The 111,079-nt window shown below is 71.1% G+C and carries 114 protein-coding genes, 3 tRNA genes, 1 pseudogene and 1 riboswitch (1 of these 119 only partly in view); of the genes and pseudogenes, 73 read left to right on the forward strand and 45 right to left on the reverse strand.

Going from position 1 to position 111,079, the window contains the following annotated elements; all coding sequences use genetic code 11:
- The 3 genes in view from ACIP2X_RS31185 to ACIP2X_RS31195 are tightly spaced (at most 55 nt apart) and all read right to left on the reverse strand, a layout consistent with a single transcriptional unit that may run on beyond the window.
- Positions 1-710: the 5' portion of an isopenicillin N synthase family dioxygenase gene (locus tag ACIP2X_RS31185; RefSeq protein WP_401679406.1), read on the reverse strand. 265 nt of this gene lie to the left of the window's left edge; the window shows 710 of its 975 coding nt (coding positions 1-710); its start codon is at positions 708-710; its stop codon lies beyond the left edge, outside the window.
- The gene (locus ACIP2X_RS31190) at positions 703-1,164 is read right to left on the reverse strand and encodes a nucleoside deaminase (RefSeq protein ID WP_401679409.1); all 462 of its coding nucleotides are present in this window, start codon (positions 1,162-1,164) and stop codon (positions 703-705) included. Before ACIP2X_RS31190 ends, ACIP2X_RS31185 begins: the two co-directional genes overlap by 8 nt.
- A 55-nt stretch (positions 1,165-1,219) precedes the next feature.
- Complete coding sequence (locus ACIP2X_RS31195) at positions 1,220-1,408, reverse strand: hypothetical protein (protein ID WP_401679412.1); 189 nt, start codon at positions 1,406-1,408, stop codon at positions 1,220-1,222.
- Between the two features lie 163 nt (positions 1,409-1,571).
- Here ACIP2X_RS31195 and ACIP2X_RS31200 point away from each other — a divergent pair, with 163 nt between their 5' ends.
- Complete coding sequence (locus ACIP2X_RS31200) at positions 1,572-2,129, forward strand: hypothetical protein (RefSeq protein WP_401679415.1); 558 nt, start codon at positions 1,572-1,574, stop codon at positions 2,127-2,129.
- A gap of 3 nt (positions 2,130-2,132) precedes the next feature.
- Here the strand turns inward: ACIP2X_RS31200 and ACIP2X_RS31205 are convergent, their stop codons facing one another.
- Complete coding sequence (locus ACIP2X_RS31205; RefSeq protein WP_401679418.1) at positions 2,133-2,435, reverse strand: PLD nuclease N-terminal domain-containing protein; 303 nt, start codon at positions 2,433-2,435, stop codon at positions 2,133-2,135.
- An 89-nt stretch (positions 2,436-2,524) separates the two neighbouring features.
- Between ACIP2X_RS31205 and ACIP2X_RS31210 the strand changes: the two genes are divergently transcribed.
- The 11 genes from ACIP2X_RS31210 (at position 2,525) to ACIP2X_RS31260 (ending at position 11,412) form a co-directional block, all read left to right on the forward strand.
- On the forward strand, positions 2,525-3,976 hold the full coding sequence (locus ACIP2X_RS31210; RefSeq protein WP_401679421.1) for a menaquinone biosynthesis decarboxylase: 1,452 nt from the start codon (positions 2,525-2,527) through the stop codon (positions 3,974-3,976).
- Positions 3,973-4,875: a menaquinone biosynthesis prenyltransferase MqnP gene (gene mqnP / locus ACIP2X_RS31215; RefSeq protein WP_401679424.1), complete on the forward strand. Its 903-nt coding sequence runs from the start codon at positions 3,973-3,975 to the stop codon at positions 4,873-4,875. Before ACIP2X_RS31210 ends, mqnP begins: the two co-directional genes overlap by 4 nt.
- Positions 4,876-4,980: 105 nt before the next feature.
- Entirely contained in the window at positions 4,981-5,655 is a 675-nt protein-coding gene (locus ACIP2X_RS31220) for a UbiX family flavin prenyltransferase (RefSeq protein WP_401679427.1), read from the forward strand.
- A gap of 57 nt (positions 5,656-5,712) precedes the next feature.
- Positions 5,713-6,168, forward strand: a complete 456-nt coding sequence (locus ACIP2X_RS31225) for an Lrp/AsnC family transcriptional regulator (protein ID WP_351610121.1) — start codon at positions 5,713-5,715, stop codon at positions 6,166-6,168.
- An 81-nt stretch (positions 6,169-6,249) separates the two neighbouring features.
- Positions 6,250-7,413, forward strand: coding sequence for an aminofutalosine synthase MqnE (gene mqnE / locus ACIP2X_RS31230; protein WP_401679430.1), 1,164 nt, complete (start codon positions 6,250-6,252; stop codon positions 7,411-7,413).
- A 54-nt stretch (positions 7,414-7,467) separates the two neighbouring features.
- On the forward strand, positions 7,468-8,124 hold the full coding sequence (locus ACIP2X_RS31235) for a UdgX family uracil-DNA binding protein (protein ID WP_401679433.1): 657 nt from the start codon (positions 7,468-7,470) through the stop codon (positions 8,122-8,124).
- Between the two features lie 78 nt (positions 8,125-8,202).
- Complete coding sequence (locus tag ACIP2X_RS31240) at positions 8,203-8,727, forward strand: GNAT family N-acetyltransferase (RefSeq protein ID WP_401679436.1); 525 nt, start codon at positions 8,203-8,205, stop codon at positions 8,725-8,727.
- 121 nt (positions 8,728-8,848) lie between these two features.
- Entirely contained in the window at positions 8,849-9,148 is a 300-nt protein-coding gene (locus tag ACIP2X_RS31245; RefSeq protein WP_401679439.1) for a DUF4229 domain-containing protein, read from the forward strand.
- A 118-nt stretch (positions 9,149-9,266) separates the two neighbouring features.
- Positions 9,267-9,356, forward strand: a complete 90-nt coding sequence (locus tag ACIP2X_RS31250) for a putative leader peptide (protein ID WP_401680223.1) — start codon at positions 9,267-9,269, stop codon at positions 9,354-9,356.
- A 51-nt stretch (positions 9,357-9,407) separates the two neighbouring features.
- Positions 9,408-10,709, forward strand: coding sequence for a dicarboxylate/amino acid:cation symporter (locus tag ACIP2X_RS31255; RefSeq protein WP_401679442.1), 1,302 nt, complete (start codon positions 9,408-9,410; stop codon positions 10,707-10,709).
- A gap of 58 nt (positions 10,710-10,767) precedes the next feature.
- A complete protein-coding gene (locus tag ACIP2X_RS31260) occupies positions 10,768-11,412 on the forward strand; it encodes a TetR/AcrR family transcriptional regulator (protein ID WP_401679445.1) in 645 nt (214 codons plus the stop codon).
- Here the strand turns inward: ACIP2X_RS31260 and ACIP2X_RS31265 are convergent.
- Positions 11,395-12,258, reverse strand: a complete 864-nt coding sequence (locus tag ACIP2X_RS31265) for a MaoC family dehydratase (protein WP_401679448.1) — start codon at positions 12,256-12,258, stop codon at positions 11,395-11,397. The two genes, ACIP2X_RS31260 and ACIP2X_RS31265, sit on opposite strands and share 18 nt — an antisense overlap.
- A gap of 266 nt (positions 12,259-12,524) precedes the next feature.
- Here ACIP2X_RS31265 and ACIP2X_RS31270 point away from each other — a divergent pair, with 266 nt between their 5' ends.
- Both ACIP2X_RS31270 and erm read left to right on the forward strand, forming a co-directional pair.
- Positions 12,525-14,474 carry an AMP-dependent synthetase/ligase gene (locus ACIP2X_RS31270; RefSeq protein ID WP_401679451.1) on the forward strand — a complete coding sequence of 650 codons (1,950 nt, stop codon included), beginning with the start codon at positions 12,525-12,527 and terminating at the stop codon, positions 14,472-14,474.
- Positions 14,475-14,774: 300 nt separating this feature from the next.
- Positions 14,775-15,551, forward strand: coding sequence for a 23S ribosomal RNA methyltransferase Erm (gene erm, locus ACIP2X_RS31275; RefSeq protein WP_401679454.1), 777 nt, complete (start codon positions 14,775-14,777; stop codon positions 15,549-15,551).
- A gap of 143 nt (positions 15,552-15,694) precedes the next feature.
- Here the strand turns inward: erm and ACIP2X_RS31280 are convergent, their stop codons facing one another.
- Complete coding sequence (locus ACIP2X_RS31280; RefSeq protein WP_189701348.1) at positions 15,695-15,898, reverse strand: cold-shock protein; 204 nt, start codon at positions 15,896-15,898, stop codon at positions 15,695-15,697.
- A 295-nt stretch (positions 15,899-16,193) separates the two neighbouring features.
- On the opposite strand from ACIP2X_RS31280, the gene ACIP2X_RS31285 reads away from it, so the two are divergent.
- The 6 genes from ACIP2X_RS31285 to ACIP2X_RS31310 all read left to right on the forward strand — a co-directional run bounded on the left by ACIP2X_RS31285 (position 16,194) and on the right by ACIP2X_RS31310 (position 22,309).
- Positions 16,194-17,042, forward strand: a complete 849-nt coding sequence (locus tag ACIP2X_RS31285; RefSeq protein ID WP_401679457.1) for a menaquinone biosynthetic enzyme MqnA/MqnD family protein — start codon at positions 16,194-16,196, stop codon at positions 17,040-17,042.
- Between the two features lie 66 nt (positions 17,043-17,108).
- Entirely contained in the window at positions 17,109-18,893 is a 1,785-nt protein-coding gene (locus ACIP2X_RS31290; RefSeq protein WP_401679460.1) for a serine/threonine-protein kinase, read from the forward strand.
- 45 nt (positions 18,894-18,938) lie between these two features.
- On the forward strand, positions 18,939-19,670 hold the full coding sequence (locus ACIP2X_RS31295) for a prepilin peptidase (protein ID WP_401679463.1): 732 nt from the start codon (positions 18,939-18,941) through the stop codon (positions 19,668-19,670).
- A 71-nt stretch (positions 19,671-19,741) separates the two neighbouring features.
- Positions 19,742-20,941: a cyclic dehypoxanthinyl futalosine synthase gene (mqnC, locus tag ACIP2X_RS31300; RefSeq protein WP_401679466.1), complete on the forward strand. Its 1,200-nt coding sequence runs from the start codon at positions 19,742-19,744 to the stop codon at positions 20,939-20,941.
- 1 nt (position 20,942) lies between these two features.
- Positions 20,943-21,545, forward strand: coding sequence for a hypothetical protein (locus ACIP2X_RS31305; protein WP_401679468.1), 603 nt, complete (start codon positions 20,943-20,945; stop codon positions 21,543-21,545).
- A 71-nt stretch (positions 21,546-21,616) separates the two neighbouring features.
- Positions 21,617-22,309 carry a demethylmenaquinone methyltransferase gene (locus ACIP2X_RS31310; RefSeq protein ID WP_385382830.1) on the forward strand — a complete coding sequence of 231 codons (693 nt, stop codon included), beginning with the start codon at positions 21,617-21,619 and terminating at the stop codon, positions 22,307-22,309.
- A 40-nt stretch (positions 22,310-22,349) separates the two neighbouring features.
- On the opposite strand, the gene ACIP2X_RS31315 is transcribed toward ACIP2X_RS31310, so the two are convergent.
- Positions 22,350-22,688, reverse strand: a complete 339-nt coding sequence (locus ACIP2X_RS31315) for a PASTA domain-containing protein (RefSeq protein ID WP_401679472.1) — start codon at positions 22,686-22,688, stop codon at positions 22,350-22,352.
- A 108-nt stretch (positions 22,689-22,796) separates the two neighbouring features.
- On the reverse strand, positions 22,797-23,303 hold the full coding sequence (locus ACIP2X_RS31320) for a GNAT family N-acetyltransferase (RefSeq protein WP_401679475.1): 507 nt from the start codon (positions 23,301-23,303) through the stop codon (positions 22,797-22,799).
- A gap of 97 nt (positions 23,304-23,400) precedes the next feature.
- Here ACIP2X_RS31320 and ACIP2X_RS31325 point away from each other — a divergent pair, with 97 nt between their 5' ends.
- Together ACIP2X_RS31325 and ACIP2X_RS31330 are read left to right on the forward strand one after the other, a co-directional pair.
- Positions 23,401-24,693 carry a geranylgeranyl reductase family protein gene (locus ACIP2X_RS31325; protein WP_401679478.1) on the forward strand — a complete coding sequence of 431 codons (1,293 nt, stop codon included), beginning with the start codon at positions 23,401-23,403 and terminating at the stop codon, positions 24,691-24,693.
- A 154-nt stretch (positions 24,694-24,847) separates the two neighbouring features.
- The gene (locus tag ACIP2X_RS31330; protein ID WP_401679481.1) at positions 24,848-26,674 is read left to right on the forward strand and encodes an FAD-dependent oxidoreductase; all 1,827 of its coding nucleotides are present in this window, start codon (positions 24,848-24,850) and stop codon (positions 26,672-26,674) included.
- Between the two features lie 105 nt (positions 26,675-26,779).
- On the opposite strand, the gene ACIP2X_RS31335 is transcribed toward ACIP2X_RS31330, so the two are convergent.
- Positions 26,780-27,625, reverse strand: coding sequence for a C40 family peptidase (locus tag ACIP2X_RS31335; protein WP_401679484.1), 846 nt, complete (start codon positions 27,623-27,625; stop codon positions 26,780-26,782).
- 714 nt (positions 27,626-28,339) lie between these two features.
- Here ACIP2X_RS31335 and ACIP2X_RS31340 point away from each other — a divergent pair.
- The 15 genes from ACIP2X_RS31340 (at position 28,340) to recQ (ending at position 46,523) form a co-directional block, all read left to right on the forward strand.
- Entirely contained in the window at positions 28,340-28,699 is a 360-nt protein-coding gene (locus ACIP2X_RS31340; RefSeq protein WP_007383963.1) for an NADH-quinone oxidoreductase subunit A, read from the forward strand.
- A 13-nt stretch (positions 28,700-28,712) separates the two neighbouring features.
- A complete protein-coding gene (locus tag ACIP2X_RS31345) occupies positions 28,713-29,267 on the forward strand; it encodes an NADH-quinone oxidoreductase subunit B family protein (RefSeq protein ID WP_030174336.1) in 555 nt (184 codons plus the stop codon).
- Positions 29,264-30,013: an NADH-quinone oxidoreductase subunit C gene (locus tag ACIP2X_RS31350; RefSeq protein WP_401679487.1), complete on the forward strand. Its 750-nt coding sequence runs from the start codon at positions 29,264-29,266 to the stop codon at positions 30,011-30,013. Before ACIP2X_RS31345 ends, ACIP2X_RS31350 begins: the two co-directional genes overlap by 4 nt.
- On the forward strand, positions 30,010-31,332 hold the full coding sequence (locus ACIP2X_RS31355; RefSeq protein ID WP_401679490.1) for an NADH-quinone oxidoreductase subunit D: 1,323 nt from the start codon (positions 30,010-30,012) through the stop codon (positions 31,330-31,332). Before ACIP2X_RS31350 ends, ACIP2X_RS31355 begins: the two co-directional genes overlap by 4 nt.
- Positions 31,329-32,201: an NADH-quinone oxidoreductase subunit NuoE gene (nuoE, locus tag ACIP2X_RS31360; protein WP_401679493.1), complete on the forward strand. Its 873-nt coding sequence runs from the start codon at positions 31,329-31,331 to the stop codon at positions 32,199-32,201. The genes ACIP2X_RS31355 and nuoE overlap by 4 nt, the downstream gene beginning before the upstream one ends.
- Entirely contained in the window at positions 32,201-33,550 is a 1,350-nt protein-coding gene (gene nuoF / locus ACIP2X_RS31365; RefSeq protein WP_401679496.1) for an NADH-quinone oxidoreductase subunit NuoF, read from the forward strand. Before nuoE ends, nuoF begins: the two co-directional genes overlap by 1 nt.
- Positions 33,547-36,051: an NADH-quinone oxidoreductase subunit G gene (locus ACIP2X_RS31370; RefSeq protein WP_401679499.1), complete on the forward strand. Its 2,505-nt coding sequence runs from the start codon at positions 33,547-33,549 to the stop codon at positions 36,049-36,051. Before nuoF ends, ACIP2X_RS31370 begins: the two co-directional genes overlap by 4 nt.
- Entirely contained in the window at positions 36,048-37,424 is a 1,377-nt protein-coding gene (gene nuoH, locus ACIP2X_RS31375; RefSeq protein ID WP_401679502.1) for an NADH-quinone oxidoreductase subunit NuoH, read from the forward strand. Before ACIP2X_RS31370 ends, nuoH begins: the two co-directional genes overlap by 4 nt.
- On the forward strand, positions 37,417-38,058 hold the full coding sequence (gene nuoI / locus ACIP2X_RS31380; protein WP_401679504.1) for an NADH-quinone oxidoreductase subunit NuoI: 642 nt from the start codon (positions 37,417-37,419) through the stop codon (positions 38,056-38,058). The genes nuoH and nuoI overlap by 8 nt, the downstream gene beginning before the upstream one ends.
- Positions 38,055-38,897, forward strand: coding sequence for an NADH-quinone oxidoreductase subunit J (locus tag ACIP2X_RS31385; RefSeq protein WP_401679507.1), 843 nt, complete (start codon positions 38,055-38,057; stop codon positions 38,895-38,897). The genes nuoI and ACIP2X_RS31385 overlap by 4 nt, the downstream gene beginning before the upstream one ends.
- A complete protein-coding gene (nuoK, locus tag ACIP2X_RS31390; RefSeq protein ID WP_100598032.1) occupies positions 38,894-39,193 on the forward strand; it encodes an NADH-quinone oxidoreductase subunit NuoK in 300 nt (99 codons plus the stop codon). Before ACIP2X_RS31385 ends, nuoK (ACIP2X_RS31390) begins: the two co-directional genes overlap by 4 nt.
- A 12-nt stretch (positions 39,194-39,205) precedes the next feature.
- Positions 39,206-41,170, forward strand: coding sequence for an NADH-quinone oxidoreductase subunit L (nuoL, locus tag ACIP2X_RS31395; RefSeq protein ID WP_401679512.1), 1,965 nt, complete (start codon positions 39,206-39,208; stop codon positions 41,168-41,170).
- 5 nt (positions 41,171-41,175) lie between these two features.
- A complete protein-coding gene (locus ACIP2X_RS31400; RefSeq protein WP_401679514.1) occupies positions 41,176-42,747 on the forward strand; it encodes an NADH-quinone oxidoreductase subunit M in 1,572 nt (523 codons plus the stop codon).
- Complete coding sequence (gene nuoN / locus ACIP2X_RS31405) at positions 42,744-44,393, forward strand: NADH-quinone oxidoreductase subunit NuoN (protein WP_401679516.1); 1,650 nt, start codon at positions 42,744-42,746, stop codon at positions 44,391-44,393. The genes ACIP2X_RS31400 and nuoN overlap by 4 nt, the downstream gene beginning before the upstream one ends.
- 150 nt (positions 44,394-44,543) lie before the next feature.
- Positions 44,544-46,523, forward strand: coding sequence for a DNA helicase RecQ (gene recQ, locus ACIP2X_RS31410; RefSeq protein ID WP_401679519.1), 1,980 nt, complete (start codon positions 44,544-44,546; stop codon positions 46,521-46,523).
- Positions 46,524-46,602: 79 nt separating this feature from the next.
- Here the strand turns inward: recQ and ACIP2X_RS31415 are convergent, their stop codons facing one another.
- Together ACIP2X_RS31415 and fahA are read right to left on the reverse strand one after the other, a co-directional pair.
- Positions 46,603-47,541: a M56 family metallopeptidase gene (locus ACIP2X_RS31415; protein WP_401679522.1), complete on the reverse strand. Its 939-nt coding sequence runs from the start codon at positions 47,539-47,541 to the stop codon at positions 46,603-46,605.
- A gap of 194 nt (positions 47,542-47,735) precedes the next feature.
- Positions 47,736-48,947, reverse strand: a complete 1,212-nt coding sequence (gene fahA, locus ACIP2X_RS31420) for a fumarylacetoacetase (RefSeq protein WP_401679525.1) — start codon at positions 48,945-48,947, stop codon at positions 47,736-47,738.
- Positions 48,948-49,181: 234 nt separating this feature from the next.
- Between fahA and ACIP2X_RS31425 the strand changes: the two genes are divergently transcribed.
- Positions 49,182-49,643 carry a carboxymuconolactone decarboxylase family protein gene (locus tag ACIP2X_RS31425; protein WP_401679528.1) on the forward strand — a complete coding sequence of 154 codons (462 nt, stop codon included), beginning with the start codon at positions 49,182-49,184 and terminating at the stop codon, positions 49,641-49,643.
- Positions 49,644-49,708: 65 nt separating this feature from the next.
- Positions 49,709-50,587 carry an HAD family hydrolase gene (locus tag ACIP2X_RS31430; RefSeq protein WP_401679530.1) on the forward strand — a complete coding sequence of 293 codons (879 nt, stop codon included), beginning with the start codon at positions 49,709-49,711 and terminating at the stop codon, positions 50,585-50,587.
- On the opposite strand, the gene ACIP2X_RS31435 is transcribed toward ACIP2X_RS31430, so the two are convergent.
- Together ACIP2X_RS31435 and ACIP2X_RS31440 are read right to left on the reverse strand one after the other, a co-directional pair.
- Entirely contained in the window at positions 50,551-51,033 is a 483-nt protein-coding gene (locus ACIP2X_RS31435; RefSeq protein ID WP_401679533.1) for a transglycosylase SLT domain-containing protein, read from the reverse strand. The genes ACIP2X_RS31430 and ACIP2X_RS31435 overlap by 37 nt on opposite strands.
- Positions 51,034-51,036: 3 nt before the next feature.
- Positions 51,037-51,214, reverse strand: a riboswitch (cyclic di-AMP (ydaO/yuaA leader).
- 281 nt (positions 51,215-51,495) lie between these two features.
- Positions 51,496-53,490: a CocE/NonD family hydrolase gene (locus ACIP2X_RS31440; RefSeq protein WP_401679536.1), complete on the reverse strand. Its 1,995-nt coding sequence runs from the start codon at positions 53,488-53,490 to the stop codon at positions 51,496-51,498.
- Between the two features lie 391 nt (positions 53,491-53,881).
- Between ACIP2X_RS31440 and ACIP2X_RS31445 the strand changes: the two genes are divergently transcribed.
- From ACIP2X_RS31445 to ACIP2X_RS31460, 4 genes are all read left to right on the forward strand, one after another.
- A complete protein-coding gene (locus ACIP2X_RS31445) occupies positions 53,882-54,892 on the forward strand; it encodes a polyprenyl synthetase family protein (RefSeq protein ID WP_401679539.1) in 1,011 nt (336 codons plus the stop codon).
- Positions 54,893-55,506: 614 nt separating this feature from the next.
- Positions 55,507-56,736, forward strand: coding sequence for an outer membrane lipoprotein carrier protein LolA (locus ACIP2X_RS31450; protein ID WP_401679542.1), 1,230 nt, complete (start codon positions 55,507-55,509; stop codon positions 56,734-56,736).
- An 87-nt stretch (positions 56,737-56,823) separates the two neighbouring features.
- Positions 56,824-57,798, forward strand: a complete 975-nt coding sequence (locus tag ACIP2X_RS31455; RefSeq protein ID WP_401679545.1) for an ABC transporter ATP-binding protein — start codon at positions 56,824-56,826, stop codon at positions 57,796-57,798.
- Positions 57,785-58,654 (forward strand): ABC transporter permease, encoded by an 870-nt coding sequence (locus ACIP2X_RS31460; protein WP_401679548.1) that lies wholly within the window; start codon positions 57,785-57,787, stop codon positions 58,652-58,654. The genes ACIP2X_RS31455 and ACIP2X_RS31460 overlap by 14 nt, the downstream gene beginning before the upstream one ends.
- On the opposite strand, the gene ACIP2X_RS31465 is transcribed toward ACIP2X_RS31460, so the two are convergent.
- Positions 58,644-59,255: a flavodoxin family protein gene (locus tag ACIP2X_RS31465; RefSeq protein ID WP_401679551.1), complete on the reverse strand. Its 612-nt coding sequence runs from the start codon at positions 59,253-59,255 to the stop codon at positions 58,644-58,646. The two genes, ACIP2X_RS31460 and ACIP2X_RS31465, sit on opposite strands and share 11 nt — an antisense overlap.
- A gap of 514 nt (positions 59,256-59,769) precedes the next feature.
- Positions 59,770-60,084 (reverse strand): hypothetical protein, encoded by a 315-nt coding sequence (locus ACIP2X_RS31470; protein WP_401679554.1) that lies wholly within the window; start codon positions 60,082-60,084, stop codon positions 59,770-59,772.
- Between ACIP2X_RS31470 and ACIP2X_RS31475 the strand changes: the two genes are divergently transcribed.
- Positions 60,047-60,802, forward strand: a complete 756-nt coding sequence (locus ACIP2X_RS31475; protein WP_401679557.1) for a hypothetical protein — start codon at positions 60,047-60,049, stop codon at positions 60,800-60,802. The two genes, ACIP2X_RS31470 and ACIP2X_RS31475, sit on opposite strands and share 38 nt — an antisense overlap.
- Positions 60,803-61,038: 236 nt before the next feature.
- Here the strand turns inward: ACIP2X_RS31475 and ACIP2X_RS31480 are convergent, their stop codons facing one another.
- Positions 61,039-61,506, reverse strand: a complete 468-nt coding sequence (locus tag ACIP2X_RS31480; protein WP_401679560.1) for a VOC family protein — start codon at positions 61,504-61,506, stop codon at positions 61,039-61,041.
- A gap of 8 nt (positions 61,507-61,514) precedes the next feature.
- The gene (locus ACIP2X_RS31485) at positions 61,515-61,958 is read right to left on the reverse strand and encodes a winged helix-turn-helix transcriptional regulator (RefSeq protein ID WP_401679563.1); all 444 of its coding nucleotides are present in this window, start codon (positions 61,956-61,958) and stop codon (positions 61,515-61,517) included.
- Positions 61,959-62,127: 169 nt separating this feature from the next.
- On the opposite strand from ACIP2X_RS31485, the pseudogene ACIP2X_RS31490 reads away from it, so the two are divergent.
- Positions 62,128-63,210 (forward strand): annotated as a pseudogene (locus tag ACIP2X_RS31490) (MFS transporter); the annotation flags it as partial.
- An 80-nt stretch (positions 63,211-63,290) separates the two neighbouring features.
- Here ACIP2X_RS31490 and rarD read toward each other — a convergent pair.
- Both rarD and ACIP2X_RS31500 read right to left on the reverse strand, forming a co-directional pair.
- Positions 63,291-64,307, reverse strand: coding sequence for an EamA family transporter RarD (gene rarD, locus ACIP2X_RS31495; RefSeq protein ID WP_401679566.1), 1,017 nt, complete (start codon positions 64,305-64,307; stop codon positions 63,291-63,293).
- Positions 64,308-64,417: 110 nt separating this feature from the next.
- Positions 64,418-65,272, reverse strand: coding sequence for an SDR family oxidoreductase (locus tag ACIP2X_RS31500; protein ID WP_401679569.1), 855 nt, complete (start codon positions 65,270-65,272; stop codon positions 64,418-64,420).
- A 101-nt stretch (positions 65,273-65,373) separates the two neighbouring features.
- On the opposite strand from ACIP2X_RS31500, the gene ACIP2X_RS31505 reads away from it, so the two are divergent.
- Positions 65,374-65,754 carry a winged helix-turn-helix transcriptional regulator gene (locus ACIP2X_RS31505; protein ID WP_401679572.1) on the forward strand — a complete coding sequence of 127 codons (381 nt, stop codon included), beginning with the start codon at positions 65,374-65,376 and terminating at the stop codon, positions 65,752-65,754.
- Between the two features lie 31 nt (positions 65,755-65,785).
- Here ACIP2X_RS31505 and ACIP2X_RS31510 read toward each other — a convergent pair whose 3' ends face one another.
- The 5 genes from ACIP2X_RS31510 to ACIP2X_RS31530 form a co-directional block, all read right to left on the reverse strand.
- Positions 65,786-66,865 carry a 2-oxoacid:ferredoxin oxidoreductase subunit beta gene (locus tag ACIP2X_RS31510; protein ID WP_401679575.1) on the reverse strand — a complete coding sequence of 360 codons (1,080 nt, stop codon included), beginning with the start codon at positions 66,863-66,865 and terminating at the stop codon, positions 65,786-65,788.
- Positions 66,858-68,786 carry a 2-oxoacid:acceptor oxidoreductase subunit alpha gene (locus ACIP2X_RS31515; protein WP_401679578.1) on the reverse strand — a complete coding sequence of 643 codons (1,929 nt, stop codon included), beginning with the start codon at positions 68,784-68,786 and terminating at the stop codon, positions 66,858-66,860. Before ACIP2X_RS31515 ends, ACIP2X_RS31510 begins: the two co-directional genes overlap by 8 nt.
- A 197-nt stretch (positions 68,787-68,983) precedes the next feature.
- Complete coding sequence (locus ACIP2X_RS31520) at positions 68,984-69,643, reverse strand: LuxR C-terminal-related transcriptional regulator (protein ID WP_401680226.1); 660 nt, start codon at positions 69,641-69,643, stop codon at positions 68,984-68,986.
- A 125-nt stretch (positions 69,644-69,768) separates the two neighbouring features.
- Positions 69,769-71,133: a sensor histidine kinase gene (locus tag ACIP2X_RS31525; RefSeq protein WP_401679581.1), complete on the reverse strand. Its 1,365-nt coding sequence runs from the start codon at positions 71,131-71,133 to the stop codon at positions 69,769-69,771.
- Positions 71,134-71,270: 137 nt separating this feature from the next.
- Positions 71,271-72,461 carry a sensor histidine kinase gene (locus ACIP2X_RS31530; protein WP_401679584.1) on the reverse strand — a complete coding sequence of 397 codons (1,191 nt, stop codon included), beginning with the start codon at positions 72,459-72,461 and terminating at the stop codon, positions 71,271-71,273.
- A 197-nt stretch (positions 72,462-72,658) separates the two neighbouring features.
- On the opposite strand from ACIP2X_RS31530, the gene ACIP2X_RS31535 reads away from it, so the two are divergent.
- The 14 genes from ACIP2X_RS31535 (at position 72,659) to ACIP2X_RS31600 (ending at position 85,116) form a co-directional block, all read left to right on the forward strand.
- Positions 72,659-73,099, forward strand: coding sequence for an NADH-quinone oxidoreductase subunit A (locus ACIP2X_RS31535; protein ID WP_401679587.1), 441 nt, complete (start codon positions 72,659-72,661; stop codon positions 73,097-73,099).
- Positions 73,090-73,719, forward strand: a complete 630-nt coding sequence (locus ACIP2X_RS31540; RefSeq protein ID WP_401679590.1) for an NADH-quinone oxidoreductase subunit B — start codon at positions 73,090-73,092, stop codon at positions 73,717-73,719. The genes ACIP2X_RS31535 and ACIP2X_RS31540 overlap by 10 nt, the downstream gene beginning before the upstream one ends.
- A complete protein-coding gene (locus ACIP2X_RS31545) occupies positions 73,716-74,942 on the forward strand; it encodes an NADH-quinone oxidoreductase subunit C (RefSeq protein ID WP_401679593.1) in 1,227 nt (408 codons plus the stop codon). Before ACIP2X_RS31540 ends, ACIP2X_RS31545 begins: the two co-directional genes overlap by 4 nt.
- The gene (locus tag ACIP2X_RS31550) at positions 74,939-75,907 is read left to right on the forward strand and encodes an NADH-quinone oxidoreductase subunit H (RefSeq protein ID WP_401679596.1); all 969 of its coding nucleotides are present in this window, start codon (positions 74,939-74,941) and stop codon (positions 75,905-75,907) included. Before ACIP2X_RS31545 ends, ACIP2X_RS31550 begins: the two co-directional genes overlap by 4 nt.
- A 2-nt stretch (positions 75,908-75,909) precedes the next feature.
- On the forward strand, positions 75,910-76,521 hold the full coding sequence (locus tag ACIP2X_RS31555) for a NuoI/complex I 23 kDa subunit family protein (protein ID WP_401679599.1): 612 nt from the start codon (positions 75,910-75,912) through the stop codon (positions 76,519-76,521).
- Positions 76,518-77,153 (forward strand): NADH-quinone oxidoreductase subunit J, encoded by a 636-nt coding sequence (locus tag ACIP2X_RS31560; RefSeq protein WP_401679601.1) that lies wholly within the window; start codon positions 76,518-76,520, stop codon positions 77,151-77,153. Before ACIP2X_RS31555 ends, ACIP2X_RS31560 begins: the two co-directional genes overlap by 4 nt.
- A complete protein-coding gene (gene nuoK / locus ACIP2X_RS31565) occupies positions 77,153-77,545 on the forward strand; it encodes an NADH-quinone oxidoreductase subunit NuoK (RefSeq protein ID WP_401679603.1) in 393 nt (130 codons plus the stop codon). Before ACIP2X_RS31560 ends, nuoK (ACIP2X_RS31565) begins: the two co-directional genes overlap by 1 nt.
- Positions 77,542-79,536, forward strand: coding sequence for an NADH-quinone oxidoreductase subunit L (locus tag ACIP2X_RS31570; protein WP_401679606.1), 1,995 nt, complete (start codon positions 77,542-77,544; stop codon positions 79,534-79,536). The genes nuoK (ACIP2X_RS31565) and ACIP2X_RS31570 overlap by 4 nt, the downstream gene beginning before the upstream one ends.
- 6 nt (positions 79,537-79,542) lie before the next feature.
- Positions 79,543-81,117: a NuoM family protein gene (locus ACIP2X_RS31575; RefSeq protein WP_401679609.1), complete on the forward strand. Its 1,575-nt coding sequence runs from the start codon at positions 79,543-79,545 to the stop codon at positions 81,115-81,117.
- Positions 81,114-82,637, forward strand: coding sequence for an NADH-quinone oxidoreductase subunit N (locus ACIP2X_RS31580; protein WP_401679612.1), 1,524 nt, complete (start codon positions 81,114-81,116; stop codon positions 82,635-82,637). Before ACIP2X_RS31575 ends, ACIP2X_RS31580 begins: the two co-directional genes overlap by 4 nt.
- 210 nt (positions 82,638-82,847) lie before the next feature.
- Positions 82,848-83,711 carry a zinc metalloprotease HtpX gene (gene htpX / locus ACIP2X_RS31585; protein WP_401679615.1) on the forward strand — a complete coding sequence of 288 codons (864 nt, stop codon included), beginning with the start codon at positions 82,848-82,850 and terminating at the stop codon, positions 83,709-83,711.
- Complete coding sequence (locus tag ACIP2X_RS31590) at positions 83,708-84,103, forward strand: YccF domain-containing protein (protein ID WP_365453578.1); 396 nt, start codon at positions 83,708-83,710, stop codon at positions 84,101-84,103. The genes htpX and ACIP2X_RS31590 overlap by 4 nt, the downstream gene beginning before the upstream one ends.
- 85 nt (positions 84,104-84,188) lie before the next feature.
- Positions 84,189-84,755, forward strand: coding sequence for an SMI1/KNR4 family protein (locus ACIP2X_RS31595; RefSeq protein ID WP_401679618.1), 567 nt, complete (start codon positions 84,189-84,191; stop codon positions 84,753-84,755).
- Positions 84,756-84,849: 94 nt separating this feature from the next.
- Positions 84,850-85,116, forward strand: a complete 267-nt coding sequence (locus tag ACIP2X_RS31600) for a GlsB/YeaQ/YmgE family stress response membrane protein (RefSeq protein ID WP_401679621.1) — start codon at positions 84,850-84,852, stop codon at positions 85,114-85,116.
- Positions 85,117-85,255: 139 nt separating this feature from the next.
- On the opposite strand, the gene ACIP2X_RS31605 is transcribed toward ACIP2X_RS31600, so the two are convergent.
- A complete protein-coding gene (locus tag ACIP2X_RS31605) occupies positions 85,256-85,744 on the reverse strand; it encodes a YajQ family cyclic di-GMP-binding protein (RefSeq protein WP_401679622.1) in 489 nt (162 codons plus the stop codon).
- 222 nt (positions 85,745-85,966) lie between these two features.
- Between ACIP2X_RS31605 and ACIP2X_RS31610 the strand changes: the two genes are divergently transcribed.
- Positions 85,967-86,048, forward strand: a tRNA-Tyr gene (locus ACIP2X_RS31610).
- Positions 86,049-86,212: 164 nt separating this feature from the next.
- Here the strand turns inward: ACIP2X_RS31610 and ACIP2X_RS31615 are convergent.
- The 15 genes from ACIP2X_RS31615 to ACIP2X_RS31685 all read right to left on the reverse strand — a co-directional run bounded on the left by ACIP2X_RS31615 (position 86,213) and on the right by ACIP2X_RS31685 (position 97,206).
- The gene (locus ACIP2X_RS31615) at positions 86,213-87,580 is read right to left on the reverse strand and encodes a tyrosine-type recombinase/integrase (protein WP_401679625.1); all 1,368 of its coding nucleotides are present in this window, start codon (positions 87,578-87,580) and stop codon (positions 86,213-86,215) included.
- Between the two features lie 69 nt (positions 87,581-87,649).
- Positions 87,650-87,838 carry a helix-turn-helix transcriptional regulator gene (locus tag ACIP2X_RS31620; protein ID WP_401679628.1) on the reverse strand — a complete coding sequence of 63 codons (189 nt, stop codon included), beginning with the start codon at positions 87,836-87,838 and terminating at the stop codon, positions 87,650-87,652.
- Positions 87,839-88,146: 308 nt separating this feature from the next.
- Positions 88,147-89,082, reverse strand: coding sequence for a WD40 repeat domain-containing protein (locus ACIP2X_RS31625; protein WP_401679630.1), 936 nt, complete (start codon positions 89,080-89,082; stop codon positions 88,147-88,149).
- Positions 89,082-90,296 carry a DUF3631 domain-containing protein gene (locus tag ACIP2X_RS31630; RefSeq protein ID WP_401679633.1) on the reverse strand — a complete coding sequence of 405 codons (1,215 nt, stop codon included), beginning with the start codon at positions 90,294-90,296 and terminating at the stop codon, positions 89,082-89,084. The genes ACIP2X_RS31625 and ACIP2X_RS31630 overlap by 1 nt, the downstream gene beginning before the upstream one ends.
- Positions 90,293-90,703: a hypothetical protein gene (locus ACIP2X_RS31635; protein ID WP_401679636.1), complete on the reverse strand. Its 411-nt coding sequence runs from the start codon at positions 90,701-90,703 to the stop codon at positions 90,293-90,295. The genes ACIP2X_RS31630 and ACIP2X_RS31635 overlap by 4 nt, the downstream gene beginning before the upstream one ends.
- Entirely contained in the window at positions 90,700-91,605 is a 906-nt protein-coding gene (locus ACIP2X_RS31640; RefSeq protein ID WP_401679639.1) for a bifunctional DNA primase/polymerase, read from the reverse strand. Before ACIP2X_RS31640 ends, ACIP2X_RS31635 begins: the two co-directional genes overlap by 4 nt.
- Positions 91,606-91,694: 89 nt before the next feature.
- Positions 91,695-91,880 (reverse strand): hypothetical protein, encoded by a 186-nt coding sequence (locus ACIP2X_RS31645; protein ID WP_401679641.1) that lies wholly within the window; start codon positions 91,878-91,880, stop codon positions 91,695-91,697.
- A gap of 19 nt (positions 91,881-91,899) precedes the next feature.
- Complete coding sequence (locus ACIP2X_RS31650) at positions 91,900-92,364, reverse strand: hypothetical protein (RefSeq protein WP_401679644.1); 465 nt, start codon at positions 92,362-92,364, stop codon at positions 91,900-91,902.
- Positions 92,365-92,568: 204 nt separating this feature from the next.
- Positions 92,569-94,695, reverse strand: coding sequence for an FtsK/SpoIIIE domain-containing protein (locus tag ACIP2X_RS31655; protein ID WP_401679647.1), 2,127 nt, complete (start codon positions 94,693-94,695; stop codon positions 92,569-92,571).
- A gap of 102 nt (positions 94,696-94,797) precedes the next feature.
- The gene (locus tag ACIP2X_RS31660; protein ID WP_401679650.1) at positions 94,798-95,097 is read right to left on the reverse strand and encodes a hypothetical protein; all 300 of its coding nucleotides are present in this window, start codon (positions 95,095-95,097) and stop codon (positions 94,798-94,800) included.
- Between the two features lie 2 nt (positions 95,098-95,099).
- Positions 95,100-95,417 carry a hypothetical protein gene (locus ACIP2X_RS31665; RefSeq protein WP_401679653.1) on the reverse strand — a complete coding sequence of 106 codons (318 nt, stop codon included), beginning with the start codon at positions 95,415-95,417 and terminating at the stop codon, positions 95,100-95,102.
- 1 nt (position 95,418) lies between these two features.
- Positions 95,419-95,766 carry an RRQRL motif-containing zinc-binding protein gene (locus ACIP2X_RS31670; RefSeq protein WP_401679656.1) on the reverse strand — a complete coding sequence of 116 codons (348 nt, stop codon included), beginning with the start codon at positions 95,764-95,766 and terminating at the stop codon, positions 95,419-95,421.
- Positions 95,766-96,656 (reverse strand): DUF2637 domain-containing protein, encoded by an 891-nt coding sequence (locus tag ACIP2X_RS31675; protein WP_401679659.1) that lies wholly within the window; start codon positions 96,654-96,656, stop codon positions 95,766-95,768. The genes ACIP2X_RS31670 and ACIP2X_RS31675 overlap by 1 nt, the downstream gene beginning before the upstream one ends.
- Positions 96,653-96,937, reverse strand: coding sequence for a hypothetical protein (locus tag ACIP2X_RS31680; protein WP_401679662.1), 285 nt, complete (start codon positions 96,935-96,937; stop codon positions 96,653-96,655). Before ACIP2X_RS31680 ends, ACIP2X_RS31675 begins: the two co-directional genes overlap by 4 nt.
- Positions 96,937-97,206 (reverse strand): DUF6284 family protein, encoded by a 270-nt coding sequence (locus ACIP2X_RS31685; protein ID WP_401679665.1) that lies wholly within the window; start codon positions 97,204-97,206, stop codon positions 96,937-96,939. Before ACIP2X_RS31685 ends, ACIP2X_RS31680 begins: the two co-directional genes overlap by 1 nt.
- Before the next feature lie 490 nt (positions 97,207-97,696).
- Between ACIP2X_RS31685 and ACIP2X_RS31690 the strand changes: the two genes are divergently transcribed.
- Positions 97,697-98,470, forward strand: coding sequence for a GntR family transcriptional regulator (locus tag ACIP2X_RS31690; protein WP_401679667.1), 774 nt, complete (start codon positions 97,697-97,699; stop codon positions 98,468-98,470).
- Positions 98,467-99,036 carry a GNAT family N-acetyltransferase gene (locus tag ACIP2X_RS31695; protein ID WP_401679670.1) on the forward strand — a complete coding sequence of 190 codons (570 nt, stop codon included), beginning with the start codon at positions 98,467-98,469 and terminating at the stop codon, positions 99,034-99,036. Before ACIP2X_RS31690 ends, ACIP2X_RS31695 begins: the two co-directional genes overlap by 4 nt.
- A gap of 229 nt (positions 99,037-99,265) precedes the next feature.
- On the opposite strand, the gene ACIP2X_RS31700 is transcribed toward ACIP2X_RS31695, so the two are convergent.
- Entirely contained in the window at positions 99,266-99,796 is a 531-nt protein-coding gene (locus ACIP2X_RS31700; RefSeq protein WP_401679673.1) for a nuclear transport factor 2 family protein, read from the reverse strand.
- Between the two features lie 116 nt (positions 99,797-99,912).
- Here ACIP2X_RS31700 and ACIP2X_RS31705 point away from each other — a divergent pair, with 116 nt between their 5' ends.
- Both ACIP2X_RS31705 and ACIP2X_RS31710 read left to right on the forward strand, forming a co-directional pair.
- Entirely contained in the window at positions 99,913-100,947 is a 1,035-nt protein-coding gene (locus tag ACIP2X_RS31705; protein WP_401679676.1) for a hypothetical protein, read from the forward strand.
- Between the two features lie 76 nt (positions 100,948-101,023).
- The gene (locus tag ACIP2X_RS31710; RefSeq protein WP_401679679.1) at positions 101,024-101,245 is read left to right on the forward strand and encodes a hypothetical protein; all 222 of its coding nucleotides are present in this window, start codon (positions 101,024-101,026) and stop codon (positions 101,243-101,245) included.
- 54 nt (positions 101,246-101,299) lie between these two features.
- On the opposite strand, the gene ACIP2X_RS31715 is transcribed toward ACIP2X_RS31710, so the two are convergent.
- The gene (locus ACIP2X_RS31715) at positions 101,300-101,956 is read right to left on the reverse strand and encodes an NAD(P)H-binding protein (RefSeq protein ID WP_401679681.1); all 657 of its coding nucleotides are present in this window, start codon (positions 101,954-101,956) and stop codon (positions 101,300-101,302) included.
- A gap of 64 nt (positions 101,957-102,020) precedes the next feature.
- Complete coding sequence (locus ACIP2X_RS31720; RefSeq protein ID WP_401679684.1) at positions 102,021-103,304, reverse strand: amidohydrolase family protein; 1,284 nt, start codon at positions 103,302-103,304, stop codon at positions 102,021-102,023.
- Between the two features lie 331 nt (positions 103,305-103,635).
- On the opposite strand from ACIP2X_RS31720, the gene ACIP2X_RS31725 reads away from it, so the two are divergent.
- The 8 genes from ACIP2X_RS31725 to ACIP2X_RS31760 all read left to right on the forward strand — a co-directional run bounded on the left by ACIP2X_RS31725 (position 103,636) and on the right by ACIP2X_RS31760 (position 108,653).
- Positions 103,636-103,708: transfer RNA gene (locus tag ACIP2X_RS31725), tRNA-Thr, on the forward strand.
- A 46-nt stretch (positions 103,709-103,754) separates the two neighbouring features.
- A tRNA-Met gene (locus ACIP2X_RS31730) sits at positions 103,755-103,827 on the forward strand.
- Positions 103,828-103,916: 89 nt separating this feature from the next.
- The gene (rpmG, locus tag ACIP2X_RS31735; protein ID WP_003948671.1) at positions 103,917-104,081 is read left to right on the forward strand and encodes a 50S ribosomal protein L33; all 165 of its coding nucleotides are present in this window, start codon (positions 103,917-103,919) and stop codon (positions 104,079-104,081) included.
- Positions 104,082-104,309: 228 nt separating this feature from the next.
- Positions 104,310-104,762, forward strand: a complete 453-nt coding sequence (locus tag ACIP2X_RS31740) for a MaoC family dehydratase N-terminal domain-containing protein (RefSeq protein WP_401679687.1) — start codon at positions 104,310-104,312, stop codon at positions 104,760-104,762.
- 4 nt (positions 104,763-104,766) lie between these two features.
- A complete protein-coding gene (locus ACIP2X_RS31745; protein WP_401679689.1) occupies positions 104,767-105,195 on the forward strand; it encodes a MaoC family dehydratase in 429 nt (142 codons plus the stop codon).
- Between the two features lie 108 nt (positions 105,196-105,303).
- Positions 105,304-105,879, forward strand: a complete 576-nt coding sequence (locus ACIP2X_RS31750; RefSeq protein WP_401679692.1) for a TetR/AcrR family transcriptional regulator — start codon at positions 105,304-105,306, stop codon at positions 105,877-105,879.
- Positions 105,880-105,994: 115 nt separating this feature from the next.
- Entirely contained in the window at positions 105,995-107,425 is a 1,431-nt protein-coding gene (locus ACIP2X_RS31755; RefSeq protein WP_401679695.1) for an MFS transporter, read from the forward strand.
- A gap of 172 nt (positions 107,426-107,597) precedes the next feature.
- Positions 107,598-108,653 carry a UDP-N-acetylmuramate dehydrogenase gene (locus ACIP2X_RS31760; RefSeq protein WP_401679698.1) on the forward strand — a complete coding sequence of 352 codons (1,056 nt, stop codon included), beginning with the start codon at positions 107,598-107,600 and terminating at the stop codon, positions 108,651-108,653.
- On the opposite strand, the gene ACIP2X_RS31765 is transcribed toward ACIP2X_RS31760, so the two are convergent.
- Positions 108,643-109,698: an adenosine deaminase gene (locus ACIP2X_RS31765; RefSeq protein ID WP_401679701.1), complete on the reverse strand. Its 1,056-nt coding sequence runs from the start codon at positions 109,696-109,698 to the stop codon at positions 108,643-108,645. The genes ACIP2X_RS31760 and ACIP2X_RS31765 overlap by 11 nt on opposite strands.
- A 148-nt stretch (positions 109,699-109,846) precedes the next feature.
- A complete protein-coding gene (locus ACIP2X_RS31770; protein WP_401679703.1) occupies positions 109,847-111,073 on the reverse strand; it encodes a pyridoxal phosphate-dependent aminotransferase in 1,227 nt (408 codons plus the stop codon).
- Positions 111,074-111,079 lie beyond the last annotated feature (6 nt).

The following is a 111,079-nucleotide window of genomic DNA, read 5'->3' on the forward strand; positions in this document are numbered from 1 at the left end:
GGGGCGTCCGCCCAGCCGCCCTCGTCCGTGTACACCTGGAGCCCGCCCTTGCCGGCCTGCCGGTCGAGGAGGGTGACCGTCCCGAAGTCGGTGTGCGGCCCGATCCGGAACTGGCCCGGCTCGGGCGCGCCGAGCACGTCCCTGCCCGGGTACCAGTTGATGTTGAAGCCGTACGTCGGACGGCCCATGTGCCGGGTGAAGAAGTCGGCTTCGAGGCCGAGGGCCCGGCCGAGCAGGGAGAGCAACTTGTTCTCCAGCACGGCCATCCGCGCCAGGTACTCCTCGCAGAGCGGCCTCAGTTCGGGCACCTCCGCCGGGAAGACGTTCGGCGCGTACCACTGCGCGTCGACCACCGGGTCGCCGAACGGCTCGTGCGTCGCGAAGGTCAGCGACTCCTTCAGGTCCGGCGGGGTCTCGGTGCCCTCCGCGTGGCCGTTGGCCTCCGCGCCGGGCCCGAGCCAGCCGCGCCCGCCGACCTTCGCGGCGTACCGCTGCTTCACGGGCGCGGGGAGGGTGAAGAACGCGCGGGCCCTCGCGCGGATACGGGCCCGCAGTCCCGGGTCCACGCCGTGCCCGGTGACCATCAGGAAACCGGCGGTCTGCAGGGCCTCGTCGACGGTACGGGCGATGCCGGCGCGGGTGGCGTCGTCACCGGAGCGCCAGGGCCGCAGATCGATCGTCGGGATGCGGGGGGCGGGGGAGTCACTCACCGATGTCCTCGTTCCACAGAGCCGGGTCCTGCGCGATGAAGGCGCGCATCATCGCCACGCACCCGGGGTCGTCCAGGAGCACGATCCGCACGCCGTGCTCCGCCAGCCACTCGTGCCCGCCGCGGAAGGTGACCGCCTCGCCGATCACCACCCGGGAGATGCCGAACTGCCGGACGAGCCCGGAGCAGTACCAGCACGGCGAGAGGGTCGTCACCATCGTCGTACCGCGGTACGACCGCTGCCGTCCCGCGTCGCGGAAGGCCGCCGTCTCCGCGTGCGCCGAGGGATCGCCGTCCTGCACGCGCCGGTTGCGGCCCCGGCCGAGGAGGGTGCCGTCGGGGCCGTACAGCGCGGCGCCGATCGGGATGCCGCCCTCCGCGAGGCCCGCGTGGGCCTCGGCCACGGCGGTGGCGAGCCACGCGCGGGCCTGTGCCTGATCCGGTGCCAGATCCATGGGTCCACTCTCCCGGCGCGACGACACCCGGGCAACGGCGCGCCGCCCCGGTCCGTCACGGCCCCACCCGGACGCGGTGGTCGAGGTAGCCGTGCAGCGCGCCCGCACCCGAGAGCATCGCCCGCGTACGGGCGTTCAGAGCCTCGCCTCGGCCGTCGATCGCCGTTCGCATCGCCTCCGTGCCGCCCTCGCGGCGTACGTCCTCCAGCACCGGCCGGATCCCGGGCCACTCCGTGGTCACCATCGAGCACAACGAGGACGTCGCCGCCTCGGACGGGCTGGTCGAACTGGGCCCGGCGGGCGGCGCGGCCGGGGGTTTCCTCCTCGCGCAGGGTCCCCCGCCGGGGACCGAACGTACGCGGCCCCTTCGGCGTCACAGTGGGGACGGGTGACGGACGGAGGCGGGGATGAAAAGGGACAGGTGGGCCGTCGCGGCCGGCGTGCTGGTGCTCGGGGTGCTCGGGGCGCTCCCAGGGTGCGGCGTCGAGGACCGGACCGTGCGGGACGAGGAACCGGGCGGCCCCGCGCGGGCGTCCGAGTGCGCCGGACGGGTGCCCGGGCGCGACCTGCACGAGAGCCTCGCGTCCGTCAGCAGCCGGGCCCAGCGGCACCCGGACGTGTTCACCGGGCTCTCCGTCGACGAGGGCGCCCGGACCGCGGACGTCTACCGCGTGCCCTCCGCGGCCTTCGACGCCGACGTCTGCAGTGCCGCCGGAAAGGGAGTGACCCTGCGTCTGTACGACACCGACGTCAACCGCCGTGATCTGGACGCCCTCGCGGCACGGGTCTCGGCCGACATGAACCGCTGGGACGGCACCTTCGAGCTTCGTGAGGTCGGGGTGGACGAGCGGGGATGGGTGCACGTCGGCGTCGACGACCCGCGCGCCGCCAGGGACGTCCTCGTGGCGGAGTTCGGCGGGGAGCACCTCAGGGTCGTGGAGGTGGGGGAGGCCTCCGCCGACTGAGCGTCAGACCTCGTCGCCGTCCCTCTTGCGGTCCTTCTCGTCCTCGTCCTCCGAGAGCGACTTCAGGAACTCGGGGTTGTCGTCGGGCGCGACCCACCGGGCGCCGCGTCCGGGGCGTGCCTCGGGGCGCCGGCGCTTGCCCGCGATCAGCCAGGAGATCGAGCCGACGAGCGGGAAGAGGAGTACCAGGATCGCCCACAGCGGCTTCGGGATGTGCCGGATGTCCTTCTCGTCGGTGCTGATGCAGTCGATGAACGCGTACACGCTCAGCGCCAGGGGCACGACGAACATCAGGATCCGGAGCATCGGCGGTCACCTCGTGGAACGACGGTCGGGGGCCGCTCGCACGGCCCCCGTGACGGGGCCAGGGTAGCCCCTCGGGGATACTTGTCCGCATGGCTTACGACGATCTTCGCTCCCTGCTCAGGGCACTGGAGCGCGAGGGGGACCTGAAGCGCATCAAGGTGGAGGTCGACCCGTATCTGGAGGTCGGGGAGATCGTCGACCGGGTGCAGAAGGCGGGCGGCCCCGCACTGCTCTTCGAGAAGGTGAAGGGCTCGTCCATGCCCCTCGCCATGAACGTGTTCGGAACCGACCGGCGGCTGCTGAAGGCGCTGGGGCTGAAGTCGTACGGTGAGATCTCCGAGAAGATCGGCGGGCTGCTGCGGCCCGAACTGCCGCACGGGTTCGTCGGGGTGCGCGAGGCCTTCGGCAAGCTCGGCACGATGACCCACGTCCCGCCGAAGAAGGTCAAGGACGGCCCCGTCCAGGAGGTCGTCCTGCACGGCGACGACGTCGACCTGGAGCAGTTGCCCGCCCTGTTCACCTGGCCCAAGGACGGCGGCTCCTTCTTCAACCTGGGCCTGACCCACACCAAGGACCCGGAGACGGGCGTCCGCAACCTCGGCCTGTACCGCCTCCAGCGCCATGACCGGCGCACCATCGGCATGCACTGGCAGATCCACAAGGACAGCCGCAACCACTACCAGGTGGCCGCCCGCCGGGGCGAGCGACTGCCCGTCGCGATCGCCTTCGGCTGCCCGCCCGCCGTGACGTACGCCTCCACCGCGCCCCTTCCCGGCGACATCGACGAGTACCTGTTCGCCGGATTCCTCGCGGGCAAGCGGATCGAGATGGTCGACTGCAAGACCGTGCCGCTCCAGGTGCCGGCGCAGGCCGAGGTCGTCGTCGAGGGCTGGCTGGAGCCCGGCGAGATGCTCCCCGAGGGCCCGTTCGGCGACCACACCGGCTTCTACACGCCGCAGGAGCCCTTCCCGGCCCTGAAGATCGACTGCGTGACCATGCGGAAGCGTCCGCTGCTCCAGTCGATCGTCGTGGGCCGGCCGCCGACCGAGGACGGACCGCTCGGCCGCGCGACGGAGCGTTTCTTCCTCCCGCTGCTGAAGATCATCGTGCCGGACATCGTGGACTACCACCTGCCCGAGGCGGGCGGCTTCCACAACTGCGCGATCGTCTCGATCGACAAGAAGTACCCCAAGCACGCGCAGAAGGTCATGCACGCGATCTGGGGCGCCCACATGATGTCCCTGACCAAGCTGATCGTGGTCGTCGACTCCGACTGCGACGTCCACGACCTGCACGAGGTCGCCTGGCGGGCCCTCGGCAACACCGACTACGCCCGCGACCTCAGCCTCGTCGAGGGCCCCGTCGACCATCTCGACCACGCGTCGTACCAGCAGTTCTGGGGCGGCAAGGCGGGCATCGACGCGACGAAGAAGTGGCCCGAGGAGGGGTACACGCGCGACGGAGGGTGGCCCGACATGGTGGAGTCCGATCCGGAGACGGCGGCCACGGTGGACCGCCGCTGGAGGGAGTACGGCCTGTGAGTTCCGCATCCGCCGCGCTGCCGCAGCCGGGCCGCACCAAGGCCTTCCTGCGGCTGGTGATGATCGAGCACTCGGTCTTCGCGCTGCCCTTCGCCTACATCGCCGCCCTCACCGCGATGTTCGACCTGGACCGCAACATCCACTGGGGCCGGCTGCTGCTGGTCACCGTCTGCATGGTCGGCCTGCGCACCTTCGCGATGGCCGTCAACCGGATCATCGACCGCGAGATCGACGCCCGGAACCCGCGCACCGCCCAGCGCGAACTGGTCACCGGCGCGATGTCGGTACGGCACGCCTGGACCGGCGCCCTGATCGCGCTGGTCGTCTTCCTCGGCGCGGCGGCCCTGCTGAACCCGCTCTGCCTGGCCCTCGCCCCGGTCGCCGTCATCCCGATGGTGATCTACCCCTACGGCAAGCGGTTCACGAACTTCCCCCAGGCCATCCTCGGCCTCGCCCAGGCCATGGGCCCGATCGGCGGCTGGCTCGCGATCACCGGCGAGTGGTCCTGGGAGGCCGTGATCCTCGGCCTCGCCGTCGGCATCTGGATCGGCGGCTTCGACCTGATCTACGCCTGCCAGGACGTCGAGACCGACCGGGAGATCGGCGTCATGTCGGTGCCGGCCCGCTTCGGCATCCCGGCGGCGATCTGGGCGGCCCGCGCGTGCCATGCCCTGACCACCGCCCTGTTCGTCTGGTACGCCCTGGCCACCGGCGCCGGCGCGTTCTTCTGGCTGGGCCTGCTGGTCGTCGCGGGCGCGTTCGTCTACGAGCACACGATCGTCCGCCCGAACGACCTGTCCCGCCTCGACCGCGCGTTCTTCAGCGTCAACGGCTTCATCGGCATTGCCCTGTTCGCGTGCGCCCTCCTCGACCTCCTGGTCCGGGGCCTGACGGTGTGAGGACGGTCGCCGGGCAGGCCGACACCGCCCGGCGGCCGGCTCCCCTCGATCCCCTGGCGGACGGCCCGTCCTGAGGTCCGCTGCGCGCACCGGTACGCTCAAGATGTGAACGCAGGGGAATCGCAGCGCGCGCCTTGGATCGTGGGGGTGTCCGGAGCTTCCGGAACGCCGTATGCGGCTGCTGTGCTGCGTGCGTTGCTCGCTGCCGGTGAGAGCGTCGACCTGGTCGTCAGCCGGGCCTCGCGGCTCACCCTGCTGGACGAGACGGGGCTCTCCTTCCGGGACGCGCACTGGCAGAGCGACCTGCGGGAATGGCTGGCCAGGGGGGCCGACGGAAAGCCGGACACCTTCGCCGTGGACCTCGACGGCGTACGGCACTGGAGCGCGGGGGACCTGGCCGCCGGGCCGTCCTCGGGGTCGTACCCGGCGAAGGGGATGCTCATCGTGCCGGCGTCCACCGCCTGCGTGGCCGGTGTCGCCCTCGGGCTCTCCAAGGACCTGCTGCAACGGTCCGCGAGCGTCACCCTGAAGGAGGGCCGCCCGCTGGTCGTGGCCGTACGGGAGGCACCGCTCGGCGGACAGACGCTGCGCCACCTCGTCGCCCTGGACGACGCGGGGGCGGCCGTCGTACCCGCCTCGCCGGCCTTCTACGCGGGCGCCACCCACATCCAGGACCTCGTCGACTTCGTCGCCGGCCGGGTCCTCGACGCGGCCGGCGTGCCGCACACGCTCTACCGCCGCTGGGCGGGCGAACTCGGGGGCGGTTCGCGCACCACCTGAGCCGCACCCTCACCCCTCTCCAACTCGTCAGACTCTTCAGTGGAAGGCTTCGATCGCATGGACGCCGTGGACAGGCAGCTCATCCAGGCCCTGAGAGAGAACGGCCGGGCCTCCTACGCGGAGCTGGGGCGCCTCGTCGGACTGTCGGGGCCCAGCGTCACCGACCGCATCAACCGGCTGGAGGCGGCCGGCGTCATCACCGGCTACCGCGCCACCGTGAACGCCGCCTCGCTGGGCCTCGGCGTCATCGCCCTGATCGGCATCTCGCTCTCCGACGCCGCCGACCACGAGGACGTGGCGCAGCGGCTGCGGGACCTGCCGGAGATCGAGGACTGCTGGTTCATCGCCGGCGACGACTCGTTCATGCTCAAGGTGCGCGCGACCGACGTGGACGGCCTGGAGAAGATCATCCGCCGGCTCTCCGGCACCAAGGGCGTGTCCCGGACCCGCACCACCATCGTGCTGTCCACGAAGTGGGAGAACCGGGTGGGTGAGCTGCCCGAGGAGGTGTAGACGCGCAGCGTCGAACGGGGTCACCGCCGCCCGAGGGGCGGGGAGTACGGTGTGCGGAGTCTGTCGGAGAGAGGTGTGCGCATGGATGTCGGGCTCAAGCGCGAGCTGGAGCAGAAGGTCCGCTCCGGTGAGCGGCTGACTCGTGAGGACGGCATCGCGCTGTACGAGTCGGACGACCTGGCCTGGCTCGGCGGTCTCGCCCACGAGGTGCGCACGCGCAAGAACGGCGACGTCGTGCACTTCAACGTCAACCGCCACCTCAACATGACCAACGTCTGCACGGCCTCCTGCGCGTACTGCTCCTTCCAGCGCAAGCCGGGGGAGAAGGACGCGTACACGATGCGCATCGAGGAGGCCGTGGGGCTCGCCAAGGCGATGGAGGCGGACAACCTCACCGAGCTGCACATCGTCAACGGCCTGCACCCCAACCTGCCGTGGCGCTACTACCCGCGCTCCCTGCGCGAGCTGAAGGCCGCCCTGCCGAACGTCTCGCTCAAGGCCTTCACCGCCACCGAGATCCACCACTTCGAGACGATCTCCGGCCTGTCGGCGTCGGAGATCCTCGACGAGCTGATCGACGCCGGTCTGGAGTCCCTCACCGGCGGTGGCGCCGAGATCTTCGACTGGGAGGTCCGCCAGCACATCGTGGACCACCGCACCCACTGGGAGGACTGGTCGCGCATCCACCGGCTGGCGCACGAGAAGGGGCTCAAGACCCCCTCCACCATGCTCTACGGGCACATCGAGGAGCCCCGCCACCGCGTCGACCACGTGCTGCGGCTGCGTGAACTCCAGGACGAGACCGGCGGTTTCCAGGTCTTCATCCCGCTGCGCTACCAGCACGACTTCGTCGACATGAAGGACGGCAAGGTCCGCAACCGCCTCCAGGCCCGCACGGCCATGGCGACCCCGCTGGAGGCCCTGAAGACCTTCGCCGTCTCCCGGCTGCTCTTCGACAACGTCCAGCACGTCAAGGTCTTCTGGGTGATGCACGGCCTGCAGACCGCCCAGCTCGCCCTCCAGCACGGCGCGGACGACATGGACGGCTCGGTCGTCGAGTACAAGATCACCCACGACGCCGACAACTACGGCACGCCCCACAAGCTCACCCGCGACGACCTGCTGGACCTCATCCGCGACGCCGGCTTCCGTCCCGTGGAACGCAACACGCGGTACGAGGTCATCCGCGAGTTCGACGGCCCGGACCCGGCGCGCCGCGAGGCCCCGCAGCCGATGCGGCTCTGACCGCGGCCTCGGGCGCCCGTTTCGCGCGAACCCGGCCCGGGGTACCCGGCGACCGTGACTTCCCGTACGGCGGCACCCGAGGACCGGTACACCGCCGAGCCCTTCGTCCCGGCGGGGGCTACGAGCCTCGACGCCCTGCGCGAGGCCGCCGCCGGCTGCCGGGGCTGTCCGCTGCACCGCGACGCCACCCGGACCGTCTTCGGCGCGGGAAACGCCCAGGGACGTGTGATGCTCGTCGGCGAACAGCCCGGCGACCAGGAGGACCGGCAGGGCAGGCCGTTCGTGGGCCCCGCCGGGAAGCTCCTCGACCGGGCGCTCGCGGCGGCCGGGATCGACCCCGGTGAGACGTATGTCACCAACGCGGTCAAGCACTTCAAGTTCACGCGGGCGGAGCCCCGTAAGCGGCGCATCCACAAGGCACCCACCCTGCGGGAGGCGGCCGCGTGCGCTCCCTGGCTCGCCGCCGAGCTCGCCGTCGTCGAACCCGAGCTGATCGTCGTGCTGGGCGCGACCGCGGGCAAGGCGCTGCTGGGCTCGTCGTTCCGGGTGACGCAGGTGCGCGGGACAGTGCTGGAGGAGGAGATCCACGGGCGCCACGAGCGGCTGGTGCCCACCGTGCATCCCTCGTCCGTGCTGCGCGCCGACGACCGGGAGGCGGCGTACCAGGGGCTGGTCTCGGATCTCGGCGTGGCGGCACGGATACTGGCGTGAGGGCCGGGGGCGCGGCCGTCGTCGATACGTCTCGGAAGCCCCTCGCCAGACCGCATTCGTAATAGGTACGATCCCCGCATGCCCCTTACGTTCACGCTCGACCCCGCCGTCGACCGCTCCCTGCGCGACGGCCTGCTCGACCTCTGGACGGACGTCACCAACGCCGGTGGAGCCGTCGGATTCGTCCCGCCGGTGACGCGCGAGGCGGTGCGCCCCGAGCTGGTGAAGCAGTTCGTGGCGCTGGCCGAGGGCCGCAGCCGGCTGCTCGCCGGATTCGACGAGGACGGCCGCATCGCCGCGACCGCCTTCCTCACCTTCAACACCCATCGGCTGATGGGGCACTGGCTGTGGCTGTACACGGTGATGGTGCACCCGCGTCACCAGGGCAAGGGGTACGGCCGTGATCTGCTGGCGGCCGCGGCGGACGCCGCCCGCGGGTTCGAGGGCATCGAGGCGATACGCCTCACCTGCCGCAGCGGCATGGGCCTCGAGCGTTTCTACGGCTCCTGCGGCTACAAGGAGGTCGGCCGCATCCCGGACGCCATCCGTGTCGCCCCCGGCGACGACCGCGACGACGTCATCATGCTGCTGCCGCTGCACTGAGCACCGTGGGTCGGAAGCGCCCGCGGCATGCACCCCCTTGCAAGATCGGCTCGCGGGCGTGCTTCACTGGACGGTGCCCTTTGGGTAGTTCTGGCCCTTCGACACGGAAGAGTGGATTGAGATGCTCCGCTACACGCTGATGCGCCTCGGAATCTTCGTGGGCTGCCTCGTGGTCGTCTGGGGCCTCGTCTACTCCGGTGTCGCCCCCCGCGGGCTCGGCGCCTCCAACGGCATCTGGGTGGTGCTGCTCGCGCTCGTCCTCTCGGCGCCGATCAGCTTCGTGGTGCTGCGCAAGGAGCGGGACCGGGCGTCCGTGCGGATCGTGCAGAAGGTGGACCGCGTCAAGGCCAACTTCGAGGCCAACCGCAGCCAGGAGGACACCGCGGACGACGCGGCGCGCGCGCAGGGCCAGACCTCCTGAGACTGCTTTGTCGGGATTCGTAAGGTAATGCCCGCTGTGCGCCTCTCAAAGTAAGGCTTTGAGGATCTCAAAGCTCCGGTGTTAAGGTCGGCGCATGAAGTCATCAGCCGCGCCCGTCATGCCTGAGCGCATGCCCGTGTGCCCGCTGCTGGTGGCGCGTCTGCACGTGGACCTCTGCTGGTGCGCGTCCGCGATCTGTCGCCTCTGACGTTCCGCGACCCCCGTCCCCACGTCAGCCCTCGCGCACCCTCACCGGAGCATGTCCGTGTCCACGCACACGCAGTCCTTCAAGCTGCCCAAGGTCCCCTTCTGGGCCCAGATACTCCTCGGCCTCCTCCTCGGCGTCCTGCTCGGCTGGACGGCCAGGAGCCAGGACGTCTCCTGGCTCGTCACCGCGCTGGAAAAGGTCGGCGACACCTTCATAGGCCTGCTCAAGCTCGCCGTCGCCCCGCTCGTGTTCTTCGCCATCCTGGTCTCGATCACCAACCTGCGGAAGGTCAACAACGCGGCCCGCCTCGCCTCCCGCACCCTCCTCTGGTTCATGATCACCTCGCTGATCGCGGTGGCCATCGGCCTCGCCATCGGCCTGGTCACCAACCCCGGCGCCGGTACCGGCCTCACCCCCAAGGACGGGGAGCTGCCCGAGAAGACCGGCTCCTGGATCGACTTCCTCACGGGCATCGTCCCGACCGACGTGATCACGCCGTTCACCGAACTGAACGTGCTCCAGATCGTGTTCATGGCCGCCGTCGCCGGTGTCGCCGCCCTCCAGCTCGGGGAGAAGGCCCAGCCGATCCTCACCCTGAGCGAGTCCGTCCTCGAACTCCTCCAGAAGGCCCTGTGGTGGGTCATCCGGCTCGCCCCGCTGGGCACCGTCGGCCTCATCGGCACGGCCATCGCCACCTACGGCTGGGACCTGCTCGGCAAGTACGCGACCTTCACCGCCGACATCTACGTCGGCTGCGCGCTCGTCCTGTTCGTGGTCTACCCGGCGCTGCTCGCCACCGTCGCCAAGGCCAATCCGCTCCAGTTCTTCAAGGGCGCCTGGCCCGCCATCCAGCTGGCCTTCGTGTCCCGGTCGTCCGTGGGCACCATGCCGCTGACGCAGAAGGTCACCGAGCGCCTCGGCGTCCCGAAGGAGTACGCCTCCTTCGCCGTGCCGTTCGGCGCGACCACCAAGATGGACGGCTGCGCCGCGATCTACCCGGCGATCGCCGCGATCTTCGTCGCGCAGATCTTCGACATCCGGCTCGGGGTCGGCGACTACCTGCTGATCGCCTTCGTGTCGGTGGTCGGCTCGGCCGCGACGGCCGGTCTGACCGGTGCCACGGTCATGCTGACCCTCACCCTGTCCACCCTCGGTCTGCCGATGGAGGGCGTCGGCCTGCTGCTCGCCATCGACCCGATCCTGGACATGATGCGCACGGCCACGAACGTGGCCGGGCAGGCGCTGGTGCCGGTCGTCGTGGCGGCCCGTGAGGGGCTGCTCGACCGGGAGGCGTACGACAGCGCGGGCGGCTCGCCGGTGGAGGAGCGGGAGCGGGTGGCCGTCGCCGCCTGAACCGGCGCGTGACCGGTACCGGTCCGACACCTGCCGCGCGGACCGTACGCTGAACCGCATGGGTGCCGTGAAGACCAAGCGGATGCCGCGTGCGGTCCGTGAGCAGCAGATGCTGGACGCCGCCGTCCACATCTTCGGACAACGGGGGTACATCGCGGCGTCGATGGACGACATCGCCGAACTGGCGGGTGTGTCCAAGCCGTTGGTGTACCTCTACCTCAACTCCAAGGACGACCTCTTCACGGCCTGCATCCGCCGCGAGGCCCGGGCGCTCTTCGACGCCGTCCGGGCCGGCGTCCGGCGCGAGGTGCCGGCCGACCGCCGGCTCTGGGACGGGCTGCTGGCGTTCTTCACCCACACCGCCCAGCACCCCGACGGCTGGTCCGTGCTGCACGTCCAGGCCCGTACCCACGGTGAGCTGTTCGCCGCCGAGGTCAGGGCGGTGCGCGCGGACATCGTCGCCTTCGTCACGCAGCTGATCGCCGAGGCCGCCCGCGACGCGCACCGGGACCCCGGGCTGCCCGAGCCCGAAGTGGCCGGGCTCGCCGAGGCCCTGGTCGGCGCTGCCGAGTCGCTCGCCGACTGGGCCAACCGCAGCCCGCACGTGACGGCCCGGCAGGCGACGGCGACGCTGATGAACTTCGCCTGGTCGGGGCTCGGAGAACTCCTCGCGGGACGCCGCTGGTCACCTCCGCAGGACTGAGGGCCTGTCCGTGGTGTGCGGCCGGACGGTCCCGGTGAGGTGGATCCGGCCGCCGTCGCCGCGCAGCGCGAAGCGCCCGCCGTCCGCGGCGTACTCCACCGTCCCCGGCAGCGGCACCGGTGCCCGGAACTCCGCCCGCACCCGCACCGCTTCGGGCGTGCCGTGCGCGGCCAGGCAGCGGGCCACCGTCCACATGCCGTGCGCGATGGGGCGCGGGAAGCCGAACGGGCGGGCGGTGAGCGGGTGCAGGTGGATGGGGTTGCGGTCGCCGGAGACGGCGGCGTAGCGCCGTCCGGCGTCGGCGGCCAGCCGCCATGCGGTCCCCGCGGACGACGGCTCGTCTCCCCGGGAGGCGGACGGCGTCCGGTCCTCGCGCGCCTGCGCGCCGACCGTGCGATGACGCGCCAGATAGGTGCTCCGGGACTCCCACACCACCTCGCCCTCCGTGCGGGCCTCGGCCACCACCGTCGCCTGCGTCCCGCGGCGGTGCGGGGCCAGTCCCTCGACGTGCACGGCGAGTTCGTAGGTGCCGTCGGCCCGCAGGGCCGTGTGGCGGGTGAGGTCGACGGAGGTGTGCACCAGGCCGAGCAGCGGCAGCGGGAAGCCCCGGCCGCTCATCAGCCGCATGGCCGCAGGGAAGGCCAGGACGTGCGGATAGGTGAGCGGGAGGGTGTCCTCGCCGGTCGGGAAGCCGCACACCCGCGCGTAGGCGGCGAGCCGGTCCAGGTCGACGCGGACACCGGAGCGGAGCAGCCGGTTCCGGGGGAAGTCGGCGTCCGGGCGGGGGTGCTTGAAGGGGGAGCGGAGGGCGCCGGTGACGAGCGGAAGGTGGTCGGACAGGGTCACAGCCGTTTCCTCACTCTCACCGTCCTGCTTTACTCCTCAGTAAGGTAACCGGAGGTAAGCACAACTGCCGCAAGGCCTCCGGTACTCCACATCCCCGGCCCGGGAACCTCTTCGAACCCGCACAACCTCCCCACGTGGGAGCCGTACCATCTGCCACCTGAACCCCGGGGACGCCCCCAGCACGCCCCGCCGGTGAACGCCTCCGTACGCGCCGTGCGTACCTCATGCAGCGAAGCAGTACCACGCTGCAGGCCCCAGGAGCTGCCATGCCCATCTCGTACTCTTCCTCGCCCGTACCGCAGCAGACGTCGGCGTCGTCGCTCGAATACGACCCGGACGGCGGGCCGGTCCTCGTCGAGCCCGAGATACGCCGGCTGGACGGCGAGGTGCGCGAGGTGGCCGTGCCGTCCCTGGTGCCGCCGGTGTCGCACGGCTCGCTGGCCGACCTGCCGTTCGAGAACGCGGCCGTGGCGCCGGACCGCCCGGTCCTCAGCCGCCGCGGCGACGACGGGAGCTGGAGTGACGTCACGGCGGCGGAGTTCGCCGCGCAGGTACGGGCGGTGGCGAAGGGCATGATCGCCGAGGGCCTGGTGCCGGGCGACCGCATCGCGATCATGGCGCAGACGTCGTACGAGTGGACGCTCCTCGACTTCGCGGCCTGGGCGGCCGGGCTGGTGAGCGTCCCCGTCTATCCGACCTCGTCCGTCTTCCAGACCCGCTGGATCCTCCAGGACTCCGGGGCGGTCACGCTGGTGACCGAGACGGCGGCCCAGGCCGCCGCCCTCGGGCCCGAACTCCCGCACCTGCCCGACCTGCGGCACCTGTGGGTCATCGAGAAGGGCCACGTGGACCGGCTCGCGGAGCTGGGCGAGCCGGTGCCGGACACGGAGGTCGACGTACGCCGCGGGATGCTCGGCCCGGACACGCTGGCCACCCTCGCGTACACCTCGGGCACCACGGGCCGCCCCAAGGGCTGCGCGCTGACCCACGGCAACTTCCTTGCGGAGGTCGACAACGCGATCGAGCTCCTCTACCCGGTCTTCAAGGCACGCACCAGCGAGGAGGCGTCCACCCTCCTCTTCCTGCCGCTCTCCCATGTGTTCGGCCGGATGGTGGCCGTGGCCTGCGTACGCGCCCGGGTGCGGCTGGGGCACGCGGGCAGCCTGAAGGCGGAGGACCTGCTGGCCGACCTCGCGGCCTTCCGGCCGACCTTCCTGCTGGCCATCCCGTACATGCTGGAGAAGGTCTACAACAGCGCCCGCGCCTCGGCCGAACGCGGCGGCCGGGCACCGGCGTTCGACCGCGCCGCGAAGGTCGCCCGCCGTTACGGCGAGGCCGCGGTGGCCCGGGCGAGCGGCACCGGCTCCGGCCCCGGCGCCTCCCTGAAGGCCTCCCGCGCCTTCTACGACCCGCTGGTCTACCGCCGGATCCGCAACGCGCTCGGCGGCAGGATCCGTTACGTCGTCTGCGGCGGCTCGCCCCTCGGCCGCGACCTCGCCGCCTTCTACGCGGGCGCGGGCATCGACGTGTACGAGGGCTACGGGCTGTCCGAGACGACCGGCGCGGCGACCGTGACACCGCCGCTCAAACCCCGGCTCGGCACGGTCGGCTGGCCGCTGCCCGGCACCCGGGTGCGGATCGCGGCGGACGGCGAGATCCTGCTCGCCGGCGGCCAGGTCTTCCGCGGCTACTGGGACCCGCACGCCGGCGGAGTGGTCCCGGCGTCGCCGGACGGCTGGTTCCCGACGGGCGACATCGGCCGGCTGGACGACGGCGGCTACCTCACCATCACCGGCCGCAAGAAGGAGATCCTGATCACCGCGGGCGGCAAGAACATGGCGCCGGCGCCGCTGGAGAACTGGCTCCGCTCGCACCCCCTGATCTCGCACTGCCTCGTCCTCGGTGACCGCCGCCCGTACATCACCGCGCTGATCACCCTCGACGTCGACGGCATCACCCACTGGCGGCAGATGAACGGCAAGCACCCGGTGCCGCCGGAGCTCCTCGTCGACGACGCGGAGCTGCGGGCGGTCCTGCAGCGCGCGGTCGACGAGGCCAACAGACTCGTCTCCCGTCCGGAGTCCATCCGCCGCTTCACCGTCCTGCCGACCGACTTCACGGAGACGGACGGCCATCTGACCCCCTCGATGAAGCTCCGCCGGGAGGCGATCCTGCGGGACTTCGCCGGCGAGGTGGAGGCCCTCTACGGCGAGTGACGCGTCCCGGGAAATTCGTTTGCGGCCGGGCGGGTGGGGGCTTGTAGCGTGGCCCGCATGTGTGGCATCGGCATCGGGACAGGCATCGCAGTGACCGACCGCGGGCGCGACTAGCGCCTGTTGCGACAGCGGCGGCTGCCGCGCGCAACGGGCCTGGCCGGCGGACTTTCGGCCGGGTGACGCGCCTTCGCGCCCGCTCTCCCGGGATCACTCCTCGAAAGAACCGCCGCCTCAGCGAGTCAGCGCCGGGCGGTGTCACTTCGCGCTGCCCGGCCTCACCCCGAAGCCGCGGAGATCCTGTTGCGCACCCCGTATCCCGGCCGCCACGAGCTGGGCCAGAACTTCCTGATCGACCCCACCACCATCGCCACCCTGGTCCGGCTGGTCGCCGGCACCGAGGGACCGATCGTCGAGATCGGCACGGGCGACGGCGCCCTCACCCTGCCCCTGCAAGGCCTGGGCCGCCCCCTGACCGGCGTGGAGATCGACGGCCGGCGCGCCGCGCGGCTGGCCCGCCGGGTGCAGCCGCCGACCTCGGTCGTGCACGCCGACTTCCTGCGGTTCCGGCTGCCTCCCGCGCCCTACGTCCTGGTCGGCAACCTGCCCTTCCACCAGACCACCGGCATGCTCCGCCACATCCTGCACGCCACCGGCTGGACCGAGGCGGTCCTGCTGGTGCAGTGGGAGGTGGCACGCCGGAGGGCCGGGGTGGGCGGCGCGACGATGATGACGGCCCAGTGGTGGCCCTGGTGCGCGTTCGGTCTGGCCGGCCGGGTCCCGGCGACGGCGTTCCGGCCCCGGCCGGGTGTCGACGGGGGCGTGCTGACCATGTCGCGCAGGCAGCGGCCACTGCTCCCGCCGGCCGACCTGAACGCCTACCAGGCGCTCGTGCGGCGTGTCTTCACGGCCCCCGGCCGGGGTCTGCCGGAGATCGTCGCCGCGTCGCTGCCCCGAGCGTCCCGCCCCGAGGCCCACCGCTGGCTACGCCGGCAGGGCCTCCCGTCCCACGCCCTGCCCAAGCACCTCACCGCGGAACAGTGGGCACACCTGCACCACCTGTCTTCACGCCGGGCGTGAGGGGCGGCGCCGCCGGATTCCTCTCGGAATTCCCGGAGAATTCATAGGCGCGCAAGGAAGGAGAGGTGCGCGCAAAGGCAGGAGCCCCGTCGCCGGATGGCGCGGGGCTCCTTGGGTATTGCACTCGATCCTGGATCAGAGGATCAGACCGGGGTGACGTTCTCCGCCTGCGGGCCCTTCGGGCCCTGGGTCACGTCGAAGGTCACGTGCTGGTTCTCCTCAAGGGACCGGAAGCCGGTCGCGTTGATCGCGGAGTAGTGGACGAAGACGTCGGGGCCGCCGCCTTCCTGGGCGATGAAACCAAAGCCCTTTTCGGCGTTGAACCACTTCACGGTTCCGGTAGCCATAAGCCCTCCTTGGGCCCAAAGGGTTGCCCTGCTCCAGAACCAGCAAGTGTGAAGATTGAGTTCTGCACAACTGCATATGTCCGAGAACGTCGAGAGCCCGCGGTCACATGCTCCGCAGGCTCTGTACTGCAAGGGAAACCAAACTGCAACTTGCGGCGAGCCTAGCACGCGGGCAGCCGAAAGCAATAGGGGTCAAGATCACGTCACCCGGATGTTTGAACGTCGTGTCGACGTTGACGTCAAGAGGGGGACCCCAGAAAGCTGCACCCTACCCCACTGGGTCTAGCCTCTCGATGTGGACATTTCTCGCACGCGGCCGCGCGTCGGTCACATCCAGTTCCTGAACTGCCTGCCCCTGTACTGGGGGCTTGCCAGAACGGGAACGCTGCTGGACTTCGAGCTGACGAAGGACACCCCGGAGAAGCTCAGCGAGCAGCTGGTGCGGGGCGACCTCGACATCGGGCCCATCACCCTCGTCGAGTTCCTGAAGAACGCCGACGACCTCGTCGCGTTCCCGGACATCGCCGTCGGCTGCGACGGACCGGTGATGTCCTGCGTGATCGTCTCCCAGGTCCCGCTGGACCAGCTGGACGGTCGCCGGGTCGCTCTCGGCTCCACCTCGCGCACCTCCGTACGCCTCGCCCAGCTGCTGCTGGCGGACCGTTTCGGCGTGCAGCCCGACTACTACACGTGCCCGCCCGACCTCAGCCTGATGATGCAGGAGGCCGAGGCGGCCGTCCTCATCGGCGACGCGGCCCTGCGGGCCAACCTGCTCGACGGGCCGAAGTACGGGCTGGAGGTGCACGACCTGGGCGCGCTGTGGAAGGAGTGGACGGGGCTGCCGTTCGTCTTCGCCGTCTGGGCGGCCCGCCGGGACTACCTGGAGCGCGAGCCCGTGATCACCCGCACGGTGCACGAGGCCTTCCTCGCCTCCCGCAACCTCTCCCTGGAGGAGGTCACCAAGGTCGCCGAGCAGGCGGCCCGCTGGGAGGCCTTCGACGAGCGGGTCCTGGAGCAGTACTTCACCACCCTCGACTTCAGCCTCGGCGGCTCCCAGCTGGCCGCGGTGGCCGAGTTCGCCCGCCGGGTCGGCCCGACGACCGGCTTCCCGGCGGACGTGAAGGTGGAGCTGCTGCAGCCGTAGTACGGCCGCACCCGGTACGCCGATACCCTGCGGGCAGTACAGGCGTACGGGGGAGAGGGGGCGGCCATGCAGCCGCTCGGCGTCGACGAGCCCACGGCCATCGGGCCCTACCGGCTGCTCGGCCGGCTCGGTTCCGGGGGCATGGGCCGGGTGTATCTGGGCCGCAGCGCGGGCGGCCGTACCGTCGCAGTGAAGATCGTCCATCCGCATCTCGCGCTCGACGAGGAGTTCCGCGCCCGCTTCCGCCGCGAGGTGGAGGCCGCGCGGCGGGTGGGCGGCGCCTGGACCGCGCCGGTGCTGGACGCGGACCCGCAGGCGCCGGTCCCGTGGGTGGCCACCGCCTACGCCGCCGGTCCGTCGCTCGCCGCGGCGGTCGCGGACCGGGGCCCGCTGCCGCCGCGTTCGGCACGGGCACTGGGGGCGGGCCTCGCCGAGGCGCTGGCCGCCGTGCACGAACTGGGCCTGGTGCACCGGGACGTCAAGCCGTCCAACGTGCTGCTCACCCTGGACGGTCCCCTGCTGATCGACTTCGGGATCGCGCGCGCCCTGGACGGCACCGCCTCGCTCACCTCGACCGGGGTGTCGATCGGCTCGCCCGGGTACATGTCGCCGGAGCAGATTCTCGGCAAGGGGGTCAGCGGGGCGGCGGACGTGTTCTCGCTGGGCGCGGTGCTGGCGTACGCGGCGACCGGTGAGCCGCCCTTCCCCGGGGACTCCTCGGCCGCGCTCCTCTACAAGGTCGTGCACGAGGAGCCGCGACTCGACGCCCTGGAGGGCGAGTTGCGGGAGGTCGTCGAGGGGTGCCTCGCGAAGGAGCCCGGCGCCCGGCCGGCCCCGGCCGAGGTGGCCCGGCGGCTCGCACCGCAGGGGGCGGCGCGGCTGGTGGCGGCGGGCTGGCTGCCGGGGGCGCTGGTGGAGCAGGTGAGCCGCGGGGCCGTACGGCTGCTGAACCTGGAGGCGGCGGGGGGCGACGCGGAGGCGGTGGGGTTCGCCGGGCCGGTGACGGGCGGAGGACCGCAGCCGGGAGCGGACGGGAGTTCGGCGGGCGCGCCCGGTGCCGGGCCGGGTGCGGCGCGTGTTCCGGAATCCGTGGTCGGCGCGGGGCCCGGGGGCCTCGGGGGCACGGGTGGTGCCGCCGCCGGCGGTCCGGCACAGGGCGTGGGGTCCGCCGCGGGGGCGTTCGGGCCCCCGCCCGTGATGCCGGGGGCGGTGCCCGAGCCGCGCGCGGCGGAGCCGCGGGACAAGGTGCCGGATACCGGCAAGCGGCCCGGCAAGGTGGCGGTGAGCGTCGCCGCGACGGCCGTACCGGAGGCCGGCGGGCGGGGCCGGCGGGTGAGCTGCTCGGTGGTGCTCGCCGTCGCCGCCGCCTGCGCGGCGGTGACGGTCGGCTCGGTCCTCGTCTTCGACCTGCTGCCCGGGGGCCGTCCCGACAGCGCGGACAGCCCCGGCACCGACGCCGCCTCTCCCGCCCCGACCGCCGGGGGAAGCGGCGGCCCGTCCGACATCCCGGCCCGCTACCTCGGTACTTGGGAGGGCCCGGGGACCGCACTCGACGGCAACCTGCCCGCGGGCACCTTCCGGGTCACCGTGCAGCGCGCCGAGGTGGGCGAGGAACTGGGCCGGCTGCGGCAGACCGACCAACTGGGCGGCGTCTGCGTCGACGTGCTGACGCTGCAGCAGGTGACCGAGAAGCACCTCGTCGCCCGGTCGGTCGGTGCGAAGGACAACCACGGCGGATGCAACCAGGAGCCCGCGACGGTCCGTCTCGTGCCGGTGGGCGACGATCTGAAGTACGAGTCGGACAGCGCGGGTTCGGGCAGTCCGCAGGCCCGGATGTCGAAGCTGCGGTAGGTCTCCGACGGGTCGGCCGGGCAGGGGCGAGTGGGGTGAACAGGCTTGGGTGAAGTGCTGGTGATCGCCGCCGCCCTGGTCTGGGGTGTGGTCGCGGGCGCGCTGCTGCCGCGGGCCGCGTACCGCTTCTCCGTGCCGCCCGGCGAGGCGTGGCGGGACCGGTGTCCGGACGGGCACCCGGTCCGCGGGTGGGCCGGGCGGGCGCGGTGCGCTCTGTGCGCGGCCGACGTCTCGTCCTACGGCCCCCGCTCGGTGTGGCCGGTCACCTTCACCGCCCTGCTGTGCGCCGCCCTCGCCACCGTCACCGGCCCCCGGCCCGAACTCGGCGTCTGGCTGCTGGTCACGCCCGTCGGTGTGCTGCTCGCGGTCGTCGACCTGCGGGTCCACCGGCTGCCCGACCCGCTCACGCTGCCCCTCGCGGTCGGCACCCCGGCTCTGCTGGGAGTCGCCTCGTTGGTGCCCGGACACGCCGGGGACCCGGGCACCGCCCTGCTGGGGGCCCTCGCCCTCGGCGGCTTCTACCTCCTGCTCTTCCTGATCAACCCCGCCGGCATGGGCTTCGGCGACGTGAAGCTGGCGCTCGGGGCGGGGGCGGCGCTCGGCTGGTACGGGTGGGGGGCGGTGCTGCTCGGGACCTTCGCCGCCTTCGTGTGCGGGGCGGTGTACGGGGGCACCCTGGTCGTCCTGCGGAAGGCGGGGCGGAAGACCGCGATCCCCTTCGGGCCGTTCCTGCTCGCGGGGGCCGGTGCCGGGGTGCTGCTGGGAGCGGCGGGCTGAGGGCCGGGTGGGAAAACGGCTGGCGTAGGCTGGTTCGGTCCGTCCACGACCCTTGACGAAAGGGACATCCGGTGACCGAGAAGGCCGACCTCCAGTCCGTCCTCGACCGTGCCGCCGAGGGTGGGCGGATCACCCCGGAGGAGGCGCTCGACCTCTACCGCGACGCCCCCCTGCACGCGCTGGGTGCCGCCGCCGACGCCGTGCGCCGCCGTCGGTACGCGGGCACCGAGCACATCGCGACGTACATCATCGAGCGGAACATCAACTACACGAACGTGTGTGTCACGGCGTGCAAGTTCTGCGCCTTCTACGCCCCGCCGAAGGACAAGGCGAAGGGCTGGACCCGCGACCTCGACGACATCCTGCGCCGGTGCGCGGAGACGGTCGAACTCGGCGGCACGCAGGTGATGTTCCAGGGCGGTCACCACCCCGACTACGGCGTCGAGTACTACGAGAAGCACTTCGCGGCGATCAAGAAGGAGTACCCGCAGCTCGTCATCCACAGCCTGGGGGCGAGCGAGGTCGAGCACATGGCGCGGATCTCCAAGGTGACCGTCGAGGAGGCCATCCAGCGGATCCACGCCGCCGGGCTGGACTCCTTCGCCGGTGCCGGCGCCGAGTTGCTGCCGGAGCGGCCGCGCAAGGCCATCGCCCCGCTCAAGGAGAGCGGTGAGCGCTGGCTGGAGATCATGGAGACGGCGCACGGGCTGGGCGTCGAGTCCACGTCCACCATGCTGATGGGGACCGGCGAGACCAACGCCGAGCGGATCGAGCACATCCGGATGATCCGTGACGTACAGGACCGCACGGGCGGCTTCCGCGCCTTCATCCCGTACCTGTACCAGCCGCAGAACAACCACTTGAAGGGCCGCACCCAGGCCACCATCTTCGAGTACCTGCGGATGATCGCGATCTCCCGCCTCTTCCTCGACAACGTCGCCCACATCCAGGGTTCCTGGCTCACCACCGGCAAGGACGCCGGGCAGATGACGCTGCACTACGGGGCGGACGACCTCGGCTCGGTGATGCTGGAGGAGAACGTCGTCTCGGCGGCCGGTGCCAAGCACCGCTCCAACCTGCTGGAGATGATCGAGATGATCCGCACCGCGGACCGTGTGCCCGCGCAGCGGAACACCACCTACGAGCACCTCGTCGTGCACGACGACCCGGCGAACGACCCGGTCGACCAGCGCGTCATGTCCCACATCTCGTCCACCGCGATCGAGGGCGGCACGGCTCACCCCGAGCTGAAGCTGCTCGCCTCCAACTGACTTGCTGACCATCCACGCGGACTCCAGGGGACGCGCCCTCGCCGTGCGCGGCGAGTGGGTGCTCGCCGCCGGTGCCCTGGAGGAGCTGACCCGCGCGCATCCGCTCGCCCGCGTGCGGCGCTGGCCCGGCATCCTCACCTCGGGCCTGGTCAACATGCACGGACCCGAACTCCTGGAGCAGGCCTACCACCCGGACCCGCGCGAGGCCGGCGAGTTCGGCACCGAGCCCGTGACCGGGGACGCCCTGGCCGCGCTCGGCATGGACGAGGCGCGCTGGGGTGCGAGCGCGCGGCGCGGGGTGCAGCGGATGCTGGCGCGCGGGACCGTCGTGGTGGCCGGGACGTTCACCAACCGGGCCGTCGTCGCGGCCGTCCGGCGCTCCGGGATCGGCGTGACCGGGCGGCTCGGGGTGCCGGACGGCGTGCCCTCGCTCGACCCCTTCGGCTCCGGCCTGCGCGTGGACTCCCCGCCCCCGCGCGAGAGCGGTTCCGCCGCGCGCTTCGCCGTGTTCGACGTGCGGGACGAGGCGGAGCTGGCCGAGCGCGGTGGCGGCAGCTGTGTGGCGACCGTGGTGGCGGGACGGATCGTGTTCCGGCGGAAGTAGGGCGGCGCCGCCTGCTCGCCCGGGAGACGCCGCGCCCCTGTCGTCGAGGGGGTGCTGCAAGAATGGCCCCCGTGACCCGCGCTTCCCTGAACAAGCAGCCGCACGAAGTCGCCTCGATGTTCGACGACGTGGCGGAACGGTACGACCTGACGAACGACGTGCTGTCGCTCGGCCAGGACCGGGTGTGGCGCCGGGAGGTCGCGAAGGCGGTCGACGCGCGCCCCGCGCAGAAGGTGCTGGACCTGGCCGCCGGTACGGCCACGTCCTCGTTGCCCTTCACGCGCGCCGGTGCCTACGTCGTGCCCTGCGACTTCTCGCTCGGCATGCTCCAGGTCGGCAAGCAGCGCCACCCCTGGCTGCCGCTGACGGCAGGCGACGCGACGCGGCTGCCCTTCAAGGACGACGTGTTCGACGCCGTCACCATCTCCTTCGGGCTGCGCAACGTGCAGGACACGGATGCGGCGCTGCGCGAGATGTACCGGGTGACCCGGCCGGGGGGACGCGTGGTGATCTGCGAGTTCTCGCACCCGACCTGGCAGCCCTTCCGCACCGTCTACACCGAGTACCTGATGCGGGCGCTGCCGCCGGTGGCCCGGGCCGTGTCCTCCAACCCGGACGCGTACGTCTATCTCGCCGAGTCCATCCGCGCCTGGCCCGACCAGCCGGCGCTGGCCGAGCGGCTGGGCAAGGCGGGGTGGTCGAAGGTGGCGTGGCGGAACCTGACGGGCGGCGTGGTCGCCCTGCACCGGGGCTTCAAGGCCTGACGCAGGGGTGCGTGCCTGAGCCGGCGGCGCCTGCCCAGGCTCACCTGATCGCTTCGAACGTGTCCCCGGGCTGCCCCAGCTCGCGTTCCATCCCGCCGCGCGGTGGCCGCGGCAGCCGGGGTTCGCGGACGCCCGCGCCTCCGCCGCCCTCGCCCTCGCCGAGGTCGAACCAGACGCTGACCACCGCGCCGCGCGGCACCTCGACGCCGGGCGGCGGGTACTGCCGTACGACGTAGTCCACGACGGTGAGATGGAAGTCGGGCCGGTCGGGCGTGGCCAGCAGCACCCCCTGTGCCTTGGCCGCCTCGCGGGCGTCCATGGCCATCAGGCCGACGAACCTCGGCACGCGTACTTCGGGTGTCTTGGGTGTTATGCGCACAGATGTCACCCCCAGAGGTACTGGAAGGGTAACCGCCCAGGGGTGCCGTCCGGAAGCGCCAAGTGGCTTTCCGTAGCCGACTATTACTCTCCGTGACCGAACGAGGTGTCACAGCTCCAGTCGGAAGCAGTGCCCCAACTTGTCGGTCTCGGGGCTGCTGAAGGTCTCGGCGAGGCGCATACCGAGTCGCTCGGTGACCGCGATCGACCGGGTGTTGCCCGCGCTGACCATGGCGACCACGCTGCCGACGCCCACCGCGCGCACCCGGTCCAGGGTCATCCGCGCGGCCGCCGTCACATACCCCTTGCCCCAGTGCTCCCGGCCGAGCCGCCAGCCGATCTCGATCTCGCCCTTCGGGCCCCACTGCCGCGGCCACGGCTGGGCGCCCGTGAAGCCGATCACCCGGTCGTCGGCGTCGAGCACGGTCCACAGGCAGAAGCCCCGTTCGGCGTCGTGTCTGCGCTGGCGGGCGGTGAGCTCCTCGTAGACGGACAGCTCGGCGGACCTGCCGCCGTGGAACTCCATGACGTCCGGGTCGTCGAAGACCCGGTGCCAGGCCACGGCGTCCTCGTCGGTGGGGACACGCAGCCGTACCACGGGCAGAGCTCGGTTCACTGGGTATCCCTTCGGCGGGTTGATCAATTCTGCTGAATAGACTGCCCATGTCCAGTGCCGGTCGGCACACAGATTTCGAACTTGGGGAGATCCCGCCGTGGCCGAGTCTCTGACGGACAACACCGCCGATGTGATCGTCGTGGGCGCGGGCCCGGCCGGCTCGGCGACGGCGTACCACCTCGCCAAGGCCGGGCTGGACGTACTGCTCCTGGAGAAGACCGAGTTCCCGCGCGAGAAGGTGTGCGGCGACGGGCTCACCCCGCGCGCCGTCAAGCAGCTCGTCGCGATGGGCGTCGACATCTCGGAGGAGGCCGGCTGGCTGCGCAACAAGGGTCTCCGGATCATCGGCGGAGGCGTGCGGCTGCAGCTGGACTGGCCGGATCTCGCTTCCTTCCCCGACTACGGACTGGTCCGCAAGCGCGACGACTTCGACGAGCAGCTCGCCCGCCAGGCGCAGAAGGCGGGCGCCCGCCTCTACGAGCGGTGCAACGTCGGCGCGCCGATCGTGGACGAGCGCACCGGCCGCATCACCGGTGTGCACGCGAAGCTCGGCGACACCGGGGAGAAGCGCGAGGTCACTTTCCACGCGCCGCTGGTCGTCGCCGCCGACGGCAACTCGACCCGCCTCTCCCTCGCGATGGGCCTGCACCGCCGCGAGGACCGCCCGATGGGCGTCGCGGTCCGCACGTACTTCACCTCCCCGCGCCACGACGACGACTACCTGGAGTCCTGGCTGGAGCTGTGGGACCGCAGGGGTCCCGGCGAGGACCGGCTGCTGCCCGGCTACGGCTGGGTCTTCGGCATGGGCGACGGCACCTCCAACGTCGGCCTCGGCGTGCTCAACACCTCCGACTCCTTCAAGGAGCTGGACTGGCGCGAGGTCCTCAAGGCCTGGTGCGCCTCGATGCCCGAGGACTGGGGCTACACCCCGGAGAACATGACCGGCCCGATCCGCGGCGCCGCCCTGCCGATGGCCTTCAACCGGCAGCCGCACTACACCCGCGGCCTGCTGCTCGTCGGCGACGCGGGCGGCCTGGTGAACCCCTTCAACGGCGAGGGCATCGCCTACGCGATGGAATCCGGCCAGATCGCCGCCGACGTCATCGTCCAGGCCCACGCCCGCTCGACCCCCGCGGGGCGCGAACTCGCCCTCCAGCGCTACCCCCGCGTCCTCAAGGACACCTACGGCGGCTACTACACGCTGGGCCGCGCCTTCGTGAAGCTCATCGGCAACCCGAGGGTGATGAAGATCGCCGCCCAGCGCGGACTGACGCACCCCGTCCTGATGAAGTTCACGCTGAAGATGCTGGCCAACCTGACCGACCCGACGGGCGGCGACGCGATGGACCGCATCATCAACGGGCTGAGCAAGGTGGCCCCGAAGGCCTGATCAGGCCGTCGGCCAGGGGCGGGCCGGTCCGTGACGGGACCGGCCCGGGCGGCGCGGGACGGTGCGAGCGGCGCGGGACGGTGCGTGCGGATGCCGCGGTCGGCCGGGAATCGGGCTTACGGCCCTCGCGGTGGATCCCTACCCTCCCGTTGCCATGACAACAGAACACGCGCAACAGCCGACACGGCGGACGCCGACCGGACGGACCCGCAGACGCTTCCTCGCCGGGACCGGTGCCGGGGGAGCCGCCCTGGCGCTGGGTGCCGCCGCCGGCCGCGCGAGCGCCGCCCCCGCGGGCCGGACCGTCGCCGTGCTCGGCGGTGGCGTGTCCGGCCTCAGCGCCGCGCACGAACTCGCCGAACGCGGCTACGCGGTGACCGTCTACGAGTACTACGACGCCCTGGGCGGCAAGGCCCGCTCGATGGACGTCCCGGGCACCGCAGCGGACGGACGACGGCCGCTTCCCGGAGAGCACGGGTTCCGGTTCTTCCCCGGTTTCTACCGGAATCTGCCCGACACCATGCGCCGCATCCCCTTCGCCGGAAACCCCGACGGCGTACGCGGCAACCTGCGCAACGGCACCGAGGCCCTGTTCGCCCGCGCCTCGGGCCGCCCCGATCTGCACTTCCCGCTGCGCCGCGTCACCACCCCGCCCGCCCCCGGCACCCTCACCCTGTCCTGGATCCGCGACCAGCTGATGTCCGTCCTGAACCTCGGCACCCGCCTCCCCGCCCACGAGGCCGCCTACTTCGTCAACCGTCTGCTCGTCCACCTCACCAGCTGCGACGCCCGCCGCGAGGACCAGTGGGAGCGGACGTCCTGGTGGGACTTCATCCGGGCGCAGGAGATGAGCCCCGAGTACCAGGCGCTCCTCGGCATCGGCCAGACCCGCAATCTGGTCGCCACCCGCGCCGAGGTCGCCTCCACCCGCACCGTCGGCCGCGTCATCATCGAGGCCCTGCTGCTCTGGGGGCTCCTCGGCCGCGGCATGGACGGACCCGACGCGGACATCGACCGTGTGCTCAACGCCCCCACCAGCGAGGCGTGGATCGACCCCTGGGAGACCCACCTGCGCTCCCTCGGCGTCCACTTCGTCCTCGGTGCCCAGGTACGGGAGGTCCTGTACGCGGGCGGCCGGGTGCGGGGCGTGCGGGTCTCGGACCGCGACGGCGGCGAGGAGCGCACCGTCACGGCCGACCACTACGTCAGCGCGCTGCCCGTCGAGCACGCCCGGCTGACGTGGGGCCCGGCCCTGCGCGCGGCCGACCCGCAGCTGGCGCGCTGCGACGCGCTGGAGACGGACTGGATGACCGGGGTGATGTTCTACCTGCGCACGCCCACACCGGTCGTCCACGGCCACGTCAACTGCCTCGACTCACCCTGGTCGGTGACGGCCGTCGGCCAGGCGCAGTTCTGGGACGTACGGGACTTCTCCCGTGATTACGGCGACGGACGGGCGCGCGACTGCCTGTCCGCGATCATCTCCGAGTGGGACAAACCCGGCATCCTCTACGGCAAGACGGCCCGCGAGTGCACGAAGGAGGAAGTCGTCGCCGAGCTCTGGGCCCAGCTGAAGGACGGCGTGAACGACGCGGGCAAGACCACGCTCCGGGACGAGGACCGGCTCGGCTGGTTCATGGATCCGGCGGTGACCGGCCTCGGCGGCCCCGCGCCGCGCAACCGCGAACAGCTCCTCGTCCACCCCACGGGCACGCTCCACAACCGCCCCACGGCCCGTACGGCGGTCCCGAACTTCTTCCTGGCCGGCGACTACGTCCGCACCGACGTCGACCTCGCCAGCATGGAAGGCGCCAACGAGTCGGCCCGACGCGCGGTCAACGCCCTGCTCGAAGCGGACAATTCGCCCCAAGAGCGCTGCCTCGTACGGGAGCTGTACCGGCCGCCCGAGCTGGAACCCCTCAAGCGTGTCGACGCGCTGCGCCACCGGCTCGGCCTGCCCAACACCTTCGACCTCGGCTGACGCCGGCCCGCGCGGATGCGGAGGGGGGCCGCCGCCCCCGAGCGGCTGCGGCCCCTTCCGTACCTCGATGCGCCTTTTGTGTGGTGGTGTTACGGCGCTTTCGCGTCAGAGGACGCGCACCGCACCCGACGCCGGGTAGCCGGACAGGTCCTGGATGACGACGCCCTTCGAGGGGTTCGCCGCGTCCAGGTACTGGCCGTTCCCGATGTAGACCCCCACGTGGTACGCGGAGCCCTTGCCGCCCCAGTACAGGATGTCGCCGACCTGCAGGTTGGACGTGCCGACCTCGGTGCCGACCATCGACTGGTCCTGCGACACGCGCGGAAGGTCCACACCGACCTGCTTGAACGCCGCCTGCACCAGGCTGGAGCAGTCCCAGGCGTTGGGACCGCTGGCGCCCATCACGTAGGCGTCGCCGACCTGGGCCTGCAGGAAGGCGATGACGGTCGCGACGCTGCCGCCGGACGGCACGCTCACGGCGTCGGACGCGCCGGAGGCCTCGGAGGTCGTCGAGAGGGTCGCCCGCTCGGCGTCGCGCGCGGCACGCTCCGCGGCGGCCTGACGCGCCTCCTCGGCGGCCTTCTTGCGGGCCTCCGCCTTCTTCTTGGCCACGGCCAGGTCGGCCTTGGCCTCCTTGGCGGCCTGGGCGGCGGCCGCGTCACGCTCGGCCTGCAGCTCGTAGTTCGCGGCGGCCAGTTGCGTGGCGTCCGCGGACTGGGCGACCTGTGCCGACAGGTCGGCCGTGAGGGTGGGCAGCTCGATCGTCTGCGTCACCGGCTCGGCGGCGTTCGCCGAGGCCGACGCGCCGGCGACTGCCACGGTGCTGAGGATGCCACCGGCAACTCCGGCGCGCATCGCCATCTTCGAGGCGCTGCGCTGGCGGGGCTTCCGGTGGCTACGTATGTGAGCGGTGTGGGACATGGGAATAACCGGTATCAGGGGCTCCTCCATACCTTCAAGAAACGTGTGGTCCGCCACAGTTGTTCAATCGGCGGCCCGAATCTCCGGTGCGCCGCCCTTTATTGACGCCGTAACGGACATTGCGGACCTGGGCCATCAAGCCTGTGATCATGGGCTTTCTTCGTTACGTCCGAATTGCCCGCGACCTACCACTGGTTGGGACGGTTGGCCAACCCCGCTTCTCAGGCGCCTCTCATGAATGTGGCGGAGGTCACGGAACGGTTACCGGAGTCCGTGCGTCCGGTGCACGGAATCGGACGCCGCCGAGTTCGTGAACGCGTGCACGCGTCCACATCCCGTTCCGGGGTCCCCCCGATGTGTGAACGCGGTCCACTATCAGGCCGTGCCGCCCAGCTCCAATTTGCATGCAGCGGAAGTCTCTTGATATGGAGACGCCTCTCTGAGCTGCGCTGACTAGCGGAAATGTCACCACTGGTGATCACTTGAACGCTTCAAGTGCGAAGATCGCCGATCATCCGACTTCATGATCCTTCATCAGGTGGTGGAGATCACAAAGCTTGTGCAATACCCCGTGTCGCAGATCACAGAGCGGCAGGCATAAGATGCGAGGCAGTTGGGCTTGTGACCTGCTTCACATGTTCTCGATCTTCGCCGGGACGAGCGGGGCTCGTGGGACACGAGGGGCGGATGTGAGCCCATGCACCACCGCCAGCAGTCAGTGCCGACTGAGAGGAGCGAGGAGCGGTGAACGCTTATGCGCCCATCCTCGTACTGGGAGCCCTCGGGGCAGGCTTTGCGATCTTCTCCGTGGTCATGGCCACGCTGATCGGTCCGAAGCGGTACAACCGCGCCAAGCTCGAAGCCTACGAGTGCGGCATCGAGCCGACCCCCACGCCGGCCGGCGGCGGGCGCTTCCCCATCAAGTACTACCTGACGGCGATGCTCTTCATCGTCTTCGACATCGAGATCGTCTTCCTCTACCCGTGGGCCGTCACCTTCGACGCCCTGGGTGTGTTCGGGCTCGTGGAGATGCTGCTCTTCGTGCTCACCGTCTTCGTCGCCTACGCGTACGTGTGGCGGCGCGGCGGCCTGGAATGGGACTGAGGGGCCTTTAGCCATGGGACTCGAAGAAAAGCTGCCGAGCGGATTCCTGCTGACCACCGTCGAGCAGGCCGCGGGCTGGGTACGCAAGGCGTCCGTCTTCCCCGCCACGTTCGGCCTCGCCTGCTGTGCCATCGAGATGATGACCACCGGCGCGGGACGCTACGACCTTGCCCGCTTCGGCATGGAGGTCTTCCGCGGGTCTCCCCGCCAGGCGGACCTGATGATCGTGGCCGGCCGGGTCAGCCAGAAGATGGCGCCCGTGCTGCGGCAGGTCTACGACCAGATGCCGAACCCCAAGTGGGTGATCTCCATGGGGGTGTGCGCCTCCTCCGGCGGCATGTTCAACAACTACGCCATCGTCCAGGGCGTCGACCACGTCGTCCCGGTCGACATCTATCTCCCCGGCTGCCCGCCACGGCCGGAGATGCTGATGGACGCCATCCTCAAACTCCACCAGAAGATCCAGAGCTCCAAGCTCGGCGTGAACGCCGAGGAGGCGGCCCGGGAGGCGGAGGAGGCGGCGCTCAAGGCCCTGCCCACGATCGAGATGAAGGGGCTGCTGCGATGAGTGACGCCGACAGCGGGGCGCCGGACGGCGTCAACCCGGAGAAGGACCTCTCCGCCTCCAACCTTCCCGGCCAGCGCGGCGAGGGCGGCGAGGAGATCCGCGTCCAGCGCGGCATGTTCGGCGCCGACAACGGCGGCGACACCTCCGGCTACGGCGGCCTGGTCCGCTCGGTCCGGCTGCCGGGACCGGCCACCCGCCCCTACGGCGGCTGGTTCGACGAGGTCGCCGACGAGCTGGAGGGCGCTCTGGAGGAGCAGGGACTGCTCCCCGAGAACGCCATCGAGAAGACGGTCGTCGACCGGGGCGAGGTCACCTTCCACATCGAGCGCGAGCATCTCGTCCGCGTCGCCCGCACCCTGCGCGACGACCCGGCCCTGCGCTTCGAGCTGTGCACCGGGGTCAGCGGCGTCCACTACCCGAGCGACAAGGGCCGCGAGCTGCACGCCGTGTACCACCTGCGCTCGATCACCCACAACAGGCTGATCCGCCTGGAGGTCAGCGCCCCGGACAGCGACCCGCGCATCCCGTCGCTGGTCGCCGTCTATCCGACCAACGACTGGCACGAGCGCGAGACCTACGACTTCTTCGGGATCGTCTTCGAAGGTCATCCGGCCCTGACGCGGATCATGATGCCGGACGACTGGCAGGGCCACCCGCAGCGCAAGGACTACCCCCTCGGCGGCATCCCCGTCGAGTACAAGGGCGCCCAGATCCCGGCTCCGGACCAGCGGAGGTCGTACTCATGAGCACGCAGCACGCAACTCCGCGGGAGACCACCGAAGGCGCCGTCTACACGGTCACCGGTGGCGACTGGGACGAGGTCGTCCAGTCCGCGGCCCGTGCCGACGACGAGCGCATCGTCGTCAACATGGGGCCCCAGCACCCCTCCACCCACGGCGTGCTCCGCCTGATCCTGGAGATCGAGGGCGAGACGGTCACCGAGGCCCGGTGCGGCATCGGCTACCTGCACACCGGCATCGAGAAGAACCTGGAATTCCGTACGTGGACGCAGGGCACCACCTTCGTCACGCGCATGGATTACCTGACGTCCTTCTTCAACGAGACCGGCTACTGCCTCGCCGTCGAGAAGCTCCTCGGCATCGAGGACGAGATCCCCGACCGGGCCACGCTCATCCGGGTGCTCCTCATGGAGCTGAACCGGCTCTCCTCGCACCTGGTGTGCATCGCCACCGGCGGCATGGAGCTCGGCGCCACCACGATCATGATCTACGGATTCCGTGATCGTGAAATGATTCTCGACATCTACGAGCTCATCACGGGCCTTCGGATGAACCACGCGTACATCCGCCCCGGCGGACTCGCCCAGGACCTGCCGCCCGGCGCGGTGGACCAGATCCGCGAGTTCGTGAAGAAGATGAAGAAGAACCTCCCGGAGTACGACAAGCTCGCCACCGGGAACCCCATCTTCAAGGCCCGTATGCAGGACGTCGGCCATCTGGACCTGGCCGGCTGCATGGCCCTCGGTGCCACCGGCCCGATCCTGCGCTCCACCGGCCTGCCGCACGACCTGCGCAAGTCCCAGCCCTACTGCGGATACGAGACCTTCGACTTCGAGGTCCCGACCGCCGACACCTGCGACTCCTACGGCCGCTTCCTGATCCGCCTGGAGGAGATGCGCCAGTCGCTCAGGATCGTCGAGCAGTGCCTGGACCGGCTGCAGCCCGGGCCGGTCATGGTCGGCGACAAGAAGATCGCCTGGCCCGCCCAGCTGGCGCTCGGCCCGGACGGACTGGGCAACTCGCTGGACCACATCAAGAAGATCATGGGCACCTCCATGGAGGCCCTGATCCACCACTTCAAGCTCGTGACCGAGGGCTTCCGCGTCCCGCCGGGGCAGGCGTACACGGCGGTCGAGTCGCCCAAGGGCGAGCTGGGGGTGCACGCCGTGTCCGACGGCGGCACCCGTCCCTTCCGGGTCCACTTCCGTGACCCGTCCTTCACCAATCTGCAGGCCATGGCGGCGATGTGCGAGGGCGGCCAGGTGGCCGACGTCATCGTCGCCGTCGCGTCCATCGACCCCGTGATGGGAGGCGTCGACCGGTGACCACCTCTTCTTCGGAGCGGGGCGTCAGCCTGGGCATGCCGGAACTGCCCGCGCCCGACTACCCGGACGACGTCCGAACCCGGCTGGAGGCGGACGCGCGCGAGGTCATCGCCCGCTACCCCGACTCCCGGTCCGCCCTGCTGCCGCTGCTGCACCTCGTGCAGGCGGAGGAGGGCCATGTCACGCGCACGGGCATGCAGTTCTGCGCGGACGTACTCGGCCTGACCACGGCCGAGGTCACCGCGGTCGCCACCTTCTACACCATGTACCGGCGCCGGCCGAGCGGTGACTACCAGGTGGGGGTGTGCACCAACACCCTCTGCGCGGTGATGGGCGGTGACGCGATCTTCGAGGCGCTCCAGGAGCACCTCGGCGTCGGTAACGGGGGGACCACCGACGACGGCAAGGTCACCCTGGAGCACATCGAGTGCAACGCGGCCTGCGACTTCGCCCCGGTCGTGATGGTCAACTGGGAGTTCTTCGACAACCAGACGGTGCAGAGCGCGAAGCGCCTGGTGGACGACCTGCGCACGGGCGCCCGGGTCGAGCCGACCCGCGGGGCGCCGCTGTGCACGTTCAAGGAGACCGCCCGGATCCTCGCGGGCTTCCCCGACGAGCGGGAAGGGGCCGTCGAGGCCACGGGCGGCGCGGGACCCGCGTCACTGGTGGGCCTCCGCCTGGCCAGGGGAGAGGCCGCACCCGCGCGCGTGGTCCATCCGCGCGAGGGCGGCCCGCACGAGGAGCCGCAGGACGGTGCCGTGCACGAGCCGTCGCCGACCGAGCACCTCAGCTCGCACGACGCACCGCAGAAGACATCGGCGTCCGACCCCTCCCACCCGGCAGGGCCTACCGCCGAGGAGGGGGAGTGATGACGTTGGCACCCGAGCTGAAGGACACCAGCCCCGAGAAGCTGCTCGCGCCCGTGCTGTCGTCCTTCTGGGACGAGGACGGGTCCTGGACGCTGGACGTCTACCGACGGCACGACGGGTACGAGGGACTGCGCAAGGCCCTCGCGATGACGCCCGACGACCTCATCGCGTACGTCAAGGACTCCGGGCTGCGCGGCCGTGGCGGGGCGGGATTCCCGACGGGGATGAAGTGGCAGTTCATTCCCCAGGGAGACGGAAAGCCGCACTATCTTGTTGTCAACGCCGACGAGTCGGAGCCCGGGACGTGCAAGGACATCCCGCTCCTCTTCGCGAACCCGCACAGCCTCATCGAGGGCATGATCATCGCGTGCTACGCCATCAGGTCGTCGCATGCCTTCATCTATCTGCGGGGTGAAGTCGTCCCCGTCCTGCGGCGGTTGCACTCGGCCGTGGCCGAGGCGTACGCGGCGGGCTACCTGGGCGAGAACATCCTCGGCAGCGGGCTCGACCTCGACATCACGGTGCACGCCGGCGCGGGCGCGTACATCTGCGGTGAGGAAACGGCGCTGCTGGACTCGCTGGAAGGCCGCCGGGGTCAACCGCGGCTCCGTCCCCCCTTCCCTGCCGTCGCGGGCCTCTACGCGTGCCCGACTGTGGTGAACAACGTCGAATCGATCGCCTCGGTTCCCGCCATCCTGAAGAACGGCAAGGAATGGTTCAGGTCGATGGGGAGCGAGAAGTCGCCCGGCTTCACGCTCTACTCGCTCAGCGGTCATGTCGCGAGCCCCGGCCAGTACGAGGCGCCGCTCGGCATCACCCTGCGCCAGCTGCTCGACATGAGCGGCGGGATGCGGCCCGGCCACCGGCTGAAGTTCTGGACGCCGGGCGGCTCCTCGACACCGCTGCTCACCGACGAGCACCTCGACGTCCCGCTGGACTACGAGGGAGTGGGCGCCGCGGGTTCCATGCTCGGCACCAAGGCCCTGCAGTGCTTCGACGAGACGACCTGCGTCGTGCGCGCCGTGACCCGCTGGACCGAGTTCTACGCCCACGAGTCCTGCGGCAAGTGCACACCGTGTCGTGAAGGCACCTACTGGCTGGTGCAGTTGCTGAGGGACATCGAGGCCGGCAAGGGCGCGATGAGCGACCTCGACAAGCTGGCCGACATCGCCGACAACATCAACGGCAAGTCCTTCTGCGCCCTCGGCGACGGTGCCGCCTCGCCGATCTTCTCCTCGCTCCAGTACTTCCGTGACGAGTACGAGGAGCACATCACGGGCCGTGGCTGCCCGTTCGACCCGGCCAGGTCGACGGCCTGGGCCGACCACCGTACGGAGGTGAACGCATGACTGTGACCACGAGCGCTCCCTCCGGCGGGGGAGAGGCGGCGGTGCCGCCGGAGGACCTCGTCACGCTGACGATCGACGGCGCCGAGATCAGCGTGCCCAAGGGCACCCTGGTCATCCGGGCCGCGGAGCAGCTCGGCATCGAGATCCCGCGGTTCTGCGACCATCCCCTACTCGACCCGGTCGGTGCCTGCCGTCAGTGCATCGTCGACGTCGAGGGGCAGCGCAAGCCGATGGCGTCCTGCACCATCACCTGCACCGACGGGATGGTGGTCAAGACCCAGCTGACCTCGCCGGTCGCCGAGAAGGCGCAGCACGGCGTGATGGAGCTGCTGCTCATCAACCACCCGCTGGACTGCCCGGTCTGCGACAAGGGCGGCGAGTGCCCGCTGCAGAACCAGGCGATGTCCCACGGCAACGCCGAGTCCAGGTTCGAGGGCCGCAAGCGCACCTTCGCCAAGCCGGTCCCGATCTCCACGCAGGTCCTGCTGGACCGCGAGCGGTGCGTGCTGTGCGCGCGCTGCACCCGGTTCTCCAACCAGGTCGCGGGCGACCCGATGATCGAGCTGCTGGAGCGGGGCGCGCTGCAGCAGGTGGGCACCGGCGAGGGCGACCCCTTCGAGTCGTACTTCTCGGGCAACACGATCCAGATCTGCCCGGTCGGCGCGCTCACCTCGGCGGCCTACCGGTTCCGCTCCCGCCCGTTCGACCTCGTCTCCTCGCCGAGCGTCTGCGAGCACTGCTCCGGCGGCTGCGCCACCCGCACCGACCACCGGCGCGGCAAGGTCATGCGGCGCCTCGCGGCGAACGACCCCGAGGTCAACGAGGAGTGGATGTGCGACAAGGGGCGCTTCGCGTTCCGGTACGCACAGGTGAAGGACCGCCTGGAGACGCCGCTGCTGCGCAACGCCGAGGGTGAGCTGGAGCCCGCCTCCTGGCCGGAGGCGCTGCAGATCGCGGCACAGGGGCTGCTCGCCTCGCGGGGCCGCACCGGTGTGCTGACCGGCGGCCGGCTCACCGTCGAGGACGCCTACGCGTACAGCAAGTTCGCGCGGGTGGCGCTCGACACCAACGACATCGACTTCCGCGCGCGCGTGCACAGCCCCGAGGAGTCCGACTTCCTCGCCGCGCGGGTCGCCGGCCGTGGCCGGGACCTCGACGGCACCGGCGTCACGTACACGCTCCTGGAGAAGGCGCCCGCCGTCCTGCTGGCCGGCTTCGAGTCGGAGGAGGAGGCGCCCGGCGTCTTCCTGCGGCTGCGCAAGGCCTGGCGCAAGCACGGGCAGAAGGTGTTCTCGCTGGCCACGCACAGCACGCGCGGCCTGGAGAAGGCGGGCGGCACGCTGCTGCCCGCAGCCCCCGGCACCGAGACCGAATGGCTGGACGCGCTCGCGAGCGGCGTCGGCCTGGAGGACGGTGGCGCGGTGGCCGCGGAGGCGCTGCGCGCCGACGGCGCGGTGATCGTCGTCGGCGAACGGCTGGCCGGTGTGGCCGGTGGGCTCACCGCCGCCGTACGGGCCGCGGCCGCCACCGGCGCCCGGCTGGTGTGGATCCCCCGGCGGGCCGGGGAGCGCGGTGCGATCGAGGCGGGTGCGCTGCCCTCGCTGCTGCCGGGCGGCCGCCCGGCGACCGACCCGCGCGCACGCGACGAGGTCGCCTCCGCCTGGGGCGTCGCCGAACTCCCGCTCCGCTACGGCCGGGACACCGGCCAGATGATCGAGGCCGCCGCGAGCGGTGAGCTCCAGGCGCTGCTGGTGGCCGGGGTCGAGGTCGCCGACCTGCCCGACCCGGCACGCGCGCGGGAGGCGCTCGGCGAGGTCGGTTTCCTGGTCTCGCTCGAAATGCGGCCCAGCGAGGTCACGGAGCTCGCCGACGTGGTCCTGCCGGTCGCCGCGGTGGCCGAGAAGGCGGGTGCGTTCCTCAACTGGGAGGGCCGGGTCCGCTTCTTCGAGGCCGCGCTGAAGCCCGACCAGATGAGCCGCCGCCTGGCCCCCGCCGACGCCCGGGTGCTGCAGATGCTCGCCGACGCCATGGACGTGCACCTCGGTCTGCCGGATCTGCGGACCGCGCGCGCGGAGCTGGACCGGCTCGGCGCCTGGTCCGGGGAGCGGGCCACCGAGCCCCTGCAGAGCGCGGGCGTCCTGCCGCGGCCGGCCGCCGGTGAGGCCGTGCTGGCCGGGCACCGGCTGCTGCTCGACCAGGGCCGCCTCCAGGACGGCGACGAGGCGCTGGCCGGGACACGGCACGCCGCACGCGCGCGCGTGTCGCCCGCCACGGCGGCCGAGGCGGGGGTCGAGGAGGGCGAGGTGCTCGCCGTGACCGGACCCGCCGGCACGGTCCAGCTGCCGCTTCGGATCACCGAGATGCCCGACCGCGTGGTCTGGCTGCCGCTGAACTCCGCGGGCGGGGGCGTGGCCTCCGACACCGGGGCGCTGCCCGGCTCCCTCGTCCGCATCGGCCCGGCGACGCCCGCCGGTGAGGCCCCCAAGGAGGTGGAGGCATGAGCCCGTACTTCGTCGCCGCTGAAGACCTCTCCATGTTCGGCACCGACCCGTGGTGGCTGGTCGCGATCAAGGCGGTGTTCTGCTTCGCCTTCCTGATGGTGACCGTGCTGTTCTCCATCGTGTGGGAGCGCAAGGTCGTCGCCTGGATGCAGCTGCGCATCGGGCCCAACCGGCACGGCCCCTGGGGCATGCTCCAGTCGCTCGCCGACGGCATCAAGCTGATGCTCAAGGAAGACCTGATCGTCAAGCGTGCCGACAAGGTGGTGTACGTCCTCGCGCCGATCGTCGCGGCCATCCCGGCCTTCATGGCGATCGCGGTGATCCCGTTCGGCCCGTCCGGCAACGAGATCTCGATCTTCGGTCACCGCACCACGATGCAGCTGACCGACCTGCCGATCGCGATGCTGTACATCCTCGCGGTCGCCTCGGTCGGCATCTACGGCATCGTGCTGGCGGGCTGGAGCTCCGGCTCCACCTATCCGCTGCTCGGCGGTCTGCGCTCCTGCGCGCAGATGATCTCGTACGAGATCGCCATGGGTGCCGCGTTCGCGTCGGTGTTCCTCTACTCGGGCTCGATGTCGACGTCGGCGATCGTCGAGGCGCAGGCGGACCGCTGGTTCGTGGTGCTGCTGCCGGTCTCCTTCGTGATCTACATCGTCACGATGATCGGCGAGACCAACCGCGCCCCGTTCGACATGCCGGAGTCCGAGGGCGACCTGGTCGGCGGGTTCAACACCGAGTACTCGTCGATCAAGTTCGCGATGTTCATGCTCGCCGAGTACGTCAACATGGTGACCGTCTCGGCCGTGTCCGTGACGCTCTTCCTGGGCGGCTGGCGGGCCCCGTGGCCGATCAGCACCTTCTGGGAGGGCGCCAACCACGGCTGGTGGCCAATGCTCTGGTTCGTGGTCAAGGTGCAGCTGCTGCTGTTCTTCTTCATCTGGCTGCGCGGCACGCTCCCGCGCGTGCGCTACGACCAGCTGATGAAGCTCGGCTGGAAGGTCCTCATCCCGGTCTCCGTGGTCTGGCTGATGCTGGTCGCGACCGTGCGGACGCTGCGCAACGAGAACTACGCCTTCGCCGACATCGCCCTCTGGGTGGGTGGCGGTGTCCTCGCCCTGCTGCTGCTCTCGTTCGTCGTGGACTTCTTCCGCGACCGCTCGGGGCCGGCCCAGCCGGCGGCCGAGCAGCCCTCGTTCGACCCGATGGCCGGTGGGTTCCCGGTGCCGCCGCTGCCCGGACAGGAGCTGCCACCGGTGCCGAGGCGCCGCTCGCGACGGGAGCGGGAGCTGATTGTCAGTGGTGGGCCCGATACTCAGAGTGACGGATCTCTGGGTGGATCTACGGATGGAAAGGAGGCGTCCGATGGCTGAGGAGCCGAAGGAGACCAAGCCCGGTTTCCAGAACCCCGTGGCCGGCTTCGGCGTGACCTTCAAGGCCATGTTCAAGAAGCGGCTGACCGAGCAGTACCCGGAGCAGCAGAAGACCACGGCCCCACGGTTCCACGGACGGCACCAGCTCAACCGCCATCCGGACGGCCTGGAGAAGTGCGTCGGCTGCGAGCTGTGCGCCTGGGCCTGCCCCGCCGACGCCATCTACGTGGAGGGCGCCGACAACACCGACGAGGAGCGCTACTCGCCGGGCGAGCGGTACGGGCGGGTGTACCAGATCAACTACGCCCGCTGCATCCTGTGCGGCCTGTGCATCGAGGCCTGCCCCACGCGCGCGTTGACGATGACCAACGACTTCGAGCTCGCCGACTCCAGCCGCGCCAACCTCATCTACACCAAGGAGCAGCTGCTGGCCGGCCTGGAGGAGGGCATGGTCGACTCGCCGCACGCCATCTACCCCGGGATGGACGAACAGGACTACTACCGGGGCCTGGTGACGGAGGCCGCGCCCGGCACGGTGCCTCAGGTCGCCCTCTCCAAGGGCGAGACGCCCCAGGAGGCGGCCTCGACCTCCGGTGACGACGAACCCGCCTCGGAGAAGGTGGTCGGACGATGACCGCGCAACTCGCCGCCTACACCACCTCCACCGGCGAGGCCGTCCAGTTCTGGATCCTCGGCACGGTCGCGGTGATCGGCGCCCTGTGCACCGTCTTCATGAAGAAGGCCGTGCACAGCGCGCTCTGCCTGGCCGGCACCATGATCATCCTGGCGGTGTTCTACCTCGCCAACGGCGCCTACTTCCTGGGCATCGTGCAGATCGTCGTCTACACCGGCGCGATCATGATGCTGTTCCTGTTCGTGGTGATGCTGGTCGGTGTCACCGCGGCGGACTCCCTGAAGGAGACCATCAGGGGCCAGCGCTGGCTGGCCCTCCTGTGCGGCCTCGGTTTCGGCGTCCTGCTCGTCGGCGGCATCGGCAACGCGTCCCTGACGGAGTTCAACGGCATCGGCCAGGCGAACGCCGGGGGCAACGTGGAGGGCCTCGCCGCCCTCATCTTCACCAAGTACGTCTTCGCGTTCGAGCTCACCGGCGCCCTGTTGATCACGGCCGCCGTCGGCGCCATGGTCCTCACCCACCGCGAGCGCACCGAGCGCGCGAAGACCCAGCGGGAGCTGGCGCAGGAGCGGGTCCGCGAGGGCAAGCACGTGCCGCCGCTGCCGGCGCCCGGCGTGTACGCGCGGCACAACGCCGTGGACATCGCGGGCCTGCTGCCCGACGGCACTCCGTCCGACCTCACGGTCAGCAAGACGCTGCGCGAGCGCGGACAGATCCGGGACGTGTCCACGGAGGCGCTCAACGACCTGCGGGCTCTCGAACAGCGCGCGCAGGAGCGGCTGGAGCGGGACGAGATCGATCCGCCGACGTTCAAGCGGACCGAGGAGGCGTCGAAGTGAACCCCGTCAACTACCTCTATCTCGCCGCTCTGCTGTTCACGATCGGCGCGACCGGCGTGCTGATCCGGCGGAACGCGATCGTGCTGTTCATGTGCGTCGAGCTGATGCTCAACGCCTGCAACCTCGCGTTCGTTGCCTTCTCCCGGATGCACGGCAATCTCGACGGCCAGATCATCGCGTTCTTCACGATGGTCGTCGCCGCCGCGGAGGTCGTGGTCGGTCTCGCGATCATCGTGTCGCTGTTCCGCTCCCGCCACTCGGCCTCGGTCGACGACGCCAGCCTGATGAAGCTCTAAGGGGTCGCTGAAGTGGAGAACCTGATTGCGCTGCTGATCGCGGCGCCCCTGCTCGGAGCGGCCGTCCTGCTGTGCGGCGGCCGACGGCTCGACGCCGTCGGCCACTGGATCGGCACGGTCCTCGCGTTCGTCTCCTTCGCCCTCGGCGCGGTCCTCTTCGCCGATCTGCTGGGCAAGGGCGCGGAAGAACGGACGCTGACACAGCACCTGTTCAGCTGGATCCCCGTCGAAGGCTTCCAGGCCGACGTCGCCTTCCAGCTCGACCAGCTGTCGATGACGTTCGTCCTGCTGATCACGGGCGTCGGCTCGCTGATCCACCTGTACTCGATCGGGTACATGGAGCACGACGAGCGGCGCCGCCGCTTCTTCGGCTACCTGAACCTGTTCCTCGCGGCGATGCTGCTCCTGGTCCTCGCCGACAACTACCTCCTGCTGTACGTCGGCTGGGAAGGCGTCGGACTCGCCTCCTACCTGCTGATCGGTTTCTGGCAGCACAAGCCCAGCGCCGCCACCGCCGCCAAGAAGGCCTTCCTGGTCAACCGCGTCGGTGACATGGGTCTGTCGATCGCGATCATGCTGATGTTCACGACCTTCGGCACGTTCGCGTTCGGGCCGGTGCTCGGCGGTCACGACGAGCCGGGCCTCGTCGGCGACACCTCCGAGGGCATGCTCACCGCGATCGGCCTGATGCTGCTGCTCGCCGCCTGCGGCAAGTCCGCCCAGGTGCCGCTGCAGTCCTGGCTCGGGGACGCGATGGAGGGCCCGACCCCGGTCTCGGCCCTGATCCACGCCGCGACCATGGTGACGGCGGGCGTGTACCTGATCGTCCGCTCCGGAGCGCTCTTCAACGCCGCGCCCGACGCCCAGCTGGTCGTCACGATCGTCGGAGCGGTCACGCTCCTGTTCGGTGCGATCGTCGGTTGCGCCAAGGACGACATCAAGAAGGCGCTGGCCGGCTCCACCATGTCGCAGATCGGCTACATGGTCCTCGCCGCCGGCCTCGGCCCCATCGGCTACGCCTTCGCGATCATGCACCTGGTGACGCACGGCTTCTTCAAGGCAGGGCTGTTCCTCGGCGCCGGTTCGGTCATGCACGGCATGAACGACGAGGTCGACATGCGCAAGTACGGCGGGCTGCGCAAGTACATGCCGATCACCTTCGTCACCTTCGGCCTCGGCTACCTCGCGATCATCGGCTTCCCGGGTCTGTCCGGCTTCTTCTCCAAGGACAAGATCATCGAGGCGGCGTTCGCCAAGGGGGGCACCGAGGGCTGGATCCTCGGCGCCTGCGCCCTGCTCGGCGCGGCCATCACGGCGTACTACATGACGCGCGTGATGCTGATGACGTTCTTCGGGGAGGAGCGGTGGCGGCACACGGCGACCGCGTCCCCGGCCGAGCCCGGCGTCGAGCCCGCCGCCGCCACCCACGGCGAGCACGCCGAGCCGCACCCGCACGAGTCGCCCCGGTCCATGACGATCCCGATGATCGTGCTGGCCTTCGGGTCGGTCTTCGCCGGTGGGTTCTTCAGCATCGGCGAGCGCTTCGTGCACTGGCTGGAGCCGGTCACCGGCTACGAGCACGGGCACCCGCCGGTCGGCGCGCTGACGGTCACGCTGTCCACGGTGGCCGTGATGGTGATCGGTGTCGCGGTCGCGTACGCGCAGTACGGCCGCCGTCCGGTCCCGGTCGTCGCCCCGCGCGGCTCGCTGCTCACCCGGGCCGCCCGCCGCGACCTGCTCCAGGACGACTTCAACCATGTCGTCCTGGTCCGTGGCGGCGAGCACCTGACGCGGTCCCTGGTGTACGTCGACCACACCCTGGTCGACGGAGTCGTCAACGGCACGGCGGCCTCGGTCGGCGGCCTGTCCGGGCGGCTGCGCAAGCTGCAGAGCGGCTTCGCGCGGTCGTACGCGGTCTCGATGTTCGGCGGCGCGGCGGTTCTCGTTGCCGCGACCCTGCTGATGAGGGCGGTCTGATACCGATGTCCTTTCCTCTGCTGACAGCGACAGCGGCGCTCCCGGCGCTGGGGGCGATCGCCACGGCCGCCGTCCCGGCGACGCGGCGCACCGCCGCCAAGTGGCTGGCGCTGCTCGTCTCGCTCGCCACGCTCGCCCTCGCCATCACGGTGCTGGTCCGCTTCGACCCGGACGGCGACCGCTACCAGCTCACCGAGTCGCACGCCTGGATCGCCGAGTTCGGCGTCCGCTACGAACTGGGTGTGGACGGCATCGCGGTGGTGCTCATCGCGCTCACCGCGCTGCTGATCCCGTTCATCGTCCTCGCGGGCTGGCACGACGCCGACCCGCTGGAGACGGGCAGCAGGCGGTGGCGGCCCACGCAGGGCTTCTTCGCGCTGATCCTGGCCGTCGAGGCGATGGTGATCCTCTCCTTCGAGGCCACCGACGTCTTCCTCTTCTACATCTTCTTCGAGGCCATGCTCATCCCGATGTACTTCCTCATCGGAGGCTTCGGGGACCGCGCCCACGAGCACGGTGAGCAGGTGGCGTCGACGCAGCGGTCGTACGCCGCGGTGAAGTTCCTGCTCTACAACCTGGTCGGCGGTCTGATCATGCTGGCCGCGGTGATCGGCCTCTACGTGGTCGCGGGGAACTTCTCCCTGACCGAGATCGCCGAGGCCCGGGCCAACGGCTCGCTGCAGATGTCGACCAACACCGAACGCTGGCTGTTCCTCGGCTTCTTCTTCGCGTTCGCGGTGAAGGCGCCGCTGTGGCCGCTGCACACCTGGCTGCCCAACGCCATGCAGGAGTCCACCGCACCGGTCGCCGTGCTGATCACGGCGGTCGTGGACAAGGTGGGGACCTTCGCGATGCTCCGCTTCTGCCTCCAGCTGTTCCCGGAGGCCTCGAAGTGGGCGACGCCCGTCATCCTCGTACTGGCGCTGATCAGCATCGTGTACGGGGCGCTGCTCGCCGTCGGCCAGCGGGACATGAAGCGCCTGATCGCGTACGCGTCGATCTCGCACTTCGGCTTCATCGTCATGGGCATCTTCGCGATGACCAGCCAGGGTCAGTCGGGCGCGACGCTGTACATGGTCAACCACGGCATCTCGACGGCCGCGCTGATGCTGGTGGCCGGCTTCCTGATCTCGCGGCGGGGCTCGCGCCTGATCGAGGACTACGGCGGGGTCCAGAAGGTCGCTCCGGTGCTCGCCGGCACCTTCCTCATCGGCGGCCTGGCGACCCTGTCGCTGCCCGGGCTCGCGCCCTTCGTCAGTGAATTCCTGGTCCTGGTGGGCACGTTCGCGCGCTATCCGGTGATCGGCATCATCGCCACCTTCGGCATCGTCCTCGCCGCGCTCTACACCCTCGTTCTGTACCAGCGGACGATGACGGGCCCGGTGAAGCCGGCGGTGTCCGCGATGCCGGACCTCAGGGTGCGTGAGCTCGTGGTGGTCGCCCCGCTGGTGGCGTTGCTGATCTTCCTGGGCGTCTACCCGAAGCCCCTCACGGACATCGTCAACCCGGCGGTGAAGCAGACCATGTCCGACGTACAGAAGCAGGACCCCCGGCCCGAGGTGGAGGCGGCCAAGTGAGCGCAACAGCCGTCCACAGCCTGTGGACAACCGCGGCGGATCCGATCGCCAAGATCGACGCGCCGAAGATCGAGTACGCCCAGCTGTCGCCCATGCTGATCGTGATCGGCGCGGCGATCATCGGGGTGCTGGTCGAGGCGTTCGTCCCGCGCAAGTCCCGTTACTACGCGCAGATGTTCGTGTCCGCCGTGGGTCTGGCCGCCGGTTTCGCGGCGGTCGTCGCCCTCGCGGCGGACGGGTACGGCACCACGAAGGCGCAGATCGCGGCGATGGGCGCGGTCGCGGTCGACGGACCGGCGCTGTTCCTGCAGGGCACGATCCTGCTGTCCGCGCTGGTCGCCCTGTTCACCTTCGCCGAGCGGCGGCTCGACCCCGCCACGCACGGCAACCGGGTCGACTCCTTCGCCGCCCAGGCGGCGTCGGTGCCCGGCAGCGACAGCGAGAAGGCCGCGGTCAAGGCGGGCTTCACCACCACCGAGGTCTTCCCGCTGCTCCTCTTCGCGGTCTCCGGGATGCTGCTCTTCCCGGCGGCCAACGACCTGCTGACGCTGTTCGTGGCGCTGGAGGTCTTCTCGCTGCCGCTGTACCTGATGTGCGCCCTGGCCCGCCGCAAGCGGCTGATGTCGCAGGAGGCGGCGGTCAAGTACTTCCTGCTCGGCGCGTTCGCCTCCGCGTTCACGCTGTTCGGGATCGCCATGCTGTACGGCTACTCCGGCTCGATGTCGTACGGCACGATCGCGCAGGTCGTCGACGGCACCCTGACCGACATCACCCCCGCCCTCGCGAGCACCATGGGCAACGACGTGCTGCTGCTGATCGGCACCGCGCTGATCGTGATGGGGCTGCTGTTCAAGGTGGGCGCGGTGCCGTTCCACATGTGGACGCCCGACGTGTACCAAGGCGCGCCTACGCCGGTGACGGGCTTCATGGCGGCGGCGACGAAGGTGGCCGCGTTCGGCGCGCTGCTGCGGATCCTGTACGTCGTGCTGCCCGGCCTGCGCTGGGACTGGCGGCCGGTGATGTGGGGCGTCGCGATCGTCACCATGCTGGGCGGCGCGATCGTCGCGATCACGCAGACCGACATCAAGCGGCTGCTGGCGTACTCGTCGATCGCGCACGCGGGGTTCATCCTCGCGGGTGTCATCGCGACGACGCCCGACGGTGTGTCCTCCGTGCTCTTCTACCTGCTGGCGTACTCGTTCGTGACGATCGGTGCGTTCGCGGTGGTGACGCTGGTGCGGGACGCCGGCGGCGAGGCGACACACCTGTCCAAGTGGGCGGGGCTCGGACGCAGGTCGCCCCTGGTGGCGGCCGTGTTCGCGATCTTCCTGCTGGCCTTCGCCGGTATCCCGCTGACCTCCGGTTTCGCCGGGAAGTTCGCCGTGTTCAAGGCGGCAGCGGAGGGCGGCGCGGGGCCGCTGGTGGTGGTCGGTGTGATCTCGTCCGCGATCGCCGCGTTCTTCTACATCCGGGTGATCGTCCTCATGTTCTTCAGCGACCCGAAGCCGGAGGGTCCGACGGTCGCGGTGCCGTCGCCCCTGACGGTGACGGCGATCGGGATGGGCGTGGCGGTCACGCTGGTGCTGGGTGTGGCGCCGCAGTACTTCCTGGAGCTGGCGGGGAACGCGGGGGTGTTCGTGCGCTGACGCACCCCCGTCCGCAGCGGCCCTCCTCGTCGACCGGGGAGGGCCGTTCCGCTGCCCGGGGGGAGGAAGCCTGTGGATAACTCCGGGGCTGTCGGTGCGGGCGCCTATCGTGGACGCAGTGGTCGAGAGGCGACGTACGGGGGCACGGCGATGGGTGGGACAGGCGGGGTAGGTGTCATGGCGGTAGCTGAGAGTGAGGCGTTGGCTGCACTCCACAAGGTCTTCGGGTACGAGGCCTTCCGTGGGGAGCAGGAAGCGGTCATCGACCATGTGGTGGCCGGTGGCGACGCCGTCGTCCTCATGCCGACCGGTGGCGGCAAGTCCCTCTGCTACCAGATTCCGGCCCTGGTCAGACCGGGTACGGGCATCGTGGTGTCGCCGCTCATCGCGCTGATGCAGGACCAGGTCGACGCGCTGCGGGCGCTGGGTGTGCGGGCCGGGTTCGTCAACTCCACGCAGGACTTCGACGAGCGGCGCGTGGTGGAGGCCGAGTTCCTCGCCGGTGAGCTGGACCTGCTGTATCTGGCTCCCGAGCGGCTGCGCCTCGACGCCACGCTGGACCTGCTGTCACGCGGGAAGATCTCCGTCTTCGCGATCGACGAGGCGCACTGCGTGTCCCAGTGGGGGCACGACTTCCGGCCCGACTACCTGACGCTGTCGCTGCTCGGCGAGCGCTGGCCCGAGGTGCCGCGGATCGCGCTGACGGCGACCGCCACCCGGGCCACCCACCAGGAGATCACCCAGCGGCTGGACATGCCGGCGGCCCGGCACTTCGAGGCGAGCTTCGACCGGCCCAACATCCAGTACCGGGTCGTGCCGAAGGCCGACCCGAAGAAGCAGCTCCTCGGCTTCCTGCGCGAGGAGCACGCGGGCGACGCGGGCATCGTCTACTGCCTGTCGCGGAAGTCGGTGGAGGCGACGGCCGAGTTCCTGACCAGGAACGGTGTCGAGGCCGTGCCGTACCACGCGGGCCTGGACGCGGGCACGCGAGCGGCGCACCAGGCGCGGTTCCTGCGGGAGGACGGGCTGGTGGTCGTCGCGACGATCGCCTTCGGGATGGGGATCGACAAGCCGGACGTGCGGTTCGTGGCCCACCTGGACCTGCCCAAGTCCGTGGAGGGGTACTACCAGGAGACCGGCCGCGCCGGGCGGGACGGGCTGCCGTCCACGGCCTGGATGGCCTACGGCCTCAACGACGTCATCCAGCAGCGCAAGCTGATCCAGTCCGGTGAGGGCGACGAGGCGTTCCGGCGGCGGGCCGCCGCGCACCTGGACGCGATGCTGGCGCTGTGCGAGACGGCACAGTGCCGTCGGGGCCAGCTGCTCGCATACTTCGGCCAGGAACCGGACCCGGCCGGCTGCGGCAACTGCGACACCTGTCTCACACCGCCCGAGACCTGGGACGGCACCGTCGCGGCGCAGAAGGTGCTGTCGACCGTGGTGCGGTTGCAGCGGGAGCGGGGGCAGAAGTTCGGGGCGGTGCAGATCGTCGACATCCTGCTCGGCAGGCGCACCGCGAAGGTGATCCAGTTCGACCACGACCAGCTCTCGGTGTTCGGCATCGGCGAGGAGCTGAGCGAGGGCGAATGGCGTGGCGTGGTCCGGCAGTTGCTCGCCCAGGGGCTGCTCGCGGTCGAGGGCGACTACGGCACGCTCGTGCTGACCGAGGCCAGCGGCGGCGTGCTGCGCCGGGAGCGGGAGGTGCCGCTGCGCAAGGAGCCGAAGAAGCCGGTCGGTGCGCGGGCGGGATCCTCGGCGTCCGGGCGCGGCGAGCGCAAGGCGAAGGCCGCCGCCGCGGAGCTGCCCGAGGAACTCCAGCCGGCCTTCGAGGCGCTGCGCGCCTGGCGCGCCGAGCAGGCGCGGGAGCAGGGCGTCCCGGCCTACGTCATCTTCCACGACGCCACCCTGCGCGAGATCGCCACCGCCTGGCCCCGGTCGGTGGCGGAGCTCGGCGGCATCAGCGGAGTCGGCGAGAAGAAGCTGGTGACGTACGGGGAGGGCGTGCTGGCGGTGCTGGCGTCCCTGGACGGATCGAGCGGCTCCGCGCAGGCGCCCGCCGAGGATAAGGGCGCGGACGAGTGGCCCGAGCCGGACGCGGAGCCGGAGCCCGAGCCGGACGACTGGACCTGACGCCTGACAGGCCCCCTCCCCTTCGGCGCGCAGCAGGTCGAGCGCCTGGCGGACGGTGTTGCGGGTGGCGCCGTACTCGTCAGGAGAGTGCGGTCAGCCCGGGGGCGAACGTGATCAGCAGGGGCAGCAGCGGCACCAGAGCCGCGGCGGTCGTCGTCAGGGCCCGGTGCCGGCGGTCGAGCCGGGCGGGCGGCTCCAGGAGGCGGTCCACGCGTTCACCGAGCAGGCGATGGCTGGAGGCGCAGGAGAGGACCCCTCGGTGCTGGTTGAGTTCGATCAGGGCCAGCGCGGTGGTCAGGTGGCCGCAGCGGCGGGAGGCCGTGTCGTCGGCGGAGAGTTCGACCAGGCGGTGCGTCTGGTCGCAGAAGTGGGCGAAGAGGGGGACGCGCGGGAACCCGGTGGCGAGCGCGGTGGACAGGTGCAGCAGCCAGTCGTGACGGGCGCGGGCGTGGCCGCGCTCGTGGGTGAGGACTGCATCGAGCTGATGGTCGGTGAGCCGGTGCAGCGCCCCCGTCGTGACGATCAGCTGGGGCGGGCTGCCCGGCATCCACCAGGCGTCGGGGTACTCGTCCTCCAGGACCAGCAGCGGCCCCCGGGCGGCGGGCAGTCCCGCGGGCAGGTCGGGGGCGCGTTCCCGGAGGTGTGCGCGGGCCTGGCCGCGACGCCGCCTGGCCTCGAACAGCTCGCGCACCAGCATCGCCGTGGTCCACGCGGCACCGCAGGCCAGCAGCAGGGTCAGCGTGGCGGCCCAAGGGGGCGCCGCCGACAGGTCGTAGGCGGCGGCCACGCGCGGCGGGGCGGGCGCGAAGACCTGGTCACGCACCGTCTGGAAGACGGCCGCAGCGCCCAGGACCAGCGCGGTCAGACAGCACAGCAGCACCGTGGCCACCAGGCACTGCCACACCCACAGCCCGACGACGGGCTCCCGTTCGGGCCACGCGGCGCGCACCAGCGCACCCGGGGCCGGTACGGCGGCGGCCAAGGCGACGACGCTCAGCAGGAGCAGGCAGACGGTCATGCCACGGGCTCCGGATCCTGGTCGGGAGGGGGCGGCTTCGGGTCGGTGCTGGTCGGTGCGGTGCGTATCTCACGGCGTACGGCGTACGCCGCATGCCGCACAGGCCCGCGCCGCGGACCGCGCACCGCCCGCCGCCAGTATGACGGTGACGGGCGGCCGCGGTCAGCGCCGAAGCCGCCGCTGTAGCGGAAACCTCACTCCGCCACGACGCGTCCCGTCACCTCGCCCAGCCCCACGCGCACGCCACCCGCGCCCGGAGCCCAGGCCGTCATCGTCACGACGTCGCCGTCCTCCAGGAACGTGCGCTTGCCGTCGGGCAGTTCGATGACGTCGCGGCCGTTCCAGGTCAGCTCCAGGAGCGAGCCGCGCTCGCCCTCGCCGGGGCCGCTGACCGTGCCCGAGCCGTAGAGGTCGCCGGTGCGCAGGGAGGCGCCATTGACGGTCATGTGGGCCAGCTGCTGGGCCGCCGTCCAGTACATGGTGGAGAAGGGCGGCTCCGCGACGACGTGGCCGTTGAGGGCGACGGAGATCCGCAGGTCGTAGCCGCCGGGCTCCTCCTCGGCGTCGTCCAGGTAGGGCAGCAGGGGGTGCGTCCGCGAGGGCGGGGCCACCCGCGCCTCGTCCAGCGCGTCCAGCGGGGTGATCCAGGCCGACACCGAGGTGGCGAAGGACTTGCCGAGGAAGGGGCCGAGGGGGACGTACTCCCAGGCCTGGATGTCGCGGGCGGACCAGTCGTTGAGGAGGCACAGCCCGAACACGTGGTCGCGGAAGCCGGACAGCGGCACGGGGGTGCCCATCGCCGAGGGGACGCCGACCACGAAGCCGACCTCGGCCTCGATGTCCAGGCGGACTGATGTGCCGAAGACCGGTTCGGCGTCGGCCGGGGCCTTGCGCTGGCCGGAGGGGCGGACGACGTCGGTGCCGGAGACGACGACCGTGCCGGCGCGGCCGTGGTAACCGATCGGCAGGTGCTTCCAGTTGGGCGTCAGGGAGTCCGCGGCGTCGGGGCGGAAGATCTGGCCGACGTTGCGTGCGTGGTTCTCGGACGCGTAGAAGTCGACGTAGTCCGCGACCTCGAAGGGCAGGTGCAGGGTCACCGAGGACAGCGGGTGCATCAGGGGCGCGAGGGACTCGCGGTGGGACGGCACGGTGACCCAGGCCGTCAGTGCGCGCCGGACATCGGACCAGGCCGTGCGGCCCGCGGCCAGCAGCGGGTTGAGGGTCGGGCGGGCCAGCAGCTCGGCGTACGGGGAGCCGAGCGCCAGTGCCGCCGCGCCGGCGTCGAGGACATGGTCGCCGAGACGGACGCCCACGGTCCGTTCGGCGGACCCGGCGGGTGAGAACACTCCGTACGGAAGGTTGTGCGGACCGAAGGGGTCGCCCTCGGGGACATCGAAGGGGGGCATGGGGTGCTGCCTCACTTTCGTACGCGCGGTCCATGCGGTCGCGGATCACGTTACGGCGGCGGCACCTGTCTTGGGCAGTGTCCGACAGGCCGGAAAGGTTCTGAATGTCCCGAAAGGTGTAGCGCGCGAACGGCAGAAGATCCGTCCCGTCGATCCGTCACAACGACCGCCCCCGATCCGTCAGTGCGGTGAAGGCAAGGATCGCACCGGCCACTGACAACAGGAGGCACCACCATGCAGGCACGGATGACGAACCCGGCGTACGTCCTCCCGGGCGCGCTGAAGGGCATCGGGACGCTCCTCCAGGCCATCGGGGAGAGCGGGCTGGACCGGGAGGTCGCGGAACTGGTCGGGCTGCGGGTCAGCCAGATCAACGGCTGCGGCGCCTGCGTCCACGGACATGTCGACAATCTGCGCAAAGCGGGCGCAAGCGAGGAGCGCATCGCCTCGGTCGCCGCCTGGCGGCACGCGCCTTTCTACAGCGACGCCGAGCGCACCGCGCTGACCCTCGCGGAGACCGTGACGCGGCTGGCCGACCGGTCCGAGGAGGCGGTTCCGGACGGGTTGTGGGACGAGGTCGCCGACCACTTCGACGAGAGGGAGCTGTCGGCGCTGATCCTGACCGTCTCCCTGACGAACCTGTTCAACCGCGTCAACACCACGATCAAGGAGCCCGCGGGCACCACGTGGGGGTGAAAAGCGGACAGTGGGAAGGTAGTTGGGAATGAACGGTGGGGGTCCGGTGTCCGTATTCTCTGATCATGGCCGCACCCACCGCATATGCCGCGCGCACCGAGTACGCGCGCACCGACTACGCCCTCATCGCCACTGACCTGGACGGAACGCTGCTCCGCGGCGACGACACGGTCTCCGACCGCTCGCTCGCCGCGCTCGCGCGGGTCTCGGCGGCCGGGGCCCGGCATCTGGTGGTGACCGGCCGGCCGGCGCCGCGGGTGCGGCCGCTGCTGGAGATCCTGGGCGGCGGCGGGCTCGCGGTGTGCGGCCAGGGCGCCCAGCTGTACGACGTCGGCGCGGACCGTCTGCTGTGGTCCGTCACGCTGGACCGGGAGCTGGCCGAGACGGCGCTCGGCAAGATCGAGGCCGAGGTCGGCCAGGTGTACGCGGCCGTCGACCAGGACGGCGTCGACGGGCTCACCCTCATCGAGCCGGGCTATCTGATGCCGCACCCCACGCTGCCCGCGGTGCGGATCGATCGCCGCGACGACCTGTGGTGCGCGCCGATCAGCAAGGTGCTGCTGCGCCATCCGTCCCTGTCGGACGACGAGTTGGCCGCGGTGGCCCGCGCGGTGGTCGGCTCGCTCGCGACCGTCACCATGTCGGGGCCGGGGACGGTCGAGCTTCAGCCGTGCGGCATCACCAAGGCGACGGGGCTGGCGCTGGCGGCCCGGCATCTGGGCCTGGGCCCGGAACGGACCATCGCCTTCGGGGACATGCCCAACGACATCCCGATGTTCGACTGGGCCGCGTACGGCGTGGCCATGGCCAACGCCCACCCCGAGCTCAAGGCGGTGGCCGACGAGGTCACCCTGTCGAACGAGGACGACGGCATCGCCGTCGTCCTCGAACGGCTGCTGGCCGAGGCTCAGTACGGGCCGAAGACGTTGTCGATGGAGCCGTAGCGGTCGGCCGCGTAGTTGCAGGCGGCGGTGATGTTGGCGACCGGGTCGTACGGGTCGTACGCCGTGCCGGTCACGTGGTAGGCCTCGAAGGTCGGGTCGATGACCTGGAGCAGGCCCTTGGACGGGGTGCCCTTGGCGGCGTTGGAGTCCCAGTTGTTGATGGCCTTCGGGTTGCCGGACGACTCGCGCATGATGTTGCGGTAGATGCCGTTGTACGACCCGGGAATGCCGTTCTGTGCCATGACGTCGAGGGACTGGCGGATCCAGCCGTCGAGGTTGTTCGTGTAGTACTTGACGGTCGAGGGCATGGCCGTGGGCGCGGCCGCGGAGGCGCTGGTGGCGCCGATCAGCGGCAGGGCGAGTACGGCGGCGCCGGTGCCTGCGACGGCGAGCCTGCGGGCGATGCGGGCAGTGCGGGTACGACTGATCTGACCGTTTGCAGCCATGGGGACTGTCCTCTCCGGCGCCTGCGAGGTGAGCTGTCGGGTTCGGGCGGGGAGCTGCCCGGCCGCCTCTTGCGAGTGCGACTTCACCCCGAGCCGTTCCGGTGTGCCGTGGTGTGCGGCGTCCGGTCCGGCGGCCTACCTGGGTCCCCCGCTCCTGCCGTGCGGTGAGTGAGTCCGTCATGGGTGGCGCGGGCGGCGGCAGGATTCGGCGTTCCGCCCGACTGGCCCGGAACGTATGCGAGAGCACATGTCCGAAACAAGTGGTCGTTTCACCTATCGCAGGATTTGATCTTCGAAAGGCGACTTGGCCGCTCGTGATCCTTTGCAGCCGAAAAGAGTCAACTCGGCCGTGCGCAAAGGCGGATCGCGGCAGCCGTGTAAGGGACTCGTGAAGACGCCCGAGTGAGCCAACTCACGTGCGGGCAGAAGAATGGCAAATCGGGCAATAGGCCCAAGTCCTAGTCAACCGGCGGTCCGTGGAATGCGCTTCTCCCACGTGCGATGAAAGACCACCTCGGTGCCATGGGTGCAAATCACCTCATTTGAGGTCAAAAACTCCTCCGCGGTGCAGGTGATCTCCGCACGCGTGCGGACCGTCGTGTCCCAGGCGAGTTCCGGGCGGTGCAGCCGGATCGTCCAGTCCGAGCGGGTACGGGCGGACAGCGGATCGGCCTCGCGGACCGCGTACGTCTCCCGCGTGTCCTCGGTGAGCTCCAGCCCGTCGGGGTACGCGCGCGGGTCGCCGTGGCCCGGACGGACCTCCAGCCGCCACTCGCCCTTGGCCACGTCCCGCACCACCAGCCGCTCGGGGTGCGGTTCGTCGAGGGTGGCCGCCTCGGCGGCGCCGAGGGGTGCGGACTGCTCCGGTTCCTCGAACGTGAGCGACGGGACCGCGGTACACGCGCGTACCGGCAGTTCGAGAGTGCTGCCGGCCGGATCCACGGTGAAGCCGGCCGCCGAGTCCGGCTGGGGCCAGATCCAGGGCCAGTACGCGGAGGCGAGGGAGAGGCGGATGCGGTGGCCGGGCGGGAAGGCGTACCCGATGCCGTCGAGCTCGACCGTGACGTCCTCGGTGGCCCCCGGGGTCCACGGCACGGCCCGGTCCCGCCCCTCGCGCGCCGACAGGTTCAGCACCCCGCGCGTCACCAGCGTCGAGGAGCCGTCCGGCGTCACGTCGCACACGCGCGCGACCACCTGCCCGCGCGGCACCTGCGAGGTCAGCCGCAGCCGCACCCGTGGCCGCCCCAGTACCCAGGTCTCGCGCGCCACCGCGAAGTCGAAGTTCGCCCCGCGCGCGTCCTCCTCCCGCTGGTCCGGCGGCAGGTCGGCCTCCCTGCCGAACGGGACGAAACGCCCCGCGTCGACGCCCGTGTGCTGGGGTGAGCGGACGAGTACGGGCGCGCCCTGGAGGGCGTACGTGACCGTCGTCACATGGGGCGAGGGCCAGGCGGGCTCACCGGTCCAGCGGCCGGGCAGCGTCCCGTACCGGGGTGCCGGGGGATGCGCGTCCATCACGTACGACCGCAGCAGGGGCTCGCCCATGACCCCGGTGTCCTTGCCCTTGAGCCAGTGGTCCCACCAGCGCAGGGTCTCCTGGAGGAAGCCGATCGCCGGACCGGGCGGCAGGTCGCGGTCGGGGTACTGGTGCGACCAGGGCCCGATCAGGCCGCGCACACGGTCGGCCGGAAGGCGCTCGACCAGACGGAGCACGGTGTCGCGGTACGGGTCGTGCCAGCCGCCCACCGCGAGCACGGCGGCCTCGACCGCGCCGTAGTCGTCGACGGCACCTCCGGCCCGCCGGTGCTCGTCGCGCACCTGGTGGCCGAGCCAGGTGTGGATGAGGGGGTCGACCTCTTCGAGGCGCCGCAGCCACATGTCCCGCCAGGCGTCGCCGACGTACCGCGGATCGGGTGGCCGGCAGGCGAAGGCGAGCAGGGTCGCCGCCCGTGCGTGCATGTCCGCCGCCAGGACGGAACCTCCCAGGTGGTGCCCGTCGTTGTCGTAACGGTCGTCCGGGGAGCAGACGCTGACGACCGCCTTGAGCGGCCCGGGCGCGAGGGCCGCGATCCGCAAGGAGGTGAATCCGCCCCAGGAGATGCCGAACATGCCCACCTTGCCGTCGCACCAGGCCTGCGCGGCCAGCCAGTTCACCACCTCGACGCCGTCGCCCGGCTCCGTCGCCGAGTACTCGTCCGTCGGTGTGCCCTCGCTGTTGCCGTGCCCTCGCACGTCGACGCGGACGGAGGCGTAGCCGTGGCCGGCGTACCAGGGGTGGCGCTGGTGGTCGCGGGGCGCGGTCCAGTCGGTCAGGCGGTACGGGAGGTACTCCAGGAGCGCGGGCACGGGTTCGTCGGTGATCGGGCGCCATACGCGCGCGTACAACCGGGTCCCGTCGGGCAGCGGGATACGGAGGTCCTCGTGAGTCGTCTCGTAGGGGAAGGACGTACGGATGTGCATGGGCGTGACCCCTGGGAGGGCTTCAGTGGACCGCACGCGGAGTGCGGCGCGGCCGGGACGCGGAGGCCGTCGCCACCGGGGCGGCGGGCGCGGACCGCGCCGCGTGCTTGCGGCCGGACGGGTGACGGCGGCCGGGTGCCGGCGGGCGGCCCTCGGGGCCGGTCTCGACGGCGCTGCGGGACAAGGGTCACCTCTTCCGGCTACGTCGATAAATACCTGCTCATATCAACTGATCAAAAACATACCCGCAGTGATCCGATACCGCCTGAGGTGTAACGGTGGGCGGCCTCGGTGATCGAAACGTGACCGGATACGCTGACTTGAGTGAAGGCAGCGACCTATCGACATTCCGCGTAATCGCCAGTAGACACCAGCAGACAGGAGACCCCTCGTGACCGTCGTCGGGCCGTTCGGGCTGAGCGTGCGGGACCAGGCTCTGGAAGCCGATGTCCAGGCCGGATTGGCGGCTGTCGAGGAAGGGTTGCTCGAAGCCACCAAGAGCGAGGTCCCCTTCATCACGGAGGCCGCGCAGCATCTGGTGCGGGCCGGCGGGAAGCGGTTCCGGCCGCTGCTCGTGATGCTGGCCGCCCGGTTCGGCGACCCGTACGCACCCGGAATCGTGCCCTCCGCGGTGGTCGTGGAGCTGACGCACCTCGCGACGCTGTACCACGACGACGTGATGGACGAGGCCGCCGTGCGCCGCGGGGTGCCTAGCGCGAACGTCCGCTGGGGCAACTCCGTCGCCGTCCTGACCGGTGACTTCCTGTTCGCCCGCGCCTCGCACATCCTGGCGGACCTCGGTCCCGAGGCGGTCCGGGTGCAGGCCGAGGCGTTCGAACGGCTGGTGACCGGTCAGATCCTGGAGACCGCGGGCCCGTCGGACGGGCGCGACCCGGTCGAGCACTACCTCGACGTGCTCGCCGGCAAGACGGGATCGCTGGTGGCGGTGGCGTGCCGGTTCGGCGCGATGATGTCCGGGGCCGACGAGTCGGTCGTGGACGTGCTCACCCAGTACGGGGAGCGCCTGGGCGTCGCCTTCCAGCTCGCCGACGACGTGCTGGACATCGCGTCCGACTCGCACGAGTCGGGCAAGACGCCGGGCACGGACCTGCGGGAGGGCATCCCGACGATGCCCGTGCTGCGGCTGCGCGAGCGGGCCGCCCGGCTCGGGCTGGCGGAGGACGTCGCGCTGTGCGAGCTGCTCGCCTCCGACCTCTCCGACGACGCGCGGCACGCGCAGGCGCTGGCCGCGCTCCGGGCGCATCCGGCGCTGGAGCAGGCGCGGCGCGACACCGTCCGGTTCGCGCAGGAGGCGCGGGCGGCACTCGCCCCGCTGCCCGAGTGCGACGCGAAGACGGCGCTGACGGAACTGTGCGACGCCGTGGTGCACCGGGCGGGATAGCGGTCCGACGGCTTCGGCCGTCCGACGTGCGTGGGTGTTTCGACGGTTCGGCCGTCCGTTTCGATTCGGCCGTCCGTTTCGATTCGGCCGTCCGTTTCGGTTCGGCCGTCCGTTTCGGTTCGGCCGTCCGTTTCGGTTCGGCCGTCCGTCCGTCCCCGTTCGGCCTTCGGACCGCATTCGGGCCTGCCCGGCTCGGACTGTCGGTCCGGCTCCGGTCCGTTGCCCGGTTCGGCCGTCGGACCCGGCTCCGGTCGTCTGCCCGGTTCCGCCGGCGGACGGGTCCGCGGACCGGTGGGTCGGCCGGCCGGTCTTCGGGCCGGTGGGGGCCGTGCCGGCTTCTCGGGCCGCTCGTCCGGCCCTCGTGACCCCCGTAGTACTCGAGGCTCCCCGTCGTACCCCTACGGGTAGGGGGTGATGCCGTCGTGTCGTGTCATACCCCAGCAGTACGCGGAGTTGGCTCCCGGGTCTGACGCATCTTGCCGCCTGATTTGGTCAGATGGAGAACACGGGAACACACCACTCCTCACCGATCCGGGTGAGAATGGCGGCTCAGGGTGGGACCCCTGCGAGGACGCGACGAGGCAGCCGCCGCCGACGACGGAGGTAAGGCACACATGGCACCGTACGAATCCGACGACACCACGGCCGTGGCCGACGCGGACGAACTGCGCGCGGCACGGCGGCGCAAGGCCGCCCGGTACGTCGTCCCGGCGGCGGTCCTGGGATTGGCGGCGGGCACCATCGGGCTCGTCCCCGCCCTGGCCGACTCCGGCAGCCCCGACCTGCCGAAGATCACCGCCGAGGAACTCCTGGAGAAGATCGCCGCGTCGGACGTGGAGCAGCTGTCCGGCACGGTGAAGATCAGCACCGACCTGGGCCTGCCCGACCTGGGCGGCCTCGAGGGTGACCTGATGTCCGGCGCCACCCCGTCCGGCGGCGAGGGCTCCTCCGCCGACCCGTCGGCGAAGCTGACCGAGCTGGCCACCGGCACGCACACCCTGCGCGTCGCCGCCGACGGCCCCGACAGGCAGAAGCTGTCGCTGCTGGAGAACGCCGCCGAGTACAGCCTGATCCACAACGGCAAGGACGTCTGGGGCTACGACAGCGCGTCCAACGAGGTCTACCACGGCACCTCGGACGAGGGCGCCGAGCGGGGCGAGCGGGGCGCGGACGAGGCCCCGGCCACGCCCAAGGGGATGACCGAGGAGGCGCTGAAGGCGGTCGACGACACCACGTCCGTGACCGTCGACGGCACCGCCCAGGTGGCCGGCCGTGACGCCTACAAGCTGCTGATCGAGCCCAAGCAGTCCGGCTCCACGGTGGGCGCGATAAGCGTCGCGGTGGACGCCGAGACCGGGATGCCGCTGAAGTTCACGCTGACCCCGGCGAGCGGTGGCGCCGCCGTGGTGGACGCGGGCTTCACGCAGGTCAGCTTCGCCAAGCCCGCCGCGTCGACCTTCGACTTCACCCCGCCCAAGGGCGCGAAGGTGACCGAGGAGGGCAGCGTGGAGGCGCCGGAGCACTCCTCGCAGCGGCCGGAGGAGGAGGACCTCGCCAAGGGCCTCGAAGGGCTGAACGTCATCGGCGAGGGCTGGACCTCCGTGGCCGTCCTCGACTCCGGGGCCGAGGGCGCGGCCTCCGGCGCCGGGCGCGGTGACATGGGCGAGCTGGGCGCCGCGGGTGGCTTCCTGGGCTCCCTGGGCGACGAGGTGAAGGGCAAGTTCGGCTCGGGCACGGTCTTCAAGACCCGCCTGGTCAACGCGCTGATCACGGACGACGGCAAGGTCTACGTCGGCGCGGTCACCAAGGACGCGCTGGTGAAGGCGGCCGACTCCGCGAAGTAGACCGCGGGCGGGCACCGACTCCGGGCCCGTGCCCGGGGTTCGGTGCCGGCGTGGGTTCGGTACGGGGACGACGCATCGGGGGGCCGCATGGACGACACGTCCGTCACGGGTTCGCGGCGGGAGGCCGCGGGTGAGGGCGTCATCCACACCCGCGCGCTCACCAAGCGCTACCGCGGTGGGCAGCTCGCCGTCGACGGTCTCGACCTGACCGTCCCGGCAGGCAGCGTCTTCGGCTTCCTCGGTCCGAACGGCTCCGGCAAGACCACCACCATCCGCATGCTGATGGGCCTGATCGAGCCCACGTCGGGCACGGCGCACGTGCTGGGACGCCCCATGCCCCGCGCCACGCGTGCCGTGCTCCCGCACGTGGGCGCCCTGATCGAGGGCCCGGCCCTGTACGGCTTCCTCTCCGGCCGCGACAACCTCCTGCGCTACGACTGCGCGGACCCGTCCGCCGACCCCCGCACCCGGCGCGCCCGCGTCGCCGCGGCGCTGGACCGGGTGGGTCTGGCGGCGGCCTCGGGCAAGAAGGCGAAGGCGTACTCGCTCGGCATGAAGCAGCGGCTGGGCCTCGCGGCCGCCCTGCTCCAGCCGCGCCGGCTGCTCGTCCTGGACGAGCCGACCAACGGGCTCGACCCGCAGGGAATGCGCGAAATCCGCTCCCTCGTGCGGGAGCTGGCCTCCGACGGCACGACCGTGTTCCTCTCCTCCCATCTGCTCGACGAGATCGAGCAGGTCTGCACGCACGCCGCGGTGATGGCGCAGGGCCGGCTGATCACCCAGGGCGCGGTGGCGGACCTGGCGGCGGGCACGCGGGGCCGGCTGGTGGTGACCACGCCGGACACGGGGGACGCGGCCCGGGTGCTGAAGGAGCGCGGGGTCGGCGATCTGTCGGTCACCGAGGACCGGGTGACGGGGGAGCAGCCCGAGGGGGAACTCGCGGAACTGAACGCCGCGTTGGTCGAGGCGGGCGTGCGGGTCCGTGGCTTCGGGGTGGAACGGGCGTCCCTGGAGGACGCGTTCGTGGCGCTGACGGGGGAGGGCTTCGATGTCGCGGGCTGAGACCGCCGTGGCACGCCGCGGCCCGCTGTGGACCTTCGGTCTGCTGCGCAGCGAGCTCGGCATCACCTTCCGGCGCCGGCGCACCCTCGCGCTGCTCGGCGTGCTGGCCGCCGTGCCCGTGCTGGTCGGCATCGCCGTGAAGATCGAGACCAGCGACGGCTCCTCCCCCGGCGGTGGCGGCGGAGGCCCGGCGTTCATCACCCAGATCACCAACAACGGCCTGTTCCTGGTCTTCACCGCGCTCGCGGCGACCCTGCCGTTCTTCCTGCCGATGGCCGTGGGTGTCGTCGCGGGTGACGCGATAGCCGGTGAGGCCAACGCCGGGACCCTGCGATACCTCCTGGTCGCCCCGGCCGGACGTACGCGCCTGCTGCTCACCAAGTACGCCACCACGATGGCCTTCTGCCTCGCGGCCACCCTGGTGGTCGCCGTCTCTGCCCTGGCCGTCGGGGCGCTGCTGTTCCCGTTGGGCGACCTGACGACCATCTCCGGCACACGGATCGGCTTCGCCGAGGGTCTGGCCAGAGCCCTGCTGATCGCCCTGGTCGTCGCCGCCTCACTGGTCGGCGTGGCGGCGCTCGGCCTGTTCGTCTCGACGCTGACCAGCAGCGGTATCGCGGCGATGGCGACGACCGTCGGGCTGTTGATCACGGTGCAGATCCTCGACCAGATACCCCAGCTGCACGCGATACAGCCGTACCTCTTCTCGCACTACTGGCTGTCCTTCGCCGACCTGATGCGCGAGCCGGTCCTCTGGGACGAGCTGCGGCGCAACCTCGGCCTCCAGGCGCTGTACGCCGCCGTGTTCGGCTCGGCGGCCTGGGCGAGGTTCGCGGCGAAGGACGTCACCGCGTAGCCGTAGGGCGCGGGGGCTGCGCCGCCTCGTAGGGGAAGCGCGCGAGCGGCGCCTCCTGCGCGAAGAACGACTTCGCGCGGGCCAGGGCGTCGGTGTCCTTCAGCACGTCACCGGGCTTGCTGCCGTTGCCGAGCAGGACTCCGCCGAAGCGCATCCCCATGTACGCGGCCGAGTTGCGCAGGGTGCCGATCAGCGGGTCGGCGACCTCGCTCTCCTCGTGCGCGAGCGCGGTGACGCCCCAGAGCGTGCGGTCGGCCAGCGTCGCCTTGAAGTCCAGGCCAGGGGTGCGCAGCCAGCCCGACCAGTAGTCGAGGTAGCGCTTGACGTGCGCGGACACCGAGTACCAGTAGAGCGGGGAGACGATCACGATGTCCGTCGCGGCGAGCGTGGCGTCGAGCAGCAGGGCGACGTCGCCCTCCGTGGGGCGGACGTGGTCGCTGTCGTGACGGAGGTCCTCGAAGTCGGGCAGGGGATGGGCGGCGAGGTCGATCCACTGCTGCCCGACTCCGGCGGGGAGTTGATCGGCGGCCGCGCGGGCCAGTGTCTCGGTGTTGCCGTCACGGCGGCTGCTGCCCAGCACGAACAGAAAACGTCGGTCCATGGTGTTCCCCCAGTGGATCTCGAATAGGCGGCGCACGACGATTAAATGCTCGTGCAGTATATGCACACGCATAAAGGTGCCGTCCAGAGTCCGCCGGGATGGGGGAGGGGGGCTCGGATCCGTGGAGCGTCGGGCCGCGGGTCTTGGGACGAGGCTGTGACGCCTCGGTGACGCGTGTATCGGGCGAAATCGGTGACACTCGACGGTAGGGTCCGCCGAGGCGTGGACGCCGGCGAGTGAGGGAACCGATGTCTCGACCAGGCCGCGACAAGACGCGGGAACAGCAGGATCAGGGTGCGGGTGGGGTGATCGACGTCCGCGTCCCCGGGGCGGGGCCAGCCACAGGTGGCCCCGTCAGCGCCTCGATCGGTGGTGTCCCGGTCGCTCCCGTGCCCGGCGAGGAACTGCAGCGGACGGTACTGAAGCACCTCCACCGCATCGCCGTCTCCACCGGCCGTCCGGTCCTCGCCACCGTTCACGACGAGCGGATCGGGTACGTCGTACCGCTTCAGGTTCACCCGGACGGGTCGAGTTGCTTCACGGCGGATCCGGTGCCGACCGGCGCGGCGGAGCCGGGGGCTGCCGTGCCCGGGTCGGCGAGCCGGTCGAGGGCCGCCGCGCCCTCGTCGCCGAGCGCCGCGCAGGCCGCCGTGCCCCCCTCGTCGCCCCCCGCACCGCCGCTCCCGCCGCAGGGTTCCCCGTCGGTGGCGGCCCGGCCGCCGCAGGCGCCCGTCTCCGCTCCGGCCCGGCCGTCCCAGGCGGCTCCCGCGTCCCGGCCGCCGCAGGCGCCCGTGTGGCCCGCGGCCCAGCCTCCGGAGGACAACGTCACGCAGACGCTGCGTACCCCGCCGGCCTCCGGACCCACCTCCGCGCCCACCTTCCGGCTGCGGGCGATTCAGGAGCCGCAGCCGCTGGGCGAGTTCGGGCCGCCGCCCGTCATGGAGGCGCGGCCGCACCCGCAGCCGCTCGTCGCGCCGGGTCCCGGCGCGGGCCGCGACCCGGACCCGAAGCCGACCCCGCCCCGCGGCTTCGACGCGGTCGCCGAAGCCATCCTCGACCCCCAGGACGTCACTGCGCTCCCGACCTCCGCCCTGCTCGCCGAGCCCACGGCCCGTATCGGCGAAGCCGTGAGGACGGGGCACATAGACACTGCGGCGACCGTGTCGGAGCAGGCCCTGGCGGAGGCCTCGGCCGCGCTCCCGCCCGACCACCCCGAACTGCTCCGGCTGCTGGAACTCACCGCGTACGTCGCGTACCTGGCGGCCGAACCGGTCCGCGCCTTCCGGCTCTCCCTGGACGTGGCCCGCAGTCACCGCCGCACGCGGGACGCGGAGGGCGCCTACGGGAACGTGCAGAGCGCGGCCACGGCCTGGCGGGCGGTACGCGATCCCGAGCTCGGCCTGGAGCTGGGGCGTGAACTGATCACTCTGTGGACCGAGTTGGCCGCGGAGGGCGGTCCGGCCGCCGAGGACGTGGAGGAGCTGGAGTCCGCCCACGCGCGCATGGACCGTCTCACCGCACGGGCGGGCAGGGCGTCCGGACGCTGAGCGGCCCCCCGGCACCTTCCGGCGCCCCGGCCGGGCCCAGGGCCTGTCTGACGATTCCCGTCTGCCGGACGGCGCCATGCGCGCACTCTCGCCGCACCGGGCCCTGACCCGAGTACGTCCAGTACGCGGGTCAGGGCCCGGCACTCCCCCAGCCTTCGGCCGGGGGGACCCCCAGAGCACGCACCTGACGCCGTCCGGCCGCCCTCCGGGCGACGACGCGAATCGTCAGACAGGCCCTAGTGCACGCAGAACTCGTTCCCCTCCGGGTCCGTCATCACCACCCACTCACCGCCGGCCTCCCTGACCTCCCGCACCGTGCTCGCGCCCAGGCCCCGCAGCCGCTCCACCTCGTCCGCGCGCCGGCCGTCCCCGGGATGCAGGTCCAGGTGGAGCCGGTTCTTGCCGGCCTTGGGCTCGGGCACGCGCTGGAACAGCAGCCGCCGCCCCAGCCCGGTGCCGGTCTCCTTCTCGTGAGGATCGTCGGGATGCCGTACGGCGACCAGGTCCCGGAAGGCCGGGCGGCCGTGGAAATCCACGGTGGCGGCGACGGGGAGGGCGCCGAGCTGGAGCAGCCGTTCGATCAGGGCGCTGTTGTCCTCGACCTCGTAGCCGAGCGCGGCGGCCCAGAAGTCGGCCTGCGCGTGGGGGTCGTTGGCGTCGATGACGAGCTTCCAGTGCACAGCGGTGGATGCCTTGTCGGTCATGCCCCCAGTTATAGACCGGCGGCGCCCTGAGCCTCCCGTTCGTCGTACGCGGCCCGCGCGGCCGCGATCTCCCGCTGATGCTCCTCCGTCCACCGCACCAGGGACTGGATCGTGGCGTGCAGGGTGCCGCCCAGAGGTGTGAGCTCGTAGTCGACGCGGGGCGGTACGACGGGGTGGACCGTGCGCGTGACCAGGCCGTCCCGTTCCAGCTGGCGCAGGGTGACCGTCAGCATGCGCTGGCTGACGCCGTCGATCTCGCGGCGTAGCTCGGTGAAGCGGAGTCTGCGGTTCTCCAGGAGGGCGATGACGAGCAGCGACCACTTGTCCGCGACCCGGTCGAGGATCTGCCGTACCTCGCAGCCCTCACGGGTGTCCCACTGGAAGGGATCGGCGTCGCCGTGGTCCACGGTGCTCTCGCAGTTACTCGGTGACTTAGAAGTGCCTACTTCCATGTCTCTCGATGCTGCCGCACGCTGGCAATGGTTACAAGAGGGAACCGACCCTCCGTCCGGTAACCGCCCCCTGCCTATCCCCTGGAGTGTTGCCATGGGCACCCGCGCCTGGGCTCTGTTGCTCGTGCTGTGCGGAACGATCTTTCTGGAGGGCATCGACGTCGCGATGATGGCCGTCGCGATCCCGTCGATCAGGGCCGACCTCGCGCTGTCGACCGGTACGGCGGCCTGGGTGATGAGCGCGTACGTCCTCGGCTACGCCGGCTTCACCCTGCTCGGCGGGCGCGCCGCGGACCTGCTCGGCCGCCGCCGGATGTTCCTGATCTGGCTGACGGTCTTCCTGCTCTTCTCCGGGCTGGGCGGGTTCGCCACCGACGGCTGGATGCTGGTCGTGGCCCGCTTCGTCACCGGTGTCGCGGCGGCGTTCATGACCCCGGCCGCGCTGTCGCTGATCACCACCTCCTATCCGCAGGGCCCGCAGCGCAACCAGGCCCTGCTGGTCTTCGCCGGCACCGCCGCCGCCGGCTTCTCGCTGGGCCTGGTCATCGGCGGGCTGCTCACGTCGATCGGCTGGCGATGGGTGTTCTTCGCGCCGGTGCTGCTGGCGGGGGCCCTGCTGATCGCGGCGGTGCGCCTGCTGCCCCGGACACCCCCACCCCGGCCTGGCACGCCCCCCGGGTTCGACCTGCTCGGTGCGGTCACCGCGGCCGGCGCCATGCTGCTCGCCGCCTACACCGTCGTACGGCTGGAACACGGTCTGCGGGGCTGGCCTCTCACCGCCGTCGCGGCCTTCGCCGCCCTGGTGCTCGCGGTCACCTTCGTCGCCGTCGAGCGGCGCTCCGCGGCGCCGCTGGTCCGGCTCGGCATCCTGCGCAACGGATCCGTGGTGCGCGCGGATCTCGGCGCGCTGCTCTTCGTGGGCGCCTTCTTCGGCTTCCAGTTCGTGGTGACGCTCTACCTGCAGGAACTGCGCGGCTGGTCCTCGCTCCAGACCGCGATCGCCCTGGTCGTCATGGGCTGCGACGCCGTACTCGCCCCGACGCTCACGCCGAAGCTGGTGGCCCGCTTCGGCAACGCCCGCGTGATCCTCGGCGGCTTCGTGCTGGCGGTGCCGGCCTACGGGCTGTTTCTGCCGGTCGGGATGGACTGGTCCTACGCCGCCATGTTCCCGACGCTGATCATCGCGGGTACCGCGTTCGCGCTGGCGTACGGGCCGCTGACCATCGCGGCGACGGACGGCGTCGCGGAGGAGGAGCAGGGCCTTGCGGGCGGACTGCTCAACACCGCGACACAGTTCGGCTCGGCGATCGGGATCTCCGCGGTGACCGCCGTCTACGGCCTGGCGTCCACGACCGACTCGGGCCCGGAGGGCACGCTGTCCGCGTTCCGCGCGGCGCTGACGGTGCCGGTCGCGATGGTGGTGGCCGGCACCCTCCTCTCGCTCCTCAGCCTGCGGGCCGCCCGGCGCGCGGTGCGCAGCGCGTCCCAGGTGAGCAGTGTCAACGCCAGCCAGACCAGCGCGAACCCGGCCCAGCGCTCGGGCGGCATGGCCTCGCGGAAGTAGAGGACGCCCAGCACGAACTGGAACACCGGGGCCAGGTACTGCAGCAGCCCCAAGGTGGTCAGGGGCACTCGGATCGCGGCCGCGCCGAAGCAGACCAGCGGAAGCGCGGTCACCAGCCCGGTCGCGGCGAGCAGGGCCGCGTGCCCGATGCCCTCGGTGTGGAAGGTCGACTCGCCCCGGCCGCTCAGCCACAGCAGATAGGCGAGCGCGGGCAGGAACTGGATCGCGGTCTCGGCGGTGAGCGACTCCAGGCCGCTGAGGTTCACCTTCTTCTTCACGAGGCCGTAGGTGGCGAAGGAGAGGGCGAGGACCAGCGAGACCCACGGCGGGCGGCCGTAGCCGACGGTGAGGACGACCACGGCGGCGAAGCCGACGCCGACCGCCACCCACTGCACCGGCCGCAGTCGTTCCTTCAGCAGCAGCACGCCCATCGCGATGGTGACCAGCGGGTTGATGAAGTAGCCGAGGGACGCCTCGACCACCTGGCCGTTGTTCACGGCCCAGATGTAGACGCCCCAGTTGACGGTGATGACGGCCGCGGCGACCGTGACGAGCCCGAGGCGGCGCGGCTGGCGCAGCAACTCGCCGGCCCAGCCCCAGCGCCGTACGAACAGCAGCGCGACGGCGACGAAGGCGAGCGACCACACCATCCGGTGGGCGAGGATCTCCACCGAGCCCGCGGGCTTCAGCAGCGGCCAGAACAGGGGGACGAGCCCCCACATCCCATAGGCCGCGAAGCCGTTCAGCAGGCCTATGCGGCTCTCGCCCCTCGACTTTCCGGACACCGGCTTCTCCTTCGCGCTCCAGCCCACCGCACGAAGGTAGCGCCGACCACCCCCGCCTGTCATGGCCGTATCGCCATACGGTCATGACAGGCGGAACGGGTGGTGCGCGGTCAGCCCTTGAGGGCCGTGGCGACGGCCTCGGAGAGCGGGGTGGTCGGACGTCCGGCCAGGCGGGAGAGGTCGCCGGTGCGCGCGGCCAGCTCGCCCTTCTCGATGGACGCGTCCACCCCGGCGAGGATCGCGGCGAGCGGCTCGGGCAGCCCGGCGCCGGTCAGGATGTCCTGGTAGGCCTCGACCGTCACCGGGGTATAGGCGATGTCCCTGCCGGTCTGCCGGCTGAGTTCGGCCGCGTACTGCGTGAATCCCCACGCCTCGTCACCGCTCAGCTCGTAGGTCCGGTTCTCGTGGCCCGCCCCGGTCAGCACCGCGACGGCGGCGGCCGCGTAGTCGGCGCGCGAGGCGGAGGCGACCCGGCCCTCACCGGCGGCGGTGACCACCGCCTCGTGCTCCAGGACCGGGGCGAGGTTCTCCGTGTAGTTCTCGTGGTACCAGCCGTTGCGCAGCAGCACGTACGGCACTCCCGAGGCCCGCACCAGTTCCTCGGTGGCGCGGTGGTCGTCGGCGAGCGCGGCCGTCAGGCCGCCGGGGGCGCTGGTGTACGCGAGCAGCGCCACACCGGCCGACCGCGCGGCGTCGATCACGACCTTGTGCTGGGAGACGCGGCCCTTGTCGAACTCGTTGCCGGAGATGAGCAGCACCTTGTCACCGGCGGCGAAGAGGCCGTCGAAGGTCGCGGGCGCGTTGTAGTCGGCGAGCGCGATCCGCACCCCGCGTTCCGCGAGGCCGGCGGCCTTCTCGGGGTCACGGGCGACGGCGGTGACCGTGTCGGCCGGCACCTTCTGCAGCAGCTGCTCGACGACGTGCCGGCCGAGGTGTCCGGTGGCTCCGGTGACGACGATGCTCATGGTGGGGCTCCTCCGCGGAGTGCGTGTGTCAGGGGGTTGACACTCACCCTAGGAGGGGCACTAACTCTGGGAAAGTACCCACTTTGAAGTAAGGTACCGGCATGGCGGAGAGAGTGGGAACGCCCGAGAGCGAGGCGATGTGCCCGTACCGGCTGGTGCTGGAGCACGTGACCAGCCGCTGGGGCGTACTGGTGCTGATCCGGCTGCTGGAACGCCCGCACCGCTTCAGCGAGCTGCGCCGGGCGATCGGTGAGATCCGGCAGGTCAGCGAGAAGATGCTCACCCAGACACTGCAGACCCTGGAGCGGGACGGGCTCGTCCACCGCGACGCCCACCCCGTGATCCCGCCCCGCGTCGACTACTCCCTCACCGGCCTCGGCCGCGAGGCCGCTGAGCAGGTGCGGGCGCTGGCGCGGTGGACGGAGCAGCGGATGGGGGACGTGGAGCAGGCGCGCGAAACCTACGACAAGGCCCGGGCCTGAGCCCGGGCCGGTGTCGCGTCGTGGGCCGGGCTCAGCCGACGACGGTCCAGGTGTCGCCGCCGGCCAGCAGCGCGGCGAGGTCGCCCTTGCCGTTCTGCTCGACGGCCGCGTCGAGCTGGTCGGTCATCGCCGCGTCGTAGACCGGGCGGTCGACGGCGCGGAAGACGCCGATCGGGGTGTGGTGCAGGGTGTCGGGGTCGGCGAGCCTGCTGAGGGCGAAGGCGGTGGTCGGGGAGTCGGCGTGGGCGTCGTGCACGAGGATCTGCTCCTCGTTCTCCGGCGTCACGGTGACGACCTCGAGATCGCCGGTCCTCTGGTTCCGCACCACGCCGCGGGCGGCATCGGCGCCGAAGCGGATCGGACGGCCGTGCTCCAGCCGGATCACCGCCTCCTCGGCCCGCTGCTGGTCCTTGAGGGCGTCGAAGGCGCCGTCGTTGAAGATGTTGCAGTTCTGGTAGATCTCGATGAGCGCGGTGCCCGGGTGGGCGGCCGCGGCGCGCAGGACCTCGGTGAGGTGTTTGCGGTCGGAGTCGACGGTGCGGGCGACGAAGGAGGCCTCCGCGCCCAGGGCCAGGGACACCGGGTTGAAGGGGGCGTCCAGGGAACCCATGGGGGTCGACTTGGTGATCTTGCCGACCTCGGAGGTGGGGGAGTACTGGCCCTTGGTCAGCCCGTAGATCCGGTTGTTGAACAGCAGGATCTTGAGGTTGACGTTGCGGCGCAGGGCGTGGATGAGGTGGTTGCCGCCGATGGAGAGCGCGTCGCCGTCGCCGGTGACGACCCAGACGGACAGGTCGCGGCGGGAGGCGGCCAGGCCGGTGGCGATGGCGGGGGCGCGGCCGTGGATGGAGTGCATCCCGTAGGTGTCCATGTAGTACGGGAAGCGCGAGGAGCAGCCGATGCCGGAGACGAAGACGATGTTCTCCCTGGCCAGACCCAGTTCGGGCATGAAGCCCTGGACCGCGGCGAGGATCGCGTAGTCACCGCAGCCGGGGCACCAGCGGACCTCCTGGTCCGTCTTGAAGTCCTTCATGGACTGCCTGCCCGCGGCCTTGGGCACCAGGGAGAGCGCTTCGATCGTGCCGGTGCCTTCCAGGGACGTCTCAGCCATCGATGGCCTCCTTCAGCGCCGTGGCCAGCTGCTCGGCCTTGAACGGCATGCCGTTGACCTGGGTGTAGGACTGGGCGTCCACCAGGTACTTCGCCCGGATCAGCGTGGCGAGCTGACCGAGGTTCATCTCGGGGATCACCACCTTGTCGAAACGCGCCAGCACGTCCCCGAGATTCCTCGGGAACGGGTTCACGTGCCGCAGATGCGCCTGTGCCACGGGAAGCCCGGCCGCGCGCAGCCGCCGTACCGCCGCCGTGATCGGACCGTAGGTGGACCCCCAGCCCAGGACCAGGACCTTGGCGTCGGCGGGGTCGTCGACCTCGACGTCGGGGACGTCGATGCCGTCGATCTTCGCCTGCCGGGTGCGGACCATGAAGTCGTGGTTGGCCGGGTCGTAGGAGATGTTCCCGGTGCCGTCCTGCTTCTCGATGCCGCCGATACGGTGCTCCAGACCCGGCGTGCCCGGGATCGCCCACGGTCGGGCGAGGGTCTGCGGGTCCCGCTTGTAGGGCCAGAACGCCTCGCTGCCGTCCTCCAGCGTGTGGTTCGGGCCCTGCGCGAACTGCGTGGTCAGGTCCGGCAGCTCGTCGAGCTCCGGGATCCGCCACGGCTCGGAACCGTTGGCGAGGTACCCGTCCGAGAGCAGGAACACCGGCGTGCGGTACGTCAGCGCGATCCGCGCCGCCTCCAGTGCCGCGTCGAAACAGTCCGCCGGGGTCCGCGGCGCCACGACCGGCACCGGCGCCTCACCGTTGCGCCCGAACATCGCCTGTAGCAGATCGGCCTGTTCGGTCTTGGTCGGCAGACCCGTCGACGGGCCGCCCCGCTGGATGTCCACCACCAGCAACGGCAGCTCCAGCGACACCGCCAGCCCGATCGTCTCGCTCTTGAGCGCCACTCCGGGGCCGGAGGTGGTGGTCACGGCCAGCGAGCCGCCGAACGCCGCACCGAGCGCCGCGCCGACACCCGCGATCTCGTCCTCGGCCTGGAAGGTGCGCACCCCGAAGTTCTTGTGCCGGCTCAGCTCGTGCAGGATGTCGGAGGCCGGCGTGATCGGGTACGAGCCCAGGAACAGCGGCAGATCCGCCTGCCTGCTCGCCGCGATCAGCCCGTAGGCCAGCGCCAGGTTCCCCGAGATGTTGCGGTACGTGCCCACCGGGAACGCCTTCGCGGCCGGCTCGACCTCGTAGGAGACCGCGAAGTCCTCCGTGGTCTCCCCGAAGTTCCAGCCCGCCCGGAACGCCGCGATGTTCGCCGCCGCGATGTCCGGCTTCTTCGCGAACTTCGACTGGAGGAACTTCTCCGTACCCTCGGTCGGCCGGTGGTACATCCACGACAGCAGACCCAGCGCGAACATGTTCTTGCTGCGCTCGGCCTCCTTGCGGGACAGGGAGAAGTCCTTCAGCGCCTGCACCGTCAGCGTGGTCAGGGGCACCGGATGCAGCTGGTACCCGTCGAGCGAACCGTCCTCCAGCGGGTTGGTCCCGTAGCCGACCTTCTGCATCGCCCGTTTGGTGAACTCGTCCGTGTTGACGATGATCTCCGCACCGCGCGGCAGATCCTCCACGTTCGCCTTCAGCGCCGCCGGGTTCATCGCCACGAGCACGTTCGGCGCGTCACCCGGGGTGAGGATGTCGTGGTCGGCGAAGTGCAGCTGGAACGACGAGACACCCGGCAGCGTCCCGGCGGGCGCCCTGATCTCGGCGGGGAAGTTCGGCAACGTCGACAGGTCGTTGCCGAACGACGCGGTCTCCGAGGTGAAACGGTCACCGGTGAGCTGCATACCGTCACCCGAGTCCCCCGCGAACCTGATGATCACTCGGTCGAGACGGCGGACGTCCTTGATGCCTGCCGCTTTGCGCTGCTCTCCCACGACCGCTCCGTCGGCCTGCTCCGCTGGGCTACTGACCTGGCTCGTCACTGAACTGGACCTCCTTCGAGGCGCTGTCGGGGACCGACCCCACAGGGTCCTCCCAGCACCAACCCTACGACTGGACGGCTCGCCAGCCCTCGGCCATTCGCATGATGATTACCTGCCCGAGCAGCTCCCCGCATCCCGTTCGCATGCGCCGTACGGGTCGTCCCCGCGGCCGCTGCGACCGGTGCGGATACGGGGACTCAGGAGTTCAGATAGGTGAGCACGGCGAGGACGCGGCGGTGGTCCCCGTCGCTCGGGGACAGCCCCAGCTTGAGGAAGATGTTGCTGACGTGCTTCTCGACCGCGCCGTCGCTCACCACCAGTTGCTTGGCGATGGCGGAGTTGGTGCGGCCCTCGGCCATCAGCCCCAGGACCTCCCGCTCCCTCGGTGTGAGCCCCGCGAGCACGTCCTGCTTTCGGCTGCGTCCGAGCAGTTGCGCCACGACCTCCGGGTCGAGGGCCGTGCCCCCTTGGGCCACCCGGACGACCGCGTCCACGAACTCCCGCACCTCTGCCACGCGGTCCTTCAGCAGGTAGCCCACACCGCGGCTGGAACCGGCCAGCAGTTCGGTGGCGTAGCGCTCCTCCACGTACTGTGACAGCACCAGCACGCCGAGTCCCGGATGGGTCTTGCGCAGCCGCACCGCCGCCCGGACGCCCTCGTCCGTGTGCGTCGGCGGCATCCGCACGTCGGCGACCACGACGTCGGGCAGAGCACCCTCGGCGTCCAGCTCCGCGATGGTCTTGATCAACGCCTCCGCGTCACCGACGCCGGCGACGACGTCGTGCCCGCGGTCGGTGAGCAGCCGGGTCAGGCCCTCCCTGAGCAGCACCGAATCCTCGGCGATGACCACCCGCACCCTGTCCTCCACGATCCTCGGCCCCCCGTTGCTCGACTGCGCCCCAAAGACCCGTCAAGCATTCCAGGTTTTGCCCGGGAGGTGTGGGGTGGCGGTGGAGGGCCGCTCGACTTGTCGGTGACGGCTCAGCCGCGCCAGGGCAGTTCCGCGGTGACGCGGGTCGGGCCGCCCGCGGGGGAGTCGACCACCAGGATGCCGTCCACCGCGTCCAGCCGCTCCGCGAGCCCCGCCAGTCCGGAACCGCTGCCCGCGCCGGCCGTGGCCCCGCCCACGCCGTCGTCCGTGACCTGCAGCATGAGCCGGTCCTCGGACCGCCAGACGTCCACCGTCGCGGAGGTGGCCCGCGCGTGCTTGCTGATGTTCTGCAGCAGCTCGGAGACCGTGAAGTAGGCGATCCCCTCCGTCGCGGGGGCCGGCCGTGACGCCAGGTCGACGTCCACCTGCACCGGGACCGTGCACCGGGAGGCCACCGAGGACAGGGCCGCGTCCAGGCCGCGGTCGGTGAGGACCGCCGGGTGGATGCCGCGCGCCAGGTCCCGCAGTTCCTGGAGCGCCGTCTTCACCTCGCCGTGCGCCTCGTCCACCATGCGCGCAGCCGCCCGCGGGTCCTCGGCGAGCTTCTCCTTGGCCAGCCCGAGGTCCATCGCCAGCGCCACCAGCCGGGCCTGTGCCCCGTCGTGCAGATCGCGCTCGATGCGCCGCAGATCGGCGGCGGCCGTGTCGACCACGACCCCCCGGTCCGACTCCAGCTCCACCACCCGCGTCGCCAGCCGCGACGGTCCGAGCAGCCCGTGCACCAGCAGCCGGTCCACCAGCGTGAGGGCCCGCACGATCCACGGCGTGGCCAGCGTGAACAGCAGCCCCACCAGCGCCGTCACCGTGATCTCGAACGGGTTGTCCAGGTAGACCCGGTGCGTCTCGTCGCCGTACAGCTGCAGCCCGTCCTGGCCGCCGTACATCGGGAAGACCCAGTACCAGAGCGGATACGTCAGCAGCGCCCAGCCGTACGCCCAGAAGTTCACCGCGACGACGAAGGAGAAGATGGCCCACGGGAAGTGCAGCACCGAGTACAGCAGGTGGCGCCAGGACGTGCCGCTCTTGAGGACCGCGCCCATCCATCCCGTCAGCCCGCTCCTGCGCATCCGCAGCGGCTCCGGTTCGGCGACGTCGAGCCCGAGCAGGCCGCGCGCCCGCGCCCGCTCCAGCGAGCCGAGGCCCCGGCAGCCGGCCAGCCCCGCCGCCAGCACCGGTATCCCGAGGAACGTCACCAGCAGACCCGCACCGAGCGAGACCATCGTCACGGCGTACGTGAACATCAGCACGCTGATCGGCAGGCTGAGCAGCACGTAGGCGAACTCGCGCCAGGTGCGGCCCTCGAAGGGCGCCCGCAGTCCGGCCGGCAGCCGGGACCGCCGTCCGGCGCTCCGCCGCGCATCCCAGTCGGACGTCCCCCTCGGGCGTCCGTAGCCGTGCCCGTACTCCGTGGCCATGGGCGTGGTCCCCGTTCCTGTCGGTCTGCCGTGTCCGTCGTGGTCCCACCCTGCTGGACCCGGGAGCCGCGGACCATGGAGGCCGTCGGCATCTTGGGCGGGGGGTTTTCCCTACCCCCGCCTCGCGGGTCCCGCCCTCAGCGCTGCCGGTCCCGCCAGGGCAGTTCCGCGGTGACGACCGTGGGGCCGCCCGCCGGGGAGTCGACGACGAACAGCCCGTCGACGGCGCCCAGCCGCTCCGCCAGCCCCCGCATGCCCGTACCGCCGTCGAGCGCGGCGCCGCCCCGGCCGTCATCGGCGACCTGTATGAGGAGCCGTTCCTCGGTACGCCACACGTCCACGGACGCGGACTTCGCCGCGCTGTGCTTGCTGACGTTCTGCAGCAGCTCCGAGACGGTGAAGTAGGCGATGCCCTCGATCGCCGCCGCGGGCCTGGCCTCCAGGTCGACGGTCACCTTCACCGGGACCGTGCACCGGGAGGCCACCGAGGACAGGGCCGCGTCCAGGCCGCGGTCGGTGAGGACCGCCGGGTGGATGCCGCGCGCCAGATCCCGCAGTTCCTGGAGCGCCAGCTTCACCTCGCCGTGCGCCTCGTCGACCATCGCCGCCGCGTACTCGGGGTCCTCCAGCAGCTTCTCCTTGGCCAGACCGAGGCCCATGGCCAGGTTGACCAGGCGAGCCTGTGCCCCGTCGTGCAGATCGCGCTCGATGCGCCGCAGATCGGCGGCGGCCGTGTCGACCACGACCCCCCGGTCGGACTCCAGCTCGGCGATCCGCCGCTCCAGCTCGTCGGAGGGCGACAGCAGCGCGCGCACCATCGCCCGGTCCGCGTTGGCCAGGCCCCGCGCGATGAACGGCAGCACCGGCCACAGCACGAACAGCGAGGTCAGTGTGAGAGTGAAGGTGAGGATGCCCCAGGGCAGCCGGATGAAGTCGTACAGGGCGGTCCGCCAGCCCACCGGGTCCTTCAGCGCCATCCACAGCCTGGGGAGGAAACCGCCCGCGCCCCGGCGTGGCAGCGGGCTCGGCTCGTCCACGCGCACCCCGAGCAGCGTGCGGGCCCGGGCCCGCTCCAGCCTGCCGAGCTGCCGGGCGCCCAGCAGACCCGCGGCGAGCAGCGGGAAGCCGATCACCGTGACGGTCAGAAAGGCGCCGACGGACAGCATGGTGACGACGTAGACGAAGCCCAGCAGGGACGCCGGCAGATTCGCCAGGAGATGCGCGATCTCCTTCCAGGTGTGCCTGTCGTAGGCGAACCGGGGAGGCGGCGGACGGTCCGTGTCTCGGACGGCCGCCGGCGCGGTCGCGGACGGGAAGTGTTCGGTCACATGGGCCAGCGTGCCCGGCGGCGGGCGTCGGCGCCATGAGGTGCGCCGCCACGTTCTGCGGGGGAAAACCCCACCCCTGCCCCGCCGGGTCCCGATGGGCTGCTTACCGCCTCTTTAACAGGCCCTAGACTCACGTTGCGTACAGATCGTCGAACGATGGCGTGACGTCGCGAGGCCGGAAGGCCACTCGAACAGTCATGAGGTCGAGGCCAGGGGAGCGAGGGACGGACGTGCGGGAACCGACCGTCGAACCGACCGCCGTCATCGCGGCGGACTACTTCCAGTCCTACTCGGTCGTCGGACTGCTCGCCGCCGTCGGCGTGCTGTTCGTCGCCGTCGCCTTCGGCGCGGGACGGCTGCTGCGGCCCGTCGTGCCCACCCCCGAGAAGCTCCTCACCTACGAGTGCGGCGTCGACCCCGTCGGCGAGGGCTGGGCCCACACCCAGGTCCGCTACTACGTCTACGCCTTCCTCTACGTGATCTTCGCGATCGACTCGATCTTCCTCTTCCCGTGGGCCACGGTCTTCGCCGCCCCCGGTTACGGAGCGACGACCCTCGTCGAGATGTTCATCTTCCTGGGCTTTTTGGCCGTGGGCCTGCTCTACGCATACAAGAAGGGTGTCCTGGCATGGACGTGACGCCAGAAACGACTCCTTCGGCGCCCGCCGCGGAGCCCGTGATGCTTCCCGAGCCGAAGCGCCTCGGCGCCCTCGCGCGCCTCGCCCCCGAGCCGATGAAGGTCGTCCTCAACTGGGGCCGCCGCTACTCGCTGTGGGTCTTCAACTTCGGCCTCGCCTGCTGCGCCATCGAGTTCATCGCCGCGTCGATGGCCCGGCACGACTTCATCCGTCTCGGTGTCATCCCGTTCGCGCCGGGGCCCCGCCAGGCCGACCTGATGGTCGTCTCCGGCACGGTCACGGACAAGATGGCGCCCGCCGTCAAGCGCCTCTACGAACAGATGCCCGAGCCGAAGTACGTCATCTCCTTCGGCGCCTGCTCCAACTGCGGTGGCCCGTACTGGGACTCGTACTCCGTCACCAAGGGCGTCGACCAGATCATCCCCGTCGACGTCTACGTGCCCGGCTGCCCGCCCCGCCCCGAGGCGCTGCTCCAGGGCATCCTCAAGCTCCAGGAGAAGATCGCCCGCGAGTCGCTGGAGGAGCGGTACGGTTCCGCTCGTCCCTCGGCGGCGGCCCTGCGCAGCGGCCTCGTCCTCCCGCCGGCCACGGACGCCACCGGCACGGGGGAGGCCCGATGAACGGCACGGTCGGCTGGCTTCCCGAGCCCGCCGAGGACCTCTTCGGCACGGAGGCCACGGCCGAGGAGTCGTACGAGGTCCTCACCGTCGACGTACCGCCCGCGTCCTGGACCGCCGCCCTGCGCACGGCACGGGACACCCTCGGCTGCACCTTCTTCGACTGGCTGAGCGCCGTCGACGAACCCGGCACGGGCTTCCGCGTCTCGGCCCACCTGGTCGCCCTCGACCCGGTGCGCCGCCTGCTGATGCGCACCACCGTCCCCCACGAGGCGCCCGTCCTCGCCTCCGCCGTCGAGGTCTTCGCGGGCGCAGGCTGGCACGAGCGCGAGACCCACGAGATGTTCGGCGTCCGCTTCGAGGGCCACCCCGCCCTGGACCACCTGCTGCTGCCGGAGACCTTCGAAGGCCACCCCCTGCGCAAGGACTTCGTCCTCGCCGCCCGCGTCGTCAAGGCCTGGCCCGGCGCGAAGGAGCCGGGCGAGTCCGAGCACGGCGGGCCCAAGCGCCGCCAGATGCTGCCGCCGGGCGTCCCCGACCCCAATGAATGGGGTCCCCTCAAGGGCCGGCTTCCCGCGGCCCCCGCCCGCCCGGCCCGCGGCCCCGCCCGCGCCGCGGGCGACCGCCCCGCACGCCGTACCCGCACCGCGGCGGAGGGCTCCACCGGTACGCCCGCCGAGGCCCCGCCCACGCAAGCCCCGCCCACGCAAGCCCCGCCCGCCGAGGCCCCGCCCACGGAGGCCCCGCCAGCTGAGGTCCCGCCCTCGACGGCCGCGCCGCGCCGCGCCCGCAGCGTCGGCGAGGGGTCGGCCTCGCAGCGTGCGGAGGGACAGGCGGAGACTTCCGCCGCCCCGGCCGCTCCTCGTCGCGCGCGCAGCGCGAGCGCGGGGTCGGCTTCGCAGCGCGCGAGCGCCACGGAGGCGGAGGCCGCCGCGCAGCCAGGCACCGACGCCCCGGCCGCCCCGGCCGGTCCCCGTCCGCGCCGTGCCCGCAGCGCGTCCGAAGGCTCCGCCTCGCAGCGCGCAGCAGAGGAGCCGACGGCGGAGCAGCCCACCCGCCCGGCCACCTCGCGCAGTTCCGACGCCCCGTGGCACCACGCCCGGCCAGCCTTCGACGAGACCGCGACGACCGAGCCCGAGGACCGGGTCGAGGGAGAAGGCGTGAACGCCGACGCGGACGCGGACGAGGACGAGCAGAAGCCCGACCCGTCAGGAGGCCGCCCGTGAACGACGTGCTCGACGTCGCCCTGCGACTCCTTGTCGTCTTCGTCGTCTTCCTGACCTTCCCCTTGATCATCGGTCAGACCGAGCACAAGGTGATGGCCCACATGCAAGGCCGCCTCGGCCCCATGTACGCCGGCGGCTTCCACGGCTGGGCCCAGCTCGTCGCGGACGGCGTGAAGTTCGCGCAGAAGGAGGACGTCGTCCCCGCGGGCGCGGACCGTCGCATCTTCCAGCTCGCCCCGGCCGTGGCCCTCCTCCCGTATCTGCTGGTCCTGCTCGCCATCCCCATCGGCCCCGGCGAGGGCGCGGTGGGCGTGGTGATCGACGCGGGCGTCTTCTTCGTGCTCGCCGTCATGGGCGTCGGCGTCCTCGGCTCCCTGATGGCCGGCTGGGCCAGCGCCAACAAGTACTCCCTCCTCGGCGGCCTGCGCACCGCGGCCCAGCTGCTCGCCTACGAACTGCCGATGCTCCTCGCCGCCGCCTCCGTCGCCATGGCGGCCGGCACGGTCTCCCTGACCGGCATCCTCGACGCCTTCGAGTGGTGGTGGCTGCCCTGGCAGATCGTCGGAGCGATCGTCTTCTTCGTGGCGGGGCTCGCCGAGCTCCAACGCCCGCCGTTCGACATGCCGGTCGCGGACTCGGAGATCATCTTCGGGGCGTACACCGAGTACACGGGCCTGCGCTTCGCCCTGTTCCTGCTCGCCGAGTACGCCGGGATCGTCGTCCTGTGCGGCCTGACCACCGTCCTCTTCCTCGGCGGGTGGCACGGCCCCTGGGGTGCCGACGGACTCGGCTGGGTGTGGACCCTGTTGAAGTCCGCCGTCCTCGCGTTCCTCGTGATCTGGCTCCGCGTCACCTACCCACGGCTGCGCGAGGACCAGCTCCAGAGGCTGTCCTGGACCCTGCTCGTCCCCCTCTCCCTCGCCCAGATCGCCCTCACCGGCATCGTCAAGGTGGTGATCCGGTAGCCATGGCCGAGTCTCTCCCGCCCACCCGGTCCCGTTTTCCCGGCAGCGGTCTGGCCAAGGGCCTGGCCGTCACCCTGCGCACGATGACGAAGAAGTCCGTCACCGAGCAGTACCCGGACGTCCAGCCCGACCTCCCGCCCCGTACCCGCGGCGTGATCGGCCTGTTCGAGGAGAACTGCACGGTCTGCATGCTGTGCGCCCGGGAGTGCCCGGACTGGTGCATCTACATCGACTCCCACAAGGAGACCGTGCCGCCCGCCGCCCCCGGCGGCCGGGAGCGCAGCCGCAACGTCCTCGACCGGTTCGCGATCGACTTCGCGCTGTGCATGTACTGCGGTATCTGCATCGAGGTCTGTCCTTTCGACGCGCTGTTCTGGTCCCCGGAGTTCGAGTACGCCGAGACCGACATCCGCGACCTCACCCACGAGCGCGACAAGCTCCGCGAGTGGATGTGGACGGTGCCCGCCCCGCCGGCCCTCGACCCGGGCGCGGAGGAGCCGAAGGAGATCGCCGCCGCCCGCAAGACCGCCGAGAAGCTGGCGGCGACGGCCGAGGCCGAGGCGGCCCCGCCCGGGCCCGCCGAGCCCACCGACCCCCAGGGAGGAGTCTCGTGACCCTGGCCGCGGCCCACCACGCACACCTCGCCGCCACCTCGCACGGATTCCTCTCCCCGACCGGCGTCGAAATCGCCTTCCTGCTCGTCGGCGTGGTCACCTTCGGCGCCGCGATCGTCACCGTCACCACCCGGCAGCTGGTGCACGCCGCCCTGTGGCTGGTGGTCACCCTCGGCGGCCTCGCCGTCGAATACCTCCTGCTCACCGCCGAGTTCATCGCCTGGGTGCAGGTGCTGATCTACGTAGGGTCCGTCGTCGTCCTCCTCCTCTTCGGCCTGATGCTCACCAGGGCCCCCATCGGCCGCTCCACGGACGCCGACTCGGGCAACCGCTGGGCCGCACTCGCCGTGGCCGTCGCCTCGGCCGTCGCCCTGGTCTGGGTGGTCGTCGACGCCTTCCGCACCACCTGGATCGACCTGGACGGCGCCCCCGCCGGATCCACCGAGGTCACCGGCAAGGCCCTCTTCCAGAACTGGGTCCTCCCCTTCGAGGCCCTCTCCGTCCTCCTCCTCGCCGCGCTGGTCGGCGCGATCGTCCTGTCGCGCAAGGCGAAGGCCGACGCGGCGGCGACCACCGCCGCCGACGGCCGCTCGGTCCCCGGCACCCGAAGCGACAAGGGCGGTGCCCGCTGATGCACCTCGCCTATCCCGCCGTGCTCTCCGCCCTCCTGTTCTGCACCGGCCTGTACGGCGTCCTGGCCCGCCGCAACGCGATCCTGGTCCTCATGTCGGTCGAGCTGATGCTCAACGCCGTCAACCTCAACCTGGTCGCCTTCGACGTCTGGCTCAGCAGGACCGCCCAGGAGACCCTGCACTCCGGCCAGGCCCTGACCCTGTTCACCATCGCCATCGCGGCCGCCGAGATCGGCATCGGCCTCGCGATCGTCCTCGCCGTCCACCGCAACCGCGGGACCTCGGACATCGACAAGCTCCGCGACACCGCCGAGGGCCACGAGACCGACGGACCCGACGGCGAGGCCGGCCCGGCCGGGCCGGACGCCGAGAAGGCTGAGGCCACCGCGTGACCACGACCACCCTCGCCTACCTCGTTCCTCTCCTTCCGTTCCTGGGCGCGGCCGCCGGGCTGTTCCTCGGCCGCACGGCCCCCGGCTTCGTCCGTCCGATCGCCGTCCTGCCGACGCTCGCCTCGCTCGTGCTCGCCGTGCTGGTCGCCGTACGGCAGAGCGGCGACGAGGCCGTCACCTCCGCCACCGAGCTCACGCCCACCGGCTCGATCCCGATCGAACTCGCCCTGTACATCGACGGCTTCGCCGCCCTGGTCGCCGTCCTGGTGGTGTTCGTCGCGCTCTGCGTGCAGATCTACTCGACCGGCTACCTCCAGGACGACCCCCGCTACCCCTCGTACGCCGCGCTCGTCTCCCTGTTCACCTCCGCGATGCTCCTCGTCGTGTACTCGGGCGACCTGATCGTGCTGCTGGTCGGCTGGGAAGTCATGGGCATCTGCTCCTACTTCCTGGTCGGGCACTACTGGGAGACCCCGGAGGCCCGCGCCGCCTCGATCAAGGCGTTCCTGGTCACCAAGCTCGGTGACGTCCCCTTCCTGATCGGCCTGTTCGCGCTGGCCGTCGACGCCGGGTCGTTCCGCATCACGCAGGTGCTCAAGACGGTCGCGGACGGCGGGCTCGACCACCCCACGACGATCGCCCTGCTGCTCCTGGCCGGCGTGGCCGGCAAGTCGGCCCAGTTCCCGCTCCACACCTGGCTTCCCGACGCGATGGCGGGCCCCACCCCCGTCTCCGCGCTGATCCACGCCGCGACGATGGTCGCCGCCGGTGTCTACTTCATCGCCCGGCTCCTCCCCGTCTTCCAGGCCTCCGCGGCCGCGATGGTCGTCCTCGCCGTGATGGCAGCCGTCACCATGGCCGGGTCGGGCGTCGCCGCGCTCGCCCAGGACGACATCAAACGTGTCCTCGCCTACTCGACGATCGGTCAGCTCGGCTACATGACCGGCGCGCTGGCCGTCGCCGACCGGGGCGCCGCCGTCTTCCACCTTCTGTCCCACGGCGCCTTCAAGGCGCTGCTGTTCCTCGCGGCGGGCGTGGTCATCCACGCCGCCGGCACCAACTCACTGGCCGCCATGTCCCGCATGGGCGGCCTGCGCGACCGAGTCCCCGACGCCTACTGGACGATGACCGTCGCGCTCCTCGCGCTCGCCGCGATCCCGCCCTTCAGCGGCTTCTTCTCCAAGGAGGCCGTCCTCGGCGCCGCCGAGCACGTCACGACCGGGCACACCCCGGACGTGCCCGGCGCCGCTGGGTGGATCGTCCTGGTCGCAGGCCTGCTCACGGCCCTGCTGACCGCCGCCTACGCCATGCGCCTGTGGCTGCTGGCCTTCCGCGGACGCGGGCCCGAGGTGCCCGACCACGGCAGGCAGCCGCTGACGATGACCGTGGTGCTCTGGGTGCTGGCCGCCCCGTCCCTGGCCCTCGGCGGCCTGGCGTACCAGTCGCTGCCCGGCTGGTTCGACGGCGGCGAGCTGACCCCGACCCTCACCACGTCCGTGCTGGGCACGGGGCTGGCCCTGATCGGCGGCCTGGTCACCTATGCCGCCTGGCGCCACACCAGCGCCCGCACCGCCCGTGTCCCGATCGGCGCGGTCGCCGCCCACCCGGAGGGCGACGCCGGACTGGTCGAGGCCGAGGCCATCGCCACCCACGGACCCGCCTACGGCGACGTGGCTCACGCCGCCGACCCGGCGGATCCCGGGCGCCTGCTGCTGGGCCCGCTGCACCGGCACGCCGCCGCCGGCTTCCACCTGGACGCCGTCTACTCGGCGCTGTTCGTCCGCCCGGTCCAGGGCGGCGCCGCTCTGGTGCGGTTCCTCGACCGCGAGGTCGTCGACACCTACGTACGCGGGGCGGGCGCCCTGCCCCGCTGGCTGGGGGTCGCCGTCCGGCGCGCCCAGACCGGCAACGTGCAGACCTATGTGAGCGCGCTGCTCGCCGGCACCGTCGTCCTGGTGGTCGCCGTCGTCCTCGTCGCCACGGGAGCGTGAGCAGGCGTGATCGATATCAACGAGTCCGTGATGCAGTTCCTCCTGGCGTTCGTCGTCGTCGGGCCGCTCCTCGGTGCCGTCGCCGCTCTGCTGCCGGCGCCGCCCGGACTGAAGGGGAAGTCGCCGCAGCAGGCGGTGCTGCGGCACGGCGTCACCGTGACCGGCGTCGTCCTGCTCGCCGCGATCGTGCTGGCGCTCGGCTTCGACCACGACCGGCCCTCGACGATGCAGGCCGGCACGGACATCAGCTGGATCCCCGCGCTCGACGTGCGGATCCACCTCGGTGTCGACGGCATTTCCCTCCCCCTTGTCGTCCTGACCGCGCTGCTGACCTTCCTGTGCGCGCTCTACTCGTACTTCAAGATGCCTGCGGGACCGGGTCCGAAGGCCTTCGTCGCCCTGCTGCTCGTCCTGGAGTCCGGCACCCTCGCCACCTTCGCCGTCCTCGACCTGCTGCTGTTCTTCCTCGCCTTCGAGACGGTCCTGATCCCGATGTACTTCCTCATCGCCCGCTGGGGCGGCGAGGGCCGGGCGCAGGCCGCCTGGAAGTTCATCCTCTACACGCTGCTCGGTTCCGTGGTCATGCTGCTCGGCCTGCTGCTGATCGGAATCACCGCGGGCACATTCGACATGGTGGCACTCGCCACTGACAACGGCCGGTCGCTGACCACATCCGTGCAGGTCATCGCCGTTCTGGCGATCGGGATCGGGCTCGCGGTCAAGACGCCGATGTGGCCGCTGCACAGCTGGCTGCCCGACGCCCACACCGCCGCCCCGACCGTCGGCTCGGTCCTGCTGGCCGGCGTCATGCTGAAGATGGGTACGTACGGATTCGTCCGGATCCTGCTGCCGGTGGCGCCGGAGGGATTCCGCACCTTCGCCCCCTACCTCGCCGCCTTCGCCGTCGTAGGGATCGTCTACGGGTCGCTGGCCTGCCTCGCGCTCGCCAAGCAGGGCGCTAAGGGCGACCTCAAGCGCCTGATCGCCTACTCCTCCGTCGGCCACATGGGCTTCGTCCTGCTCGGCATCGCCACCATGACCCCGACCGGTGTGAACGGCGCCCTGTTCGCCAACATCGCCCACGGCCTGATCACGGGCCTGCTGTTCTTCCTGGTCGGCGCGTTGAAGGACCGCACGGGCACCACCGACCTCGACGCCCTCGCCGACAGCACCGGGGCCGCGCTGTACGCCAAGGCGCCGCGCTTCGGCGGCCTGCTCGCCTTCGCCGCCGTCGCCTCCCTCGGGCTGCCCGGTCTCGCCGGGTTCTGGGGCGAGATGCTGGCGCTGTTCGGTGCCTTCCAGCCCGCCGCGGGCCTCAGCCGCCCGGCGTTCCTCACCTTCATGGCGATCGGCGCGTTCGGCACCCTGCTCACCGCCGCGTACCTGCTCGTCGTGGTCCGCAGGGTCTGCATGGGCGTCGTGCCGCAGGAGGCGTCCCGGCTCGCCGACGTCCACACGTACGAATACGCGGCGTGGACCCCGCTGGTCGCCCTCACCGTCGTCGCCGGACTCTGGCCGAAGGTCCTCCTCGGCCTGACCGACCCGGCCGTGCAGCAGCTCCTCTCAGGAGGCACCCGATGAGCTCCCTGGCCCAGTCACCGGCCGTGTCCCTGGTCCAGTCCGTCGACTGGGCGGCCATCGCGCCGCCCACCGTCGCGGCCGTGGTCGCCCTCGGCGTCCTGGTCGCCGACCTGTTCGTCGGCGACGCCCGGAAGGCGCTCCTCGGGTGGGTGTCCGTGGCCGGGCTCGCCGTGTCCACGCTGCTGCTGCTGCCGCTCCTGGACGGCGACCGCGCCACCTTCTGCCTGACCGGCGACGCCGACGTGTGCAGCTACGTGGCGGACCCGTTCACGCTCGTCATCCAGTTCCTGGTCCTCGGCGGCGCCCTCCTGGCCGCCCTGCTGTCGGTCACCGCCCTCAAGGACGCGCGCAGGGGACTGCCCGAGGGGGAGTTCTGGTTCCTGCTGCTCTCCTCCGCGGCCGGCGCCGCCCTCCTGCCGGCCTCGCGCGACCTCGCGACGCTGATCGTCGCCCTGGAGGTCGCCTCGCTTCCGGCGTTCGCCCTGGTCGGCATCCGGCTCGGCGACCGGAAGTCCTCCGAGGCGGCCCTGAAGTTCTTCCTGTCGTCGGTCACCGCGACCGCCGTCAGCCTCATGGGCATCAGCTTCGTGTACGCCGCGACCGGGTCCCTCTATCTGCACCAGATCGCCGACCGCATCCAGGGCGTCGACGGACAGCTGCACACCCTCGCGCAGACCGGCGTCGCCCTGACCCTCGTCGGCTTCGCCTTCAAGACGGCCGCCGTGCCCTTCCACTTCTGGGTGCCCGACACCTATGTGGGCGCCCCGCTGCCGGTCGCGGCCTATCTGTCCGTGGTCGGCAAGGCCGTCGGCTTCTCCGGGCTGATCCTCGTGACCGTCGTCGCCTTCCCCTCGTACGCCGACGTCTGGGGCCCCGCGCTCGCCGCCCTGGCCGCCCTCACCATGACCGTCGGCAACGTCGGCGCCCTCCGGCAGCGCAGCACGCGCGCGTACAGCGCGGTCCGCCTGCTCGCCTGGTCCTCCGTCGGCCAGGCCGGCTATCTCCTGGTGCCGATCGCCGCCGCCGCGTACTCCGGCGACCCCGAGCACTCGATCGGCTCCACGGTCGCCTACGCCCTCATGTACGCCGCCGTCAACCTGGGCGCCTTCGCGGTCGCCGCACTGGTGGGCCGCACCAAGACCCTCAACCGCGTCAGCGACTACCGCGGCCTTTACGCCTCGAACCCCGTGACCGCGCTGCTGCTGGCCTTCTTCCTGCTGTGCCTCGCCGGACTGCCGCCCGGCGTCATCGGCCTGTTCGCCAAGGTCACCGTGTTCTCCGCGGCCGTCGACGCGGGGCTCGGCTGGCTCGCCGTGGTGATGGCCGTCAATGTGGTCATCGCCCTGTACTACTACCTCCAGTGGGCCGCCCTGCTGTTCCGCGCCCCCGCCACAGAGCCCGCCAGGCATCTCGTGCCGGCCCCCCTCACGGCCGCGATCGCGCTGACCGCCGTCCTCGCCGTCGGTCTGTCCGGCGCCCCGCAGCTGGTCCTCCGCTTCGCCGACACGGGGCTCTTCTAGCTCCACGAGGCCTTTTCGCAGGCCACCCGCACGGAGGGATGCCCTCACCCGGACGGCCGACGCGCGCCGCCGCACCCGCGAGGGAACTGGCGGCCCTCGCCTCGCGTTGTCCAGATCGGGAGGGTCCACTGGACGTGTCACCACGGCACCAGCGGGACCGGAGATCAACTGGCAAAGGGTTCCCCTGCTGCACCACTTGGAGGGCGTACCGTGCACCGCCGGCACAACGGGCTCAGGACGGCAGTACTCCTCGGGGGACTGTCGGCACTCATCATCCTCATCGGCAGCTTCTTCGGGCGCGTCGGCCTCGTCGTCGCCGTCCTGATCGCCCTGGGTACGAACGCGTACGCCTACTGGAACAGCGACAAGCTGGCCCTGCGCGCGATGCGCGCCCGCCCGGTCAGCGAGTTCGAGGCCCCGGCCCTGTACCGCATGGTCCGCGACCTCTCCACACAGGCCCGCCAGCCCATGCCCCGTCTGTACATCTCCCCGACGGAGGCGCCGAACGCCTTCGCGACCGGCCGCAACCCGCGCAACGCGGCGGTGTGCTGCACGGAGGGCATCCTGCGCATCCTGGACGAGCGTGAGCTGCGCGGCGTCATCGGCCACGAACTGAGCCATGTCTACAACCGCGACATCCTCATCTCGTCGGTCGCCGGCGCCCTCGCCTCCGTGATCATGTTCCTGGTCAATTTCGCCTGGCTGATCCCGATCGGCCGCTCGGACGACGACGACGGCCCAGGGCTCCTCGGCATGCTGCTGATCATGATCCTGGGGCCCCTGGCGGCCACCCTCATCCAGCTGGCCATCAGCCGCTCCCGTGAGTACGAGGCCGACGCCTCCGGCGCCCAGCTCACCGGCGACCCGCTCGCCCTCGCCGGCGCGCTGCGCAAGCTGGAGGCCGGCACCAAGCAGCTTCCGCTGCCCCCCGAGCCCCGGATCGAGACGGCGAGCCACATGATGATCGCCAACCCGTTCCGCCCGGGACAGGGTCTGTCCAAGATGTTCTCCACGCACCCGCCCATGGCCGAGCGCATCGCTCGCCTCGAGCAGATGGCAGGTCGCCGCCCATGAAGACCATCCTCAACGTCATATGGCTCGTCCTGAGCGGCTTCTGGCTGTTCCTCGGCTATCTGCTGGCGGGCGTGCTGCTGTGCATCACGATCATCGGCATCCCGTTCGGCATCGCCGCGTTCCGCATCGGCGTCTACGCCCTGTGGCCCTTCGGGTACACGACGGTGGAGCGCCGCGACGCGGGAGCCCCCTCGTGCGTCGGCAACGTCCTGTGGCTGGTCCTCGCGGGCTGGTGGCTGGCCCTCGCCCACATCGTCACCGGCATCGCGCTGTGCGTCACGATCATCGGCATCCCGCTCGGCATCGCCAACTTCAAACTCATCCCCGTCTCGCTGCTGCCCTTCGGCCGCGACATCGTCTCCACGGACCAGCCCTTCGTCTCCGGCTGGTGACACCGGCCTCCCGGCACGCTGTCCACAACCGCGGGGTTGTCCACAGGCCGACTCCGTTGTCAGTGCCGCCTTGCATCATGAATCCATGACCGAGATCGAGCAGTTGCTGGCACGGGTGGCGGACAAGGCCCGTAACACCCGGCCGTGGGGATGGACTTCGCTTCCCGAGCCCGTGGACGCCGCCACGGTGACCCGCGCCGAGGCCGCGCTCGGCTTCCGCCTGCCACCCCTGCTCGCCGAGCTCTACGCACGGATAGGGGACGGCGGATTCGGCCCGGAGTACGGTCTCCTGCCCCTGCTCGACGGCCCACCCGCCGGCGAGCCCGCCGCCGTCGTGCAGTACCTCGCCAACCGCGAGAGCGGCCGCAAGGACCCCGAGTGGCCATGGCCCGAAGGCGTCCTGCCGATATCGCACTGGGGCTGCGCGATGTACGCGTGCGTGGACTGCCGAGACCCGCACGCCCCCGTGCTGCTCTTCGAACCGAACGCGGACGACGCCGACCACGCCTGGTACGTGGACGCCCCCAGCCTCACCGCCTGGCTGCACGCCTGGGTCGAGGGCACGGGCTGGTACGAGGAGACGAACGAGGGGCTGGACCTCGCCCCCTGGTCCGACTTCCGTACACGCACGGCCCCGACGCCGACGTCGTGACCGGCTGCGCCCTGCCCCCTGTGCGGATGCGGGCATCGCCAAGATCACAGCTCCCGGACGGTGGAGAGCCGGCACGGAAGGGCAGGTTCACCGCATGAGCATCATCGCCTGGATCATCCTCGGCCTGCTGGCCGGAGCCATCGCCAAGATCCTCCTGCCGGGCCGTGACCCGGGCGGGCTCGTCGGCACGACGGTGATCGGCGTCGCCGGGGCCTTCCTCGGCGGCTGGATATCGGCCCGCTGGCTGGACCACCCGATCAGCAAGGACTTCTACGACGGCGCCACCTGGGCGGCGGCGATAGGCGGCGCCCTGGTCCTGCTGATCGCCTACCGCATCATGTTCGGCCACTCGCGAGACTGAGCGCGCGCACGGGCGCCGGGCACCGGCGAGCACCGGTCTGAGCTGGCCTCGTTCCCGGCGCGGCAAGGGCGGGCCCCCGGATCATCGGCGCCCGCCCCACCTCGGCTCACCGGCTCATCGGCCGCAAGCGGCGCGGTGGTTACCGGTAGTTCACGAACTGCAGCGCGAAGTCGAAGTCCTTGCCCTTCAGCAGGGCGATCACGGCCTGCAGATCGTCCCGGCTCTTGGACGTGACGCGCAGCTCCTCGCCCTGGACCTGGGCCTTGATGCCCTTGGGGCCCTCGTCGCGGATGATCTTCGCGACCTTCTTCGCGTTCTCCTGGGAGATGCCCTCCTCGATCGACGCGAAGATCTTGTATTCCTTGCCCGAGAGCTGGGGCTCGCCCGCGTCCAGGGACTTCAGCGAGATGCCCCGCTTGACCAGCTTGGACTCGAAGACGTCGAGGACGGCCTTCACACGGTCCTCGGAGTTCGCCTCCATCAGGATCTTGTCGCCGGACCACGAGATCGAGGCGCCCACGCCCTTGAAGTCGTAGCGCTGCGAGATCTCCTTGGCGGCCTGGTTGAGGGCGTTGTCGACCTCCTGCCGCTCGACCTTCGAGACGATGTCGAAACTGGAGTCGGCCATGTGGTGTGGCTCCTTGTATCAGAGGGCGAATCGGTGCGTGGCGGCCCACGCGGCGGCGACCCGGCCCGCCTCGGACACGGGGCCGCATCCGGACAAGACTAGCCACCCCCCGTCCCCCGGGCGGCGATCAATCGGGTGGCGAAGCACCCCTCCGTATCGGGTATTGTTTACGTCGTTGCCAGCGAGCACCGCCGAAAGGCGGTTCGATCGGCAGCACCCCCCGGCGGTGTGCCCGAGCGGCCAAAGGGAGCAGACTGTAAATCTGCCGGCTCAGCCTTCCCAGGTTCGAATCCTGGCGCCGCCACAAGACCGAATGGGTCTGTGACCAGCAGCAATGCTGATCGCAGACCCATTCGGCGTTCACGGGCACGACATGGTCTCTATGGGTGCTTTTTCCCAGTGTGTCTCACCCTGATTCGGGTGCTGACCAGTCCGTGTGGGGCAGGCGTGGGGCAGCTTCAGGCGCTCCTAGCTGCCGTTCTTCAGCGCCCGCTCGATTCGGGCGTTCGCCGTGGCGGCGCCGCCGTCCAGGCACTTCGCGTACACCCGGAACAGCACGGCCACGCTGTGGCCGGCGCGTGCGGCCACCTCCTGTGGTTCCACCCCAGAGCTGAGCCACGTGGACACGGCGGCGTGGCGGAGATCATATGGACGCTTAGCGAGCATCGACGTGCACTGAGCCGGCGTGAGAGCACGCGCGCGGGCTTCCGCCCACACCTCGCCGTATCCCGTGTCCTGGATGAGCCCGCCGCGTTGCGTCCGGAACAGCCGCCCGTCCGGGGCGACGCTGTACGCCATGACGTGCCAGCGCAGCAGGTTCACGAGATCGGGCGGGATTGGCACGGTGCGGACCGCTTTCCGGGGCCGATGCTTGAGCCCGCGCCGGTCGTGCGCTTCGCCGCTGTCCGTCCAGGCTGACCCCGAGCGGGGACGGGTCTCCCGCAATCGCAGGGTGCCCCATCCCCGGCGGGGCAGGTCGCAGTCCTGGAGCCGGAGACCGATGACTTCCGCTGGCCGCGCCGCCGCGTAGTACATGCAGCCGAAGAACGCGACCAGGCGTCGTCCGCGGGGGCTCTGCGTACGCACAGCATCGAGCAGGGCGAGAGCTTGCCGGGGATCTGGCACTGAAGCGGGGTCCAGTTCCTCAGCCACCTGCTCCGGAGCCTTCCACTGCACCTGTGGCAGGGGGTTGTCCGTCAGGCGGCCGGCGTCAACGGCGTAGCCGAGTGCGTTGTGAAAGATGGCTCGCTTCCGGCGGATGGTCGACGCCGCCGCCGTGGTGCCGTCCAGCTTCTTGGTCAGCGCGTCCAGGGCGGCGCGTACCTGCATACGGTCGGCCAGCGCGGATGTGGGCAGAGACTTCCGCTCGAACCACGCGAGCACGGCGGCCACCTCGTCGGGCGGGTCCTGGTCGCGGCGGCTCACGTTGAACGCCCAGCTGTAGAGGGCCGTCCGAACGGTCGTGGCGTCGGCCATGCCCTTGGTGTCCTTGACGAGAGCCGGCGTCGCGGTGGCCATGGCTTCCGCGAGCGTCCGGCGAGTCGAGCCGGGGGAGTGCTGCCACTTCATCTCGATGTACTCGCGGGCGTGCTGGTACCAGCTCACGTCATTGCGCTTTCGCAGCTCAGAGAGCGGTACCCCGGTGGACTCGTCGAAGGGCTCACCGGCGTGTGCTGCCCGCAGCAACTCAGCGCGTCGCCCCTCTGCCAGCGTCTTGGTGCGGAACGTCTGAGAGTGCGGAGTCTCACCTGTCTTCCAGCGCAGTTCAGCGGAGGTCTGTCCACGGTCCTTCCGCTGCCGGACGGACCAGATTCGAACGTCGTACGTTTTCCCCATCGGGGGCCTTCCTACGAACGGGGCCCGGCATGAGCCGGGCCCCGTGGGTGGTTTGGTCTCGCGGTGCGATCAGTAGGCGGGGGAGTCCAAGTTGCTGAGCCAGTCGTCCAGGTCATTGCGGCGGACCCGCAGGTGACCGTTGGGCAGCTTCACGAGTCGCGGCGCCTGCCCACGGGCGCGCATGCGGTAGAAGGCGGCGCGGCTCATGCCGATCTCGCTGAGGACTTCGGGGAGCTTGAGCATCTGGGGGCGTGCCACGGTGCGACTCCTTGGCGAAGTGTGGTGGTGGGGCTCTTGGCCCCCTTCTGGGAAGTCCGCTACATCCGCTACGCCGCTACATCGCAGGTCAGCGGGGGTGTTTTTGTAGCGGAGGGGTGGCATGTAGCGGCTACGCATGCGCTACGGGGTGGTGGGCGTAGCCGCTACACGCTTCGGTGCCGCTACAGATTCAGGGGCTCTGAGCTGGGCTGTAGCGGTGTAGCGGATGTAGCGGACTCTGACCGGCGGCCACGGGACGAAGGACGAGAACGGGCCAATGGCGGGCGGGATGCCACCAGACAGCACGTTCAGATCACGTGATGGGCAAAAAGTTCCCCGTTGTTGGTACCGGCGGCCAGGAAGGCACTTCCGTCGGGCAGTGACACCGCAGACACGTAGGACCCAGCAAAGGTCCGGCCAAGCGGTTCACCCGACAGCAGGTCCCACTGGCGTACCGCATCCCTGTCCGCAGTGAACAATCTCATCCGGCCCGACACCGCGGCCACAGCGATCCTCATGTAGTCGCCTTGCGTAGGAATAGGCACGCCGATTTCTTCGCCCGTCTCGGCATCCCACCGACGGACAACCTCATCGTCCTCGGCGACGGCAACGATCAAAGCTCGCCCGTCCTGCATGTATGCAGTGGCCAGTGTGCGGATGTACGGGGCGTCGATCTCCGCACCGCCCGGCACCTCGCACAAGTCGCCCTGCCAGCGCTGCACCCCTTGGGAATCACCCGTCACGATCAACGAACGTCCATCGGTCAACGTCGCCACAGTGACCGCCACCGGTTCCACATGATCCAGCGGCCGTGTCAGGGGCTGCCCGGTGACCGCATCCCACAGGTGCAGACCATGCACGCCCGCACCGACGAACACGGGCCGACCGTCGCTCTGAACGCCTGCGGCAACCTCGTAGATGCGGTCGTCGCCCACCGCATCGCCCAGAAGACGTCCGCTTTCCCCGTCCCACAGACAGAAGCCGTACTCATCCCCAGCCACCCCCATACGCATACGGCCGTCGGGGAGCGTCAGCGGTACGGGTTCCCAGTAGTCCGCAGAGGCCTCCTCAGTGAGCTCGAACTCGGTCAGCAATGCCCCTGACTCGACGTTCCACCGCATGACCTGCCCGGCAGCAGCGGACACCAACTCCACCCGTCCAGCGGGAGACCGGTAGACGGCAGGGGAGACCAGGCCACCGAATCCAGTCACCTTGATCCCGGACTCCACTCTTGTCGACTTCATCAATGCTCCTCAACACATGCGCGGCCCATGATCGGGGCCATGGATGCCGGGCACGGTGCAGACCGTCGGGCTGTTTCCCCTTCGTGACCATGGTCGGGGCTCCGTGGTCGGAGGCCGGGAGGGGGCGGGCAGTAGCGCGCCCACGCGTCCGCCAGATCCTCGGCGTGGAAGCCTTTGAGGACTCCGCCCGCGGTGCGAATGTTGCGGGACCGGATGGGGCCGTTGTCGGCGGTCATGTACTCGCTGAGCATGCGGGCCAGGCGCCGGTTGTCGAGCGGCTTGCCGTCGAGGTCGGCCCACGGGGCGTCGTCGAGGGCGTTGAGCCGGTCGAGGATCGCGATGGTGGGCAGCTTGTCCACGCCGATCAGGACGTGGTCGCGCAGGTCGGTCAACAGCCGAATCCCCAAGCTGTGTTTGTCGGTGGTCTGCGCGGCCTTGACGAGCGTCACGCAGGCTTCGCGGGCTCGCTCAGGCCACTGTCCGCCGACGGCGTCCGCGATGGCCAGGAGCGGCTCCCACACGTCGGCGGGCCGGTCGGTGACCCCGTCGGGCATCTCCGGCCATGCCCCAAGCACGAACCCGCGTGCCTGCTCCGCCCATTTGGCGAGCCGGTCACGGAGCTTGTGCCCTTCTGCTTCGTGGATGCGAGCACGGAAGGGTTCCACCCGTTCGTTGCGGGCCCGCCGGCGCATGCGGATGACGATGGAGCGGGTCAGGATCGTGTCCGGCAGTGAGCCGAGACCGGCGACCGCGACCGCGCAGTACGAGGGAAACGCCTGCACGGTCTGGTTGCCGCCGTCACCGATGCACCGGTAGGTGACGCCGGTGCGGCGATGCCCGGCGTTCAGGAAGCCGCGCAGATCCTCGTTGTCCCCGGCCTTGGGGCCGAAGATGGTGTCGATCTCGTCGAACAGGATCGTGGGCCGCCCGTCGACACCGGACACGGCCCGGAAGAGCGCCGCGGCGGACGCGTTGACCGCCACCATCGGATGCGGCACGAGCGTTTCCACGATCTCCAGCGCCCGCGACTTCCCCGACCCCGGTTCGGGGGACAGGAACGCGAGACGCGGGGTGGAGTCGAAGCATTCGAGCAGGTGGGCGTGTGCGTCCCACAGTGCCACGGCGACGTAGGCGGCTTCGTGGGGGAAGACGTTGAACCGTCGGTGGAAGGCTTCCACCTCGTTGAGCAGCGCGGCGCCGTCGATGGCGGTCATGCGGCGGTCCTCCCTTCGGTGAGCGCGCCGGGCGCTCCGGTGCAGAAGTGCCTGTGCGCCTCGTACTCGGTGACCAGCGCGGCCACGGAGTTGGGACCGGTGGCGGTGCCGGTCTGGCCGCAGGGACAGGCGTAGGCGGCGGTGGGGGTGTCGCCGTAGCGCTTGGACCAGCGGGCGCCGTCTCTGTGGTGGCGGTAGGCCGGTGGGGCGTAGATACGGATGCCGGGCCGGTCCGGCGTGGGGTCGCCGGCAGCGGTCGTGTGCGGGTCAGGGCTTGTTCGGACGCCCTTGCGGGCGACGCCTTTCGGCTCGCCTACGGCCGCAGCGTCCGCAGCCTGTGGAGCGGCCTGCGGGCCGTCCGGGGTGGTGGGGATGCTCTTCAGGCGGGGGCGGGAGGGGGCGCTCATGCCGCATCTCGCCTGCGGCTGTTGTGTGCGATGGACCAGTTGAGGGCGCTGCGCAGGGTGGAGCGGCACTCGGAGACGGTGAGTCCGGCCGTCTCGCCTGCCTCCTGAAGAGCCTGCTCGACCATGTGCCGGGGGAGGTCGCCCCACGCGACGAACCGTCCCAGGGCGCGCGCGGCCCGGAACAACGCGGCTTCGCGTGCCCCGTGTTGGGCGGTGGCGACGTTCCGCGTCTCAGCAGCGAGTGCTACCTCCGCATATCGGCGGGATTGCCCCGCTACGGCCACCGAGGGCGCCTCAGAAGCCTTAGGGGCGGGTTGCAGGATGCTTTGGAGCCACGACGGCAGTGCGGCCGTCTCAGGGGCGCACAGAGCGTCGTACTGCCCGGCGGGCAGGATGCTGCCGGCGGCGACGACGTAACCGCCCCACGCGCGGGTGTCGACCGAAGCGGCGACCGTGCCCGCCGTGTTGGCCAGCCGGACACCGTCCGGGGCGGTGAAGTACAGGTGCGTTCCGCCGCTGGTGGTCCGCACGCGGTAGGTGTCGGGGACGGCGTGCCCGGCGCGCTCGCAGAGCGCCCGGAAGGTTGCCGCGCCGTCAGGCGCGTCCGAACTGCCTTTGTGCTCTGGCGTGTCCAGGTCGACCACCAGCAGCCCCGAGGGGCCGGTGGCGATGCCGACGTTGAACGGCGCCCGCGACCACGCGGCACGGATACGGTCGGGGTCGGTCGTGGCGCGCTGCTCCCACTTCCGGTGCCCGTCGGCGCACTCACCGGTACGGGTACACGAGCGCTCGCCGTGCAGGGCGGGGGGCTTGCCGTGGGGGCGTAACGGGAAGACGTGCCAGCCGCGTTCCGCGGCGTCCAGCGCTGCACGCAGCAGCGCGGGGCGGGGGTCATGGGTCATGCTGGATGTCTCCAGTTCCTTGATGGGTGACTGGCTGGCAAGGGCGGCCCCGCGACTTTGGCGAGACGAGGGGGCCGCCCTTGGCGCAGCTAGAGGTCGGGGGACTCGTTGAGCAGGGCGGTGGGGTTGGGGTGGAACGCCTTGGTGTAGAGGCTGACGCGGTATCCGTCACGGGCGGGCCGGCGCTCGATGGGGTCGCACTCGAACGCGGTGGTCAGGGCGTGCACGATCTCGGGTTCGTCGGCGGGGTCGCAGATGATGCGGATGTCGAACACGGGTCTCCGTCGCGGGTGTTCAGCCGTGGAAGTGGTTGCGCTTGATCACGGCCTTGCGGATATTGACGGTGGTGCCGCCCTTGTGGCTGCTCGCGCTGAAGACCTGCACGGCGATCCATCCGCCGAAGATCACGGCCGCGAGCGTGATGAGCTGTGTGATGAGCGCGGTGAGTGCGGTGATGAACGTGGTCAGCAGGAGCAGGCCGCCGCACGCGGCGAGGAACCCGACGCCCCCGAGGGCGACGTTCACCGCCGCGCGGGAGACGGCCGGTTTCGCGGCGACCGGTTCCGGCTGCATGGGGCTGAGGGCGTAGCCCGTGACGACGCGGCCGTCGGGCAGGACGATGCTCGCCACCGCCGGCACCGTGCCCGGCTGGACCGGAACGACGGGCGCCGACACCGGCACGGCGGGCGGTAGCGGGGTCGGGTGGTGGACCTCTACGGCCCGCTCGTAGGGCGCGTGGCGGGCAGGTTCGGGGTACATGCGGAATCCCTTCCGGTGCTGGGTGGGGGAGGCAACGGCACCCCCTTCGGGGTGTCGTGTGGAGGGGTGTTTCGGGGGTCTGAGCAGGCAGCCTCCCCGCCTCCCCGAAACGATGTTTGTGCTGATCAGCGCGGGGAGGCGGGCCCGGGGAGGGGTTTGGGGAGTTCTCCCCGCCTCCCCGGGCCGGAGGCTCGTTCCTCCCCGCTACTCGACGGCGGAAGCGGAACCGTCGGCGTCGCGGTTGGCGAGGGCGCGGGCCACGTCGTCGCGGCGCACGACCATGACCCCGTGGGACTTCTTCGGCTCCTCGCCGTGCTCCTCCAGCAGCCGCTTCAACCGGCCGTTGTTCCACTCGCGGTAGACGGCCGTGTCCAGCGCGTGCAGCCGCTTGAGCACCTCATCGGTGCGCAGCCGGGCGGTGTCGCCGATGACGGCGGCCACGTCGGCGAGTGCGTCGCGCTCCTCGGTGTGGTCGACCACGCGCAGGGTGGCGACACCGTCGCGCAGGGCTTGGGCCCGGGCGGCGATCTCTGCGGCCGGTTCGTCGTCGATGAAGTGGGTGCGCACGGTGATGGACGCCTGACCGGCGGGGATCGTGATTCCGTCGGAGGCGACCACGAGGGTGCCCTTGTCCAGGCCCTGCCGGAGCAGGTGAGGGGCGGCGCCGCCGTTGACGGCCTTGTCCCCCAGCGCCATCCGGGACTGGGATTCGGTGCCGACCACGAGGGAGGCGCGGGTGTGGGCGCCCTCGCGGACCAGCTTGGGTAGGTTCTGGTCGGTGGGGTCCTGCGTGCCCTGCCACATCAGCACGTCCACGGCACGGCCCTGGTTGTGAATCTTGCGCACGGCCATGAAGTAGCGGGAGGTGGCCTTGGCGCCGCCGTAGGGGCGCTTGTCCTCGCCGACGACGGGGCACATGAACGCCAACTGTGCTTCGTCCACCACCACGATCAGCGGCTCGAACACCACGGTCGGGTCCTGGCGGCGTTCCTCGATTCGCCGGTTCATCTCCTCGACTGCGTCCTCAACCATCTCGGTCGCCTGGATCACGTGGTCGTCGGAGGGTCCCTCGATCAGGATCTGTGCGATGCCGTCGAACATGGCCCAGTCCCCGATGCCCTTGAGGTCGGCGATCCAGAACTGCACCGTGCGGTCCAGCGCCAGCCACAAGGCCAGGGAGCGCAGCGCGGCCGTCTTGCCCTGGTTGGACAGACCCGTGACCAGCAGATGGCGCTGATACACGCTCAGCTCCGCCGCGTCCCCGCGCAGGTCCTGCCCCCACGGGGCCTTGCCGGTCTTGTAGTTCGCGGTCATCGTCCCGTCCGTGACCAGCGGAGACGGGCCGATCGGCTCGTCCAGAGCCCCGGAGTCGGCGATCCACAGCCGCACCGTCCGCGCCGCCTCGGCGATCGTGATGAACACCTCGTGTTCGTGCCGGGTCAGGTTTTCGGCGAGCTTCCTGCGCCGCTTCTGCACCTCGTCCGTGGCCACGCCGGAGGGAAGCGTCACGTCCACTTCGACACCGCATCCGGCGATCCGGATCGGGCCGAGCATGGAGGCGCCGGCGTCGCCCATCTCCTTGATGGCGGTCTTGAGCGGGGAGATACCGAGGTCGCGCAGGGCCTTGACCACGATGGACGGGGTGATCGGCTCGCCCTCGCTGCTGCGGACGTCGGCGGACAGCGCCCACGCGGGGGCGGCCTGCTGCTTGCGGCCGACCGACCACAGCGCCAGCAGGGCAAGGAACGGGCCGATCGTGAGGAGCGGACCCCACACCACCTGCACGATCCGGATCAGCAGGGCAATGAAGTCGATGGTCGCCGACAGCGGGGTGATGACGTCGCCGACGTGACCGGTGTTGATGGCCATCACGACCCCGAGGGCGACCAGGACACCGACGCCCATCCCGGCCCCGACGGCGACGCCCTTGGCAGCATCGACGGGCGAGTGCAGGAGGTCCATGCGGCGGTGGTGGCGGGCGGCACGGAAGCGCTGCAACCGCTCCTCCCACTCCTGCGCCAACTCGAAGTTCCCCGCGGCTTCCGCCGCCCGGATCATCCGCTCGTAGCGGGACCCGGTACGGCCGTCCCACGTGCGGCGGGCCACGATCCGCCCGCCGTTGAAGGTGTAGAGGCTGTGCCGGGCGATGCCGCGCATGGTCGCCTTGGTGTGCTCGTGCGTGACGCCGTTCTTGATGGCGCGTCCGGAGCGCACCCACAGCGGCACGGGTGCGGGCGGTGCCTGGTCGGGGACCACGGTCAGCGTGGTCACGTTCGCGGTGCCGGCGGGCGGGTCGGTGGGCTTGTGGAGGTGAACGACGTTCTCGGACATGCTGGGAGTGCTCCTGACTGCCCGGATCGGGCGGGAGTCGAAAGAAGAACGGGGGTGCCGGGGCGGTCGGGTCCGTGGCAGGGACGACCGCCCCGGGGCAGGTCAGCGGCCCTGACGGGCCCGGTTCTCGGACGCGCTGAGCTGCGACGGCCGGATGCGGGGGCTGTCGACCCAGCAGAACGGGCGGGTGGTGTCGGCGGCGGTGAAGACGCGGATGGCCGCGCCCGCAGGGGCGTGGGGCAGGGCATAGACACGGCCCCCCTCCAGGGAGGCCAGCAGGCGGGCAGCGTGGTGCTCGCAGCCGTCCGCGCCAGCATTGACCGCGTCCAGCACGGTCACCACGGCCGGGCCGACACACGGCGTGGGGTCTTCCGGGTGCGCGGACGGGCAACGACGGTCCATGCTCACCACCACCCCGATGACTTCTTGGCCGCTTTGGCGCGGGCGGTCTCGGTGATGAGCCTCTGCCGTTCGGCGTGCAGCGCGGTCAGCTCTGCGTTCAGCCGCATCTCTGCGGCCGACCCCAGGGTGTCCATCTGCTGTTCGGCGCGGCCGGTGCTGCGGCCCTTCGCGGCGCGGTAGGAGCCGCTCGCCAGGGCGCGGGCCATGGCCCGCCGCTCGCTGCCGTTCAGCGGCCACCACTCGCCCCGGCGGACCGCTTCGAGCTTCTTCGTGGTCGCCTGGATCTCGCGGTCCAGGCGGCGGATGTCGGAGTTGCCCACGTCAGGGGCTCCCTTCGGACCCGTGCGGGTCGGGGTAGGCGCAGGGCACGCAGGTGCCGAGCGAGGCAGGGATGACGTATCCGGCATCACGCCGGCAGGACGGGCAGACGCGGCGGGCGGCGTTGGCCTTCGCCAGTGCCGCCCGCCGGGCCGGGGTCATCGGCCGGACCGGTTGGGCCAGGTCGACGCGGTACAGGTAGGCGATGAGCGGGCCCCGCCGTCGGCGCGGCCGTTCGAGCTGCGCGGCCACCCCCTGACCGCCGGGCCGGAGTCCGGCGGCGCGCAGTTGGCGGCGGGTGGCGTAGCCGTCCGGGGCGAGGCGCCACCGGTAGACAGGCAGGGCAGCCATCACACGGCCTGAAGGCCGCGCTCGCCGCGCAGGGTGTCGCGCAGAATCCGGGCGTTCGCCGGGGAGGTACGAACCTCACGGCGGATGCCCTCAGCGGTCAGCTTGGCGTCCGGCCAATCGGCCGTCGCCTTTCGCGCCTCGTCGAGCAGTTCATCGGGGGTGCGCTTCGGGCGCGGGGTGCGGGCCACCTCGGGCACACGGCCCGTCGCGCGGCGCGGGCGGGTCGACTCGGCAGCCACCGCGCGCGACTCGATCGGCGCCGCGGATGATTGCTCGATCGCCTGGACGGGCTTGGCCGGGACAGTCGACTTCAGGAAGCCCACGGCCACCGGTCGGGGCAGCACCGGCGCGTTCGGGGCGATCGGCGCCAGGGTCGATACCGCGAGGTCAGAACTAGACCGATTCCTTACGGTCTCGGTCGATTCCTCCGCATTCGCGGTCGGCGCGGTGACCGGAGTGGGGCGGTGGTGCAGCACCTTCGCCACAAGGTCCGAGCCGAAGTAGATCGACCCGACCGGAAGCGACGTCGCGAGCAGCACGAGCGCCCAGTTCGCCGGGTCCCAGTCGGCCAGTCGACCCCAGTCGACCGAGCGGCCGTGCAACTCCGGGACCAGGCCGTGCACGTAGTTCAGCACGAGTGAGGCGATCGTGTAGCCAGCCAGCACCCGCAGCGCGAACGTGCGGTCCCGCCCGGCGAGCACGAGCGTCGCAATCAAAGCCAGGGCCATCAGGCCGTCGACCACGAACGGGTACAGCATCGCGGCCGTGTCGTCCGCGCCAATGGCGCCCGCGATGTCGCGCAGCGCGTTCCAGGAGACCCGGAACGCCATCGCGACCACGACGACCAGAGCGAGCACCAGTGCGGCACGCCCTTTGCGGTGGAGGTTCATGAGAACCACCCCCGCCGCTTCTTCGGCGCCGCCTCAGCCCGGTCGGCGGTGTCCCGCAGGGCCTTACCGCGCGCCGACAGACGGTCAGCCTCACGCTGCGCCCGCCGCGCCTTGGCCGGGTCGCTGTAGTCGCGCCCCTGACGGCCGTACACGTCAGCCGTCATCTGCTGCCGCTCCGACTCCTGCTCAGCGGCGTAAGCGAGGGAACGCAGGCGCGGCGCCTGCTGCGCCGCCCACTGCTGTTCCGGGGTCTGCATGTCCTTGAACCGGCGGCGTGCCATCAGGCAGCACCCCCGGAGAGGCGCGTGCCGGCCGCGCGGTTGACCAGCGCGACGCGGGCGGCGAGCGCCCGGCGCCGGGCCCGGCGGATACGCCGCTCGTCCAGCTCGGTCGGCGTGCGGTCGAGAGTGACGATCTGTGCGTCCAGCAGGTCAACGTCCGCGAGGATGACGGGCATCTCCCGCTCGATCGCGTCCAGCTCCGCATCCGTGGGTTCCATCCACGGCTCGAACGCGGTAACAGCTTCCTGAACAGTGACGATGGGGTTCATGGGTCGTGGTTCCTTCCAGCGAGGAACGGCCCTAACGCGGCTCCCGGGTGGCACCCCGGGGGCCGCTCGCCGTTGAAGTCGGAACATCCGGCTCCCCTCAGCGCTGCTCGTACGAGACGAGCAGCGGAGGCAACCGGCCGCCGCACGGATGCGGCGAAGGTCGGATTGCGCTGTACCGCGCACAGGACGGAACCCGTGCGCGCCCGCCTCTTGCTTGCGAAGGGGGACGGGCTTCCCTCAGCACGCTGTTGAGTTCTCAAGGAACAGCCGCTTTCGGCGAGTGCGGTAACCCCTGCTCAGAAGGGCTCCCGCCTTCGCGGGACTCGCCGGGCGCTGTCAGTGCAGGCGGGCACACTTAATGGTGTTGCACCACCTGCTCAGCTTGTTGGTACAAGCTGATGTAGTGATGCTGCACCCGCGGAAGGTGAGTCGTCAAGAGATTGGGGCCCGCATGTACCAACAAGTTGCGCGAGTGCGTCATGATGAGGGCATGAGCAAGCTCCCGAAGTACCGGCAGGTGGCGGATGTCCTGCGCCGCGAGATCGACAACGGCACTCATCAGCCTGGATCGCGGCTGCCCTCCGAGAGTGAGCTACAGCAGCGCTTCGATGCGTCTCGTAACACGATCCGAAACGGGTTGAGCCTGCTGGTCAGCGAGGGCCTCATCACGTCCAGCCAGGGGCTTGGATACGAGGTCAAGTCCCATGAGGTGTTCGAGCTCAACGCGTCCAGGTTCGAGAATCTGACCTTCCCGCAGAACGGCGACTCGTACGTCACTGACGTGACGAACGCCGGCCGTCGGCCCCATCAGACATTCCGAGTCGAGATGCTGCCAACCCCGGAGACGGTTGCTGAACATCTGCGCGTAGAGCCAGGTACGACGGCGGTATTGCGGTTCTGCCATCGCTATGTGGACGACGTTCCTTGGTCCACGCAGGCGACCTACTATCCGGAATGGCTGGTCGAGAAGTCGCCGCGACTGGCCACGCCAGGAGACATCGCGGAGGGGACGACCAGTTACCTCGCTGCACAGGGGATCGAGCAGATCGGGTACTTCGACGAGATCGCAGCGAGAATGCCGACGCCAGACGAGGCGCGCCTGTTGGAGATCGGTGCCGGAGTTCCGGTGATGCTCTGGACTCGCACGGGCTACTCGGCAGACCGCCCCATCCGATGCACGATCACTACCTTCCGTGGCGACCTGAACCGAATGAATTACGAGATCGGTGACCTGTCCGCCCGAAGCGAGAACGAGCCTCAGTGAGAATCACCCCTGCTCAGCCGTCCGACGTGTCGAAGCTGCTGGCTTTCCGGGAGGAGGCAGCAGCTTGGCTCACGCGACTTGGGAGCGATCAATGGCAGCGCCCTTATCCCGCTGATCGGCTGCTCGCCACCATCGAAGAGGGCACGGTCTTCATGGTCATGGATGACGCCGCCACTGTCGCAACCATCACCCTCACCCCTGATGCAGAGGAGGGGCTTTGGACGGAACGCGAGCTGCAAGAGCCGTCGATGTTCGTCAACAAGCTGACCGTGGCGCGTACGCACGCCGGGCAGAACGTAGGCGGACGACTACTGGACTGGGCGGGGGAGCGGGCGTACGGGGCTGGTACCAAGTGGTTGCGGCTGGATGCTTGGACCACAAACACGGAACTTCAGCAGTACTACCTACGGCAGGGGTTCGAGTACGTTCGCACCGTCCGGGAAGGCGGCGCAGTGAATGGAGGGCCACGTGTCTCCGGCTGGCTGGCGCAGCGACTCACCGGGCCCGCTGAGCACGGGTTCGTGGACCTGACGCCACCCCCTGAATCTCTGTCCGTGGGGCACTGATTGCGCCCTGTGGGGTCAGGGTGGGGCAGGTACGGCGGGAGAGGGTGAAGGTCGTGGTCAGGCATCACATGGTGCGCGGTCTGTAAATCTGCCGGCTCAGCCTTCCCAGGTTCGAATCCTGGCGCCGCCACTCTGGGGAAAACCCCCTCCGACCAGCCTTGATGGCAGGTCGGAGGGGGTTTCTCGTTGGTGGGCCGATTCCATGGGCGGATTCCGCCGGCGGGCGGGCTCAATCGGAACGCAGGGCCAGCGTGTTGAACCCGGTGCCGGTGTCCAGGGCGGCGACCTGGTCCTCCAGGAGCGGCAGCCGCGCGGTGAGGGCGGGATCGATCAGGCCGGTCTGGGCGAGCACGGCCGCCTGGTCCCAGTAGACGTGCTCGCTGTCGATGGCGCCGTCACGGAAGGCCACGATCGCCACGAGGGGGATCCGTACGGCCCGGCCGGTCGGGGCCACGCCGGGGAGGATCCAGGGGACCTCGATGTCGTGGGTGAACGAGACGATCAGCTCGTCGACGACCCTGTCGTCCCCCACCGTGCGGGAGACGGACCGCAGAGCGAAGTCGGCGGGGTTGTGGCCGATGAACCAGCGGGCGTAGAAGTCGGACACCTCGCGTCGCCCGCTGGCGCCCATCGCGGTGGGCACATGCAGCACGGTCGGGTGGTCGGTCATCGTGCTCATGGTGGCTTGCAGGTCCAGGTTCACGAACTCGCCGTCCGTGTGGGCCGTCCAGCAACGCTCCATGGCCGCGTGGTCCACCATGAGGATCTCCTTGGGACGGGTCGCGGGCCTTCAGTATCCGGGCGGGCGGGCTCGTCCGCTATCGCAGGACAACGGCTCCGGCGCGCGGTTTGTGTCAGTTGTGCTAGATACGGGTTATGTCGTCTCCATGGCCTCCCGCGTCGCCTCTCCCGACCCCCGAGGAGGACGCGGACGGACTCCAGGACGCCGCGCTCACGCGATCCGTGCTGAAGGCGGCGGTCGCGGACCCGCAGCGGCTGCCCGAGACCCTCGCCTCCTACGCCGTCCGCCAGATGGGCCCGGCCGCCGCGCGCGCGGTGACCATGACGCGCGCGGCGCACCCCGGTGCCGGCCTGGCCGAACTGCAGGACGTGCTGCTCACCCGGGGCAAGCGCCGGGTCGTCTCCGAGGGAGCCCTCATCGGCGGCCCCTTGATGATCATGGCGCCGTTCGCATTCTGCGCGGCACTGCTCAGCCAGGCGCGCATCTGCCTGGAACTGACGGCGCTGGCGGGACAGGACCCCACCGCACCCGTCCGCAGCGCCGAACTCCTCGTTCTGCAAGGGGTGTACCCCGACGTCGACCGTGCGCGGGCCGCCCTCGCGGAGGCGGCACTCGCCGAGCAGGGCAAAGCCGGGAAGAAGCCGCTGCGGGCCGTGGAAGCCGGGCCGCACCGGGGGCGCACGGCGACCCTGTTCGAGCTGACCCTGCGGATGGCGCGGGTCCTCGGACTGATCGCGCCGAAGGAACAGGCCCGGGTGAAGGCGGGGCGGGTGCGGCGACGGCTGGCCGCGGCCGGAGGGTACGTCCTGCTGGTGGCCGTGTTCCTGGTCGGCCTGGTCGCCCCGTTCGTCTGGATGCCCTACCTGGGCCGGTCCTACAGCCGGGCCACCGATGGCCTCCTGGACCGGGCCCTCGCCCTCTACTTCGGCGAGCCGGCCGCCCGGCGCCGCCGGACGAGGGGCGCTCCCGGGATGGCGGCAGCCATGGCAAAGGCGCTCCTGTCGCTCCTGGTCCCCGTGGTCCTGGTCGCGGTGATCGTCCTCGCCGACCTGCGGGTCGCGGACAGTCGCTGGCCCGTCCTCGCCGTCACCCTGCTGACGGCGTCGTGCGGTGTCGCGGCCGTCTGGCAGTGGAGACGCCGGCGCCGGCACCGGAACCCGGCCCACTGACCGCGACGCGGGCCCCGTCCCTCTCGCCGCAGGCCGACGGCACCCATCTCCGAGGCGCTCGGGGCACACTGGCTCCATGAGCTTCCGCTCCTCCCGCCGCAGGACCTGCCCCGAGTGCCGTCGCGAGATCGCCGTCGTGGCGGGGCGGTTCGCCCGGCACGACCCGCCCGGTGCCCGGGAGAGCGGGCTGCTCGTCTCGTGCCCCGGTTCGCGCCGCCAGGCCGAACTGGGCGCGGTGCAGCCGTCCTTGGACGGGCATGTGGTGCCGGAGTTCCCCGGACAACTGCCGCTTTTCTGACGCGCGTGTGGCCCGTTTGCCCGTGCGCTCGTGCGAGGGCGCGCCCGTTCGAACTCAGTTCCCGGCGACGGACTTCACGGCCACCGACACCGGAGTCGAGCCGCTGATCAGCTCCAGGGTCAGGCCCGCCGTGGCCGGGGTCTCGAGCAGTTCCACCAGCGCGGCGGCCACGTCGTCGCGCGGGATCGGGCCGCGACCGGTGTGCGCCTCCAGGCGTACGAGGCCGGTGCCGGCGTCGTTCGTCAGTTGGCCGGGACGCAGGATCGTCCAGTCCAGTGCCTGCTGGCGGCTGACGTGCGCGTCGGCCTCGCCCTTGGCCCGCAGATAGACGTCGAAGACCTCGTCCCCCGGGTGGTCCGGGTCGGCGCCCATCGAGGAGACGATCACAAACCGCCGTACGCGGGCCCGTACCGCCGCGTCCGCGAACAGCACCGCCGCGGCCTTGTCCACCGTGTCCTTGCGTGCCACTCCGCTGCCGGGACCGGCACCCGCCGCGAACACCGCCGCGTCGGCACCCTGCAGATGGGCCGCGACCTCTTCGACCGAGGCCGACTCCAGGTCCAGCAGCACCGGTTCGGCGCCCGCCTCCCGCAGATCGTCGCCCTGTTCCGCGCGGCGGATGATGCCCGCGGCCTCGTCACCGCGCGCGGCGAGCAGACGCTCCAGCCGCAGCGCGATCTGTCCATGACCTCCAGCGATGACAATGCGCATGCTTCCGACCGTACGCCCGAACGGCGGCATTCGCCGTGTGCCACGGGTGTGTCCCGGACGGCGCCTACGACACCTCTCCCCGCCCCTGCCGGGGCAGCCCCAGCTCCGCGGACACGGCCGAGTTGCAGTACTCGCGCACCGCGCTCGTCCGCGCCACCACGCGTCCCCGGTGGACGACGATCCGGCTGTACGCGAGTGACAGGGCACCGGAGAGGCGGTCGCCGCGGACGGCGAGCAGTTCGGCCGGGAACCCCGCCTCCACCCGCACCTCGGGAAGACCCAGGGCGGCGCGGGCCGAGGTGCTGACCGCGTCGTAGGCGTCCTCGGGGCGCAGACCGTGGTGGGAGGCCAGGAGGTAGGCGGCCTCCAGGGGGTCGCCGCGGCCCACCGGGTTCGAGGTGTCCCGAAGGGCCCCGCTGCCGGCGGCGAGCCGCACGCCGGCGGACCGCAGCAGCCGTACCGGAGCCGTCCCGCGCCGGTCGGAGCCCGCGCAGCCGCCCTGCGGCAGGCACACCACGGTCACCCCCGCCGCCGCCAGCTGGTCGGCGGTGCGGGACGCCACGTCGGTGGGCAGGTCGCCCAGGCCGCCGCACGGGCCGATCGTCACGCCGGGGCGCAGGCCGCCGGCCATCGCGGCGAGACGGGCGAGGCGGGCCGGGTCGGTGGCGTCGGTGTGCAGGTCGACGGGGCAGCCCTGCTCGGAGGCGACCTCCAGGACGGCCTCCACGTAGCCCGTCGGGTCCGGGTCGAGATCGGGGCAGCCGCCCACCACGGAGGCGCCCATCTTCACCGCGTCCCGCAGTATGGCCAGACCGTCCGCCCCGGCCACCCCGGTGAGCAGGCGCGGCATCGCCACCGTGGTCAGCTCGGCCAGCCCGCGCAGCGACCGCCGCGCCCGCAGTACGGCGGTCAGCGCGCCGAGCCCCGGAACGTCGCCCACGCGCACCTGTGCCCGCAGCGCGGTCGCCCCGTGCCCGAGTTGCAGCAGGGTCGCCTCGGTGGCCCGGCGCTGGACGTCCTGGGGGTCGTAGGAGACCGGGCCTTCGCCGTCGGCGGACAGGGCCGTGTCGGCGTGGGCATGGGCCTCGACCGGGGCCGGCAGGAGGAGGTAACCGCTGAGGTCCACCCGGCTGCCGCTCCCGCCTCCTCCGCCGGTGCCGCCGCCGCGGGCTCCGCCCAGGCTGCCGGCCGTACCGACCGCCTCGATGCGTCCGCCGCCCAGCCGGACGTCCACCGTGCGGCCGTCGGTCAGTCGCGCGCCGCACAGCAGCAGGGAGTTCCCGTCGCCCTGTCCCGAGCCGGACGGGAACGACGACGAAGGGGGCGGCTGCGGCTGGCTGTCGGGCATCGCGCTCCATGGCTCGGGCTCGGGGCTCGGACCGGGGCCCGGGGCAGGGCCTCGGTGGGGGCAGGGCCTGGGATCAGGGCTCGGGGTCCGGACGGCGCTCACGGCGTGCCGACGTGCCACGAGGCATGATCACGCAGAGTGAGTCGAGCCTAGGGCGGGGTGCGGCCCGTGGCGCGGAGGAGCGCAATAGTCGTACCGGTGTGGTCCGCCCGTCGGCGGCGGTGCCGCGGGGGCTTCCGGGGCCGCCGAGAGGCGTGCGACGGGGGCCCGACTAGGGCGGTGAAACGGATTTGGGTGAACGGCGGCCGAGCGTGTAATGTCTTCATCGCTCGCCCCAATAGCTCAGTCGGCAGAGCGTCTCCATGGTAAGGAGAAGGTCAACGGTTCGATTCCGTTTTGGGGCTCTGGTGTGTGAGGTTCCCGTCGTCAGGCGGGGTCCGATCGCATCGCAGCGGTGTAGCTCAGTCGGTAGAGCAAGCGGCTCATAATCGCTGTGTCACCGGTTCAAGTCCGGTCACCGCTACTGACAGTAGCCGATTGCGGGGTCGGTCCTTCGATCGGCTACTCTTTCTTGCGTTGAATTAACCTACCCGTTCGTCAAGGAGCACTCACGTGGCTGCCACCGACGTCCGCCCGAAGATCACGCTGGCCTGCGTGGAGTGCAAGGAGCGGAACTACATCACCAAGAAGAACCGGCGTAACAACCCGGATCGCCTGGAGATGAAGAAGCACTGCCCGCGTTGCAACGCGCACACCGCGCACCGCGAAACGCGCTGAAGCAGGCCAGTCCATCTCATAGGACTCAGAGAACGAGGCCGTCCCCGCTGTGCAGGGGGGCGGCCTCGTCGCTTTTTCGGTCACCCTTCCGGCCGGCGTGGCACCGAGCACAATCGGCCGCGGAGGCCTTCTATACGGTTGACCCGGCGCGGTGCTCGCCCGGCGGAGCCCCTTGAGGGGCCGTCGTCTCACCGGTCGACCAGAGCAGAAACCAGGAGGTGCCGAGCCATGGCGCTCGACCAGTCCTTCGTGGGGCGGACCTACCCGCCCACCGACCCCTATGAAGTGGGACGGGAGAAGATCCGTGAGTTCGCGGAGGCGGTGGGGGACGCCAACCCGGCCTACACCGACCCGGACGCCGCCAAGGCCCTCGGCCACCCCGACGTGATCGCCCCGCCCACGTTCGTGTTCGCGATCACGTTCAAGGCGGCGGGGGAGGTCGTAGCCGACCCGAAGCTCGGCCTGGACTACAGCCGGGTGGTGCACGGCGACCAGAAGTTCGCCTACAGCCGCCCGGTACGCGCCGGTGACCGGCTGTCGGTCACCTCCACCATCGAGGCCGTCAAGTCCATGGCCGGCAACGACATCCTGGACATCCGGGGCGAGGTGCACGACGAGGCCGGGGAGCACGTCGTGACCGCCTGGACCAAGCTGGTGGCCCGCGCGGCCGAGGAGGCGTGAGCAGATGACCGCCCAGATCGCGTACGCCGACGTCGAGGTCGGCACCGAACTGCCCGCGCGGACCTTCCCCGTGACGCGCGCCACGCTCGTGCGGTACGCGGGCGCCTCCGGCGACTTCAACCCGATCCACTGGAACGAGAAGTTCGCCAAGGAGGTGGGTCTGCCGGACGTCATCGCGCACGGCATGTTCACCATGGCCGAGGCGATCCGCGTGGTCACCGACTGGACCGGGGATCCGGGCGCGGTCGTCGAGTACGGCGTCCGCTTCACCAAGCCCGTCGTCGTCCCGAACGACGACCAGGGGGCCGTGATCGAGGTCAGCGGCAAGGTGGCCGCCAAGCTCGACGACGGCACGGTCCGCGTGGACCTCACGGCGACCAGCGCCGGCCAGAAGGTGCTCGGCATGTCCCGGGCGGTCGTACGGCTGGCCTGAACTCGCGTGTGGGCAAGGGGCGTTCGCCAGGAGGCGGGCGCCCCTTGCCCGCGCGATCCGGGCCCTGGCCTCTTGACCAAGTTAGTGATTGAGCACTAACTTTCTCGCATGGTCAGGATGAGCGCAGAGGAGAGGCGTGAGAGCGTCGTCCGTGCGGCGATCGCGGAGTTCGCGCAGAACGGCTACCACGGCACCTCCACCGAGGCGATCGCCCGGCGTGTGGGTGTCTCGCAGCCGTATCTCTTCCGGCTCTTTCCCGGCAAGAAGGCCATGTTCCTCGCGGCCGCCGAACGCTGTCTGGAGGACATGCGCCGGTTCTTCGAGGAGGCCGCCGGCCGGCTGAAGGGCGAGGAGGCCCTGCACGCCATGGCCGAGGCGTACACGCGTCTGATCGTCGAGCAGCCGGAGCGGCTGCAGATGCAGTTGCAGATCCATCTCGCGGTGGCCGCCGCCGAGGCGTCGGGGGACCACGAGTTCGGCGAGATGGTCCGCAGGGGCTGGATGGAACTCTGGGACACCGTGCACCTGCCCCTGGGCGGTGACGTGAGCGAGACCACGACGTTCATGGCGTACGGAATGCTCGTCAACACCCTGGCGGCGATGGGGTTCCCGCCCGGTCATCGGGTGTGGGAGGGGCTCTATGTCTCCGCCCGGGTGCAGGGAGGGCTCGGCGGGACGCGGTAGCCGACTGCGGGGGCGGCGCTTCGAGGGCGTCCGGCTCGCGTGACCGGGACTCGTGCGGCCCGGAAAGTTAGTCATCAATTACTAACCGAAGCAGGACAGCAGCTCTGGGGGAGCGATGTCACAGCAGAGAGCACGTGCCGTCTGGGCGCTGGTGATCACCAGCGTCGCCGGGTTCATGGCGTCACTCGACAACCTCGTCGTCACCACCGCACTGCCCTCCATCCGGGAGGACCTCGGTGGGGCGCTGCACGACCTCGAATGGACCGTGAGCGCCTACACGCTCACCTTCGCAGTGCTGCTGATGTTCGGGGCGGCGCTCGGCGACCGCTTCGGGCGGCGCCGGCTGTTCATCGGCGGGCTCGCGCTGTTCACGGTGGCCTCGGCCGCCGCGGCGACGGCGCCCGGCATCGACTCCCTCATCGCCGCGCGAGCGGTCCAGGGCGTCGGAGCGGCCGTCATGATGCCCCTGACGCTCACCCTGCTGACGGCGGCAGTGCCGGCGGAGAAGCGGGGGATGGCGTACGGGATCTGGGGTGCCGTCAACGGGCTTGCCGTGGCCTCCGGGCCGCTCGTCGGGGGCACTCTCACCGAGCACATCTCCTGGCAGTGGATCTTCTGGCTGAACGTGCCGCTGGGGCTCGCGCTGCTGCCCCTCGCCCGGCTGCGGCTCACCGAGTCGCACGGCACCGGAGCACCCCTCGACGTGCGCGGCACGCTGCTGGCCAGCGGTGGGCTCTTCGGGATCGTGTACGGACTGGTCCGCGGACCGGTCGACGGGTGGACCGGCCCGGTGGTGCTGACCGGGCTGTTCGCCGGCGCGGCGCTGCTCGCCGGGTTCGTGCTGCACGGCATGCGCGGGCGCGATCCCATGCTGCCGATGCGGTTGTTCCGCTCCAGGGCGTTCGCCGGCATCAACGCGGCGAGCATGCTGATGTTCCTCGGCATGTTCGGTTCGATCTTCCTGCTCAGCCAGTACATGCAGGGCGTGCTCGGGTACTCGCCGACCGAGGCGGGGCTGCGGATGCTGCCGTGGACCGGGATGCCGATGCTGGTCGCCCCGATCGCCGGGATCCTCTCCGACCGCGTCGGTGGCCGGCCGGTCGTGGCCACCGGGCTCTTCCTGCAGGCCGCAGGGCTCGGCTACCTCGCCTCCGTGACCAGCGTCGACGCCTCCTACGCCGCCCAGCTGCCCGGTCTGATCCTCAGTGGCATCGGCATGGGGCTCTTCTTCGCCCCGGCCTCCAGCCTGGTCATGTCCAGCGTGAAGCCCGGCGAGCAGGGCATCGCCTCCGGCGCCAACAACGCCCTGCGCGAGGTGGGCGGCGCGCTCGGCATCGCGGTCATGTCCTCGATCTTCGCGGCGCAGGGCGGCTACGAGAGCGCGCAGACGTTCGTCGACGGGCTGCGGCCGGCGGTCATGGTCGGTGCCGGGGTGGTGGGCCTCGCGGGCGCCGCCGCCCTGGTCATCCCGGGGCGCCGCACCGGCGCCCCCGCGAACTCTGCGCCGGACGAGGCGCCCCGGGTCCTGGAGGGCGCGGCCCACTAGCCCCCGCCCCGCAGTCTCCCGAGGCGCGGCACCGCGCCGCCGACCGAACCGCACGCGCGCGTACGGCCCCGTCCCGAGTGGCGGGGCCGCACGCGCGCGTGCGCCCCTCACCGGTGACGCGGGCGACGCGCGCCTGTCCTTGCTGTCGGTGCCGTCTCGTAGTCTTGGGCGCGTGCAGGTACTCCACGACGCTCCGCTCGCCCCCCTGACCACCTTCCGGCTGGGCGGTCCCGCGACCCGGCTGGTGACCGCGACGACCGACGCCGAGGTCGTCGAGGTCGTGCGGGAGGCCGACGCCACCGGGACACCGCTGCTGATCGTCGGCGGCGGGTCGAACCTGGTCATCGGGGACAAGGGCTTCGACGGGACCGCCCTGCGCATCGCCACCCGCGGCTTCGAGGCCACGGGCACCCGACTGGAGCTGGCGGCCGGTGAGGTGTGGACGGACGCCGTCGCCCGCACCGTGGAGGCCGGGCTCGCCGGTGTCGAGTGCCTGGCCGGGATCCCCGGGTCGGCCGGCGCGACCCCGATCCAGAACGTGGGGGCGTACGGCCAGGAGGTCTCCTCCACCATCACCGAGGTGATCGCCTACGACCGCACGGCCGGTGAGACGGTCACGCTGACGAACGCCGAGTGCGCCTTCTCCTACCGACACAGCCGCTTCAAGGCCGACCCCGAGCGGTACGTCGTCCTGCGCGTCCGCTTCGGGCTGGAGGACGCGGGCGGGCTCTCGGGACCCCTCCGGTACGCCGAGACGGCCCGCGCGCTGGGCGTCGAGCCGGGCGACCGGGTCCCGCTCGGCGACGCCCGCGACACCGTGCTGAAGCTGCGCGCCGGCAAGGGCATGGTGCTCGACCCCGAGGACCACGACACCTGGTCCGCCGGCTCCTTCTTCACCAACCCGATCCTCGACGACGCCCAGTTCGCCGCGTTCCACGCGCGCGTGCGGGAGCGCCTCGGCGAGGGCGTGGAGCCGCCGGCGTACCCGGCCGGCGACGGGCACACCAAGACCTCCGCCGCCTGGCTGATCGACAAGGCGGGCTTCACGAAGGGGTACGGCACCGGTCCGGCCCGGATCTCCACCAAGCACACCCTGGCCCTCACCAACCGCGGCGAGGCGACCACGGAGGACCTGCTGGCACTGGCCCGCGAGGTCGTCGCCGGGGTACGTGAGGCCTTCGGGATCACACTGGTCAACGAGCCCGTGACGGTGGGCGTCAGCCTCTGACCGCGGCGGGCCCGTCCGAGGTCAGCCAGGTGTCGACGCCCGCCAGCAGCCGCTTCTTCGTCTCGTCCGGCGCCGCCGAGGCACGGACCGACTGACGGGCCAGCTCGGCGAGTTCCGCGTCGGTGAAGGCGTGGTGGTCACGGGCGATCTCGTACTGGGCCGCCAGCCGCGAGCCGAACAGGAGCGGGTCGTCGGCGCCCAGCGCCAGCGGGACACCGGACTCGAAGAGCGCGCGCAGCGGGACGTCCTCGGGCTTCTCGTAGACGCCGAGGGCCACGTTCGACGCCGGGCAGACCTCGCAGGTGATGCCGCGGTCGGCCAGGCGCTTCAGCAGCCGCGGGTCCTCCGCCGCGCGCACCCCGTGGCCCACCCGGTCGGCGTGCAGGTCGTCCAGGCAGTCGCGGACCGAGGCGGGACCGGTCAGCTCGCCCCCGTGCGGGGCCGACAGGAGGCCGCCCTCGCGGGCGATGGCGAAGGCGCGGTCGAAGTCGCGGGCCATGCCGCGCCGCTCGTCGTTGGAGAGCCCGAAGCCGACCACGCCCCGGTCGGCGTACCGGACGGCGAGACGGGCCAGCGTGCGCGCGTCCAACGGGTGCTTCATCCGGTTCGCGGCGACCAGCACCCGCATCCCGATCCCGGTCTCCCGCGCGGCCGCCTCCACCGCGTCCAGGATGATCTCCAGCGCCGGGATGAGACCGCCCAGGCGGGGGGCGTACGACGTCGGGTCGACCTGGATCTCCAGCCAGCCCGAGCCGTCTCTCACGTCCTCCTCGGCGGCCTCCCGCACCAGCCGCTGGATGTCCTCGGGCTGCCTCAGGCACGAGCGCGCGGCGTCGTACAGGCGCTGGAAGCGGAACCAGCCCCGCTCGTCCGTCGCACGCAGTCTCGGCGGCTCCCCGCCGAGCAGGGCGTCGGTCAGCGCCTCGGGCAGCCGGACGCCGTACTTGTCGGCGAGCTCCAGCAGCGTGCCCGGCCGCATGGAGCCGGTGAAGTGCAGATGCAGATGGGCTTTCGGGAGGTCGGAGACATCACGTACACGTTCCATTCCAGGATCCTGCCGTACGGTTCGCTCGTCCCTCCAGCGCTTTCCCCGTTAGTGGTCTTGCTCGCACGAAAACACGAAGGAACGGGCCGTCTCCCCTGAGGGAAACGGCCCGTCACGCGCCGGTGCGCCAGGACGACGTCGCGGAACGTCAGTCGCGCGCCTCCGCGAGCAGCTTCTGGATGCGGCTCACGCCCTCGACGAGGTCCTCGTCCCCCAGGGCGTACGACAGCCGCAGGTAGCCCGGCGTGCCGAAGGCCTCGCCCGGGACGACCGCGACCTCGGCCTCCTCCAGGATCAGCGCGGCCAGCTCGACGGTGTCCTTCGGGCGCCGGCCGCGGATCTCCTTGCCGATCAGGGCCTTCACCGACGGGTACGCGTAGAACGCGCCCTCGGGCTCGGGGCAGAACACCCCGTCGATCTCGTTGAGCATGCGCACGATCGTGCGGCGGCGGCGGTCGAAGGCCTCGCGCATCTTCTCGACGGCGGTCAGATCGCCGGAGACGGCGGCCAGCGCGGCCACCTGGGCGACGTTCGAAACGTTCGAGGTGGCGTGCGACTGCAGGTTCGTCGCGGCCTTCACCACGTCCTTCGGACCGATGATCCAGCCCACCCGCCAGCCGGTCATCGCGTACGTCTTCGCGACGCCGTTGACGACGATGCACTTGTCGCGCAGCTCGGGCATGACGGCCGGCATCGACACGGCCGAGGCGTCGCCGTAGACCAGGTGCTCGTAGATCTCGTCGGTGAGCACCCACAGGCCGTGCTCGACGGCCCAGCGGCCGATGGCCTCGGTCTCGGCCTCGGAGTAGACCGCGCCGGTCGGGTTGGACGGGGAGACGAAGAGGACGACCTTCGTCCGCTCGGTGCGGGCGGCCTCCAACTGCTCCACGCTCACCCGGTAGCCGGTCGTCTCGTCGGCGACGACCTCGACCGGGACACCGCCGGCCAGCCGGATCGACTCGGGATACGTCGTCCAGTACGGGGCGGGGACGATGACCTCGTCGCCCGGGTCGAGGATCGCGGCGAACGCCTCGTAGATGGCCTGCTTGCCGCCGTTGGTGACCAGGACCTGGGACGCGTCGACCTCGTAGCCGGAGTCGCGCAGCGTCTTCGCGGCGATCGCGGCCTTCAGCTCGGGCAGGCCGCCGGCCGGCGTGTAGCGGTGGAACTTGGGGTTCTTGCAGGCCTCGATCGCGGCCTCGACGATGTAGTCGGGGGTCGGGAAGTCGGGCTCGCCGGCGCCGAATCCGATCACCGGACGCCCGGCGGCCTTCAGGGCCTTGGCCTTGGCGTCCACGGCGAGGGTGGCGGACTCGGAGATCGCGCCGATGCGGGCCGAGACCCGGCGCTCGGTGGGTGGGGTTGCAGCGCTCATGCGTCC

This window comes from Streptomyces sp. NPDC089424 (assembly GCF_044749345.1).
Classification (GTDB): Bacteria; Actinomycetota; Actinomycetes; order Streptomycetales; family Streptomycetaceae; genus Streptomyces.

Coding starts and splice junctions, on each gene's coding strand:
- ACIP2X_RS31190 (WP_401679409.1), bottom strand. CDS start 1,164: ATGGATCTGGCACCGGATCAGGCACAGGCCCGCGCGTGGCTCGCCACC.
- ACIP2X_RS31195 (WP_401679412.1), bottom strand. CDS start 1,408: ATGGTGACCACGGAGTGGCCCGGGATCCGGCCGGTGCTGGAGGACGTA.
- ACIP2X_RS31200 (WP_401679415.1), top strand. CDS start 1,572: ATGAAAAGGGACAGGTGGGCCGTCGCGGCCGGCGTGCTGGTGCTCGGG.
- ACIP2X_RS31205 (WP_401679418.1), bottom strand. CDS start 2,435: ATGCTCCGGATCCTGATGTTCGTCGTGCCCCTGGCGCTGAGCGTGTAC.
- ACIP2X_RS31210 (WP_401679421.1), top strand. CDS start 2,525: ATGGCTTACGACGATCTTCGCTCCCTGCTCAGGGCACTGGAGCGCGAG.
- ACIP2X_RS31225 (WP_351610121.1), top strand. CDS start 5,713: ATGGACGCCGTGGACAGGCAGCTCATCCAGGCCCTGAGAGAGAACGGC.
- mqnE (WP_401679430.1), top strand. CDS start 6,250: ATGGATGTCGGGCTCAAGCGCGAGCTGGAGCAGAAGGTCCGCTCCGGT.
- ACIP2X_RS31240 (WP_401679436.1), top strand. CDS start 8,203: ATGCCCCTTACGTTCACGCTCGACCCCGCCGTCGACCGCTCCCTGCGC.
- ACIP2X_RS31245 (WP_401679439.1), top strand. CDS start 8,849: ATGCTCCGCTACACGCTGATGCGCCTCGGAATCTTCGTGGGCTGCCTC.
- ACIP2X_RS31250 (WP_401680223.1), top strand. CDS start 9,267: ATGCCTGAGCGCATGCCCGTGTGCCCGCTGCTGGTGGCGCGTCTGCAC.
- ACIP2X_RS31255 (WP_401679442.1), top strand. CDS start 9,408: ATGTCCGTGTCCACGCACACGCAGTCCTTCAAGCTGCCCAAGGTCCCC.
- ACIP2X_RS31260 (WP_401679445.1), top strand. CDS start 10,768: ATGGGTGCCGTGAAGACCAAGCGGATGCCGCGTGCGGTCCGTGAGCAG.
- ACIP2X_RS31270 (WP_401679451.1), top strand. CDS start 12,525: ATGCCCATCTCGTACTCTTCCTCGCCCGTACCGCAGCAGACGTCGGCG.
- ACIP2X_RS31280 (WP_189701348.1), bottom strand. CDS start 15,898: ATGGCTACCGGAACCGTGAAGTGGTTCAACGCCGAAAAGGGCTTTGGT.
- ACIP2X_RS31290 (WP_401679460.1), top strand. CDS start 17,109: ATGCAGCCGCTCGGCGTCGACGAGCCCACGGCCATCGGGCCCTACCGG.
- ACIP2X_RS31330 (WP_401679481.1), top strand. CDS start 24,848: ATGACAACAGAACACGCGCAACAGCCGACACGGCGGACGCCGACCGGA.
- ACIP2X_RS31335 (WP_401679484.1), bottom strand. CDS start 27,625: ATGGAGGAGCCCCTGATACCGGTTATTCCCATGTCCCACACCGCTCAC.
- ACIP2X_RS31345 (WP_030174336.1), top strand. CDS start 28,713: ATGGGACTCGAAGAAAAGCTGCCGAGCGGATTCCTGCTGACCACCGTC.
- ACIP2X_RS31350 (WP_401679487.1), top strand. CDS start 29,264: ATGAGTGACGCCGACAGCGGGGCGCCGGACGGCGTCAACCCGGAGAAG.
- ACIP2X_RS31355 (WP_401679490.1), top strand. CDS start 30,010: ATGAGCACGCAGCACGCAACTCCGCGGGAGACCACCGAAGGCGCCGTC.
- nuoF (WP_401679496.1), top strand. CDS start 32,201: ATGACGTTGGCACCCGAGCTGAAGGACACCAGCCCCGAGAAGCTGCTC.
- ACIP2X_RS31370 (WP_401679499.1), top strand. CDS start 33,547: ATGACTGTGACCACGAGCGCTCCCTCCGGCGGGGGAGAGGCGGCGGTG.
- nuoH (WP_401679502.1), top strand. CDS start 36,048: ATGAGCCCGTACTTCGTCGCCGCTGAAGACCTCTCCATGTTCGGCACC.
- nuoI (WP_401679504.1), top strand. CDS start 37,417: ATGGCTGAGGAGCCGAAGGAGACCAAGCCCGGTTTCCAGAACCCCGTG.
- ACIP2X_RS31385 (WP_401679507.1), top strand. CDS start 38,055: ATGACCGCGCAACTCGCCGCCTACACCACCTCCACCGGCGAGGCCGTC.
- ACIP2X_RS31400 (WP_401679514.1), top strand. CDS start 41,176: ATGTCCTTTCCTCTGCTGACAGCGACAGCGGCGCTCCCGGCGCTGGGG.
- recQ (WP_401679519.1), top strand. CDS start 44,544: ATGGGTGGGACAGGCGGGGTAGGTGTCATGGCGGTAGCTGAGAGTGAG.
- ACIP2X_RS31415 (WP_401679522.1), bottom strand. CDS start 47,541: ATGACCGTCTGCCTGCTCCTGCTGAGCGTCGTCGCCTTGGCCGCCGCC.
- fahA (WP_401679525.1), bottom strand. CDS start 48,947: ATGCCCCCCTTCGATGTCCCCGAGGGCGACCCCTTCGGTCCGCACAAC.
- ACIP2X_RS31425 (WP_401679528.1), top strand. CDS start 49,182: ATGCAGGCACGGATGACGAACCCGGCGTACGTCCTCCCGGGCGCGCTG.
- ACIP2X_RS31430 (WP_401679530.1), top strand. CDS start 49,709: ATGGCCGCACCCACCGCATATGCCGCGCGCACCGAGTACGCGCGCACC.
- ACIP2X_RS31435 (WP_401679533.1), bottom strand. CDS start 51,033: ATGGCTGCAAACGGTCAGATCAGTCGTACCCGCACTGCCCGCATCGCC.
- ACIP2X_RS31440 (WP_401679536.1), bottom strand. CDS start 53,490: ATGCACATCCGTACGTCCTTCCCCTACGAGACGACTCACGAGGACCTC.
- ACIP2X_RS31450 (WP_401679542.1), top strand. CDS start 55,507: ATGGCACCGTACGAATCCGACGACACCACGGCCGTGGCCGACGCGGAC.
- ACIP2X_RS31455 (WP_401679545.1), top strand. CDS start 56,824: ATGGACGACACGTCCGTCACGGGTTCGCGGCGGGAGGCCGCGGGTGAG.
- ACIP2X_RS31460 (WP_401679548.1), top strand. CDS start 57,785: ATGTCGCGGGCTGAGACCGCCGTGGCACGCCGCGGCCCGCTGTGGACC.
- ACIP2X_RS31465 (WP_401679551.1), bottom strand. CDS start 59,255: ATGGACCGACGTTTTCTGTTCGTGCTGGGCAGCAGCCGCCGTGACGGC.
- ACIP2X_RS31480 (WP_401679560.1), bottom strand. CDS start 61,506: ATGACCGACAAGGCATCCACCGCTGTGCACTGGAAGCTCGTCATCGAC.
- ACIP2X_RS31485 (WP_401679563.1), bottom strand. CDS start 61,958: ATGGAAGTAGGCACTTCTAAGTCACCGAGTAACTGCGAGAGCACCGTG.
- ACIP2X_RS31500 (WP_401679569.1), bottom strand. CDS start 65,272: ATGAGCATCGTCGTCACCGGAGCCACCGGACACCTCGGCCGGCACGTC.
- ACIP2X_RS31505 (WP_401679572.1), top strand. CDS start 65,374: ATGGCGGAGAGAGTGGGAACGCCCGAGAGCGAGGCGATGTGCCCGTAC.
- ACIP2X_RS31510 (WP_401679575.1), bottom strand. CDS start 66,865: ATGGCTGAGACGTCCCTGGAAGGCACCGGCACGATCGAAGCGCTCTCC.
- ACIP2X_RS31525 (WP_401679581.1), bottom strand. CDS start 71,133: ATGGCCACGGAGTACGGGCACGGCTACGGACGCCCGAGGGGGACGTCC.
- ACIP2X_RS31535 (WP_401679587.1), top strand. CDS start 72,659: ATGAGGTCGAGGCCAGGGGAGCGAGGGACGGACGTGCGGGAACCGACC.
- ACIP2X_RS31540 (WP_401679590.1), top strand. CDS start 73,090: ATGGACGTGACGCCAGAAACGACTCCTTCGGCGCCCGCCGCGGAGCCC.
- ACIP2X_RS31545 (WP_401679593.1), top strand. CDS start 73,716: ATGAACGGCACGGTCGGCTGGCTTCCCGAGCCCGCCGAGGACCTCTTC.
- ACIP2X_RS31555 (WP_401679599.1), top strand. CDS start 75,910: ATGGCCGAGTCTCTCCCGCCCACCCGGTCCCGTTTTCCCGGCAGCGGT.
- nuoK (WP_401679603.1), top strand. CDS start 77,153: ATGCACCTCGCCTATCCCGCCGTGCTCTCCGCCCTCCTGTTCTGCACC.
- ACIP2X_RS31580 (WP_401679612.1), top strand. CDS start 81,114: ATGAGCTCCCTGGCCCAGTCACCGGCCGTGTCCCTGGTCCAGTCCGTC.
- ACIP2X_RS31590 (WP_365453578.1), top strand. CDS start 83,708: ATGAAGACCATCCTCAACGTCATATGGCTCGTCCTGAGCGGCTTCTGG.
- ACIP2X_RS31595 (WP_401679618.1), top strand. CDS start 84,189: ATGACCGAGATCGAGCAGTTGCTGGCACGGGTGGCGGACAAGGCCCGT.
- ACIP2X_RS31600 (WP_401679621.1), top strand. CDS start 84,850: ATGAGCATCATCGCCTGGATCATCCTCGGCCTGCTGGCCGGAGCCATC.
- ACIP2X_RS31605 (WP_401679622.1), bottom strand. CDS start 85,744: ATGGCCGACTCCAGTTTCGACATCGTCTCGAAGGTCGAGCGGCAGGAG.
- ACIP2X_RS31615 (WP_401679625.1), bottom strand. CDS start 87,580: ATGGGGAAAACGTACGACGTTCGAATCTGGTCCGTCCGGCAGCGGAAG.
- ACIP2X_RS31625 (WP_401679630.1), bottom strand. CDS start 89,082: ATGAAGTCGACAAGAGTGGAGTCCGGGATCAAGGTGACTGGATTCGGT.
- ACIP2X_RS31630 (WP_401679633.1), bottom strand. CDS start 90,296: ATGACCGCCATCGACGGCGCCGCGCTGCTCAACGAGGTGGAAGCCTTC.
- ACIP2X_RS31635 (WP_401679636.1), bottom strand. CDS start 90,703: ATGAGCGCCCCCTCCCGCCCCCGCCTGAAGAGCATCCCCACCACCCCG.
- ACIP2X_RS31640 (WP_401679639.1), bottom strand. CDS start 91,605: ATGACCCATGACCCCCGCCCCGCGCTGCTGCGTGCAGCGCTGGACGCC.
- ACIP2X_RS31650 (WP_401679644.1), bottom strand. CDS start 92,364: ATGTACCCCGAACCTGCCCGCCACGCGCCCTACGAGCGGGCCGTAGAG.
- ACIP2X_RS31655 (WP_401679647.1), bottom strand. CDS start 94,695: ATGTCCGAGAACGTCGTTCACCTCCACAAGCCCACCGACCCGCCCGCC.
- ACIP2X_RS31660 (WP_401679650.1), bottom strand. CDS start 95,097: ATGGACCGTCGTTGCCCGTCCGCGCACCCGGAAGACCCCACGCCGTGT.
- ACIP2X_RS31670 (WP_401679656.1), bottom strand. CDS start 95,766: ATGGCTGCCCTGCCTGTCTACCGGTGGCGCCTCGCCCCGGACGGCTAC.
- ACIP2X_RS31675 (WP_401679659.1), bottom strand. CDS start 96,656: ATGAACCTCCACCGCAAAGGGCGTGCCGCACTGGTGCTCGCTCTGGTC.
- ACIP2X_RS31680 (WP_401679662.1), bottom strand. CDS start 96,937: ATGGCACGCCGCCGGTTCAAGGACATGCAGACCCCGGAACAGCAGTGG.
- ACIP2X_RS31685 (WP_401679665.1), bottom strand. CDS start 97,206: ATGAACCCCATCGTCACTGTTCAGGAAGCTGTTACCGCGTTCGAGCCG.
- ACIP2X_RS31690 (WP_401679667.1), top strand. CDS start 97,697: ATGAGCAAGCTCCCGAAGTACCGGCAGGTGGCGGATGTCCTGCGCCGC.
- ACIP2X_RS31700 (WP_401679673.1), bottom strand. CDS start 99,796: ATGGTGGACCACGCGGCCATGGAGCGTTGCTGGACGGCCCACACGGAC.
- ACIP2X_RS31705 (WP_401679676.1), top strand. CDS start 99,913: ATGTCGTCTCCATGGCCTCCCGCGTCGCCTCTCCCGACCCCCGAGGAG.
- ACIP2X_RS31710 (WP_401679679.1), top strand. CDS start 101,024: ATGAGCTTCCGCTCCTCCCGCCGCAGGACCTGCCCCGAGTGCCGTCGC.
- ACIP2X_RS31715 (WP_401679681.1), bottom strand. CDS start 101,956: ATGCGCATTGTCATCGCTGGAGGTCATGGACAGATCGCGCTGCGGCTG.
- ACIP2X_RS31720 (WP_401679684.1), bottom strand. CDS start 103,304: ATGCCCGACAGCCAGCCGCAGCCGCCCCCTTCGTCGTCGTTCCCGTCC.
- ACIP2X_RS31740 (WP_401679687.1), top strand. CDS start 104,310: ATGGCGCTCGACCAGTCCTTCGTGGGGCGGACCTACCCGCCCACCGAC.
- ACIP2X_RS31745 (WP_401679689.1), top strand. CDS start 104,767: ATGACCGCCCAGATCGCGTACGCCGACGTCGAGGTCGGCACCGAACTG.
- ACIP2X_RS31750 (WP_401679692.1), top strand. CDS start 105,304: ATGGTCAGGATGAGCGCAGAGGAGAGGCGTGAGAGCGTCGTCCGTGCG.
- ACIP2X_RS31755 (WP_401679695.1), top strand. CDS start 105,995: ATGTCACAGCAGAGAGCACGTGCCGTCTGGGCGCTGGTGATCACCAGC.
- ACIP2X_RS31765 (WP_401679701.1), bottom strand. CDS start 109,698: ATGGAACGTGTACGTGATGTCTCCGACCTCCCGAAAGCCCATCTGCAT.
- ACIP2X_RS31770 (WP_401679703.1), bottom strand. CDS start 111,073: ATGAGCGCTGCAACCCCACCCACCGAGCGCCGGGTCTCGGCCCGCATC.